Below are 94,713 nucleotides of genomic sequence, written 5' to 3'. Positions count from 1 at the left end.
CCAGCCGCCAACAACCAGCCACCACCACGCCCACCACTCGGAATTACTCATCTAGGGAGACCACGGTGCCGACCGCCTATGGCGACCATCCCAGCCAGATCATCCACCGTCACGAGCCCCGCCGGGGCGCCGGACCCGCCCCGGTCGCGGTCCTGCTGCACGGCGGCTGGTGGCGGGACCTGCACGACGCGCACCTGATGGACCCCTTGGCCGAGGACCTGACCGCCGCCGGGTGGTTCGTGTGGAACATCGAATATCGCCGCACCGGAACCGACGGCGGTGGCTGGCCACAGACGGCCGACGACGTCGCCCGCGCCCTGGACCTGCTCACCGCCACAGCCGACCGCGAAGATGGGCTGGACACCTCACGAGTGGTCGCCATCGGGCACTCCGCCGGAGGCCATCTCGCCCTCCTGACCGCCGCGGACTCCCTCGTCACCTCCGTGGTCGCCCTGGCGCCCATCACAGACATGCGCCGCTGCGCCGACGCCGGGTTGGGGGAGGACGCCGTCGCACCCTTCCTCGGCCCCGATCCCACCCCCGAGCTGTACACGGAATCCTCGCCCCTGCGCCGACTCCCCATCGGAGTCCCGCAGTTGATCGTGCACGGCGCCGCCGACCAGCGCGTGCCCGTCGAACACAGCCGCGACTACGTGGCCGCGGCCCGGGCCGCCGGGGACCCCGTGGAGTACCGGGAGATCGCCGGAGCCGACCACTTCGCCGTCATCGACCCCGCGCACACCGCCTGGCGTACCGTGCGCGACGTCCTGGGCGTCCGCTGACGAGACCGGGTTGGCACGACGAACGGCGGGGGCGGAGGGGCCGACCATACCGATCGACCCTTCCACCCCCGCTATCGACCACGACCGTGTTCCGGCCGAGGTCAGTTGTCGTTGGAGCCGTTCGCGCCGCCCGAACCGGACCCGCCCTGGGTGCCGCCCTGGTTCCCACCGTTCCGCCAGCGGTCCGCCATCGAGTCGAAGATGCGCCCGCCCGCGCGCCCGGCGCCGTCGGCCACCCCGCGCAGGGTGCTGACCAGCGGGTCGCTGGTGCGGTTCCACTCGTCCCGGTAGGACCTGGCCGCGTTGCCCGCCTCCTCGGTGACGTTGGCGTCGCGGTCGGTGGAGCGGCGGGGGTAGTCGCCTTCGACGATGCGCTGGTACTCGCCGCTCTCCACCCACCGGTGCAGCTCGGCCACCCGGACCACCGCGAAGGGGTGCGTCGCCGGAACGGTGGTCATCAGCTTCAGCACGCTGTCCACGGCGTCGCCGCCGCCCTCGTACTCGCGGGCCTGCTCCATGAAGGAGTCGGGGTTCATCTGGGACAGGTTGGAACCACCGGCGAGCTTCATCAGGGCGCGCTTGGCGGCGTCCGGGTTCTGACAGGCGAGCAGCCCGGCCCGGTCGCTGGACAGCTCGGACTTGCGCTGCCACTCCCGCAACCCCGCCAGGATCGCCTGGATGGCGATGGCGCCCAACGGGATCCACATGATCTTGGTGGACAGCCACACCAGCAACAGGAGCAACGTGCGGTAGATGGCGTGGCCACTGAGCACGTGTCCGACCTCGTGCCCGATGACGAACCGCTTCTCCTCGGCGTCGAACAGGTCGAACAGGCCGGTCGTCATGACGATGAACGGCTTCTTGCGGCCGATCGCCATGGCGTTGGGCTGGGGGTCCATCTTGACGTAGAGCTCGGGCACCTCGTCCAGGTCCAGGACGTAGGCTGCGTCGCGCAGGTAGTCGTGCAGTTCGGGGAACTGGGTGGGGCTGACACGTACCGCGCTGGAGAGGAACATCAGGCGCAGGGAGCGTTCGTTGATCCGCCCGAAAACGGACTTGACGAGGGTGTCGAAACCCGTCAGGGAACGCAGCGCTACCAGGGCGCCACGATCGGCGGGGTGTTCGTAGGCACGCGCGGAGATATCGGTGAGCCGGACACGGACGCGATCTGGTGAGTTGGCCATATCGGCATGCTATGCGTCACGATGCGGCTTGGCCACGGTTTACGGCAAACGAGATATGACGCGTTCGTGCACATCCCTCACGACCTGCGGGGAAGGAAGCGGGTACGGGCCTTGTTCGAGCAGTTCAGGGCGATGGCGACACGACAGGCGGCCGACCACGGGTTCCCGGGGTCGGCTACCCTCAGGTGGCTGAAACGGGCCACCAAGACAGTGACACGGCGAAACGGAGCGCACAGTGACGGACCAGGCCACCGGCGCCTCCCCCCAGGACGAGACCGCGCTGAGACAGAGACGGGTCGGAACGCCCCCGACCAAGGTCGGCATCATGGGTGGAACCTTCGACCCCATCCACCACGGTCACCTCGTGGCGGCCAGTGAGGTCGCCCACCTCTTCGGGCTCGACGAGGTCGTCTTCGTTCCCACCGGGCAGCCCTGGCAGAAGGACCCCGCCAAGGTCACCCCCTCCGAGGACCGCTACCTGATGACGGTCATCGCCACGGCCGAGAACCCCCAATTCCGGGTCGATCGCGCCGAGATCGATCGCTCCGGACCGACCTACACCATCGACACCCTCCGCCAGATGCGCGCCTCCTACGGGCCCGACGTGGAGTTGTACTTCATCACCGGAGCCGACGCCCTCGGCGCGATCCTCAGTTGGCACAACGTCGACGAACTCTTCGACCTCGCGCATTTCGTAGGCTGTAACCGGCCCGGACACCACCTCAGCGACACCGGCCTCCCCGAAGGCAAGGTCTCCCTGGTGGAGGTCCCCGCGCTCGCCATCTCCTCGACCGAGTGCCGCGAACGCGTCCGCAAGGGCGAACCCATCTGGTACCTGGTACCCGACGGCATCGTCCGCTACATCCACAAGACCGGGCTCTACCTGGAGCCATGAGGTGACGGACCACAACCGTCACCGGTCGCACCCGATCAAGTGAAGGCAGCAACCACAACGTGACAGCCACCGACAGGGCAGTGGAACTGGTCCAGGTCGCCGCAGAGGCCGCCTCCGACAAGCTCGGCCAGGAGATCATCGCCTACGACGTCAGCGAACAGCTCATGATCACCGACGCCTTCGTGCTGTGCTCGGCGCCCAACGACCGTCAGGTCCGAGCCATCGTCGACGAGGTCGAGGACCAGCTGCGCATCAAGTCCGGCGCCAAGCCCGTCCGTCGCGAGGGCGAACGGGACGGCCGCTGGGTCCTGCTGGACTACGCCGAGATCATCGTGCACGTTCAGCACGAGGAGGAACGCGGCTTCTACGGGCTCGAGCGCCTCTGGAAGGACTGCCCCGAGATCGAGCTCCCCGAAGGCTCCCGAGGGGCCGAGCGCACCCCGCTGAACGAGTAGCAAGCCCACGCGGCCGCAGCGGCCGCCGGACAAGAGAGACACACCACGTGAGTGACACCACCACCCCTCGTGTGCTGTTCTGGCGGCACGGACGCACCTCCTGGAACGTCGAGAAACGCTTCCAGGGGCAGACCGACATCGGCCTCGACCCGGTCGGCCACGCTCAGGCCGAACGGGCCGGTCGGCTGCTCGCGACCTTGAACCCCGCCCTCATCGTCGCGTCCGACCTCAAGCGCGCCGCCGACACCGCCGGATACCTCGAACGCGCCTGCGGGCTCCCGGTGGAGTTCGACAAGGGCCTGCGCGAACGCTACGGCGGATCCTGGGAAGGGCACACGGCCACCGAACTCGCCGAGCGCTACCCCGCCCAACACCCGACCATGGACATCCCCGACGGGGAGGCCATCGCCGACGTCGGCGACCGCATGCTCGCCGCCATCGAACGGGGACTCGCCAAGACCCCCGCCGGCGGCCTGCTCGTCATGGTCAGTCACGGAGCGGCCCTGCGTGTGGGGATCTCGCGCATGCTCGACATCCCCGACGAACGCCGTGAGCTCCTCGGTCCCCTCGGCAACTGCAACTGGTCCGTCCTCCAGGCCCGTGGTGAGACCTGGCGACTCATGGAACACAACGCCGCCAGCCTCCCCGAGCCCGTCGTCCTCAGCGACGACGCCTGATTCCGTTTCGACGAACGGCCGATCATCCGCTAAAGTTCAGGGAGTCGAAAGGGCGCAGCCCCGACGACTCCCACGAGGGGCTATGGCGCAGTTGGTAGCGCGCCTCCATGGCATGGAGGAGGTCTGGGGTTCGAATCCCCATAGCTCCACAAGACTCAGGACGATCCTGCTCGGTGGCCTTCGGCCGCCTCGCCGGGTCGTCCTCGTCGTTTCTTCTGGGGCAGCCCCCAGACCTCCGCGCTCAGATGGACCGCCAGGCGTTCAGGAAGCCGGCCAGGTACCGGAAAGGGATCGCGGCCCCCTTGGTCTGGTCGATGGTCCCGGCCAGGTGCACATCCAGCTCTGGGCAGTGGAACAGCCAGGTCCCGGTGCCGCCGGCGTGGCCGACGAGGGTGAGGGGCGCTCGCCCACCGGTCATGAGCCGGTGAACATTGAAGTACATGGTGCCCAGCCCATAGTGGATCATCGGGAGGTTGCGCAGCCGGTTGCGGCGTTCGGTGAGGGCCTGGCCGAGGCATTCCGGGCCCAGGCCCGCCGCTGCGCCGCCGCTGTCGACCCCTAGACGGTGCCCATCCACACGGCGGCGTCGGTGGGGAGTTCGGTCGAGACGTCGGTGCTGGACAGCAGTACTTCGCCGGCGGGCAACCGCACCGGTTCGGGACCGGTGTTGACCAGCACCAGCACCTTGCCTCGGCGAAACGCCACCACCGGGCCCAGGTTCAGGGCGTCGTCCCACACCAGGACCTCGTCACCGGAGAAGGTCCGGCGCAACCGCAGCGCGTTCCGGTACAGCCACAGCGTCGAGTCCAGGTCCTCCTCCTGGGCCTGGGCCGAGTACTCGCCCCACCAGTCGGGCTGGGGGAGCCAGGAACCTCCCTGACCGAACCCGAACGAGGTGCCCTCCCGGGTCCACGGCAGCGGGACCCGACAGCCGTCCCGGCCCTTGTCGGTGTGCCCACTGCCCCGCCACCGAGGGTCCTCCAAGGCGTAGGCCGGTAGATCCGCGACCTCCGGCAATCCCAGCTCCTCGCCCTGGTAGACGTAGGCCGACCCCGGCAGGGCCAGGGTGAGCAGCGCCAACGCGCGGGCGCGGGCCCGGCCCAGGGCGTGGTCGGGTTCGGGGTCGTGGCCGTCCGACAGCAGCCAGCGGCGCGGATCGGTGCCCGCGGGCAGCCCCAGCAGGGAGGGTTTGCGCACCACGTCGTGGTTGCCGGTCACCCAGGTGGGGACGGTGCCCACCCTGGTGGCGTCGGCGATGGAGGAGGCGATCACCCTCCGGTAGGCGTCCGCGTCCCAGGGGGCCATGAGGTACTCGAAGTTGAACGCCTGGTCGAGCTCGTCGGGCCGGGTGTAGCGCACCCGACGCTCCCCGGGCAGCCACACCTCGGCGACGGACGCGCGCGGCGGGTCGTAGGCGGACAGCACGTCGTTCCAGTCCCGGTACACCTCGTGTACCTCGGGCCGGTCCAGGAACGGATGGTCGGGGTTGGCGGCGATGTCCTCGAACCGCCCACCGTCCACCAGGATCAGGTCGCGCAGCGGTTCCAGGTCCTTGACCAGGGCGTAGGCCACGTCGATGCGGAAACCGTCGACGCCGCGATCGCTCCAGAATCGCAGGATGTCCCGGAACTCCTCGCGGACCCGTTCATCGTCCCAGTTCAGGTCCGGTTGCTCGGGGGCGAACATGTGCAGGTACCACTGCCCGTCCGGAACCCGGGTCCAGGCGGGCCCACCGAAGGTGGAGCGCCAGTTCGTGGGCGGCTCGGAGCCGTCGGGTCCTCGCCCGTCCCGGAACAAGTACAGGTCCCGCTCCGGAGCGTCGGGAGAGGCCAGCGCCGCCCGGAACCACGGGTGCTCCTGGGAAGTGTGGTTGGGCACGATGTCGATCATCACTCGCAGGTCGCGGGCGTGCGCGGCCTGGACCATGGCGTCGAAGTCGGCGAGCGTGCCGAGCAGGGGGTCGACGTCGCGGAAGTCGGACACGTCGTAACCGCCGTCGGCCCAGGGCGAGCGGTAGAACGGCGACAGCCAGATCCCGTCTGCGCCCAGCTGCGCCACGTGGTCCAGCCGGTCGGTGATCCCGCGCAGGTCGCCCACCCCGTCCCCGTCGGAGTCGGCGAGGCTGCGCGGGTAGACCTGGTAGAGGACGGCATCGCGCCACCACGGTCGCATGTTCTCTCCTTCTGGCCTGGTCGGTCGGACGGTCGGGACGGTCACTCGCTCAGTAGCGGAGCCGAGGTGGACTGTCGGAGGATGAGTCGGGTGGGCATCTCCACGTGCCGATCCGGTGGGTCCTCACCGGCGAGGATTTTCACGGTGAGGTCGGCGGCGGACGCTCCGATCGCGCGGGGCGACTGGTCGACCGTGGTCAGGTCCAGGACCGCGGCGGCCTCGTGGTTGTCGAAGCCCATGAGCGAGATCGCTCCGGGCACGGGGATGCCGGACCGGCGCAGCGTGCGGTGCGCGCCCATGGCGATGTCGTCGAACTCGGTGAGGACGGCGGTGGGCGGCCGGTGGTCGGAGAGTAGTTCCCCCATGGCGAGTTCGCCGCCCCGATGATCTGGTGTGCTCAGCACGCTCCACTCGGCGAGTCCGGCGTCGACCATGGTGCTCTGGAAGCCCTCCAACCGGTTCCGTGAGCTCCGGCCGCGCCACGAACCGCCCTCGGAACCGATGTAGGCCACGCGGGTGTGGCCGAGGTTGAGCAGGTGTCGTGTGGCCTTGGCGGCACCCTGCCGGTCGTCGATGAACACCCCGGCCCGGCCGGGGAGACACTGTCCGGTGAGGACGAGGGGAACGCCGACCTCGTCCAGACGCCCGCACTCCTCGGCCGACAGGTCCATGGCCACCGTGATGACCGCGTCGCTGTTGCGCCTCAGTGGCAGCGCACTCGTCCAACCGGGCTGTCGGCGCAGCTCTCCCACCTGGTACACGAGCATGTCCAGGCCGGCGCGCTGTAGACCGTCGCTGATGCCGGCCAGGACCGACCCGAAGAACCACGGCTGCAGGAACGGGACGAGCACCGCCACCCGGCCGGTGCGTCCGGTGACCAGCCCCGAGGCGTTGCGCGAGACCACGTAGGAGAGTTCGGCGGCCGCTTCCTGTACGCGTTCGCGGACGGCGGGGGCGACCCCCGGGACGCCGCGCATCACACGCGAGACCGTGGACAGTGAGACCCCTGCGCGACGTGCGACGTCCCGCATGCTCGGGGGGTGCTTGCTCATGCCTCCACGGTAAGAGCGATTGTCCGCTATGGCAACGTTTTCAACAGATTTACCTACACCATCACCTCCATCGCCACCAAATATGCATACGTATCGAGGAAGTATGTTGACTAGGTCACATATTCGATGGCATCGTTTTCAGACAACCGAACCGGGCGTCGTCCCGGCACCTCGACGCCGTGTCTCCACATCTCCCGGGGAGGCGCGAAAAGGAGAGAGGCATGCCAGCACTTCCATGGCACCGGCGATTCACATGGCGAGCGGGTAGTGCCGCCTTCGCGACCCTGGTCCTGACCCTGGCCACCGCCTGTGGAGAACCCCCCGGGCAGGAGTCCGACGCCGAGGGCGAGAGCGCCGGTCTGGCCGACGACCCCCAGTTCGTGTGGGCGGTCACCGGCGCCGACCGGCACATCCACGAGGAGGTGGCCCGCCTGTGGAACGAGAACAACCCCGACCGGCAGGTCGAGATCTTCTTCCTCGCCCCCACCGCAGACGAGCAGCGCCAGGCCATGTTCCAGGACCTTCAGGCCCAGGCCGGCGAGTTCGACGTGCTCGGCCTCGACGTCATCTGGACCGGGGAGTTCGCCGACTTCGGCTACATCGAGAGCCTGGAGGACATGCGCGGCGAGATCGAGGACGTGAGCCTGCCCGGCGCCATCGACAGCGCGCAATGGCAGCAGGAGCTCTACGCCCTGCCGTACTCCTCCAACGGGGCCTTCCTCTACTACCGCACCGACCTCATCGATGAGCCGCCCACCACCTGGGACGAGCTCTACGAGACCGGCATGGCGGCCGCCGAGGAGGAGGGCATCGCGCCCTTCGTCGGTCAGGGCGACCAGTACGAGGGCTTCGTCGTCACCTACCTGGAGATGTTCTGGTCCGCCGGGGGCGAACTCTTCGACGAGTCCCAGGAGAACTCCACGTTCCTGGAGGGCGACGCGGCCCAGACCGCGCTGGACTTCATGATCGAGGGTCAGGAGAACGGGTTCTTCGCGGAGGGCTTCGACTCGATGGTCGAGGACGACGCCCGCGCCCTCTTCCAGTCCGGCGAGGCCGTCTACATGCGCAACTGGCCCTACGCCGTCCCGCTCCTGGAGGGCGAGGAGGACGAGGAGAGCGCGGTCGCCGGGGACTTCGCGGTGGCGCCGCTGCCCTCCTTCACCGGTGAGGCGGGCACCAGTGCCCTGGGTGGACTCAACAACGCCGTCAGCAGCCTGAGCGAGAACAAGGAACTGGCGAGCGAGTTCGTGCTCTGGGCCGCCACCGACCCCGAGGCGCAGGCCATCCTGGCCGACAACAGCCTCCCACCGACCATGGTCAGCGCCTACGAGGAGGCCGAGGACCCCGACTTCGAGATGCTCGGAGACATCCTCGCCGAGGCGCAGGCCCGCCCGCCGGTGCCCGGCTACAACTCGTTGTCCCTGGAGATCCAGGACAACCTGCACCCGGCCTTCCTCGGTCAAGAGGACCCGGAGACCGCGCTGCGGGCCGTGGACACCGCCGCAGGCAACGCACTCGAGGGAGAGTAGAGGAGCGATGTCCGATTCCACGGATGTCGCCCCCGACGTCGTCAAGGCCGTGCGCCGGCGCGCCCATGGACTGGGGGAGCAGGCGATGGGGCGGATCTTCCTCGCCCCGTCGCTCGCCTTCATGGCGCTGATCGCGCTCTTCCCGGTGTTCTACGCCGTCTGGATGAGCCTGTACGACATCCGGGGGTTCAACCGAGAACTCGTGGGCGTCGAGAACTACGTCGGAGCCCTGACCGATCCCGGTTTCTGGAACGCCGCGCAGAACACCCTGGTCTTCACGGTGGCCTCGGTGTCCCTGGAGTTCGTCGTCGGGATGGCGTTCGCGCTCATCATGCACCAGGTGTTCTTCGGTCGTGGCCTGACCCGCGCGGTCATCCTGGTGCCGTGGGTGATCCCGACCGCGGTCGCGGCCCAGGTGTGGCGGTACATGTTCGACCACAACCCCGGGTTCGTGAACGCGGTGCTGGGCACCGACATCAACTGGCTCCGTGACCCGGCCTGGTCGATGGTCGGCATCATCAGCGCGGACGTGTGGAAGACCGCCCCGTTCGTGGCGTTGCTGCTCCTGGCCGGGTTGCAGACCATCCCCAAGGACTACTACGAGGCCGCCAAGATGGACGGCGCCAACGTGTTCCAGCGGTTCTGGACCATCACGCTGCCACTGCTGCGACCGGCGATCGTGGTGGCGCTGCTGTTCCGCACCGTGGACGCACTGCGCATGTTCGACTTCGCGTACGTGTTCTCCGGGTACTCGAACTCGCTGGCGACCCTGTCGGTGTACGCGCAGCGGTTCCTGGTCGCCGAACCACAACCGGGCTACGCCAACGCGCTGTCCACGGTCACGTTCGTCATCGTCATGCTCGTCGGCCTGGCCTTCATCGGTCGGATGGGCCGCCACATGGTCGGTGACGTGGGGCGGAAGGAGAAGCGATGAGCGTCGCACAGAGCCAGGGGGCGACCCGCGCGGTCCACCGTTCCGAACGAGGAACCCCGCCGGCGGTCTCCGGAGCACTCAAGCTGCTGGGACTGTTGGTGGTGCTGACCTGGTGCCTGTTCCCGTTCCTATGGATGGGGATGACCAGTCTGCGCACGGGATCGGTGGCGTTGACCGACCCGAACATCCTCAGTGGACCGTTCAGCCTGGGCAACTACCAGGAGGTCGTGGACCAGGGATTCCTGTTCCCGCTGCGCAACTCGCTGATCGTGGCGGCGGTGACCACGCTGATCTGCATCCCGGTGGCCTCGCTCGCCGGGTACGCGCTGGCCCGACTGCCGCTGGCCGGCAAGTTCGCGCTGCTGGCGGCCACGCTGGTGGCGACCCTGTTCCCGCCGGTCGCCCTGGTCAACCCGCTGTACCAGATGTACCTGCAACTCAACGAGTGGACCGGGATCAACCTGCTCAACTCCTACGCGGGCATGATCATCCCGTACGTGGCGTTGACCCTGCCGCTGGCCATCTTCATCCTGACGACGTTCTTCGCGGGCATCCCCAAGGAGATCGAGGAGTCGGCCAAGGTCGATGGGGCCACGCCGTTCCAGGCGTTCCTGAGGGTGGTGGCGCCACTGGCCGCGCCGGGCGTGGGGGCGGCCTCGATCCTCACGTTCGTCTACGCCACCAACGAGTTCCTGCTCGCCTTCTCGTTCGCCCCGCGCGACCTGAACGTGCAGACCGTCCCGGTCTTCGTGGGCACCTTCGAGAGGGTCGGCTACGAGAACCCGATCGGTCAGATCATGGCCGCCTCGGTGCTGGTGTCCGTCCCGCTCATCATCTTCGCGCTCGTCCTGCAACGCAGGATCGTGGCGGGGCTGACCTCGGGGGCGGTGAAGGGCTGAGGTCTGGTCCGTTCGAGTGAGCCGGTGTCCCGGAGGTCCTGTGCGGACCCACCGGGGCACCGTCGTTTGCGGAGTCAGGGGTCAGGGGGCCAGGCAGGCGCGGGTCACGCGCAGGAGCTGCTCGCGCGGCTCCACCGCCTCGGGCCGCAGCAGTGCGTGCATGATGAGCCCGTCGGCGTAGGCCAGCAGGGTCCGTGCGGCGGTGCGCGGCGTGGCGGTCCCCAGACCGGTGAGGATCTCGATGACCCAGGTCCGGAGCAGGTCGTGCCCGCGATTGAGGGAGGCGCGCACCTCCAGGTTGTGCGTGGCCTCCATCGACAGGGTGTAGCGGGCCACGGTCCGCCTCCGATGTGTGGTGGTCATCTCCGAGACGAACAGTGCCAGGGTGTCCACCAGACCTTCGATGGTGCTCACCTCCAGGCCGTTCAGATCGGCCCAGTCCCGGCGGTCGAGTTCCTCCAGACGTTCCACGACCCCGCGTACGAGGGCGTCTCGGGTGCGGAAGTGGTTGGAGGTCGAACCCTTGGGCAGGCCGGCCTCGACGTCCACCTTGCCGTGGGTGAGGGCGTGCAGACCTCGGGTGCCCAACAGTTCGATGGCGGCGTCGAGGGCACGGGCTCTTGTCCGGGACATGGCGGCATACTACATTCGTAGTTAGGGGTACTACGATCGTAGTACCTGCGGGACGCGAGCGGACGGGGTGACATCGATGCGCGCAACGGCACTGGTGGTGGGTGGGGGGATCGCCGGACTCGCGGTCGCCCGCGGACTGCTCGACGGTGGCTGGGAGGTGCAGGTACGCGAGAGACTCTCCGGTCCGCCCGACATCGGTGGCGCCCTCGGTGTGTGGCCGGGCGCCATGGCCGCCCTGGACCGGCTCGGCCTGGGCGAGGAGGCTCGTGCCCGTGCCGAGTACCGGTCCACGCTGAGGCTGCGCCGCCCAGACGGCCGCGTGCTGCTCGGCGCCGAAGGCCGCGGTGGCCACCTGGTGTCCCGATCCGCCCTGCTCGACCTGCTGGTGAGGGCGCTCCCCGACGGAACCGTGCGGTGGAACACCCCCGTGACCGTCGCGGACCTCGCCCCCGGCCGCGACCACGACCTGGTGATCGGCGCGGACGGAATCCACAGCCTCGTTCGAGACACCGCCTTCTCCCGAGCGAGCCCGCCGCGCCCGCTCGGATCCGTCGCCTACCGGGGAACGCTGCCCGGAGGGGTGGGTCGGGTGACCGAGGTCTGGGGCGGACGCCGCATCTTCGGCATCACCCCGCTCGACGCCCACACCACCAACTGGTACGCGGCCCTGGACCGGCGCCTGCTCACGGAGACCGAACTCGCCTCGCGCGACCCGGACGTCCACGCCGCCGTCCTGCGCCGTGAGTACGCCGGTTGGTACCCCGACGTCGCGCGGATCGTCTCCGGGGCACGGACCCACGGTGTGGATCGAAGAACCCTGTACGACCTGCCGGCGTTCGGCCGCTACGCGAAGGGACGCCACGCGCTCATCGGCGACGCCGCCCACGCCATGGCGCCCAACCTCGGCCGGGGCGCCTGCGAGTCCCTCATCGACGCGGCGACCTTGAGCCGGGCCCTGGCGGAGGAACCCTCGCTCGGGCGGGCGCTGGCCCGCTACGACCGCGCCCGCCGAGGCCCCACCCGCCGAATCGTGGCCGCGTCCCGGATGGTGAACCGGATCGCCGTCACGACCCGGATGCCGTGAGTCCGCGGAGGCACGGCACGGTGATTCAGCTCGGGGCGGCCTCGGCGGCCACCTCGTCGCCGTGACCGGACCGATCGAGTCCCCCTTCCTCGATCTGGGCGATGTGCAGGGCCGCGACCAGCTCCCGGTACAGGGCGTCCCGCTCCAGCAGCTCCCGGTGGGTGCCCTGGGCACGGATCCGGCCGTCCTCCAGAAGCAGGATGCGGTCGGCGCGGATGACCGTGGACAGGCGGTGCGCGATGGTCACCACGGCTCCGCGGTCGGCCTGACGGCGGACGCTCTCGGTGATGGCGGCCTCGGTGATCGCGTCCACTTGCGAGGTCGCCTCGTCCAGCAGCAGCACGTCCGGGGACCCCAACAGAGCCCGGGCCAGGGCGACGCGCTGGCGCTGACCACCGGAGAACGAGTTGGAGTCCAACGGGGTGTCCAGGCCCTGCTCCAGCGAGGCGACCTTGTCGGCCAACCGCACCTCGTCGAGGACCCGGCGCAGTTCGTCCTCACCGACCTCGGGGCGGGTGAACAGCAGGTTGTCACGGATGGTGCCCGGCACCACCGGGGTGTCCTGCTCCACGTAGGCGAAGCGTGCCCGGACCTGTCGCGGGGAGAGCTCACGGTACGGTCTGCCCTCCAACAGCAGCTCGCCGTGCTCCGGTTCGAGGAAGCGGAGCAACAACGACAGCACCGTGGTCTTGCCCGCGCCGGACGGGCCGACGATGGCGGTGTGCCCGTGGCGGGGGACGGTGATGTCGACCTCCTCCAAGGCGGCCTCGGCCCCCGGGGCGTAGCGGGCGGTGACCCCGCGCAGCTCCAACAACGGGCTCCCGTGGCCGTTCTCGGCGGATCGGGCGAGGGGGCGCTCGGCGGTGGGTTCGAGGGGGAGGGCCTCCACCTCGCGGATGCGCTTGGCCGCGGCGATGCCCGACTGCAACGTGGTGACGCTCTGGGAGAGCTCCATGACCGGGGTCATCAGGGTGAACGCGTAGAGCAGGAACGCCACCAGGGTGGAGACGGCGATCTCCCCGGAGGCCACCCGGAGCGCGCCCAGACCGAGGATCGCGATGATCGACAGCTGGATCCCACCGAAGGCGATCGTCCACGCCACGGCCTCCCGGCGCACCGACCGGATGCCGTACGCGGCGGCGTCCTGGGCGTGGCCCAGGATCTGGTCGCCCAGACGCTCCTCGGCGCGGCTCACCTTGACGGTGCGGATCGCCCGCAGCGACCCGTCGAGGACCCCGCCCATCAGACCGAGCGAGTTCTGAGCCCTCTCCTGCGCCTTGGCCAGGGCGGGCATCAGGGTGAGGAACAGGACCGTCACGATGGCCACCGCGGACGCGGTCACCGCGAGCAGTACCAGGTCCAGCACACCCATCATGATGAGTGTGCCGACCAGCAGCACGCCACCGTTGACCAGGCTGATCACGCTGCTGGAAGCGGCTTCGCGCAGCAGGACGGTGTCGGAGGTGGCCCGGGTGACGAGTTCGCCGGAGGGGCGCTTGGACAGCGGTTGCATGGCCGCCCTGAAGTAGCGGCGCACCAGGGACGTGCGCGCGTCCAGAACCACCTTCTCCGCGACCGTGCCCAGCACGATCCAGTGCCACAACCCGAACACCATGCCGCTGACGAACAGGCACAACAGGATCGTCACGGGCATCGCCAGGCTGCCGGCGTCGGACACCGTGTCCAGGACCAGCTTGATCACCATCGGATTGGCCAGTTCCAGGGCCGAACCCAGCAGGGCCAGCACGAGGCCGAGCAGGAGTTTGCGCCGGTGCGGTCGGACGAAGGACCAGAGCACCCGAAGCTGGGCGAAACGTGGTTCATGGGAGGGCGAGGATCGGGAATCGGGCACCGAGGAAGGATCATTCATGGACTGAATTAGGTCATGAGTGACCGATTATCGTCAACCAAGTACCGATCCCTCTAGAATGAAGACATGGTGAAGAGCGCTCCCGCAGAGGAAGAGACAAGGACTCGCGCACGCACCCGCCGCGTGATCCTGGATGCCGCCGTCGACGTCCTGACGGAGAATCGGGCCGCCCCGCTGTCACAGGTGGCCGGCCGGGCAGGTGTCGCCCGCAGCACCCTGCAGCGCTACTTCCCCGAACGCGCCGACCTCGTCGTGGCCTTGGAGGGCTACGCCAACGAACTCGCCGACGAGGCCACCGCGCGCGCCCGCACCACCGAAGGCACCGCGCTCGAAGCCTTCTCCCGTCTGGTCTCCGAGTACTTCGGGCTGGTCAAGGTCATCATGCTCTCCATGGGCGGCGAGGAGATGCCCGATGGGCTCGACGAGGAGCAGTGCGGCCCCAGCGACCTCGCGCTCTACGAGCTCATCGAACGCGGCCACGAGGACGGCACCATCGACCCGCGCGTCACGCCCCTGTGGGCCCAGCAACTCCTGTGGGCCGCCCTCTACGCCGGTTGGACCTACACCGACGTCGCCAAGGTGCCCGTCTTCGAGGCGCACAACATGTGCCTGATGTCCCTGGTCAAGGCGATCGGTCGTGAACCCCGGGCATGACGAAGGGGCCGAGGTCCACCACATGGACCCCGGCCCCGAAACGACGACTAGAGGTACAGACCGGTGCCCCGTTCGGGGGCCTCGTTAGCGATCGCGTGCACGTCCCGCTCTCGCAGGATCACGTACCGCTCACCGTTCAACTCGACCTCGCCCTGCTCCTCCGGATCGAAGAGCACACGATCACCGGTCTTCACGTACCGGGCACTGGTCCCGGCGCCACGGACCTCGCCCCAGGCCAGCCGCGTCGCCAACTTCACCGTGTCCGGAATGACCAGACCCGCGCTGCTGCGCCGCTCACTCTTGTCCGGGATCGCCTTGACCAACAGGCGATCATGGAGCATCTGGATTTCAAGCTTGGAATCGGGCACGTCCCCAGGATATTCGCCCCCACAACGGACTAACCCACCCGGAGCGTCACCAGAAGGTCGGCCAACGTTCGACCTCGGTTCGACCCACCCTTGGAATCCGGTACAGTATTCACATGCCGAGCGGGGCAACCGTCCGGCAGACCAGGGGCTATGGCGCAGTTGGTAGCGCGCCTCCATGGCATGGAGGAGGTCTGGGGTTCGAATCCCCATAGCTCCACGCGACTCCGAGACGACCTTGCTCGGTGGCCTTCGGCCGCCTTGCCGGGTCGTCTCTTCGTTTCTTCTGGGAGACGCCCCCAGGCCCCCTCGCTCCGGAATGATCTTGTTCGGGGGCTTCGTCCGCCTCGCCGGGTCGCGTCGTATGGGTCGAGAGTGGGCAGGTCCAGCGGCAGCCGCCGGTTCCGATCGATCGCGGTCAGGGGCCGAGGTGGTGGGCTGTCGACGAAACCGTGGATCGGTGCGATGGCCTTTTCCACCGGACGGGCCGCGAGCAGCGCCACCGCCCTGAGCGCCACGCGTAGGGGAGGCGCCAGGGAGTCAGGTCGCCGCTCCGGGTGAAACCAGGGTGGTAGAGCACGTGCGGCACTCGTTCGCGCCCGGGCGGGCTCAGACGGAACCTGACTCGGGGTCATCCAACAGACGGGCGACCAGGGCGAGGAACTCGGGGTCCGAAGAGACCAGCCGATCCATCTCGGTGCCGTCGTCACAGGTCAACAAGGACACGGTGACGCTGGTGGGGGTCCGCTCGGCCACGCGCCAAGGCGCTCCGTGCTCCTCCCACCGCAGCAGCGCTCTCGCCTGGGGGTTCTCGGGCATGACATCACCTCTCTCGGCCAGGATAGAACCCCCGTGTCGGCCGGGTCCCGGTCGGAGCGGGCGAGGATGTGTCGGGACGGTCCCACCGCCTCGGTCACGCGGACGTGCGCTGGAACACGTCCGACCCACTCCCGCGCATCCGCTAGGATCAAAAGCACGGCTTCACGGGGCTATGGCGCAGTTGGTAGCGCGCCTCCATGGCATGGAGGAGGTCTGGGGTTCGAATCCCCATAGCTCCACGAGACTCAAGGCGACCAGGTGAACGCGTCCACGCGCTCGCAGGGTCGCCTTCGTCGTTTCCTCTGCCCTTCAGGGGGTTCGGCTCTCCTACGTTCTGGTCACCGGCCGACCCGGAGTGACCGATGGTGAAGTGGAACGCCGCCGGGACGGAATCCGTGGAGCATGCCGAACAGGACAAGGGACGTGGTCCTCGTCGGTGTCGACCGGTGACGTGGGCGGCCAGGCCGGCCAGGGACGACGCCAAACCGGTCTCGTGGTCGTCCGGGGAGACGCCCGGCGGGACGCTGCGTGCCTCGACGACCACCAGCGTGCCCCCGTCCGTGTCGGTCAGCAGCCAGGTCATCGTCATGGTGCCCGCGAAGGCCGGGTCCGGGGCGTCGAACACGATCCGCTGGACGACGCGCTCGCCCGGCATCCGCTCCACGAACTCCGTCTCGACCACGTCGGTCTCCTGTGAGGACTTGCCGTGCCCGGGTTCGCGGTAGGTCAACACCATCCGGTACCCGGATGCGTCGAAGCGCTCGAAGCGGCCCGCCATGCCCTCGGGCGGCAACCACTCCACGAGGCTCTCCGGGTCCACCAGGGCCCGGTACACCTCTGGTCGGGAAGCCTCGATCCGACGTTCGACTCGGTCCACTCGCTCGCTCACGCGGTCAGGGTAGACCGTTGAGGATCGGTGAACACGACCCCTCGCACCGTGCCCGCAAGAACCGAACACGGGTCGTCGTCACCGGCCGGGTCGTCGAACGACGACCCGGGGCCCGGTCGGCACGGGAACGAGTCGCGGACCTTCCTAGACTGGCCGTATGGATCACCCCGTGAACGGACACTCCCGCAATGCCCAAGCCCACCGGGCCATGGAGGACGACAGCCCCGTCATGGGAGTCCTGGAGAAGATCCAGGCCGAGGTCACGGGCATGTCCGACGGCCAGGTGGCCGACTACATCCCCGAACTCGCCCACGCCGACCCCCACACCTTCGGGATCGCCGCGGTCAGCCCGCACGGTCGTGTCTACGCGGTGGGCGAGTCGGAACGACTCTTCACCATGCAGTCGATCTCCAAGCCGTTCGTCTACGCGTTGGCCGTGGAGGAACGCGGTCTGGACGACGTGCACGAACACGTGGGAGCCGAACCCAGCGGCGAGCCGTTCAACGCCATCAGCCTCGACGAGCGGGGTCGCCCGGAGAACCCGATGATCAACGCGGGCGCGATCGTGACGACCTCCCTGGTGGGCACCGGGGAACAGGACACGCGCTTCGAGCACATCCGGTCGGCGCTGTCGGCCTTCGCCGGGCGGGAGCTGAGGGTGGACGAGCAGGTGCACCGATCCGAGTCGGAGACGGGGCATCGCAACCGTGCCCTGGGCTACCTCAGCCTGTCCGGGGGAGTGCTGGTCGGCCCGGTGGAGGAGGCTGTACAGGACTACTTCCGCCAATGCTCGTTGAGCGTGACGGTGATGGACCTGGCCGTCATGGCCGTGACCTTGGCCGTGGGCGGGGTCAACCCCCTCACCGGGGAACGGGTGGTGTCCCAGCGCACGGCGCGGCACGCCCTGTCGATCATGTCGAGCTGTGGCATGTACGACCGGGCGGGGGAGTGGGGGCTGCGCGTGGGCATCCCGGCCAAGAGCGGGGTGAGCGGAGGCATCCTGGCGTCCGCGCCGGGCGCGTTCGGGGTCGGTGTGTTCAGCCCGCCCCTGGACGACGCGGGCAACAGCGTGCGTGGGGTGGCGGCCCTCGAACGGCTCTCCGACGACTACGACCTGCACATGCTTCAGACGCCCTCGGAACCGCCCTCCCCGGTGCACAGCGTGAGTCGCTCGGGTGGCACGCTCGACGTGCGCCTGTGCGGGGAGATCGACTTCCTCGCCGCCGAACAGGTGGTGTCGCGGTTGGCCGAGGTGATCGACGACTCGCGAGTGCGAACGGTGACGGTCGAGTTGGAGAGGGTCTCCGGGTTCAGCGACGCCGCACGCACGCTCTTCGCCGCCGAACTGGACGAACTGGCGGACGCCGGTGTGGACACCGCGGTGAGCGACCCTCGCGGCGTCCGCCACGGCTGACCTGGAGACGAGATCGCGGTTCCCCTTGACCGCGGGCACGGCTTCGGCGCATAATCAACCTAGTGGTTGATCAACGGAGAGGTTGAATAAGGGTATGGCGGACGATCCGCTCAGTCTCACGTTCGCCGCTCTGGCGGACCCGACCCGTCGGGAGATCCTCGCCCGCCTGGCCGGAGGCGAGGCCACCGTCAACGAACTGGCGGAACCGTTCGACATGAGTCTCCAGGCGGTCTCCAAGCACCTGAAGGTCCTGGAGAGGGCCGGACTCATCACCCGCGGGCGTGACGCCCAGTGGCGTCCCTGCCGACTGGAACCCGCGCCCCTGGTGGAGGTCGACCGCTGGGTCGACCGTTACCGGGACCGGTGGGAGGAACGCTTCACCCGCCTCGACGAGGAACTACGCAGGATCGAGGGAGAGAGCAACCATGAGTGACCTCGAGGTCGTCGCCGAACCGGGACGTCAGGACATCCTCATCACCCGCACCTTCGACGCACCCCGCGAGCTGGTCTGGCGCGCGGTCACCGAACCCGAACTCGTCTGCCGCTGGTTCGGCCTGGACGCCACCACCACCGAGGTCGACCCGACCGAAGTGCGCACCGGCACCCCGTGGCGGATCAGCGAGAAGACGCCCGACGGCGCGGTCTACGCCTTCCGCGGCGTGCACCACGACGTCCAGGAGCCCGAGCGCCTCGTGCGCACCTTCGAGTTCGAGGGCGTGCCCGGCCACGTCTCCCTGGAGACGCTCACCCTGACCGAGGTGGACGGACGCACGAAGTACCGGGCAGTGGCCCTGTACCAGTCGGTCGAGGACCGCGACGGGATGCTCGCCTCCGGCATGGAGTCCGGAATGGAGGAGTCCATGGACAAGTTGGCCGAGGTTCTGCGCTCCCTGGGCTGAACCGTCCACGCCACCCCGGGGCGTCCGACGTGGACCACCCGGGGTCGGCACCGGCGCCGGTCTTGTGGACAACGCCGAAACCGTCGTCCCGGCCGGGTAATGTCGACGCGTGGCAGATCTCCCCGACGTTCCCACCCTGCTCGACGCGGCCGTCAAGGCCTTGGGCGGCAGCAGCCGAGAGGGACAACAGACCATGGCCGAGGCAGTGGCCACGGCCGTCGAAGAACGCGAACACCTGGTGGTCCAGGCCGGCACCGGCACCGGTAAGTCCTTGGCGTACCTGGTGCCCGCCGTCAGACGCGCGATGGCGACAAAGAAGCCCGTGGTCATCTCCACGGCCACCATCGCGCTGCAGAACCAGCTCATCGACCGGGACCTGCCACGACTGGCCGTCGCGCTCTCTCCACTGCTACCACGCGAACCCACGTTCGCGGTGCTCAAGGGCCGCCGCAACTACCTGTGCCGGCACCGCCTCCAGAGCGGAGCGGACGAGGACTCCGAGGGAGCCGAGCTCTTCGACCCCAGGCAACTGTCGTCGGTGGGCCGTCAGGTGGCGCGCCTGCACGAGTGGGCCGAGGACACCGTCACCGGTGACCGCGACGAGATCGTTCCCGGCGTCGGCGACCTGGCCTGGCGCCAGGTGTCCGTGGGCGGCAACGAGTGCATGGGCGCACGGGTGTGCGCCTTCGGCCAGGAGTGCTTCGCCGAGTTCGCCCGCGAGGCCACCACCGGCGTCGACGTGGTGGTCACCAACCACGCCATGCTCTCCATCGACATGGCGCAGGGCTACCACCTGATGCCCGAGCACGACACGATCATGATCGACGAGGCCCACGAACTCGTCGACCGCGCCACCTCGGTGGCCACCGGTGTGCTCGGTGAGCGGGCCGTGTCCATCGCGGCCAAGCGCGCGGCCCGCCTGGTCGAGCCGGGTATCTCCGAACGGCTCGCCGAGTGCGGGGACGGCCTGGCCCTGATGTTCACCGAGGTCGGCGAGGGTCGTCTCGACCACATCGACGACGGACTGGCCGGCGCGGTCGCCGCCGTCCGCGACGCTTCGGCCGCCTGCGTCACCGCGATCGGCCCCAACCCGGGCGAACTCGAACCCGAAGCGGCCTCCGAACGCAAACTGGCCCTGGCCGCCCTGGGGGAGGTGCGCGAGGCGGCGGAGCGGATCCTGGAGTCCTACGAACCGGCTCTGCGCGACCGCACCGAGGTGGTCTGGCTGACCAAGGCGCCCGCCAAACCGCCATCGCTCAGCGTCGCTCCGCTCGGGGTGGGCGGACTACTGCGAGAGAAGCTCTTCGGCGACCGCACCGTCGTGCTCACCTCCGCCACGCTCACCCTGGGCGGGGACTTCACCGCCCTGGCACGCCAATGGGGGCTGGGCCGCGAGGTGGCACAGGAAGCCGCCGACCTCGCGGCCGGACGGACTCCGGCCCCGGTTCCACCGGTCGACCCTGCCCCGCGCACCGGTCGGGACACCGCGATCGCCGGCGAGGACACCGACGAGGACACCGAGGACGTCGAACCAGGTGTGGACGAGAGCGGTGCGGCGCAGGACCCCGAGGGTGAGGGTCCGCACCGCGCCGCCGGCGAGCCACGCTGGCGCGCCCTCGACGTCGGCTCACCCTTCGAGCACGCCCGCAGCGGCATCCTCTACGTCGCCCGACACCTGCCCAAGCCCGGACGCGACGGGCTCTCCAAGGAGTACCTGGACGAGATCGCCGGGCTCATCGAGGCCTCCGACGGGCGTGCCCTGGGTCTGTTCTCGTCCATGCGCGCCGCCCAACAGGCCACCGACGAACTTCGCGAACGCCTGGACCAGACCATCCTGTGCCAGGGCGAGGACTCCACCGGACAACTGGTGCGCCGCTTCAGCGAGGACGAACGCTCCTGCCTGTTCGGCACCCTGTCTCTCTGGCAGGGCGTCGACGTCCCCGGCCCCGCGCTGCAGTTGGTCATCGTGGACCGGATCCCCTTCCCCCGCCCCGACGACCCACTGGCCTCGGCCCGCCAGCGCGCCATCTCCGCGCACGGCGGCAACGGGTTCCTGGCGGTGTCGGCCACCCACGCCGCGTTGCTGTTGGCCCAGGGCACCGGGCGACTGCTGCGTTCCACCGACGACCGGGGGGTGATCGCCGTGCTGGACCCACGTCTGGCCACGGCGGGCTATGGCGGATTCCTGCGCTCCTCCCTGCCGCCGTACTGGGGCACCGCCGATCCGGAGGTGGCCCGGGCGGCGTTGCGGCGCCTGGCGGAGAAGGCCGACGCCGTGGAGACCGAGCCCGCCGCCTGAGGCCTTCCGGGGCATCCGGACACGAAGGAGGCCGGGCACCTTCGGCGCCCGGCCATCATCCTCACGATTGGCTCAGCCGCGTGTGCGGTAACCGAACAACCGGACCGCGTAGCCGGGGGAGTCGTCCTGTGGCTCATGGATGTGCCAACGGTCGTCGTGCTCGCCGACCAAGAGCTCGTTCCACATCATGTCGATGAGCTTGAGCCGGGAGACCACGGAGGCCTCTGGGTCCAAGACGATCGAGTAGGCGTGGTCGGTGAGACGTTGGGTCACCATGCCCACGGACTGGCCGTCCCAGATGGCCGGGACCGTGGCGTGCCCGATCTGCACCCCGCACAACCGGAGCTGCTCGACCTCCTCGTCGAGGGCCTCCGCGGCCAGTGCCCCGTCGAGCCGTAGGGCGTCCTCCAGCTCGTCGCGGTCCTCGTCGGGACGCAGGTAGGCGTGGTAGGTGCGGTAGCCGCACGAACGGCACTTGCGCCAGACCACGCAGCGGGCCAGCCCGTAGGCGGACTGCGCCTCACCAACGCTCCGGTACTCGCTCACATCCCGAACCATGCCGCATTCGCAACACAAGGCAGTGAGATCCTGCTTCATCAGAGTCCCCCCTCCCAGGTGAGTATGCGACGAATGGAGGCCGTTAGGGAACCCGTTCGGGGAGGAAGTCGCGGCAAGGAGTCGTCATCAATGCCCAAAATGACCGGACGAGGGGTTTCGTGTGGGCTCCGACGGACTTCGGGGTGTCCGGATTCACCTTCGGTCGTCCGGCCCGCGCGGACTCAGTCGTCCAGGGACGGTCGGTTCTTGTTGCGCGCGGTCCAGTCCCGCATTCGCTGGGGGTAGCCGACGATCTGCACGTCATAGGCGGGGGTGGCCAGCCTCTTTGCGACCTTGCGGATCACGTCGGGGGAGCCGCAGCGACGCCGGATCCACTCACCGTCGGTGGCGACGGCGACCGCGGTGGTCCGGGTCGCGAAGGTCTCGGGCTCGACGAAGAACTCCACCCCGACCCTGCTCTTGGCGAACTCGACCAACGCCTTGATATCCGAGTCCTCCGAGGTCCGGTCGAAGCGGGTCTTTCCCTTGCGGTTGGCCTTACGAAGTCCGAAGCGGTCTCGCCATCCCATCGGCGCCATGTCCCCTTAGTGCGTGTTCGCGGTCCCGCGTCTCGTCGCCGGCTCGGCAGCGATTCTAACCACCGGAACAACGAACGAATCGGCCCGGGAGTGCCCAGGCTGCACCGGTTTCAAGCGTTTTCCGGACAGCTCGGTCACCGCGCTGCTACGTTCTGTTGGCACACGGCTCAGTCAGGGGGAGAAGAGACATGCCGATGTGGAAGTGGGCGGGGGAGACAGCACGCCGACTACGCGCCGCGGGACGGGACGACCTGGCCGAGGCGGTGATCCGATTGCCACAGCTCACCGAGGCGGGAGACGCCGTCAAGGTGGAGGCTTCGGCCCGGTCGGCGATGCGCGTCGCAAGACGTCTGGTCGCCGAGGCGGGGAACCGGGAGGCCGCGGTACCGGGGGTGTTCGGGCCACCGACGTTGTTCTTCCTGGCGCACTGGCCGTTGGCGGTGCGGGTGGGGGCGCTGGGAGAGGGGCGTCGCGCGCTCGACCAGGCCCGGGCCGTCGTCGAGGACGAACCCGGCCCGCACGAACACGGACCGATGCCGGTCTCGGCGTTGGCCTCGTTGGTGCGCTGTCACGCCAACATCGATTCCAGGGGGACCACGCGGATCCGGCGTGAACTGCTCTCCTCCCGCAGCCTCTCCGGTTGGGAGGACACCCCGGCCTGGCCGGCGTTCACCCTGGCCCGGGTGCACCTGCTCATCGATGAGGAACAGGCCGACCGCGCCGAGGCGGAACTGCGCCGCTACGAACACACCGCCACCGGACCGGCCCTGCTCGGAGCCGACGGGGTGTTCGCTCTGGTCAGGGCGTTGCGGCACCAGGACAAGCACACCGACGCCCTGGACGCCCTGGACCGGTTGGAGGCCGAACTCGAACTGGGCGGGGAGCGCGGTGCCGCCAACCCGCGCCGGCCCGCGCTGCTGCGCACCATCCGTTTCGAACGAGCCAGGCTGCTGTCCTGGCTGGCCCGCTTGGGCCTGTGCGATGCCCGCAAGGCCATCGCCCTGCTGCCGACCGTGGACGAGGCCGAGGCCTGCCCGAACCTGCGCTCGGCCTGGGCCGAGGCCGTGGAGAACCTGGTCTGCCAGGGGAGCGTGCGCAACGACTGGCGGCTGGGTGTACGGGTGACCACCTGGTCACGCTACTTCGAACGGGTGGGGGCGCCGCGTCGCGGCGCGGAGATGGCGCTGACCGCCACCCGCCTGGCCGGGGGACGAGGCGCTCACTGGGTCGCCGAATGCTCGGCGCTGCGGGCCGAGCGTCTCATCGGTGAACTCGGCGCGACCGAGGAGATCGGCGGTGACCTGGCGGAGGCGCGCGCGATGGTGCGCGGAATGAACCCGGTCCGGCCGCTGGCTCCGGCCCCGAACATCCTGGAGTTCCTGCGTGCCCAGCCCGCGGAGGACGTCGACCCCGAGGAGCAGGCCGAGCAGGTCAACGTGGCGTTGACCGCGCTGCCGCACGACTCCGCGCTGTTGAGCGCGCTGGGTCAGGTGGGGCGCACACTCATGCTCTCCGACGCGGCCACCGAACCGCAGTGGCGGCACGTGCGCGAACAGCCCGGTGACCAGCGCGCGGCACTGTCGTTGTTGGAGACCCTGCTGCACGACAACGACACCGGTGGGGTGCGCGACCTGGTCCGTACCCTGGCCGCGGGTGCCCTGTCGGGCCAAGGCGAACGGGTGTCCTCGGCCTCGCCGACGGTGGCACCCGTGGGGCCCGCCCCGGCGGCTTCCACGCGGGGCGCACATCGGGCGTCCGGCACCGAGGGTGGACCCGGGCGTGTACCGGCCGGACCCCACAGCGTTCCGGCGAACCCCAACGTCCCGGTGAACCAGGGAAGCCTCGTGGTACGGAACGAACCGGTGGGTCAGGGCGCGCCCTCGGACCCGGGCGCCCCCGTGCCCGGCTCCGATCCCACCCTGGTGGAGGGGGCCTACCGCGTGCCCGAGGGGGATCGTCGCATGGCCCAGGCCGCGGGCGGATACGAACCCCGCTGAACGAGCGGGGCCGCCCGTTCCAGCGCCGCGGAGCCCGGGTTCGTTCCGACACGGTGCGGGAGGAGTCGAGCCGCGAGCGAGGAACGAGCTCGCTCTGTGCTCGTGTGCGTCAGCGCTCCGTTGGGGTGGTGGGCGAGGGGTGGGACGAAGCGCTAGCGAAGACGCGAAAAGGGGAGGGACAGGGCCCTGCCCGCCGGGTAGGTCAGCGCCGCCGTGGGGAACGGGGCCGGGCGGCCGCCGGCCAACACCCGCACCCGGCCCGGGGTTCCGACCGGGCGCTCCGTCGCGCCGATTCGGCGCAGAGTCTGGGCGGCCACCGCCTCCGCGGCGGTGAACAGTTCGGCGCGGTGCCCCAGCGCCTCGGAGATCCGCGACCCCACCAGGTCGTAGTGGGTGCATCCCAGCACCACCCCGCGTACCTGGGGTGGGGTCAGCTTCGCCGCGTACTCCACCGCTGTGGCGATCCGATCGGAGTCCGCCGACTCCACGGCCTCGGCCAGCCCGACACAGGCGACCGGGGTCACGTCCACGCCCTTGGCGAAGTTCTCCACCAGACCGCGCTGGTAGGCGCTGCGGGTGGTGACCTCGGTGGACCACACCGCGATGGGGGTGCCCGCCGCCGCGGCGGGCTTGATCGCCGGCACCGTACCGATCACCGGGATACACGGCTCGTACTCGGCGCGCAGTGCCCCCAGTCCGTGTACGGAAGCGGTGTTGCACGGCACCACGACGGCGTCCAGGTCGCCACCGTCCTCGGCGGCGGCCCGGGCCGCGGCGTCCGCACCTGCCAGAGCTCGCCGGATCACCTGGTCCGGGGTACGGCGCCCCCAGGGCATGTGGTCCGGGTCCATGGACAGGTACAGGTCGGCGTCGGGCCGGGCCGCGTGCAGAGCGGCCGCGGTGGAGAGCATGCCGATGCCGGAATCAACGAAAGCGATGCGCACGGAACCGAATCCTATGCGGCCCCCGTGGTGACCACGACATCACTCCAGGTGTTCGGGGGTGTCCCCCGCGGTGTTCCACGGACCTGGCCGAAAGCGGCCGAGAGTGGGTAGGACACGTACCGGAATGGGGTGGCACAGAACCGTTACCGGTGGATAGAACAGAGTGGTCGGCCGGTCCGGCGCGGCACAAGGTCCGGGCCCGGCCGATCCACGCTGAGCCTCGCGAATCGTCAGGAGAGAGCCGGTATGACCCGTGAACAGTCCGGTACGACTCCGCAGCACAGAGCCTTCGGCCACGCCGGCCCCGGTACGGGCCTTGCCGAACACCTCGCGGCGGCCCAGAAGTTGAGCAGGGACTATCGGGCCCTGCCCGCGGACGCCCCGGTCCGCCTGGCCAAGCCCACATCCAACCTCTTCCGGTTCAGGGAGCCCTCCTCCGCTCCGGCCCTCGACGTGTCCGCGTTCGCCGGTGTCATCTCCATCGACCCCGTAGAACGGTTGGCCGACGTCGGCGCCATGACCACCTACGAGGAACTCGTCGCCGCCACCTTGCCGCACGGACTCATGCCCCTGGTGGTACCGCAGTTGCGCACCATCACCCTGGGTGGGGCCGTCACCGGGCTGGGCATCGAGTCGTCCTCGTTCCGCAACGGGCTCCCGCACGAGTCCGTGCAGGAGATGGAGATCCTCACCGGCTCCGGTGAGGTGGTGGCCGCCACCCGCGACAACGCCCACAGTGACCTGTTCCACGGCTTCCCCAACTCCTACGGAACCCTCGGGTACGGCCTGCGGCTGCGCATCGAACTCGAACCGGTGTCCCCGTACGTCCACCTGCGCCATCTGAGGTTCTCCGACGCCGCCGAGGCGATGGACGCCCTGGCCCGGATCAGCGCGGCGGCCGAGCACGACGGGGACCGGGTCGACTTCGTGGACGGGGTGGCCTTCGGCCCCGACGAGTTGTACCTGACCCTGGCCCGTTTCACCGACCAGGCCCCCTGGACCAGTGACTACACGGGCAACGACATCTACTACCGGTCCATCCCGCGCTACGCGGGCGACGGACCCGGCGACTACCTCACCATCCACGACTACCTGTGGCGCTGGGACACCGACTGGTTCTGGTGCTCCAGGGCCTTCGGCACCCAGAACCCGTTGGTGCGGCCGTTGTGGCCGCGATCCCTCAAACGCTCCGACGTCTACCGCAGACTGGTCGCCTGGGATCGGCGCAGCGACTTCTCCCGACTGCTCAACCACTACCGGGGACGTCGCCCACAGGAACCGCTTATCCAGGACATCGAGGTGGGCGTCGAACACGGCGCCGAGTTCCTGGACTTCTTCCACACCGAGGTCGGCATGAACCCGGTGTGGATGTGCCCGCTGCGGCTGCGTGAGCCTCGCCGCCCGGACACGCCCGACGGCGAGCACGTGTGGCCGCTCTACCCGCTGGAGAACGACCGCCTCTACGTGAACTTCGGGTTCTGGGGGTTGGTCGACATGAAGCCGGACCAGCGGTACGCCCACCACAACCGCCGGGTGGAGGAGGAGGTCGCGCGGCTCGGCGGGCACAAGTCCCTCTACTCGGACGCCTTCTACACCGAGGACGAGTTCTGGGCCCTGTACAACGGCTCCGCCTACCGCGACCTCAAGGACACCTACGACCCGCAGGGTCGGCTGTTGGACCTGTACGCCAAATGCGTACGCAATCGCTGAGCAACTGGACACCACCATCGGGACGCGACCCGCGGGTCGGGCCGCATCCGTGAGGAGGAAGGACGCAGGATGCGACTTGCAGAGATCTTCGAGCGTGTCGTGGGGCCGAACGCACCGGTTCGGTTCACCGCCTACGACGGAAGCACCGCGGGCGATCCGAACAGCGACGTGACGTTGCACGTGCGCACTCCGGTCGCCGTCAACCACCTCGCGCAGTCACCCAACGCCGTCGGCCTGACCCGCGCCTACGTCTCCGGTCACCTCGAACTCGAAGGTGACATGTACACCGCGCTCAGACGGATGACGGACTTCGCCTTCGCCGAGGGCGTCAACGTGTCCGCCCGCGACCTCGTCGACATCGTCCGCTCCGTCGGCTGGGTCAAGTTCGTCAACCGGGTCGCCCCGCCGCCCCAGGAGATGCGTCGCAGGACCCTGCTCGGGCGCGGGCCGCGCCATTCCAAGGAGCGCGACGCCGAGGTCATCCACCATCACTACGACGTCTCCAACGAGTTCTACGAACTGGTCCTGGGTCCGTCGATGACCTACACCTGCGCGGTCTTCGACGAGGAGGACGGCGGTCTGGAACGGGTGGGCGCGTTCGATGGGGCGTTGGAGAGCGCCCAGTTCCGCAAGTACGACCTGGTGGCCCGCAAACTCGGCCTGGAGAAGGGCATGGAGCTGCTCGACGTGGGCTGCGGGTGGGGCGGCATGGTCCGCCACGCGGCCCGCGAGCACGGGGTCCGGGCGGTCGGCGTGACCTTGTCCAAGGAACAGGCCGAGTGGGGCGCGAAGAAGATCGCCCAGGAGGGCCTGACCGGGCTCGCCGAGATCCGCCACATGGACTATCGGGACGTGCCCGACGGCAGCTTCGACCGGATCAGCTCCATCGGACTGACCGAGCACATCGGGTCGAGGAACCTGGACGCATACTTCTCGTCGCTCAACGACAAGCTCGTACCGGGCGGCCGGTTGCTCAACCACTGCATCACCCGCCCGCGCAACGACCTGCCGCCGATGAAGCCCGGGGGCGTGATCAACCGCTACGTGTTCCCCGACGGTGAGCTGGAGGGCCCCGGCCGGATCCAGACCGCCATGAACGACAACGGGTTCGAGATCCGCCATCAGGAGAACCTGCGCGAACACTACGCCCTGACCCTGCGCCACTGGGGCGAGAACCTGGAGCACAACTGGGACGAGGCCGTTCGGGAGGTCGGCGTGGGCACCGCCAGGGTCTGGCGCCTGTACATGGCCGGATGCGTCCTCGGGTTCGAGCGCGACGTCGTGCAGCTCCACCAGATCCTGGGAGTCAAGCAGGACGGTACCGCCTCCCACATGCCGCTTCGGCCCGACTTCTGAGGTCGGGTCGGGTGAGGTGACCGGGGGTGTTCGCGGCGCGCGGACACCCCCGCCCCGCCACCTGCCCCACGCGGGTACGAGCAGGCGGCATCATGGTCAGCGTCCAGTACCAGCAGCCGCGAAGGGACCCGTAGTGTCCGCCGACGACCACTCCTTTGAACCCGCTTTCGACCACGGGCCCGGCCCCGACCTGCCGGACCACGTCAAGGAGACCGCGATCGCGCTGATCGGCGCGTACGTGGACCACAACCGGGAGGAGCTGGACGGTGTGATCCCACGGGCCACCGACGACTCCGACGGTGTCCTGTCCGAGCTGAAGGTGATCGCGGCGTTCCTCAGCCGCAGGGTGCAGACCACCGGTGTGGTCTGGAAGCCCGCCGACTCCCGCGAGGCGGTGGCCCGTACCGTCGCCGAGATGCTCCCCCCGGAGCTGGAGTTCGCGGTCTCCACCGCCTGGGAGGCGCACTCGGTGGGTGAGGAGGAGGTCGCCGAACGCTTCACCAGAGGCGATCCCATGGTCTACGTCCACATGCTCGCCGCGTTCAACGCCGCCATCGGCCTCGCCGTCTACAAGCGCGCCGAACTGGTCTCCACCCTGCGTCAGGTCACCGGTCTGAGCGAGTGAGGGGCCTGCTCCCCGGCACTCCCTAACAGCTCAGAAACAAGTGGCAGCGGTTTACTTCACAAGTCGGCGTTAATTACGTAGGTTTCCTACCAACCCTCAGGGGACCCTCGAACGAAAGCGGGAGGCGAGCCGATGGCACGCAGACGAGTACACCAGTACCTTCCCCTCCCCGCGGCCTCACTCGCCTTGGTGCTCGCAGCCACGGCCTGCGGCGGCGGTGACGGCGGTGGCGACACCGACACCCTCCAGGTGTGGATCATGGAGGGCACCAACCCCGACGCCACCTCCTTCTTCGACGAGGTCGGGACGGCCTTCGAAGAGGACAACGGGATCGGCGTCGAGGTCGAGTTCGTGCCCTGGCAGGACGCCCAGGACAAGATCTCCACCGCGATCGCCGGCGACACCCTGCCCGACGTCGTCGAGTTGGGCACCACCTTCACCCCGGAGTACGCCGACGCCGGGGTCCTGCACGACCTGTCCGGCTACATCGACGACCCCTCCCGGTTCCAACAGGAGATGTACGAGATGGGCGTCGCCGACGACGCCGCCTATGGGGTGCCCTGGTACGCGTCGATCCGTTCGATCATCTACCGCAAGGACATCTTCGAGGAGCACGGCCACGAGGAGCCGGCCAACTGGGAGGAACTGCGCGACACCGCGCTCGACCTCGCCGAGGCCGAGGAGGACATGATCGCCTTCCCGGTGCCCGGCGACGCCCAGTACTCGGTCATGCCGTGGATCTGGGGCGGTGGCGGCGAGGTCGCCGTGGAGGAGGCCGACGGCACCTGGAGCTCCACCATCGACTCGCCGGAAGGGCGCGCCGGGGTCGAGTTCTTCACCGACCTGGCCCTGGAGGACGACCTGTCCACCACGGGCGCGGTCAACTGGAACGAGATCGACGTCATGGAGGCGCTCTCCGACGAGCAGGCCATCATGGCGATCTCCAACAGCTCCAACCCCAAGGCCATCATCGAGAACAACCCCGACCTGGAGGACAGGCTCGGCGTGTTCGTGCTGCCCGGCCAGGAGGACGGGTACACCGAATCCTTCGCCGGAGGGTCGCTGCTGTCGGTGTTCGAGGGCACCGGCAACGAAGAGGCCGCCTGGCGGTACGTCGACCTCCTCACCAACGGCGAGTACTTCGAACGCTGGGGAGAGGAGAGCGGCTTCTTCCCCGCCGGAGTCGAGGAGATCGAGGGCTACGCCGAGTCCGAGGACCCGCTCGTGCAACCGTTCGCGACCCAGCTGCTGGAGGCCGGCAAGAGCACCCCGGCCGTCCCCGCCTGGTCGCAGGTCGAGGCCGAGGGCGTGATCGTCAAGATGCAGCAGGACATCCTGAACGGTAACGCCAGTGTCGAGGAGGCGACCGACACCGCCGCCGAGACCATCGAGAACATCCTCAACGAGGGCAATTGAGACCCACCGTGGCCCCACGACGGTCCAAGCACGCGCCGCTCCTGAGCATGAGGGGGCGGCGCGCCCTCCTGCCGTGGGCCCTACTGGTACCGCCGCTGGGTGTCATCGGAGTCCTGCTGCTCCTGCCCATCGGACGGATCGTGTGGCTGTCCTTCCGGGACTTCAAGCTGCGCAACCTGGTCTCGGGGGAGTCCGACTTCATCGGGCTCTCCAACTACGTCACGCTGCTGACCGACCCGTACCTGTGGCAGACCGTACTGGTCAACACACTGACGTTCGCCGTGGTCGCGGTGGTGACCACTGTCGTGCTGGGTACGCTGGTCGCCCTCTTGCTGTCCACGCTGAGGCCCCTCCCACGGATCATCGTGGTCTCCTGCATCATGGTGGCCTGGGCCATGCCCGCGGTCAGCGGCACCTACGTGTGGATCTGGATCTTCGACGTCGACCAGGGCGTGATCGCCCAAGCGCTCATGGGGATGGGCGTCGTAGACCCCGGCGGCTACAACTGGTTCGCCGACCGGTTCTGGTTCTACGCCATCGTCACCCTCAACATCGTGCACAGCGGGTTCCCGTTCGTGGCGGTGACCCTGCTGGCGGGGCTGCTCACCGTGCCCAAGGAGCTGTACGAGGCGGCCCGCATCGACGGCGCCGGCGCGTGGAAGCGCTTCTGGCACGTCACGTTCCCGACGCTGCGCCCGGTGTTCGCGGTGGTGACGGTGCTGTCCACCATCTGGGACTTCAAGGTGTTCGCGCAGATCTACCTGATGCCCGGCGGTGACGTCGGCGGTTCCGAGATGCTCAACCTGGGCGTGTGGTCCTACGTGAAGTCCTTCGGCCAGAACGACTTCGGGATGGGCTCGGCCATCGCCGTCATGCTCACCCTGCTGCTCCTGGGCGTGACCATCGTCTACCTGCGCGCGCTGTTCCGGGAGGACGAGCTGAGATGAGATCTCGATCGAATCGGGGAACGCCTCGCCCGGCCCCGCCCTCAGCCCAGACCCTCGATCAGGCGTTCGCGCACCACCCGCCAGTCCACCGAGGCCAGGGAACGCCGTTCCAGGTCCTCACGGACGGCGGCCATGGTCCGCAGGGCGTCCTCGTCGAGTGGACTGCCGGCGTCGTTGCCCCGGTTGACCAGCCCGTCCACGTACGTGTGCAGTCGACGACCTCCGGGGTCGCGTCGGGCGTGCCGGACGGCGCTCGCGCGGAACCTGGCGTCGTGCGGGATCCACGCGGCGATCACCTCGGTGGGGGAGAGCTCGGCGAAACCGCTCATACACCTCTCCTCACCGTCTTCGCCCTCGGGAACGAGGGGGATTCTAGGCCATGTCCCGCGAATACATACCCTGCTGCGCGACGCCCCAGTGGCACCGTCACCGCGTTCTCATCAGTCGACAGCCAAACCCAGGCGGGCCCCCGCTGTGCGACAGTGCCGAGCTTGCGAGGTGTGCACAGTAGGGGCACTCCATTCTTCGGCCTTGTGCCGGCACCACTGGATGCGCCGCTCGCGACGGGCAGCATCCACGGAACACGCCCTGGGCCATGTCCCGCGAGTACCTACCCGGCCGAGACCGGGGTGCTTCGGGACCATCGCCGTCAAAGGAGGTCCGTTGGTCACCTCTAGCTCCCGGACCGTCGAAGGACGGGACGAGACCGACTGGGACGCACAGGTGCGGGCCGCCCGCAAACGGGGGAACTCCCTGCGCCTGGGCCGTGTCGTCGCCAAGGCGGCAGGGGTCTCCCTCCTGCTGTTCTTCACCCTGTTCCCGGTCTACTTCATGCTGGTCAGCGCGTTCTCCGAAAGCGCCACCTCCGGTGGGGGCGCGCTGCTGCCGACCTCCTTCACCTTCGAGAACTTCAGGTACGTCCTGGTGGAGGCCAACTTCCTCCTGTACCTGCGCAACTCGTTGACGGTCGCCGCGATCACCGTGGCCATCGCCTGCGTCCTCGCGATGCTGGCGGCGGTCGCCGTGGGCCGCTTCCGATTCCGGTTCCGCACGGCCGTGCTGGTCCTGGTACTCGTCGTGCAGATGGTGCCGCTGGAGGCCCTGGTCATCCCGCTGTTCATCCAGGTGCGGGACCTACAGATGCTCAACACGGTGCTGGGTCTGGCGGTCGCCTACGTGGCGCTGTCACTGCCCCTGGCGATCTGGATGATGCGCGGATTCGTGGCGGCGGTGCCCAAGGAAGTGGAGGAGGCCGCCTACATCGATGGCGCCTCCTGGCCGCAGATGTTCTGGAAGGTGCTGTTCCCGTTGGTGGCGCCCGGCCTGGTGGCCACCGCCATCTTCTCCTTCATCGTGGCCTGGAACGAGTTCGTCCTGGCGATGACCTTCATGACCCAGAGCGAGAACTACACGGTCGCGGTCGGGCTGCGTCAGTTCTTCGGTCAGTACGCCAACGACTGGGGGCACGTCATGGCGGCCTCCACGATCATCACCATCCCGGTGATGGTGTTCTTCATCCTGGTCCAGCGCTGGCTGGTGGCCGGGTTGGTCCAAGGCGCCGTCAAGGGCTGAGAGCCGGGGAGGCTCGCGTCGAGGGCCGCCCCCCCCGAAAAGGGGAGCGGCCCTCGAACCCGTGGCGGGATCAGCCCTCGCGCAGCTCACGCTTGAGGATCTTGCCGGTGGAGGTCATCGGCAGCTCGTCGCGGAACTCGATCTGACGCGGGTACTTGTAGGCGGCCAGTCTCTCCTGGGCGAAGGCGGTCAGGTCCTCGGCGGTGGCCTCGGCACCGTCCTTGAGGATCACGAACGCCTTGATCTCCTCGCCGTGGGTCTGGTGGGGGACGCCCACCACGGCGGCCAGACTGATCGCCTCGTGGGTCATCAGGACCTCCTCGACCTCCCTCGGGTACACGTTGTAACCACCGCGGATGATCATGTCCTTGGACCGGTCGATGATGAAGTAGAAGCCGTCGTCGTCACGGCGGGCGACGTCACCGGTGCGGAACCAGCCGTCCTTGATCACCTCGGCGTTGACCTCGGGGCGGTCGTGGTAGCCCTTCATGATCAGATGGCCGCGGACGGCGATCTCACCCACCGGGTCCTCCTCGCCCTCCTTGACGACCTCGTTCCACTCGGGGTCGATCAGCTTCATCTCCACGCCCCACACCGGGCGGCCGATGGAGCCGGTCTTGGCGCCGGTGGCGGGGTTGTTGAACGAGGCCACGGGGGAGGTCTCGGACAAGCCGTAACCTTCCTTGATGCCCACCCCGAAGAGCTTGGTGAAGTCCTCCGCGAGCTGGGCCGGCAACGCGGAACCACCCGAGACGGCGTCGACGACGTCGTCCGCGATCCGCTCCAGGTCGTACTCGGCCTCGGCGGACCGGGCGGCGTTGAGCAGACCCCAGTACATGGTGGGCACGCCCGCGAAACCGGTGACGCCCTCCTTCTGCATGAGCTCCAGGGCCTGTGCGCCGTCGAAACGGGGCAGCAACACCATCGTTCCGTGCCGGTACAGGACGGCGTTGAGCATGACCGTCTGACCGAAGATGTGGAACAGTGGCAGCACCACCAGGGACACGTCACGCCCGTCCGGGTGGGGGTTGACCAGTCCGGCGGAGACCACGGCGTTCATCATCAGGTTGGTGTGGCTCAGCTCGGCACCCTTGGGGCGTCCGGTGGTGCCGCTGGTGTAGATGATGACGGCCGTGTCGTCGCCGTTGCGCTGGACGGTCTCGAAGGTGCCCGGCTGACCGTTCAGGGCCGCCCAGATCGTTTCGGCGCCCTCGATGTCGGACTCGGTGGCGCCCGCCGCGGCAGGCATGTCGATGAAGACCTCACAGGTGTCCACCCGGCCGAAGGCTTCGAAGGACCGCTCGCCCAGCGGGAGTTCGGGCGAGCCGGTGAAGGAGAACAGGGCCTTGGCGCCGGAGTCCTCCAGGTGATAGGCGATCTCACGCGGGGTGAGCAGCACGTTCAACGGGACGACCACGGCGCCCGCCTTGAGCGCGCCGAAGTACACGAAGGGGAAGTAGGGCAGGTTCGGGCTGGCCAGGGCCACCCGGTCCCCCGGCCCGATCCCACGGGACACGAGCAGGTTCGCGACCTGGTTCGCGATCATGTCGGTGATCGCATAGTTCAGACGCGTGTCGCCGAAGACCAGACACTCCTTCTCCGGAACGGAACGAGCACCGTCCTCCAAGAGAGTGGACAGGTTGAACATGGGGGCCTCCCGCGGCATGTCATTGAGGAACAGGTGCGACGAACGGCAGGCATGACCTGCGACGTGTGTTCTGCGCCACTTGAACGGCAGAGTAACAAACCGGGCGGTCGGTGTGGAGGGGCATGGGGTCCGTAAAACCACCGATACCCCTTCGACGCTCCGTGACGAACCGGACCGCGGTCGCCCGAAAACCGGTCCGCGAAGGGGCCCGCCAGCCGCTAACCTGAATTCGACACACCAGGAAACGGCCAAGGGAACACTGAGCGATGACAGCGGTAGACGGCGACCAGACGACGGGCGACACCTACGACGCCCGCGCCCTCCAGGACAAGTGGCAGGCGCGCTGGGCCGCCGAACTCCCGTTCCGCGCGAACGAGGATCCCGCCGACGAACGTCCCCGCTCCTTCATCGTGGACATGTTCGCCTACCCCTCCGGTGACCTGCACATGGGCCACGCCGAGGCCTACGCCATCGGCGACGTCATCGGCCGCTACCGCCTCCAGCACGGCGACAACGTCCTGCACCCGGTCGGCTGGGACTCCTTCGGTCTGCCCGCGGAGAACGCGGCGATCAAGAACAACTCCCACCCGGAGAAGTGGACCTACGCCAACATCGAGACGCAGGCCGCGTCGATGGCCCGCTACGGCGTGGGCGTGGACTGGTCCCGGCGCATCCACACCAGTGACCCCGAGTACTTCAAGTGGAACCAGTGGCTGTTCACCCGGTTCTTCGACCGGGGTCTGGCCTACCGCAAGGACGGGCTGGTCAACTGGTGCCCCAAGGACCAGACCGTGCTGGCCAACGAACAGGTCATCCAGGGCAAGTGCGAGCGCTGCGGCTCCGACGTCGAACGCCGTGCCCTGAACCAGTGGTACTTCAAGATCACCGACTACGCCCAGCGGCTGCTGGACGACATGGACCAGCTGGACGACGGCCGCTGGCCGGACGAGGTCCTGGCCATGCAGCGCAACTGGATCGGCCGCTCCACCGGTGCCGACGTGCACTTCGAGATCGAGGGCCGCGAGGAGCCGGTCACCGTCTACACCACACGGCCCGACACCCTGTACGGAGCCACCTTCTTCGTGGTGGCCGCCGACGCCGACCTGGCCGAGCAGCTGTGCGCGCCCGAGCGGCGTGAGGCCTTCGAGGCCTACCGCTCCGACATCTCCAAGCTCTCCGACATCGAGCGCCAGACCACCGAGCGCCCCAAGACCGGTGTTTTCCTGGGCCGTTACGCCGTCAACCCGGTCAACGGCGAGCGCATGCCCGTCTGGGCCGCCGACTACGTCCTGGCAGGCTACGGTCACGGCGCCATCATGGCGGTGCCCGCCCACGACCAGCGTGACCTGGACTTCGCCAAGGCCTTCGACCTGCCGGTGCGGGTCGTGGTCCAGACCGGCGAACCCGACCCCGTCGAGACCGGCGTGGCGACCACCGGTGAGGGCGTCCTGCGCGACTCCGGTCCACTGGACGGCCTGTCCAAGACCGAGGCCATCGAACGCATCATCGAGGTGCTGGCCGAGCGCGGCACCGGCCGGGCCACCGTCAACTTCCGCCTGCGCGACTGGCTGCTGTCCCGCCAGCGCTACTGGGGCACCCCGATCCCGATCGTCCACTGCCCCGCCTGCGGCGAGGTCCCGGTCCCGGACGAGCAGCTGCCGGTCACCCTGCCGGACCTGAAGGGCGCCGAACTGGCGCCCAAGGGCATCTCCCCGCTGGCCGCCGCCAAGGACTGGGTCAACGTGGACTGCCCCTCGTGCGGAGGGGCCGCCGAGCGCGACACCGACACCATGGACACCTTCGTGGACTCGTCCTGGTACCCGTGGCGCTACTGCTCCCCGCAGCTGGACACCGCCCCCTTCGACACCGAGACGGTCAACAAGTGGGGACCCGTCGACCACTACATCGGCGGCAAGGAACACGCCACCCTGCACCTGCTGTACGCGCGGTTCTTCACCAAGGTCCTGCACGACATGGGCATGCTCGACTTCACCGAGCCCTTCGCCCGCCTGACCAACCAGGGCCAGGTCATCAACCAGGGCCGGGCCATGTCCAAGTCGCTGGGCAACGGGGTCGACCTGGGCCAGGAGATCGACGCGTACGGCGTCGACGCGGTCCGCCTGACCATGCTGTTCGCCTCCCCGCCGGAGGAGGACGTCGACTGGGCCGACGTCTCGCCCACCGCCGCGCTGAAGTTCCTCAACCGCGCCTACCGGGTCATGCACGAGGCCGGCGCCGCCACCGAGCCCGGCGTGGACTTCACCAAGGGCGACACCGAGCTGCGTCGCGCCACCCACCGCTCCATCGACCAGATCACCGCACTGATCGAGGACAAGCGCTTCAACGTGGCCATCGCCCGATGCATGGAGCTGGTCTCGGCCGCCCGCAAGGCCATCGACTCCGGCCCCGGCGCCGCCGACCCGGCCGTGCGCGAGGCCGCCGAGTTCGCGGCCATCGCCCTGTCCCTGTTCGCGCCCTACGTGGCGGAGGAGGGCTGGGAGAAGCTCGGGCACGTCGGCAGTGTCGCCGTCGGCAACTGGCGCGAGGCCGACCCGGAACTGCTGGTCCAGGAATCGGTCACCTGCGTGGTGCAGGTGCAGAGCAAGGTCCGCGACAAGCTGTCGGTGGCCCCCGACATCGACCCCGCCGAACTGGAGCGCCTGGCGCTGGACTCGGAGAAGGCCCAGGGCTTCATCGGGGACAAGACGGTCCGCAAGGTCATCGTCCGGGCACCCAAGCTCGTCAACATCGTCGTCGGCTGACACACCCGACGGGGGCGGTGGTCGCGACCGCGGCCACCGCCCCCTACCGTTGGGCGCAACACACATAGGGAGGCGGTGGCCCGGTGGGCGCTTCGAAGGATGGTCGAGCCCTGCACCGACCGTGGGTGAGGGCGTCGATCATCGCCGTGGGCGCGGTGGTGGTGGCAGGAACGGCCATCGGCGGCGGCATGTGGGCGGCGACCGACGACCCCGACCTGCCCGGCGGCGAAGACACCCACACGGCGGCCCCCACGTGTGCCGCGGTCCCCGAGGACACACTCGCCGAGGTACTGCCCGAGGCCGTCCTGGAGACCGACGAACAAGGTCCCCTGAGCGGTGGGGAGAACACCGTCTGCGTGTGGAGCACCGCAGGGGCGACCGATGGTGACCGGACGATCCTGCGAGTGGACCTGGCGGCCCGCTTCACCGACGCCTCGGCCGAACCCGCCGTCAGTGGCGACGAGGCGGCGGCCCTGGCACACCAGGCCATGGTCCCGGCCCGGGGCGAACCCGTCGAACTCCCCGGCGCCGCCGGCGCCGAGGTCTGGCGCGGACAGCTCCCCGGCACCGCCGAACTCGCCTTCCACACCACCAACCTGTTCGTGCGGGTCACCTACACCGGGGAGTCCGACGGAGACCCCGTCTCCTTCGAGGACGCCCGAGACACCGCCGTGGACGTGGCCGGTCGAATCGGTGAGGCGCTGTGAGCGGTACCTACGAGACCGACCCCGGAGCGCCGCCGCCGCAGAGCAGGACCTTCGCGGTCGTCCTCCTCGTCGCGCTCGTACTGGTGGCGACCGCGCTCACCGGATGGCTGATCTGGTACCTGCTCCGGGGCGGGGCCGAACACGGTGCCTATGAGGCCGCCCCCGAATGCGCCATCGGCGAGACCGAGGTCCTGACCGAGCTCGTTCCCGACCACGACCTGGAGATCGAGGAGAGCGTCGGCAGCACCCAGGACACCTTCGGTACCGGATCGCAGTGCCGTTGGGCCACCCCTCGGGAAGGCGGAACCGCCGTCCCGGCCGCGGCCACGCTCATGCTGGTCGCCGCCCCGGTCGAGGGCGGCGACGAGACCACCGCCGACACCCTGGAGTCCACCGCGGCGGGCAACGAGCCACGACCGGTCGACGATCTCGGGGACGAGGCCCTGACCTGGGTGGAGATCGGCGCCTTCGAGGTCGGCTGCACCGGCGTGCGAGTCTCCAACCTCTACCTCGAATCCTGCTACACCGCCTCCACCGACTACGACGCCGTCGGGTCGGTCGACGGGGAGGCCGCCGCAGCCGAATCCGAGCGGCTGGTCAGGTCGATCGTGGCGGAACTCCCCGAGGAGATCGAGGCGGACGAGACCGACTGAGCGGTCTCACCACAGACCCTCGACGAACTCCTGCACCGCCGGGGCCACCTCGGGCGAGAACGCCCGGTCGGCGTCCAACGCGGCGGCACCGGGGGAGTCGTCGTACTCGCGCAGCACATGGTCGACCCCGGCCAGGTCCACCCGCTCGGCGCCCTCCAGGCCTCCCATCAGCCGATCGACCTCGGCTCGGGTGATCTGGGCGTCCTCATCGCCCCACAGCACCAGTACGGGGGTCCGTTCGGGCAACGCGGCGGCGAGTTCGGGCGGGTCGAAGGCGTCGATCCAGGCGAGGAAGTCCCGGTTCTGTGGGGAGAACAGACCCGTGGTGTCGCCCTCGGGCAACTCCTGGCCGCCCCGTACGGCGGCGCGCGACGTCCGGGCGTGGGAGAGCATCCGCACGGCCTCGGCCTCACCGAGCGCACCCTGCGCCTCGGCGGTCCGCACCTGCTCGGAGAGCTGACGGTCGATGACGTCGAGCATGCGTGTCCCCGGCGGGGCGGCCAGCACCAGGGCGGGTTCGGCGCCATCGAGCACCTCGTGCGCGCGTAGCGCGTACAGTGCGCCCTCGCTGTGGCCCACGACGATCGTGCGCTCGGGGTCCACCTCGGGCTGTTCGATCAGCTCCGCGTACGCGGCGGCCATCTGGGCGTCGAAGACCTCGGGGTCGACCGGTTCCTCCAGGGCCTCCTTCACCTCGTCGTCGAAGGTGGCGGGGTCACCGCTGCCCAGCTTGTCGTAGCGAAGGGAGGCCACTCCGGCCTCGCCGAGGACCCGGGACAGGTTGAGGTTGGTCTCGGCCTCGGGGCGGCCGGCGCTGTTGCCGTCCCGGTCGGTGGGGCCGCTACCGGAGATGATGAGCGCACCCGGAACCGTGTTCTCGGAGGCGCTCTCCTCCGGCGCGGTGAACGTGCCGTCGACGGTGAACCCGCCACCCTCGAAACTGAGCTCGCGCTCGGCGCCGCTCACCCCCGGCGGCTCGGGGCCCTCTTCCTCGGTGGGGCCACAGGCCGAGACGAGCAGGGTGAGGGCGGCGATCACCGCGACCGAGCGGCCACGGCGTCGTACGCGGCCACGGGCGACGGGGGTGTGGGCAGGAATGGACACGCCCCTCAGCGTATCGGCCATGCCCTCCCGCACCATCCCGGCCGTGCCCTGATGGGCGTGGCCGGGGCGGTACGGTCGCCGTCCCCGACAGGGGTCAGACGCGGCGCATGACCGTGACGACCTTGCCGAGGATGGTCGCGGCGTCGCCGTTGATGGGCTCGTAGGCGTCGTTGCGGGGCATCAGCCACACGTGGCCGTCGTCCCCGCGACGCAGCACCTTGACGGTGGCCTCGTCGTCCAACATGGCCGCGACGATGTCGCCGTTCTCGGCGGTGGGCTGCTGACGGATCACCACGAGGTCGCCGTCGGTGATGGCGGCGTCGGTCATCGAGTCGCCGACCACCGTCAGCATGAACAGCCGACCCTCGCCGACCAGCTGACGCGGTAGCGCCAGGACGTCCTCGACCGATTCCTCGGCCAGGATCGGGCCACCGGCGGCGATCCGACCGATCAGCGGCACCGAGGCGGCCCGGGTCGCGTCCGCGGTGAGCTCCTCGGGCGTGATGCTCTGCGCGGTGTCGCGGCCGGGGGCGCGCAGTTCGACAGCGCGCGGCCGGTTCTGGTCCCGGTGCAGGTAGCCCTTGTGCTGGAGCACCTTGAGTTGGTGCGCGACGCTGGAGGGGCTGGAAAGACCGACGGCGTCACCGATCTCTCGGATGGACGGCGGAAAACCGCGCTCACGCACATAGCGCTGGATGCAGTTGAGAACGCTTTGCTGGCGCGCGGTCAGTTTGGGGGCTTGGGGCACGGCATCGCCCGTGTCACCCACGGGCGGAAGAACGGTGGTGTTTCCGGGGTCGACGACCTCGGTGTTGTCCTCCGGCACGGCCGGGCCTCCTCGGCGTTCGGTTCGGTCAGGGCCTGTACGGGTGCCCGGTGCCGGGCCCGACGTCCCGAGAGTGGACGAGACGGCGAAACCGGCGGTAAATCAAGGCCAAGATTAGTCGTTGCACACGGTGATATCAAACAAGCGTTCGAGCGACGGAGGTCGGTGCCTTCGCCTTTTCGGCGGGCCTTTCCGAGGACCCTCGGTCAAGTATGTACACGCGTTCCCTCATCGCTGTCCGCCGAATGCCGAAAACGGCTTTCCCGGGGGTTGGCCCGAGGTGGCCCCGGCGTGTGTCCTCGGAGGCCGCGGTGGATGCCGGAAAGCCCGTAGGGCAAGGGATTCCTCACCTGTGGAACGCGCGCCGAACGGGGTTCCCCCGGGCGTGGTCCCCTTATCCTTGGGGGCGACCCCCGACGTATTCGAGACCTCCTCCCCGGTGGAGGCGGGTCCTGAGCCCCCACTTGAGGAACACGCCTAGGGGCGGGTTGCGGCCCGTGCCCCCGGGGTCTAGGTTCGACCACAACATCTGGTGTTACCAATGGGGTATGTGCCTAGAAGTTGTGGTTAGGTAGACTCAAGGGTTGTGGTTCGGGTATAGGGAAGCAGGTGAACCAGGATGTATTGTCCGTTCTGTCGTCATCCGGACACCAGGGTGATCGACAGCAGGTCCACCGACGACGGTTCCGCGATCAGACGACGCCGCTCCTGCCCGGTCTGCGAGCGACGCTTCACCACACAGGAGACCGTCCTGCTCATGGTCGCCAAGCGCTCCGGGGTCACCGAACCCTTCAGCCGGAGCAAGATCATCGCCGGGGTACGCCGGGCCTGTCAGGGACGGCCCGTCTCCGAGGACGCCCTCGCCAAACTCGGCCAGCAGGTCGAGGAGGAGATCCGCGGCCGTGGGGTGGCCGAGGTGCCCGCCCACGAGATCGGACTGGCCATCCTCGTCCCGATGCGCGACCTCGACGAAGTCGCCTACCTGCACTTCGCCAGCGTCTACCGGGGCTTCGAGAGCCTGGCGGACTTCGAAGCGGAGATCGCCAGCCTGCGGACCGACCGTGCGGACGGGTCCGAGGAGGACGAGGGCTCCGATCCGGCCATGCCCACGGCCGACACCGCCTCATAGCGGGCCCGGGCGTTCACCGAAACCGCCCGAGACCGCAGCGACGGCGAGAACCCGCGCGGTCATGGCCGGTCCGCGCACAGCAGACACTTCGGGGAGCGTCATGACGGAGACCAGCAGCGGTTCGACGAGTCGCAAGGGAAAGAAGGGGCCCAAGGGGCTGAAGATCGAGCGCGTCTTCACCACCGAGGGCGTCCACCCCTACGACACCCTCGACTGGGAGCGTCGCGACGTCGTCATGACCAACTGGCGTGACGGCAGCGTCAACTTCGAGCAGCGCGGCGTGGAGTTCCCCACCACCTGGTCGATGAACGCCACCCAGATCGTGGCGAGCAAGTACTTCCGTGGCGCGCTCGGCGCTCCCGAACGCGAGTGGAGCCTCAAGCAGCTCATCGACCGCGTCGTCGGCGTCTACACCGAGACCGGACTCGAGAGCGGCTACTTCGCCTCGGAGGAGGACGCCGAGATCTTCGACCACGAGCTCAAGCACGCCCTCGCCAACCAGTACTTCAGCTTCAACTCCCCGGTGTGGTTCAACGTCGGGACCACCTCTTCGAAGCAGGTTTCAGCGTGCCAGCCCTATGACTCCCTGGTCAGCACCCCGGCCGGCCTTGTTCCCATCGGTTCCCTGGTGGAACAGGACGCCGTGGGAACCAAGGTTCTCGACGCGCACGGCGTCACCCGAATCGTGGCCACCAAGGCCAACGGTGTGAAGAACGTGCTGCGCCTGCACACCAAGGCAGGCCACCGTCTCGACGTCACAGCGGATCATTGGGTGTGGAAGAGCGAGGGAGCGGCGCTGTCCGATGGGCGTTTCCTCCCAGCGGGAGAACTCCGTCCCGGGGACAGTCTGCAATGGCATCGCCAGGAGAGCCATGGCGAGTCGGAGATCCGTACCAGCAACATAGCCGAAGCCGCACTCGCGGGATGGCTTCAAGCCGACGGGTTCGTCGGGCAGTACCAGGGGACCAATAAATCGCTCACCATCGAAGCGATCACCGTCACCCAGGATGAGTTGGAGTGGGTCACTTCCGCCTTGGACCGGGTTTTCCCCGACGTCCACCGCAAGGAGACGAAGGTGCAGACCCAGGACACGAGCCTGGATTGCCGCCGTACTCGTCTTTATGGGAACTGTCTGAAGGAGTTCGTTGGTCGCTGGGGGCTGCGAACCCGTGGTGTGGACATGGTCACGCCTCCTGAACTCTTCACCGCTCCGCTACCCGTGGTGCGGGCCTACCTCCGTAGCCTATTTCAGGCCGAGGGCTACGTCTCGGACCGGCGGCGATCCACCCTGATCGGTCTCGACATGATCTCGGAGGAGTTGGTCAGGGGCGCACAGCAGCTTCTGACCCGTTTCGGGATCTTCTCCAGGGTGCGTGTGAAGCGTGACTCCCGTCCCGACCGCCACGACCTCTACTCTCTGAACATCCAGCCCCTGGGCGAACGCGACCTGTTCCATGCCGAGATCGGTTTCATCGACGAGATGAAGAGCAACAAGCTGGAACGCAGCCTGGAGCGGGAAGGAAGGGCGGCCAAGGAACACAAGACGCTTCAGATCGCCCACATCGAGGACCTTGGCCCGATGGAGGTCTACGACATTCAGACCGAGAGTGGTGAGTACCTCTCTGGGAGCCTACGTGTCCACAATTGCTTCATCCTGTCGGTCGACGACACGATGGAGTCGATCCTCGACTGGTACAAGGAGGAGGGGATCATCTTCAAGGGCGGCTCCGGCGCGGGTGTGAACCTGTCCCGCATCCGCTCCAGCAAGGAGCTGCTCTCCTCCGGTGGCACCGCCTCCGGGCCGGTCTCCTTCATGCGCGGCGCCGACGCCTCCGCCGGAACCATCAAGTCCGGCGGCGCGACCCGTCGGGCCGCCAAGATGGTCGTGCTGGACGTCGACCACCCCGACATCGAGGAGTTCGTCGAGACCAAGGCGCGCGAGGAGCACAAGATCCGTGCCCTGCGCGACGCCGGGTTCGACGTGGACCTGGGCGGCGACGACATGTTCAGCGTCCAGTACCAGAACGCGAACAACTCCGTGCGTGTCTCCGACGCCTTCATGCGTGCGGTGGAGTCCGGGTCCGAGTTCGGTCTGACCTCCCGCACCACCGGCGAGGTCGTCGCCACGGTCGACGCCAAGGACCTGTTCCACCGCATGGCCCGTGCGGCCTGGGAGTGCGCCGACCCCGGCATCCAGTACGACGGCACCATCCAGGACTGGCACACCAACCCCGAAACCGGACGAATCAGCGCGAGTAACCCATGTAGTGAATACCTCTCATTGGATGATTCTTCGTGTAATCTCGCGTCGATCAACCTGCTGAAGTTCCTGCGCGAGGACGACTCCTTCGACGTGGAGAACTTCACCCGGCTCACCGAGCTGGTCATCACGGCGATGGACATCTCCATCACCTTCGCCGACTTCCCCACCGAGAAGATCGGTGAGACCACCCGCGCCTATCGCCAGTTGGGCATCGGCTACACCAATCTGGGCGCCCTGCTCATGGCGACCGGGCACGCCTACGACTCCGACGGCGGTCGCGCGGTGGCCGCCGCCGTCACCTCGTTGATGACCGGAACCGCCTACCGCCGCAGCGCCGAGATGGCCGGTGTGGTGGGCGCGTACGACGGCTACAAGCGCAACGAGCGGGCCCACAAGAGGGTCATGCGCAAGCACGCCGCCGCCAACGACGACCTGCGCACCGTGGGCACCCTGGAAGAGCCCATCCACGCGGCGGCCACCGCCGAGTGGGCCGACTGCCTCAAGGTCGGCGAGCGTAACGGCTGGCGCAACGCGCAGGCCTCGCTGCTCGCGCCCACCGGAACCATCAGCTTCATGATGGATAGTGACACGACCGGGGTCGAGCCGGACTTCTCGCTGGTCAAGTACAAGAAGCTGGTCGGCGGCGGTTCCATGCGGATCGTCAACCAGGCGATCCCGAGGGCGCTGGGGAACCTGGGCTACCAGGCCGAGCAGAGCGAGGCGATCGTCGAGTTCGTCGCCGAGAACGGCCACGTCGTGGACGCGCCCTCGCTGCGCTCCGAGCACTACGAGGTGTTCGACTGCGCGATGGGCCACCGTTACATCGAGCCCATGGGTCACGTGCGCATGATGGCCTCGGTGCAGCCGTTCCTGTCCGGCGCCATCTCCAAGACGGTGAACGTGCCCGAGGGGGCCACGGTCGCCGACTTCGAGCACATCTACTACGAGGGCTGGCGTCTGGGCCTCAAGGCCCTCGCGGTGTACCGCGACAACTGCAAGGTCGGCCAGCCGCTGTCCACCGGCAAGAGCGAGGAGAAGGCCGCACCGGAGAAGGTCGAGGTGGCCCAGACGCCCCGACCGGTGCGCCGTCGACTGCCCAAGAAGCGGCCCAGCGAGACCACCTCGTTCTCCGTGGGCGGCGCCGAGGGCTACATCACCGCCGGTTCCTACCCGGACGACGGACTCGGTGAGGTCTTCCTGAAGCTCGGAAAACAGGGGTCGACCCTGGCCGGGGTGATGGACGCCTTCTCCATCGCGATCTCCATCGCCCTGCAGTACGGGGTCCCGTTGGAGACCTACGTGGAGAAGTTCACCAACATGCGCTTCGACCCGGCCGGCATGACCGACGACCCGGACATCCGCATGGCGCAGTCGGTGGTGGACTACATCTTCCGTCGCCTGGCACTGGACCACCTGCCCTACGAGGAGCGGGCCGCCTTGGGCGTGCTGTCGGCCTCCGAGCGCGAGGCACAGCTGAACGGGGAGGACCCGACCCAGGTCGCCACCCAGGTGGAGTCCTACGCCCAGTCCGCCGCGCCGTCCAACCGGACCGAGGAGCCCGCCGAGACGTCGGCGGCCCCGCGCCCGGACTCGGGAGGCTTCATGGCCGACGCTCCGCTGTGCATCATCTGTGGGACGAAGATGCGGCCCTCGGGTAGCTGCTACGCCTGTGAGGGCTGCGGCGCCACCAGCGGTTGCAGCTGATCCACAGCGCCTTGAGGGGGAGACGGCCCGACCGTCTCCCCCTTTCGCGTTCCCGGTGTCCCGGTAGCGCTCAGACACGAGGAAACCAAAAAGAAGTACGTGACGTACTCGGAGTACGTATGATGAGAGAGTCAAGCGATTCCGATGGGGGTGCCACATGGGCGCGGTTCACTTCGACAGCTACTCCGAGGCCAGGGGACACTTGAAGGATCTGTTGGACGCGGCGGAGCGCGGTCGAGTCGCCACCGTTCGTAGACATTCGGCCAGAACGGCGGTGGTCGATGTGGAACGTCTGCGCGGGTACTTGTCCGCTGTGGCTCCTTGGCAGGTTCAGGTCGTGGCCGAAGCAGACGGCTTCTCCCTCTTCGTCCCCGGTGTCCCGGTCGCCGCGGACGCGGCGACCTTCGATGAGGCCGTCATGGAGATGGTCGACTCCCTGCGTGAGTACGCCGAAGACTGGCAGGACCGGTTGGCGGACAGCCCCAACCACGAGAACAACTGGGGGCTCGTGCAGTTGATCGGCCTCAGCGACGATGAGCAGTTGCGATCCTGGATCGTGGGGGAACGCGGATGATCCATCATCCTCACCCCACGAGGGATGACCACGAGCGTTTCTGCCATGTCGAAGGGTGGAGCCGGGTTCGTGATTCCCGTGGAAGAACCGGCACCCATCACGTCACGTACGAACTCGGCCTCCCCGATGGCCGGATATTGAGGACCCGGGCCTCCCGTCCTGTGGACAGGACCGGCTATGGAAGAAGTATGTGGTCCCACATCCTTCGAGACCAGCTCGAAGTGGATGAGCACACGTTCTGGGAATGCGTCCGCGACAGGGTTCCGCCGGATCGTGGAGGGCCCCGGGCTCGTCCGGACGCTCTGCCCGCTGATCTCGTCCACCTCCTGGTCACCAAGGCAGGGGTGGACGAGTCCGAGATCGTCGGGATGACCAAGGAGGAAGCCGTCGCCCTGATGCAGCGGTACTGGACAGGTCAGTAGTGACGTGGGTCGGGCGGGATCGGTCCGGGCCCGTGGTCGTCGCGGCGGATCCTCGGCCTTCCTTCGTCGAGTGGTCCGTTACTCTCCGACGTCAGCCTTCGTCCGGAGGTGGCCGTTCGGCGGCACGCCCGTAATGACCAGGTGGAGGGCTCATCACGCTCTGGCCACGGGCACTGTGTTTCGGCTGTGGCTCGTGGCACCCTTGTGTTCTGTCCACTATCCCTTCCCAGCGCGCGAAACCCGCTCCCAACTGGAACCAAGGCGGCGTACGCCGCGTCGAAGGCGTTAGTTCCCTCAAGTTCCAGAATGGAGTACTTGCCTATGTCGTTCGCGCAGACGGTGCGCGGTGCGGCCGGTGCGGTGGCCCAAGGGGCGGATCCGCGTCAGGCCGTCTCCGACGCGGCCCAACAAGCGATGGGCCAGGGGTCAGGTCAGGGCGACCGGGGTTCCGGGCAGGGTTCGGAGGACGGGCTCGACCCCCGTGACTTCGTGGCCGCGCGCGAGCAGGGCGCTTCCGTCGACACCCGCATCGAGCAGAAGACCACCTCGCTGAACACGGCGGGCGAGGCCCTCAACCGCAGCTACTACGAGCGGGGCCGCAGCGGTCCCGTCCACGTCATCTGCCCCATGGTGATCCCTCGCGGACGCACCTTCGTCACGATGCTGCCCGCCATCATCCTGGTGATCCTCGGTGTGGCCGGCGCGGTCGTGTTCGTGGTGCCCGGCGCGGTGATGAGCGACGCCAACCCGCTCCTGCACCCGTTCTTCGGCATCCACTACTGGCTGGTCACCATCGCGATCAGCGCGTTCATGTGGTGGCGTCAGGGCATGGTGATGGTGCCCGAGGGGTGCCAGGCCATCGTCACCCGCTTCGGGAAGATGGAGAACCTCTTCCAGCCGGGTCGGGTCACCCTGCTCAACCCGTGGAAGCGCGTCTCCTACATCGTCAACACCCGGCGTGAGTACCCGTTCAACGCGCCCATCCGCTCCGCACCCACTAAGAGCGGCGTCCAGGCGTCCGTCGACCTGTTCGTGCAGTTCAAGATCGAGAACGCGGTCGACTTCGTCTACACCCTGGGCGGGGTTCCGGGTTTCCAGGAGAAGCTCAACAACGCCATCTCCGAGACCACTCGAAGCCTCATCTACGAGCAGGAGGCCTCGGCGATCTACGACATGGTCGGCGAGAGCACCCAGGCACTCCTCGACTCCCTGAACCGTCAGTTCAGCGGCATCGTCGTTCTCACCAGCGCCAACATCACCCACGCCGAGCCCTCCAACCAGGAGTACCGGATGGACCTGGCGGCACCGGAGATGGTGCGGGTGGCCAAGGACGCCTACACCTTCGAGTACGAGCTGCAACTGCGCAAGGAACAGAACGAGGGCGACCTGAACAAGGAGCTCGCCACCCTCAACGAGACGCTGTCGGCGATCCAGGCCGACATCGCCCAGTACCAGGCGCAGATGGACACCGCCCTGGAGCGCGAGACCAACAGGGCCCGTTCCCTGGCCCACCAGCGCTTCGTGGAGGCCGAGTCCGAGGCCAACGCCAACGCCGCCCTCCTACAGGCCCAGGCCTTGGACATCCGCGCGGTGTCGGCGTCCGAGGCTCCGGAGATCCTCAACTATCGTTTCCGGGAGAACCTGCTGGACAAGCTGGAGTCGGTCGCCGACAGCCTGCCCCAGGTCCTGCGCATCGGTTCCGGGGACGCCGCGAGCGTCGACTACCTGCGCATCGCCCAGGAGATCATCGGTCAGGCCGACACGGCCCTGTTCTCCGCCGAGGACATGGCGCAGATCCGCGAGCGTCTGGGTGAGATCCGCGGGCGTATCGCCCAGCGTGAGCAGGAGATCAACGAGATCGTCGAGGACGAGTCCGATGATCGTCGGGGACACGGCGCCGAGGACCCGGGTGAGGACCTGGTCGAGGAGATCCGTCAGTCGGTGAGCGAGGACGCGATCGGTGATCGTCTGTCCGAGACGAACACCGAGGAGGCCGCGCCCGAGACCGCGGAGCCCCAGACCCCGGTCGACGCTCCGCCGCCCTCCGGTACGCCCTACCGCCAGCCCCCGCCGCCCCAGCAGACGCGGCATCCGCAGGACCCGCCGTTGCCCCCGTGGTCGCAGGGCGGTCAGAACCCGGGAGGTCAGTAGATGAGTGAGTCCTTCAACCCCGGTGGCGGCTCCAACATCAAGGAGTCCCTCGCCTCGTGGAGCGACCTCGCCGGCCTGCTGCGCGGTGGCGACCAGGGCGCGATCGTCCCGGTCGTCATCCCCCGCGACAACCGCGGTCTGCGCTGGATGATCCTGGTGTGGTTCGGTCTGTTCGCGCTGCTGTCGGCGCTGGTCATGACCATCCACGCGGTGTCGGGTGGTATCGGCGGTACCGTCTACGGCGCGCTGGCCGTGCCCACCCTCCTGGTCGGTGTGCTCAGCATCGCGGCCGCGATCCTGTGGTGGTGGCGCGGTTCGATCGTCGAGATCGAGGAGGGCACCACCGGCATCCTCACCAAGTACGGCGCCTTCGCGAAGAACATCGGCCCGGGCCGCCACTACCTGTGGCACCCGTGGGCGCGGGTGGACTTCGTGGTGGACACCCGGACCGAGATTCCCTACACGGCTCCGGTCCTGGCCTGCCCCACCAGGGAGAACGTGCCGCTGAAGTCGATCGAGTTCTTCCTGAAGTTCCGCATCGACGAGCCGTACGCGTTCGTCACCACCATCGGCGCGAGCAACTTCGACCTGGTGCTGTCCAGCGCGGTGCAGGACGCCATCCGTCAGCGCAGCCGGCTGGTCAACACCGAGTCCGCCTACGACCTGCGCGGTTCCAACGTGGAGGACATGCGTCGTCTGCTCAACGAGCAGCTGCGCAAGTACGGCGTGGTCATCACCGGTTGCAACATCCCGGACGTGCAGCTGCCCAGTCAGTACCAGCAGCACCTGGCCACCCGGGAGCGGGTCGCCAAGGAGCTGGTCGCCTACGAGCAGGAGTGGGAGCTCACGCGCAAGCGTCGGATCGACACCCTGCTCATGGACATCGAGCGGTCCAAGAAGACCCGTGACGCCAAGATCGTCGAGGTCAACGCCTCCCTCAACAAGGCGCGCAAGGACGTGGCGCAGATGTTGGAGGAGCAGGAGACCGAGGCCCAGCGGGTGCGGTACGAGATCGAGACGCGTGGTCGTGCGGATCTGGTGGCGGCCGAGAACGAGGCCAAGGCGCAGGAGCGTCTGGCCACCGCCTACCGGGACAACCGGGCGGTCCTGGAGTACGAGCTGGCCCGTCGTCGCCTGGACGTGGGCGCGGTCCTGGCCGAGCGGGCTCCGCGCCCGGTCGTGGTGCAGACCGAGGCCGGATCGGGGGATTCCTCGACGCTGTCGACGCTGCTCACCGCCCAGCTGTTGCCGCAGATGATGGGTGACGGTCAGGGCCGGCGGCCGGCGGTCTCGGGCGGTGCCCAGGACGCGTTGGACTCGGCTCAGGGCGCGGTGGCCGCGGCGGCCGCCCGCCAGCAGCAGATGTCCGAGGAATACCAGCGCCAGCAGGACACCGCGATGCGTCAGCAGTTCGAGAGCGGTGAGGGGTACGGCAAGCAGGGGCGTCGCCGCTGATCGGTCCCCGTCGAAGAGGTGAGGGCCCCGCGGTCGTGGTCGAGTGCCACGTCCGTGGGGTCCTTCACCGTTAGGGTGTCGCCCCGCCCGAGGACGGTTCCGGCTCAGGACGCGGGGGACAGGGCCGCGTAGCCGGCGATGTCGATTCCGTGTCGGGCGGCGATCTCCACCAGGTCTTCGATCTCACCGGCCTGTGACGTCGCCAGGTCGTCGTCCCCGATGGCGTGGGCGCGTCGCAACGCGGTGATGGAGTCGTGGAGCCGTAGGTGCAGGGTGAGGACGAACTCGCGCATGGACATCTCCTCGGGTGAGCGTGGCGAGGGAGGACCGAAGGGGGTCCTCCAGGGGGCACCACCATCCCTACAGGCCTTGGGTGAGAGTCCGGTTGGACGCGGGCAGGAACCGGCAAAGAGGAGGGTAAGAGAACGGCCCCGGGGGTGAACCCCGAGGCCGTCACGGCGATGATCGTGGTCAGTGGTCAGTGGTCAGTGGTCAGTGGTCAGTGGTCGACCCACACGTACCAGTCATCGGAAACACGCTCGTAGATCCGGGAGCCCTGACCGGGGACGAACACCCCGACGGGGAGCTCTTCTGTGCTGTGGGCCAGGCCGGCGGGCTGGAAGAGCCCGGCGCCCTCGATGGCGTAGTGGGTGACGTCGCCGTCCTGGGACACGCTGCGCAGTGGGTACAGGCCGGTCCACTCGCCGTTGCGGGAGACCGCGGTGGCCACCCCGGTGTCCTCGCGCAGCTCCAGGAGCTGGTCGGTCGAGGCGCTCACCCGGGTCTGCAACGGGACGTCGGCCACGGCCAGGCCGATGGCCACGAACGCGATCAGTGGGGCGCTCACCCAACGCAACCAATAACGACGGATCATCGGCCGGGCGACGGCGAGCGCGATGCCGAGTCGCAGCGCGCCCATACCGGCCAGTAGCAGACCACCGACGAGGCCGACGATGAACGTGGGCAGGTGTCCGGCGGGCACACTGTCCTCGAAGAGCAGGACGAGCCCGACCAGGGCACAGGCCGGGATGTAGAGACGACCGGGCGGCCGGGAGGCCCAACCGATCAGGCGTTGCCCCAGCGTCTGTTGCTCCGCGATCTCGATCAGCTTGGCCACGGACCCGTCAGGGTTCGGACCGGAGGCTGAGGCGGACATGGCGTTCCCCCCACCGAATCCTGGTCATGGCGACGCGGCGGGCGTAACGGCACGGGGGCGTGAACGGGCCGCGTCACATTCGATACGGCCGACGTAGCTCGGCCTGCTCCACAGGATAGAGCAGTGGAGGTGCGTGTTCGGGGCGTCGGTGAGAAATCGCGGGAGCTTTCCCACACGCCGTCGAGGTCGTACGTCCTTCGCCCCGCCGGAGCGCGGGCGTTCCGAGACCCAGGACCAGGTGGTCCCAGGACCAACGTCCTCCGGACATGGCCATGAGCACGCATACCGCCGTGACCAGCGCGGTCATACCCCAGGAGTCGAAGGGGGACAGGTGCTCCGTGCCCGCGCCGAGGGTACCGACGACGGCCGCGAGGGCGAGCGTGGGGCCGGTCAGCCATGTGAGCAGACCCACTGCGAAGGAGACCGAGAACGCCACGAGCAGGGCGGGCAAGAGTGGGACGAAAAAGGCGAGTGGGGTGAGTCCGGAGTCGGAGAGGCGTTCGGCGACCAGGTGTTCCCGACCGCGCAGCGACAATCCGAACTCGGCGAAGAACCAGCCCACGCCCACGCGGGTCGCCGCGGCGGCGACGTCGTAGAGACGTCCGCGGGCCCGAAGCGGGGGAGAGGGGCGGGGACTGCCCTGTTGCATGTCCATTCCTTCCGGGCGACCGGCGGTGACGACAAGCGGAAACTACCCAAGGTGACCACCAATGACCGACTGTCATGGCCGGTGGGTCGCGCAAAACCCGCCGGAAAACCCGGACGACCCCCCGACGGAGGGGCTCGGGCCCCTTCCGGAGGCGTGGAAAACGGACCGGGAGGTGGGCCGGTCGATCTAGGGTGGAACGCGTGCCGACGACTTCCCCAAAGCCCAGCCCCCCGCCCGCCCCCACCCTGGACGTGGAGAACGAACTCCACGCCGCGGGTGCCCGTGTGGTGGCCGGAATGGACGAGGTGGGACGTGGGGCCTGGGCCGGACCACTCCTGGTGTGCGCCGCCGTCCCCGGAGAGGGCGAGCCGCCCGCCGGACTCACCGACTCCAAGCGACTCACCCCCAAGCGCCGCCGGGAACTGGCCGCCGAGATCGAACCCTGGGTCGCCGACCACGCCTTCGGTTGGTCCTCCCCCGCCGAGATCGACCAGGTCGGAATGACCGCGGCCCTGCATCGGGCGGGCCGTCGGGCCCTGGACGCACTCGACCCCCGACCCGACGCCGTCCTCCTCGACGGCAGACACGACTTCATCGGTCGGCCCTGGCGGGTGCGAACCCAGGTCAAGGGCGACCTGACCTGCGTGAGCGTGGCCGCCGCCGCCATCCTCGCCAAGGTCCACCGGGACGCGCTCATGGCCGAACTGGCCGCGGACCACCCCGGTTACGGGTTCGAGAAGGCCGCCGGTTACCCCTCGCCCGTCCACCGCGCCACCCTCGCCGAAGCCGGGCCCACCCCCCAGCACCGGATGAGCTGGTCCTACCTGGACGCCCTGCCCCGCTGGCGTCACCTGCGGGTGATCCGACCGGTGTCGGACGGCGCCCTGCCTCTGTTCTGAACCTCGACCGACCGGCCCACGACACGCGGTCCCGCACTGGACATCCGACCCCCGATGGGGCAAGGCTGTTCTTTGCCCACACCCTCCGGCCCACCCCCGGGCCGTCCAGGCGACCCCCACGCAGGAAGGGGCACGGATGACGCGCGAGACGAGCCCCGCCGCGACGCGGGCGGCGCCACCCTCGGGGTTGGACCGCCTACGCGCGGCCTACCACCGTGTACCGCCGGGCCGCCGTCTGGTGGCGGCACTGGTCCTGGTCACGGTGGCGGTGGTCGTCGCCTTCGTGCTGGGCGCGCCGGTGTTCCCGGTCCTGGCCGGCACGGTCTTGGCCCTCATCGCCTTCAGCGCGTTGATGAGGTCGCTCGACGCGTTCCTCACCGTGCTGGTGGGAGTGGTGTGGCTGGCCATCGCCGTGCCCCTGTTCCAGATCCCCTTGCCGGCCAGACCCGTCGTCCTCTTCGTCCTACCACTGCCCCTGCTGGTGACCCTGGTCGCGGGCCGCGCCCGCGAGTTCCCCGTCTGGCACACCTGTCTGCTGTCGATGACCGCGGGACTCATCATCGGGTTCTCCGTGGCCCTGTTCGGCATGGTCGTCGAACCCTTCCCCGGTGAGGCCGGGATCGCCGCGCTCTACGTCGCGGCGGGTGCCTGCCTGCTGTGGCGACTGCTGGCCTCCAACCAGGTCATCAAGGAGAGCCGCGAGAACGACCGCAAACGCGCCGAGGACGGAACCCGGTCCGGGAAGGCCACCGGATCCGGTGGAACGAACACCCGGGGGCCGTCGCTGCGCGGCCGTGCGGCCGACAGCCCCGGAGGCCGTGCGGCCAAGGGCGACACCGGGGAGGACGACGAACCCGTGCCGGTCGACCAGGCGCTGGCCGAACTCGAGGACATGATCGGTCTGGACCCCGTCAAACAGCAGGTGCGGGGTCTGGCCGCCTCCATCGAGGCCGCCCGCCTGCGCGCCGACGCCGGACTGAACGTCGAACGTCCTCTGCGCCACCTGGTCTTCTCAGGGCCACCCGGCACCGGCAAGACCAGTGTCGCCCGCACCCTCGCCACGATCTTCCACTCCTTCGGACTGTTGCCCACCTCCCGCGTGGTGGAGGCCCAACGCGCCGACCTGGTCGGTGAGTACCTCGGCGCGACCGCGATCAAGACCAACGAGCTCATCGATGGCGCCATGGGCGGCGTTCTCTTCATCGACGAGGCGTATTCGCTGGTCAACGAGGGAGACGGCCAGTCCGACCGGTTCGGCAACGAGGCGGTCCAAACGCTCCTCAAACGTGCTGAGGACGACCGGGACGGTCTGGTCATCGTGCTCGCCGGCTATGACAAGGAGATGGACGCGTTCTTGGCCTCCAACCCGGGTCTGGCCTCGCGTTTCGCCACGCGCATCACCTTCCCCGGCTACAGCGCCGACGAGCTGTTCCGCATCTCCGAGCGCCTGGTCACCGCACGTGGGGACTCCCTGGACACCGAGGCATCCCGCACCCTGCGTCGCCGCTACGACCAGACCGTCCAACGCCAGGCCGTGGACGAGCTCGGCAACGGCCGCTTCGCCCGCTCCATGGTGGAGAAGAGCTGCCAGGCACGGGACGTGCGGGTGGTCACCGCCGGGGTGGGCGGCGACGAACCGGCGCCCCGGCCCAGCGCCGACGACCTGGTCACCGTGCGCTCGGTCGATGTCGAGGCCGCCTACACCGAACTGACCTCGCGCCTGCCCGGCTTCGGTGAGGCGCCCGGGTTGGAGGAGGCCATGGCCGAACTCGACGACATGATCGGTCTGGAACCGGTCAAGGAACAGGTGCGTTCCCTGGTCGCCCAGCTCCGTGTGGCCCGACTGCGTGAGGAACAGGGACTGCCGCACCAGCCGCCACTGCGTCACCTGGTCTTCACCGGCCCCCCCGGTACGGGCAAGACCACCGTGGCGCGCGTCCTGGGTCGGGTCTTCGCCGCGCTCGGGATGCTCGGGCGGGCCGAGGTCGTGGAGGCCCAACGCGCCGACCTGGTGGGGGAACACCTGGGCGCCACGGCGGTCAAGACCAACCGGCTCATCGATCGGGCCCTGGGCGGCGTGCTTTTCGTCGACGAGGCCTATTCGCTGGTCAACCCCGGCTACAGCGGCGGCGACGCGTTCGGTGCCAAGGCCATCCAGACCCTGCTCAAGCGCGCCGAGGACGACCGCGATCGGCTCGTGGTGGTGTTGGCGGGCTACACCGCCGAGATGGATCGCTTCCTGGCATCCAACGCCGGGTTGGCCTCCCGCTTCAACGTGCGGGTGCGGTTCCCCTCCTACTCAGCTGACGAGCTCTCCGAGATCGCCGACACCGTTGCGGCGGGTACCGGCGACGTCTTCGACGACGTCGCCCGGGAGGATCTGCACAGCATCTTCACGCATGTGTGCGAGGCCGGGTGGATCGACGAACTGGGCAACGGTCGTTTCGCCCGTTCCCTCTACGAGGGCGCCTGTTCCCATCGTGACCTGCGGGTGTCCCGGGAACTGGGGGAGTCGGCCACCGCCACCGAGCTGACCGTGATCACCAGCGACGACGTACGCCGGGCCTACTCCGACGCCACCCAACAGAGCTAGCGGCCCGTAGACCCGGCGGCTGCTACTGTCCGGTATATGACCGCCTCACCCTCATCCAGCGAAACCCCCGTCACGCAGGCACTGATCCTTGCCGGCGGACAGGCCACCCGGTTGCGGCCCTACACCGACACCCGCCCCAAGGCGATGGTGGAGGTGGCCGGACGGCCCATCATCGACTACCAACTCGAATGGTTGTCCTCGCACGGCGTCGAGCAGGTCGTGGTGTCCTGCGGCTACAAGGCCGAGGTCCTGCGCGAGCACCTGGAAGCACGTACCGAGGGCCCCGAGATCACCCTCCTGGTGGAGGACGAACCGCTCGGCCGCGGTGGTGCCCTGCGCTACGCCGCCGGCGGGTTGCGCGACCCGGAGGCCCCCTACTTCGCCCTCAACGGCGATGTCCTCACCTGGTTCCCACTGGACGAACTGACCCGCCGGCACCGGGCCAAGGGCGGCCTCGCCACACTGGCGCTGTCGCAGTTCCGCACCACCTGGGGCATCGTCGACGTCGACGAGGAGGATCGTGTCGAGGGGTTCACCCAGAGCCCGCTGTTGCCGGTCTGGATCAACGCGGGCGTCTACCTGTTCGAGCCCGGCATCACCCCGCTGCTGCCGACCAAGGGCGACCACGAGTCCTCGACCTTCCCCGAACTGGCGGCGGCCGGCAGGCTCACGGCCTACCGCATCGAAGGGTTCTGGCGCGGTGTGGACACCGCCAAGGACGTCAAGGAGGCCGGGGTCGAGATCGAGGCCCTGCGCGCCTGAACCCTGCGCGAGCGGCAGGAATCCATCCGGCCGTCGGACCCCGTGCCGCGAGGGCATCGGGGAGGTGGGTATCGTCTCGATCGTGACGAACGACGGTTTCCTCCTCCCCAGTGCCCCCAACTTCCGTGACCTCGGCGGCCACCGCACGAAGGAAGGTCGCACCGTGCGTTCCGGGCTGCTCTACCGCTCGGACGCGCTGCACACCCTCACCGAGCAGGAGCGGACCACCTACGACGGTTTCGGCATCCGCCAGCTCATCGACCTGCGCAGTTCCCACGAACGCGACCGGCTCCCCGACCTGATCCCGGACGGCGCCGAGTACGCGGCGATCGGCGTGCAGAGGACCGACTCGGCCGGCGCCAACTTCATCGACCTGTTCGCCGATCCCGAGCAGGCCCGCGTCGCGTTCGGCGGCGGTGCGGCCGAGCGCTACATGTACGACGTCTACCGCGGACTGGTCACCGACACCGAGGCCCTGGACGGCTACCGCGACCTGGTCGAACGCGCCGCCAAGGGACCGACCGCTCTGGTCTTCCACTGCAGCGCCGGCAAGGACCGCACCGGTTGGGGCGCGGCACTGCTGCTCACCCTCTTGGGGGTGGAGCGGGAGGTCGTGACGACGGACTACGTCGCCAGCAACGATCGTCAGGCCGCCACCGACCACTGGATGCGACTGCTGTCCCAGGAGAGCGGTCTGCCGTGGGAGGACATCGAGCCGATGACCCGGGTCAAGCCCGGCTACCTGGACAGCGCGTTCGACATCGTCGACCAGGAGTACGGGTCCTTCGACGGCTACGTCGAGCGGGGACTCAAGCTCACCGGCGCCACCATCGACGGCCTCAAGGGTCGGATGCTCGCTTGATCGACGCGCGCCGCGCCTCGGTCACAGGGCGTCGAGGCGGCGGCGCAGGTCGTTCTCGCCGGTGGCGCCGAACAGCGCCTCGGTCAGATGGGTGAGCACGGTGGGGCGGTCCAGGCCGCGATCCAGCATCCGTCGGGCCGCCGCCCACAGGTTGGCGGGGCGTCCGTCCCACAGGCGCTTGGCCAGGCGCTCGTGGCGGTCCAGCTCCTTCTCGCGCTCGGGGTCGGTGCCCCGTACGGGTCGGTACCAGTGGTCCTGTCCGGTGGAGTGGTGGCGGCCGCTGTGCGGGGCCTCCTCGTACTCGGCGAAGTGGTCCAGACGAAGCAGGGCGCGACGGCCACGTGAGGTCGACGGGTCGAACTCGTCGGGGGCGTCGGTGATCAGTTCGCTGGCCAACAGGGGGAACGCGAACATCCGGCGGGCCAGGGACCCGAAGTCGCCGTCGGGCAACAACCGGCGCACCGCCTCCTGCCGTAGCCCGAGGGGGCGGGCGGGATCGCGGTAGGTGCGGGCGAACTCCGCGGTGGTCTCCCACACGGTGTCCAAGGTGGCCCCGACCGCGACTTCGGGCAGGTCGTTCTGTGCCCCGGCCCAGCGCACCCACGCGGCGAGCACGTGCGGCATCGCCTCCTGTTCCTCGGACAGCAGCACCACCCGACCGGGCAGCCAGTGCAGCAGGAACGACTCGACCTTGCGCGGGCTGACTCGCAGCGGGCGCCCGGAGTCGACGTCGCAGCCGTAGGTGATGATGTGGTCCGCGCACCGGCTGGCGGCGTAGGAGTCGGACAGCTCGGCGGCCTGGTCCGAGGCGAGGAAGCGGGCCGCCAGGACCGCGCGGCGGTCGCGCCGCCACATCGGCTGGTGCGCCCTGCCCTCGGGCAGCCGCTTGATACGGGAGGCGGCCAAGGCGAAGTGGGCGGCCAGCGAACCACCGGTGAGGTCGGACCGTGAGACCCCGACGGGGTTGTCGACCTCCCCGGTCACCACGCTCTCGGTGCGTTCCAGCGCGCGGAGCAGGAGCGCCCGCGCCTGGGGCAGGGGCGTTTCCTCGAATCGGGCGAAGTCGTCGGTGCGCGCGCGTTCACGGCACTGCGCCAGGAGCCGGTCCACCTTGGTGGTCACCCACGCGTCGCGCAGCAGGCCGCCGCTGTTGTGGTCCAGCACGAGGATGAGGGCGTGCTCGGGTTCGCCGGAGTCACGGGCGTACACGCACACCACGTCGTCGGTGTCGCCGAAGCGGTCGCCGTTGACGTAGGCGGCGACGGGGGTGACCTCGCCCAGCTGGGAGGCCCAGGCCGGTGCGTGCAGACCCCGCTCGCGCAGCGCGATCATGCCCTGTTCCGCGAGGTCGCGTTGGGAGGCCGAGGTGCCCAGCGCGGTGATCGCGGCGAGCACCCCCAGACCCGCGGGTTTCCCGGAGGCCGTGGCGTGGGTGATGAGGCCCTCGCCGAGCAGCCGTTCCACGTCCACCCCGGGGACTCGTTGTCCCCACCAGGAGCCCAGCAGCTCGCTGAAGGACAGCTCGGCGTCCAGCGGGTGGCGCATGGCGAGCAGCGCTCTGGCCGCGCGCAGCATTTCCTCGAACGCTGCGACGGGAACGTCGGGTCCTGTGGGTGGGGGCGTAGCGGAGGGCACGCTCCGAGCGTATGCCGGCCGGCGGCCGGAGGTGCCCTCGTCGGATCACCGCGGTTCGGGGATCGCGCGGCGACCGGTGAACAGTGCGGTTCCCGTACGCGGGGCGGTATGTGGGGAGGGCGGCACGGACTTCACCATCGCCGCGAGGTGCTCGCGGGCGACCCTCTCGACGAGATGCGGTGTGACCGTGATGCCCAGGTGTTCGGCACAGTTCCAGGTGTCGCTGACGCAACGTTCCACGCATCGGTGGGACAGCGCGCTGAACTCGTCATGAAGCCTTGCCGAGATCCGACTGAGATCCTGGACCGGGAAGGTCTGGAGCATTCTTGCTCACACCCCTAGCTGAAGATGGTCTGGACGGTGACCTCCACCTATTCCACTTGTTCTGAAGCAACTGTCAACCTCTCGCGCGGCACGCTGTTGATAAAACCTGGGGGAGGTACCGTTTACCCGAGCGGTGTCACCCCCATGGGCCATCACCACGAAATGGGCGTTTTGGACATATAACAGTCCTGTTCCAGAGAGTTCGCCGCCAGTCGGCCATCGTCTGGAATTATGGGAGAACACGCCGCTGAAACCCCCGGTCGACTGTGTGCACGGCGTCCGGTGGCCTACTATTTACCTTCCGTGCGCAACCGTGCCCCCGAAGCCACGGACGTTGCGTGCGCAGAGCCGTGTCTTATGCTTGAGCCGTGACAGCGGCCGAGAGGAGTCATCGAGCGTGACTCCTGGGAGCCGCGGAGCCCCCGAACGGAATCGGCGCCGCGCACCCCGCGCCATAAGCGTCATCGAACACGGACGGCGGGCACGGTGCGCAAGGGACCACACGGTCCGAGAACAGCCCCGATGGGGATTCCAACGGCTCCGGAGGTGTCGAGCAGTTGAGCGCCGAGACGTCCATTCCCCCTCCCCGAATCAATGTGGCGGAACTACCGGACGCTGTGCAGACCCTGCTCACCGACGCTCCCATCGGGTTCGCCCTGCTCGGACCCGACGACGTCTTCGGTTCGATCAACCCCCGCATGGCCGCCGTCTTCGGCAGTACCCCCGAGCGCTGTCTGGGACGTACCCCGGGCCAGGTCCTGAGGGAGGGTGGTGACGCCTCCGGCGCCGTCGCCCAGACCGAGTCCGTGGCGTCGGTGCGAGAGACCGGTCGGGCCGTGCGCGGCCACCACCGCACCACCGAGGGCCAGAACTGGGACCTGACCTGGTTCCCGGTCAACGACCCGGCCGGAGGTGACGAACACATCGCGCTCATCGGCGCCCGCGACCACGAGGACGTCGCGCACCGAGGCGAGCGGCGCCTGCGCGCCCTGCTCCAGGCCGGCAACCAGATCATCTGGGCGGCCGGCCCCGGTGGCGAGGTGCACGAGGACTGCCCCCAGTGGCGCACCCTCACCGGACAGGACCTGGAGTCCTACCTGGGCCATGGTTGGCTGGACGCCGTCCATCCCGACGACCGGTCCCGCGTCGCACGCGCCTGGGACGACGCCGTCCTGGACGTGACCCCCTTCGACGCCATGTTCCGCGTCCGTACGCGCTCGGGCGGCTACGACCACTACCGTGCCCGGGCCAACCCGGTCATGGACGGCGCCGAGACCGCCGAGTGGGTCGGCACCCTGGTCGACGTCACCACCGAACGCGAGGCCGAGGAGCTGCGTCAACGGCTCAACCAGCAGCTCAGCGAGGCGGCCATGCGCACCGCTCGCCTGCAGAAGGCCACCTCCGACCTGGCCGAGGCCCTTACCGCCGAGGAGGTCGTCCAGGCCATGTCCGAGATCGGCCGCTCCGGAGTGGGAGCGGACCACACCTCCCTGGCCCTGTTCGACCGGGACCGGCTGCGCCTGCGCATGCTCTCCGCCGACGACTCCCAGGGGCTGCCGCGCAACGGGTTCTCGCTGGACTACCCGGATATCGCGGCGCTGGCCGTGGCCGATCGCGTGCCCCGACTGGCCGCCGGCCCCGCCGAACTACGCGAACTCCTCGACGGCGTACCCGAGGTCGAGGAAATCCTGGAACGCACCGACGAGCGTGCCTGGGTGGCGTTGCCGATGATGGCGGCGGGGCGCCCCATCGGTGCCCTGCGTTTCTCCTTCACGTCCCCACGCGAGGTCACCGACGAGGAACGCGTCTTCCTGGAGGCGCTCGCCGGGCAGTGCGCCCTGGCCATCGGCCGGGCCATCGTCTACGAACGCGAACACGGCACCGCCGAGGAACTCCAGCGCAGCCTGCTTCCGGAGGAACTTCCCGAGGTCCGTGGTGTGCGCTTGGCCGCCTACTACCGGTCGGGCTCCCAACACGTGCAGGTGGGCGGCGACTGGTACGACGCCTTCCCCCTGCCGGACGGCCGGGTCGCCGGGGTCCTCGGCGACGTCATGGGCAAGGGCATCCCGGCCGCCGCGGGAATGAGCCGGATCCGCAACGCGTTGCGTGCTCTGGCGTTCTCCATGCCGGAACCGGCCGACGTCCTGACCGGACTCGACCGCATGTTCTCGGCCACGGAGGGAATGGACCAGGTAACGACCCTGGTCTACTTCGTCTTGGATCCGGTGACCGGACAACTCGACCTCAGCAACGCGGGGCATCTTCCGCCGCTGGTCGTCGCCGGTAACGCCGGGCCCTCGCTGCTCGAGACCGAGCCGGACACACCGCTCGGGGTCAGCTCCACGAGAGGTCACCACAAATTCTTCGTCCAACCCGGTAACACCGTCGCCCTCTACTCCGATGGACTGGTTGAGAACCGCAAACGATCGGTCGACGCGGGACTCGACGAGCTGGTCCAGAAGGCGGCTGACGCCCGGCCCGATGTGGTGGGCGATCCACAGCAGATGCTGGAGTACCTTGTTGAGAGCATGCTCGAAGGGTATGAGCAGGACGATGATGTCACTCTGCTCGCCGTTCAGCTTCCGGTGATCGATTCGGTGTCAGAGCGGTAGACCGTACGAACAAGTCCATTGCCTTGCTTACAGTGAAGAAGCCGCCGCGCCCCATGAAGCGGGGGTGACCCCGGCTTCCCGCCCAGTGGGGAAGATCCCTGGCCGCAGGTGGGAGAGGGTGCAGTGCCCGGTCCCGGCCATCCGGACCACCGGGTCCGACGAATCTCGCCACACGTCCGTTCGAGAGGTGTTTGTGTCATCTGCCAGTTCGACTCGCTCGAAGCAGTCCGAGTCACTGCAAGAGCCCGTCATTCAGCAGCTGATCGAGCGTGGGCGGTCCCAGGGCTTTCTTGAGCCCGAGGACGTGCGCCGTGCCTTCGAAGAGGCCGAAATCCCGATGTCGCAGGCGCAGTCGGTGCTCCGCAGCCTCGCGAAGGAGGGCGTGACCGTACTGGTCCCGGAGTCGGCCTCCTCCCGGCGCAAGACCACGCGGCGTAAGACCACCACGTCTCGGTCCAGCACCACCCGCTCGACCACCAAGCCCGCGCGCGCCGCGGCGGCCGCCCAAAAGCAGCCGGAGACGGTCACCGCCGTCGTCGACTCCGAGGAGACCGCCGAGAAGAAGCCCGCGGCCAAGAAGGCCCCCGCGAAGAAGGCGGCCACCCCCAAGAAGGCGGCCGCCAAGAAGCCCGCGGCGGCCAAGGCCCCGGCCAAGAAGGCGGCGACCAAGAAGTCCACCAAGAAGGACCTGGAGCTGGCGCCCGACGCCGGCGACACGGCCGACGATGGTCTGGACGACGACCTCGAGCACACCGGCGCCGAGCTGGAGCTGGTCGAGGACACCCCCGACACCGAATCCGTCAAGCCGGCCAAGCCGGAGACGGTCGGCGCCCCGGTCAAGTCCGGTAAGGACGACGATTCCTTCGTCCTGTACGACGATGACGACGACGCCCCCGCCGCCCAGGTGGTCGCGGCCGGTGCCACCGCGGACCCGGTCAAGGACTACCTGAAGCAGATCGGTAAGGTGCCGCTGCTCAACGCAGAGCAGGAGGTCGAGCTCGCCAAGCGCATCGAGGCCGGCCTGTTCGCCGAGGAGAAGCTCTCCGAGGAGGACGACGTCCTCACCTTCGAGCTTCGCGACGAGCTCGAGTGGATCTCCGAGGACGGAGGCCGCGCCAAGAAGCACCTGCTCGAGGCGAACCTGCGTCTGGTGGTCTCCCTGGCCAAGCGCTACACGGGTCGCGGCATGCTGTTCCTTGACCTGATCCAGGAGGGCAACCTCGGTCTGATCCGCGCGGTGGAGAAGTTCGACTACACCAAGGGTTTCAAGTTCTCCACGTACGCCACCTGGTGGATCCGTCAGGCGATCACCCGCGCGATGGCCGACCAGGCCCGCACCATCCGTATCCCGGTGCACATGGTCGAGGTCATCAACAAGCTGGCCCGCGTACAGCGTCAGATGCTCCAGGACCTGGGCCGTGAGCCCACCCCGGAGGAGCTGGCCAAGGAACTCGACATGACCCCGGAGAAGGTCGTCGAGGTGCAGAAGTACGGTCGCGAGCCGATCTCCCTGCACACCCCGCTGGGCGAGGACGGCGACAGCGAGTTCGGTGACCTCATCGAGGACTCCGAGGCGATCCAGCCGGGTGAGGCCGTCAGCTTCACCCTGCTCCAGGAGCAGCTGCACTCGGTACTGGACACCCTGTCCGAGCGCGAGGCCGGTGTGGTCTCCATGCGCTTCGGGCTCACCGACGGCCAGCCCAAGACTTTAGACGAGATCGGCAAGGTCTACGGGGTCACCCGTGAGCGCATCCGGCAGATCGAGAGCAAGACGATGTCGAAGCTCCGTCACCCCTCGCGTTCGCAGGTGCTCCGCGATTACCTGGACTGATCAGTCGGCCCAGGAACGGACCACAGCCGTGGACTGAGACGGCGAAGGCGCGCCCTCCCTTGGGAAGGCGCGCCTTTCCTTTCCTCGTGCCCGACCCGCTCACGGGCGTGTGGCGACCCCCGCGTGTCCCTCGCGTAGCGCCGGGCTGTTCAATCCCCCGCACGGAGTCCGATCTCCATCCGATGGGTTCCATGCTGCCCCACGCGCTGTAGGTGCGGCATAAAATCCACCTGGTCCGGTTTCGTGCACGCCTCCGTCGACCGGAGTGCGTACCGCTAATCCCGGACCACCACGTCCATCGTGCGTGCGGTGCCCGGCTTGGCGGTCGGCTGGAGCTCGACGGTGTGACCGAGGTCGCGCAGCGCCGTCATCAGATCCTCGGGGGTGCGGGCCTCGACGTTCTCGGTGACCAGGATCCGGGCGACGTCCCCGCGGGTGGCCTTGGCCATGTGGCTGACCACGGAACGCTTCATCCGACCTTCCACCTCGCGTTCGCGCAGGACCCGCACGGCAACGGTTCGTTCGGCGGCTTCGCCGGTCGGCTTGAACGCCGCGGCGTAGGACGCCGACCGGCAGTCCACGAGCAGACGTCCCTCGGCGAGTTCGCCCAGCGGGTCGGTGAGCGCCTTGCGCCAGTAGGCGCCCAGACCGCCCAGGGGCGGCAACTTCACGCCCATGGACAGACGGTAGGGCGGCAGGTGGTCGGCCGGGCCCACCACTCCCCACAACCCGGAGAACACCAGGATCCGCTCACGTACGCGGTCGTCGTGTTCGGTGAGCAACCCTGGCAACCCCAGACGGTCGTAGAGCACACCCGTGTACAGGTCCGCGGCGCGCAGGGTGGGTGCGGTGGTCAGGTCCAGGTTGCGCTTGAGCGCTTCGGTCTGTGAGACGGACAGCCCCAGAACATCGCGGGCGGTGTCCTCGGGGCCGGAACACAGACCGTTGAGCGCCGCCATGACCCGTTCTCGATCCGCCGCCAGCCCGGGCAGGGTGAGCGCGCCGACGTCCAGGCGTGGGCCGTCACCGGAGGTGGCCTTGCCCTCGGAGGGCGGGAGCAGGATGAGCATGGATGGTTCTCTTCTTCTGGATCGTCGACGCCTGGGGTTCGGGGGTTGGGGGACCCGGACCCATGCTAGGTCGTGCTCCGGGGCCGGTGGATAGGATCCGGCACTCAGCGACAGGTGAGGGAACGAACATGCACGCTTGGGCGGCGAGAGTGTCCAGGGATTGGCCCCCGTTCCAGGTCGAGAGACGCGGGGGGTGGCGGTTCGGGGTGGCCGACGGTGTCACCAAAAGGGCCAACTCCGCGTTGGTGGAGGACCTCGACGCGGACGTCGCGGAGGTCACCGCGTTCTATCGGGAACGAGGTCTGACTCCCTGCGCGCAGGTGTGGCCGGGGCAGGAGAGCGTGGACGGGCGGCTGGCCGAACACGGTTACGAGACCGTGGAACCCAGCCTGGTCCTGTCCCGTGACCTGGGGGAGCGTCCCGACGGTCCCGGGAGCACACGGATCACGGACCATCCCACGAGGGAATGGGTCGAACCGTTCGCGGGTGCCGACCCGTCGCGGGCCGAAGGCGTGGTGCGCATCCTGGGAGGGGTGACCGCGGCGTACGGCGTCCACGAGAGTGGGGACGGCCGTGGCTGTGCGGTGCTGAACGGGGATTCGGTGGCGATCTGTGCGATGGTCACCGCGTCGGAGGCACGCGGGCGGGGAGTGGCCAAGACGGTCCTGTGGGACCTGCTCGCCCGGGCGCACGAGGAGGGGGCGCGGAACGCCTACCTGTGCGTGGTGGCCGGCAACGGGCCGGCACTGGGCCTGTACCGGGGCGCCGGGTTCGCCGAGGTCTGCCGGTACCACAACCGGGTGCTCACGAGATGAGGCCGGACGCACCCCATCGCACGACCGACCCGGAAACGACGACGGCGGCCCCCTCGGGAGCCGCCGTCATCGCAATCGTGCTCGTTGTGGCTAACGCTCATCCCCGCCGCTGTTCTCGCTCTCGGTGAGCTTGCTCGTCTCGTCCTGGATGTCCGAGGCGATCTTGCGGATCGAGTCGTCGTGTTTGCGCATGTGGTGCGCACAGAACAGAAGCTCACCGCCGGAATTCAGCAGTACCCGGACGTAGGCCTGTGCACCACAGCGGTCGCAACGGTCGGCAGCCGTCAGCGGCTGAGTGGGGGCAAGGGTTCCAGTCACTTCGCCATCCTCAATACTCGGCGTTAGTCACCTCTGACAACATCTAACCCGACCCAGACGTTCCCAACCTGATCCCGTGTACGCCGACAGCGGAATCCGCCCGGTTCGTGTCTGGAAGATGCAGAGTGGGGCCTTTCTGTTCCGACGTCTTGTCTCCTCCTCGTTGTACCCATCGGTAGGCCTTGGCTATCCCCGGAAATCGGGCGTATCCAGGTCGCAACCGTCAGAGGTGGTAGTCTCGCGCGGGGCAGGCCCGACCGATTCCCGACTCCGTCGGTGGAGCCGGTCGCAGCGCTCCCGGCGGTGACGTCGGGGAGGCGCCCTTTCTCGGGGAAGACCTCCAGGGGAGGACTCCTAGGGGAAGACACGACCCCACCCATACGGCCCGCGTCACGACACAGCCTTCGGCCCGTCGTAACCTGGCCCCTTCAACCGTCGGTGCGGCGCGGTACAAAGGGCACACGCCGCATCAGCGCCCCCGATGGCCCACAAGACGCAGGAGATGTCCGAGTGACCGCCTTGACCGCAGCCGTCCACGACCCCGAGGATTACTCCGCCCGGCATCTGTCGGTCCTCGAGGGCCTCGAAGCGGTTCGCAAACGGCCGGGCATGTACATCGGGTCCACCGACAGCCGTGGCCTCACCCACTGCATGTGGGAGATCATCGACAACTCCGTCGACGAGGCGCTGGGCGGCTACTGCGGACGCATCGACGTGACGCTGCACGCGGACGGTTCCGTCTCCGTCAGCGACGACGGTCGCGGTATCCCGGTGGACATCGAGCCCCGGTCGGGAATACCCGGTGTCGAGCTGATCATGACCAAGCTCCACGCGGGCGGCAAGTTCGGATCCGGTTCCTACACCGCCTCCGGTGGTCTGCACGGCGTCGGCGCCTCCGTCGTCAACGCCCTGTCCGCCCGGGTGGACGTCGAGGTCGACAGGCAGGGTCACACCCACGCCATCAGCTTCCACCGCGGCATCGCCGGACGGTTCGCCGGTGACGGACCCGACGCCGAGTTCACCCCGGTCTCCGGTCTGGAGCAGGTCCGCAAGGTCGCCAAGAAGATCACCGGTACCCGCACCCGCTTTTGGCCGGACTCCCAGATCTTCCTCAAGGAAGCCGAGATCGTTCGGCAGAACCTGCTGGACCGGGCCCGCCAGACCGCCTTCCTCGTACCGGGACTGACCATCGCCGTGCGCGACGAGCGGACCGAGGGCGACCCCGTCTACACCGAGGAGTTCCGTTTCGACGGTGGGATCAGCGAGTTCTGTACCTTCCTGGCACCCGATGACGCCGTCAGCGACGTCCTGCGCATCCAGGGCAGCGGCAACTTCAACGAGACCGTCCCGGTGCTGGACGAGTCCGGCCACATGGTGCCCGCCGACGTCCAACGCCGACTGGACGTGGACGTGGCCCTGCGCTGGGGGACCGGCTACGACACCAACGTCCGCTCCTTCGTCAACGTGATCTCCACGCCCAAGGGCGGCACTCACGTCAACGGTTTCGAGCGCGCCCTGGTCCGGGTGATCAACGACCAGTTGCGCGCCACCAAGCTGCTGAAGAACAGCGACGACCCGGTCACCAAGGACGACACCCAGGAGGGGCTCACCGCGGTCGTCACCGTACGGCTGCCCGAACCCCAGTTCGAGGGGCAGACCAAGGAGATCCTGGGTACCTCCGCGGCCTCCCGGATCGTCTCCCAGGTGGTCGGTCAGGGGGTGCGCGAGTTCCTCACCTCCGCGAAGAAGACGGAGAAGGCCAAGGCCCGCACCGTCATGGAGAAGGTGGTCGGTGCCGCCAAGGCACGCCTGGCCGCCCGTCAGCAGCGCGAGACCCAGCGGCGCAAGAACGCCCTGGAGAGCTCGGCGCTGCCCGCCAAACTGGTGGACTGTCGCAGCGAGGGCCTGGAGCACAGCGAACTGTTCATCGTCGAGGGTGACTCGGCGCTGGGTACGGCCAAGCTGGCCCGCGACTCGGAGTTCCAGGCGCTGCTGCCCATCCGCGGCAAGATCCTGAACGTGCAGAAGTCCTCGGTCGCGGACATGCTCAAGAACGCGGAGTGCGCCGCGATCCTGCAGGTGGTGGGGGCCGGTTCGGGCCGGACCTTCGACATCGACGCCGCGCGTTACGGCCGCATCATCATCATGGCCGACGCCGACGTCGACGGCGCCCACATCCGCTGCCTGCTGCTCACCCTGATCTACCGGTACATGCGTCCCATGCTGGAGGCCGGGCGGGTGTTCGCCGCCGTGCCGCCTCTGCACCGCATCGAGCTGACCAACGTGCGGCGCAAGCGCGGGGCCAAGCCCGAGGACCGCTACATCTACACCTACTCCGACGCCGAGCTTCAGCGCACCCTGCTGGACCTGGAGAAGCGCAAGATCACCTGGAAGGAGCCGGTGCAGCGGTACAAGGGTCTGGGTGAGATGGACGCCGATCAGCTCGCCGAGACCACCATGGACCCGCGCCACCGCACCCTGCGCCGGATCCAGGTCGAGCAGGCCGAGGAGGCCGCGTCCGTGTTCAACCTGCTGATGGGCAACGAGGTGGCCCCGCGCCGCCGGTTCATCCAGGCGGGTGCTCAGGAACTGGACCTGGAGCGCATCGACGCCTGACGGGCCCGTGAACGTGAACGGGGCCCGTGCCGTGGGGAAGAGGACCTCCGGCGCGGGCCCCGTGGCGTTCGACCACCGGCTCAGGGCGCCTTGGGCGGCTCCCACACGCCCTCGGCGAGGAACCGGTCGATGGCCGCCCGGTACGGGGTGGGGTCCAGACCCCTCTCCGACACCCAATCGTCGTTGTAGTAGCTGTGCTGGTAGCGTTCGCCACCGTCGCAGATCAGCGTGACCACGCTGCCCTTGCGCCCCTCGCGACGCATCCTGGCGATCAGGTGCCACACGCCCCACAGGTTGGTGCCGGTGGAGCCGCCGGCGCTACGTCCCGTGAGGTCGTTGAGGTGGCGCATCGCGGCGATGCTCGCGGCGTCGGGCACCGGCATCATCAGGTCGATCACCGACGGGACGAAGCTGGGCTCCATGCGGGGCCGCCCGATGCCCTCGATTCGCGACGGCATGCCGGTGGCGTAGTCGTCGGCCCCGGTCACCCAACCGGGGAAGAACGCCGAGTTCTCCGGGTCCACCACCGCCAGCCGGGTGGGCAGCCGCCGGTAGCGAACGTAGCGACCGATGGTCGCCGAGGTGCCGCCGGTGCCCGCGCCCACCACGATCCAGTCCGGGTGGGGATGACGCTCCATCGCCAGCTGTTCGAAGATCGACACGGCGATGTTGTTGTTGCCCCGCCAGTCCGTGGCGCGCTCGGCGTAGGTGAACTGGTCCATGTAGTGGCCGCCGCTCTCGGCGACAAGCCGTTCCGCTTCGGTGTACATCGCCGGCGGATCGTCCACGAAGTGGCAGCGACCCCCGTAGCGCTCGATGAGCGCGATCTTCTCCGGGCTGGTCTTGCGCGGAACCACCGTCACGAAGTCCAGGCCCAGCAGCTGCGCGAAGTAGGCCTCCGAGACCGCGGTCGACCCGGAGCTGGCCTCCACGATCGTGGTGCCCTCGGTGATCCACCCGTTGGCCAGGCCGTACAGGAACAGCGATCGTGCCAGCCGGTGCTTCAGACTGCCGGTGGGGTGCACCGACTCGTCCTTCAGGTACAGGTCGATGCCCCACTCCGAGGGCAGTGGGAACACGTGCAGGTGGGTGTCGGCCGAACGGGTGTCGTCGGCGATCACCTTGCGCACCGCCTCGTCCGCCCAGGAACGGACGCTGTCGGAACATCGATCGACCCATGGGACGTCGTCCGGGGTCTGTTCGGGTCGTTCGGGAGCCATGTCCGCAGCCTAGCCCCGACCGGTGACCGCCACGACGAAGGGCCGGACGAGGACGGGTCCGGCCCCGCGAGCGCTCCGATCAGTCCAGGGACCCCCCGGACATCACCGCGTACATCCGCCTGTAGGTGGCCGCCTCCTCATGACGGTTCTGCCGTTCCAGGGTGCGAGCCAGCGCGATGTGGGCCCAGTTGTCCACGGGATCCAGCTCGATGAGCTTGCGAAAGGTCGCCTCCGCTCTGTTGAGCTGCGCGGAGTAGAAGTAGGCGCGACCCAGCAACTCCAGGAGGGAGAGGCTGCCGGGTTCGTTCTCCACCACGGGTTCCAGGATGCGGGCGGCGTAGATGGGATCGCCCAGGTCCAGGAAGATGCGGGCCTGGTTGAAGGTGTCGTAGGTGCTCTCTGCCACGGTGCTCCTCTCGACGCCACACCGGACAGGGCACAACGGTTCGCGGAAGGGACCGCATTCCCGCCGGGGTGGACGGGCGGGCGGGGCCCGGTGCCGGGAGGCGGCCGAGGTCCCGCGCCCACTGGAGTGATCCCCGGTCTCGGCGGCCCCGACACATCAAAGGCCGGTGGGGGAGACCCTGCCCGTGTCCACGTCGTAGATCGCGCCCGTCACCGGCAACCCTTCGGGCAGCAGCGGGTGATGCCGGATCCGCTCCAGGTCGTGCCGCAGAGTGCCCAACTGGTCGTTGTCGGTGTGGAACTCCAGACTGCGGGTGTCCACCCCGTACTCGTCCATGATGTGGTCGTGGACCATCTGGTCGCCGGTCACGGAGGCCATCTTGCAGCGGGTGTGCGGCAGGATCAGCACGCGGTCCACCCCCAGCAGGTACACGGCCAGGACCAGGGTGCGCAGGGTGTCATCGGTGACCCGAGCGCCCGCGTTGCGCAGGATCTTGGCGTCGCCGGGCTCCAGACCCAACATCTCCAGTGGTTCGATACGTGAGTCCATACAGGTGACCAGGGCCAGGCCACGTGCGGCCAGCGGCTTCAGACCGGCCAGCGAATAGTTCTCGGCGTAGGCGGCATTGGCGCCGAACACGTCGTCGAAGGGCCCCGGGGGAGTGGTGTCCTCGTTCACGCTCATGCGTTCTTTCTCCCTAAGTGCATGGTCACAGGAGTGCGGGCCGTACACGGAGTCGAATTCCGTGTACGGCCCGCACCCGCGGGACCTCAGGCGTCCTACTCGGGTGCTGAGATACCGGAGTCGGTCTGTCCGCTGCCCACGGTGGTGATGGCGCGTGGAAGCGCTTCACCGGAACCGTCCCGCCGTTCGGTGAGGTCGGGCAGTCGAACCGGCTTGCCGTCGGCACGCGAAGCCCTGGCCGGTGAACGTCCCACCCACGCGAAGAGCAGGGTGTCCTCTCCCTTGAGGTAGCGGTGGCAGCGTACGCCTCCGGTGGCCCGTCCCTTGGCCGGGTAGGACTCGAACGGGGTGACCTTGGCCGATCCGGCCTGTGTACCCGCGAGGGCGTTACCGCTACCGGACACGGTCACCACGACCGAGTCCTCGGGGCTCGGCACCGCACCGAACCACAATACGCGGGCGTCCTCGGCCAGCCTGACACCGGACACCCCACTGGCGGGGCGCCCCTGGGGACGCGCCGTCGAGGCGGAGAAGCGCAGGAGCTGTGCCTCAGAGGTGACGAAGGCGAGATCCTCCTCGCCCGTGGACAGCTGGGTGGCTCCGACGATCCGGTCGTCGTCCTTGAGCGTGATGATCTCGAAGTCGTCCTTGTTGGGCGGGTAGTCGGGGGCGACCCGCTTGACCACACCGCCCAGGGTGCCCACGACGAACCCGGGTCCGTCGACGCGCATCGACACCACGCTCACCACGGTCTCGTCCCCGTCGAGTTCGACGAACTCGCCCACGTCGAGCCCGTGCGTCAGCGGCGGGGGCGGGTCCTCCTCACCCTCGACCGGGGCCGGCAACTCCGGCAGTTCCACGACCGGGACCCGGATCATTCGGCCCAGACTGGTGACCAGGCCGACGTCCGAACGCGAGGACGTGGGGATCGACACATGGACCGTGTCGTGCGCCACGCGCAGCCCATCGTACGGGCGGGGCAGCGTGGCGCCCTTGGTGCGGACGATCCGGCCGTCCACTCCGAACAGTACGTGGCAGGGCTGGTCGGCCATCTCCAACGGGATCACGGCGGAGCGGGTGGCGCCGTCGCTCTCGCGCAACTGGGTGCGTCGGGGGGTGCCGAACTTCTTGGAGACCTCGTTGAGCTCCTTGGACACCAGGCGGCGGAGCTTGTTGTCCGACTCCAGGATCGCGGTGAGCTCGCCGATCTCCTTGTTCAGCTTCTCCCGCTCGGTCTCCAGCTCCAGCCGGTCGAAGCGGGTCAGACGACGCAGCGGGGTGTCGAGGATGTAGCGGGCCTGGACCTCGGACAGCTCGTAGGCGCCCATGAGGGCCTCACGGGCGGACGCGGTGTCGTCGGCCTCGCGGATGAGCCCGATCACCCGGTCGATGTCGAGCAGGGCGACGACCAGGCCGTCGACCAGGTGCAGGCGCTCCTGGCGCTTCTTGCGGCGGAACTCGCTGCGCCGACGCACCACTTCGAGACGGTGGTCGACGTAGACCTGAAGCAGTTCGCGCAGGCCCAGGGTCTGCGGCTGGCCCTCGACCAGCGCCACGTTGTTGATGCCGAAGGACTCCTCCATCGGCGTGAGCCGGTACAGCTCCTCCAGGACGGCCTCGGGGTTGAAACCGTTCTTGAGCTCGATGACCAGACGCAGGCCCTGGTTGCGGTCGGTGAGGTCCTTCAGGTCCGAGATGCCCTGGAGCTTCTTGGACTGCACCAGTTCCTTGATGCGAGCGATGACCTTCTCGGGGCCGACGCTGTAGGGCAGTTCGGTGATGACCAGGCCGGTGCGGCGGGCCGAGACCTTCTCGATGGACACGGTCGCCCGCGTCTTGAAGGTGCCGCGGCCCTTGCGGTAGGCGTCGCGGACGCCGTCGAGACCGACGATGGTGCCGCCGGTGGGCAGGTCGGGACCGGGGACGAACTCCATGAGCTCGTCCAGGTCCGCGTCGGGGTTGGCGATGAGGTGGCGGGCGGCCGCGACGACCTCGCCGAGGTTGTGCGGGGCCATGTTGGTGGCCATACCGACGGCGATGCCGCTGGTGCCGTTGACCAGGAGGTTGGGGAAGGCCGCGGGAAGGACCTCGGGCTCGGTCTCCTGGCCGTCGTAGTTCGGTTTGAAGTCGACGACGTCCTCGTCGATGGAGGACACCAGCAGTTCGGCGGGGTGGTCCAGGCGCGCCTCGGTGTAACGCATGGCGGCCGGGGCGTCGTCGCCGCCCAGGGAACCGAAGTTGCCGTGGCCGTCGACCAGGGGCACGCGCATGGCGAAGGACTGACTGAGCCGCACCAGGGCGTCGTAGATGGCGGAGTCGCCATGGGGGTGGAGTCGGCCCATCACCTCCCCGACCACGCGGGCGCACTTGACGTGTCCGCGGTCGGGCCGCAGACCCATCTCGTTCATTTGGTAGAGGATGCGCCGTTGAACCGGCTTCATGCCATCGCGTGCGTCCGGTAGGGCGCGTTGGTAGATCACCGAGTACGCGTATTCCAGGAAGCTGCCGCGCATCTCCTCGGAGACGTCGATGTCGATGATCTTCTCGGCGAGATCCTCGGGGGGACGGGAAGTAGTACGGGCCATGTCCGTAATTCTGGCCTGCCCCGGTGACTGAAACGTACACGGGAGCGTGGTCGGGCGTGTGTGAGTCGCGCTGCAACGGGGTTTCGCGCCGGCCCGGAGAGGGTTTTCCGTCCCCGGCATCGTGCCGGGGACGGAAAACCCTCAACGCTGCGTGGCGGCCCCTAACCGCTGGTCACGGCGGTCTCGCCGGCGGGGACCTCCAGGGTGGTCCCGTCGGAGAAGCCGACGGTGAGGGTCTCGGAGGTCGGGTTGAAGGCCGTGTAGGTACGGGTTCCGGAGTCGTCGAAGACCGCGTAGTGCGCGGTGTCGGCGGTCACGGAGACGTCCACGGTGCCGAACTCGGCGAGGGTGGACACCCACTGGTAGGTGTGCGGCTTGGAACCGCCCTCCTCGGGCTCGTAGGTCTGCCACTGCTCCTCGAACATGCGCAGGGCGTCGTCCCCGTCGGACAGGGCCCGGTGCGCCCAGTGGATGTCGCGCCAGATCTCGGGTTCGCCGCCGAGCTTGTCGACGAGCGACTCGTAGATCGCCCCGGCGTGCTCGGGGTCGTGACCCAGGTACAGGGAACCGGCGGTGATGGGCAGGTAGTTGATGCCGTAGTGCTCCTCGTGGCCGCCGTCCCACCAGATGCGGTAGTCGCCGCCGTCTCCCCAGACCATGCCGACGACGTCCTCGGGATAGTCCTCGGGGAAGGTCTCACCGCCCTGGTCCTGCCAGTAGCGGGCGATGGTGGAGGCCTGGGTGGTGTGCAGGTACACGCCCAGGTCGCGGAGTTCCTCGTCGCCGGTCAGCGCACCGAAGTGGGCGGTGGCCGCGGCGAAGTGCATGCCCTCGGAGGAGGACTCCTGGTTGTTGCCGGCGGCGAATCCTGCGTGACCGGAGGCCCAACCGTGTCCGGCGTAGGGGGAGAAGGACCGCAGACGTGGAAACATCTCGTCGTCGGTGTCGGTGGAGGCCACGTCGCGGATGAGGAGACGGATCATGCCGCCCCAGGCGTCCTCGGACGCCCAGTCGGAGTCGTAGCGGGCGACCGTGGCGGCCGCCGAGACGAAGTATCCGTAGTGGAAGTCGTGGTCGTTGAGTTCGGTGGCGGCTCCGAAGCTGTCGGGGTAGCCGAGCATGGCGCCCCATTCGGCGTCGTGGTGGAACTGGCGGGTGCCGCCGACGGTCAGCCAGTCCTCCAGCCGTTCCTTGACCAGGCCGAGGAGTTCGTCGCGGGCCTCGGTGTCGCCGATGGAGTCGGCGATGGGCACGAGCTGGGCGAGTCGTCCCATGGCCTTGCCGTCCCAGTAGGTGTCGCCGGGTTCGGGGAAGAGTTCCTCCTCCGCCAGGACCTCGTCGATGAGGGTGGCCATGCGGTCGTGGTCGGCGCCGTCCACCGTGGGCAGGCTGGGCATGATGCCCTGGGTGGTGAGCTCGGTGGTGAAGGACGACCCCTCCGACACACGCATCTCACCGCGGGGCGAGGCGTAGGTCAGGTCGGTGAGGTCGCCGGTGACGTTCGCCCACTGGTGCGGGTAGAGCGCCATGAGGGTGCCGGTCTCCTCGCCCTCGCGCGCCTCGGTCGCCAGGCTGTAGGTGCTGGTGAGGGTGGCGGCGGCCTCGTCGTAGTCGTACTCGACGAGTGAGTCGGTGACGACGGAGTGAGCGTAGGGGGCGAAGGCGTCCAGGTCCTCGGGTTCGGGAAGGACGGCCACGGAGTAGTACCCGTCGTCCCCGGTGTCGGCGGTGAGGGTGTCGCCCGAGAGGGTCCAGGGGGCGTCGGAGGGGGAGAACAGGGCGTAGTGGCGGCCGTTGACGGTCGCGCCGACGGTGGATCCGTCCTCGTGCCAGACGTCGGGGGTGCCCTCGAAGGTCACCTCCGCGGCACCGCCGGAGGTCTCGGCGTAGGCGAAGGGCAGGCCCTGGCCGAGGGTGACGCGCAGGGTGGAGCCGCCGCCTTCCCAGTGCGCGGTCACGGTCCAGTCGCCGTGGTCGGCGGTGCGGGTGTCGGGGGAGTCCAGGCCGGCCACACCGAGGCTGAGGTCGGAGACCGCGGTGTACTCGTACTTGAGGTCGTCGCCCACGAGCTGGTGGGAGTCGGGGTAGCCCATCTCCAGGCCGCCGGAGTGCGGCAGGAAGCTCAGCGGGTGGGCGAAGAGGTTCTCGCCGTGGGGGCTGTCCGCGTAGCGCTGGAAGATGAGTGAGGACCACCACTCGTTGGTGGGCGCGGGCCCCTCGAAGTCATCGGTGACCTTGGGGGAGACCGGGTTGCCGTCCAGGTCGGAGGGGCCCGAGTAACCCTCGGGGATGGTGTCGGTGTAACCACCGGAGCCGACGGGGACCTCGGCGGCCTCGGCGGAGACGGGGATGATGCCGCCGGTCACGGCATCGGTCACCGCGAGGGCTGAAGCGCCGACCACGAGCGCCGAGGCGGCGGCGAGCAGGCCGAGCCTGCGGCCGCGTGGGCGCCCGTGAGCGGGGCGGCGGGGGTGTGCCATCTCGTGTGCCTTTCGTACTTCTGGTGGGGCGCGAAGGTAGCGGGAGCGCTCCCACAGCGGGGTGGACATGAGTCCTGACGGACAGTGTTCGGACTGCTTGGCCGAAGCGCAATGCCGGCAGACTGGAAAGTTTCCTTACTGTTATCGGGGTCCTGTGATATGGCTCCCCGTGCCGGACCTGTGGACGACCGCTCGGGGCCCCTCCGGCTCTGGTACCAAAGAGGGCATGGCCACTCCCACGGACCTCACCGACACCACCGCCCTGCGCGAACGCGCCGAGGAACACCTGCGCGCCCTGGCGGGCGACTCCGCGCGACTGCGCGAGGACCAGTGGACCGCCATCCACGCCCTGGTCGCCGAACACCGCCGTGCCCTGGTGGTGCAGCGCACCGGATGGGGCAAGTCCGCGGTGTACTTCGTGGCCACCGCCCTGCGCCGGGCCGAGGGCGCCGGGCCGACCGTCATCGTCTCCCCGCTGCTGGCGCTGATGCGCAACCAGATCGCCGCCGCCGAACGCGCCGGGATCCGCGCCCACACCATCAACAGCACCAACACCACCGCGTGGGAGCAGACCTACGCCGAGGTCGCCCAGGGGCGGGTCGACGTTCTCCTGGTCAGTCCGGAGCGGCTCAACAACCCCGAGTTCCGCGACCGGGTGTTGCCCGAACTTGCCGCGGGGGCCGGCCTGGTCGTCATCGACGAGGCGCACTGCGTCTCCGACTGGGGACACGACTTCCGCCCCGACTACCGCCGCATCCGCTCCCTGCTGCACGACCTGCCCGACGGAGTGCCGGTGCTGGCCACCACCGCCACCGCCAACGAACGGGTCACCCACGACGTGGCCGAACAACTCCAGGCCGGTGCGGATCGGGCCGACACCCTGGTACTGCGCGGTCCCCTGGAACGCGAGAGCCTGCGCCTGGGCGTGGCCGAGCTGCCCGACCCCACCGCCAGGCTCAGCTGGCTGGCCGAACACCTGCCCACCATCCCGGGTTCGGGCATCGTCTACACCCTCACCGTCAGCGCCGCCGAGGAGACCGCCCGCTTCCTCACCGAACAGGGCCTGGAGGTGCTGGCCTACACCGGACGCACCGACCCCGATGAACGTCGTGCCGCCGAGGACGCCCTTTTGGAGAACCGGGTGAAGGCACTGGTCGCCACCAGCGCCCTGGGCATGGGCTTCGACAAGCCCGATCTCGGGTTCGTGGTGCACCTGGGCGCCCCGCAGTCGCCCATCTCCTACTACCAGCAGGTCGGTCGTGCCGGCCGTGGCGTGGACCGCGCCGAGGTGGTGCTGCTGCCGGGCCGCGAGGACGTCCAGATCTGGGAGTACTTCGCCGGACTGTCCTTCCCCCCGGAGAACACCGTCCGCGAGACCCTCTCCGTGCTCGCCGAGGCCGACAAGCCCCTGTCTGTCGCCCACCTGGAGACCCGGGTCGACCTGCGCCGCACCCGATTGGAGCAGATGCTCAAGGTGCTGGACGTGGACGGCGCGGTGCGGCGGGTGCGCGGCGGCTGGGTCGGCACCGGTCGGCCGTGGGCCTACGACACCGAACGCTACGCCCAGGTGAGCGCCGCCCGAGAGCGCGAACAGCGCGCCATGCTCGACTACATCGCCACCGACACCTGCCGGATGGAGTTCCTCCGCCATCAGCTCGACGACCCCGAGGCCACCGCCTGCGGCCGCTGCGACGTGTGCACCGGGCAGTACTGGCCGACCGAGGTGGACTCCGGTCGCCGCAAGGCCGCCGCAGACCACCTGGACCGCCCGGGCACACCCGTGGCGCCACGCCGCCAGTGGCCTACCGGCATGTCCGCGCTGGGGGTGGACCTGTCCGGAAAGATCCCCGAGAACCTGCGGGCCGGTGAGGGCCGCGCGCTCGGCCGGATCACCGACATCGGCTGGGGCAACGAACTGCGCCGTGTCCTGGCCGAGGACGCTCCCGACGCACCAGTGGACGAACGGATGCTCCAAGGCGTGGTCCGGGTCCTGGCCACCTGGGGTTGGCGGAACCGGCCCGTCGGTGTGGTCGCGATGCCCTCCCTGACCCGCCCGACCCTGGTGGCGGACCTGGCCGCCCGCCTGTCCGCGCTCGGCAGACTGGTCCCCCTGGGATCACTGTCCTACCGAACACAGGACGGCCCGGGCCCACGCCGGCACAACAGCGCCATGCGTCTGGGACAGGTCTACTCGTCACTGGTCGCCGACCCGGAACTCCAGGAACGTGTGACCGAACTCCAGGCGAGCACCCCGGGCCCGCTTCTCCTGGTGGACGACGTGGTCGACACCGGCTGGAGCCTGACCGTCGGCGCCGCCCTGCTGCGCCGCGCCGGTGCCCCGGAGGTCCTGCCGCTCACCCTGGCCACCACCGGCGGCTGAGCCCGAACACGCCAAGGTGTTGGCGGAGGCGCATGGGGGTCGCTGTTCGGATGTTGTCGTGGTGACCACGGGGGGTCGCCCGTTCGGGCGCCGTCAGGCCCTGTTCTTTGGTAAACCCGGGGAGGTGTCGGCGGTGGGATAGCACGCTTTTCCGCTATCGCACCGAAGGTGCCGAAGGTTCCTGACTTCCAGGCGCCTGAACACGCCAAAGCGCTAGCGGAGGCGCTCAGAGACACTGCTAGCGAATGCGCTGGCCTCTGGGGGCGCCTCTTCGGACCGGTCGGCCCTCGCCCAGGTCGGGGCGGGCACCCGGCTGGTGCAGGGCGCGGGCGGCCAGGCGGCTGGCACGACCCAACGCCTCCTTGGGGTGCCGGCCGGCCAACCACGCGGGCAGGAAACCCGCGATGAACGCGTCGCCGGCGCCCACCGAACCCGGGGACGGATCCACCGGTTCGGCCGGGGCCCTCACACAGTCATCACGGGTCTTGGACGCCCACAGGCCGCCGTCCTCACCGAGCTTGATCACGACGTTGGGGAACCAGGCGGTCAGAACCTTGGCGGCGGCCTCGGGCTCGTCCCGGCCGGTGAGCACCCGGGCCTGGTCGACGTTGACGAACAGCAGTCGCGCGCCCTGGGTCCACTCCAGGAAGTCCTCCGCGCCGGCGCGTTCCAGTGGTGCGTGCGAACCGCCGTCCACCGAGATCGACATGCCGCTCTCGCGGGCCATGCGCAGGGCCACTCGGGCCGCGCGACGCGAGTCGGAGTTGATCAGCGTGTAGCCGGAGACGTGCAGGTGCCCGTCGGGGCCGAACACGTCGCGGGGAAGGTCCTCGGGTTGCAGACGCGCGTTGGCGCCCGGGTCGCTGAGCATCGTACGGTCACCGCGATGGGTGATCATGACGACGCAGTGCCCGGTGGCGCGCTCGGGATCCATCACCATGCGCGAGTCCAGGCCATAGCCCATGAGTTCCATCTCGCGGGTACGTCCGGTTATGTCGGAGCCCCGGCGACCCACGAACGTGGTCTCGGTGCCCTCGACCGACAACCAGGACGCGATGTTGGCCCCGGAACCGCCGCCGTACATGACCACCGAGGCGGGGGTGTCACTACCCCTGGCCAATGGGTGGAACGCGCGCGCGACGGCGTCGGTCATCAAATCACCGATCACGACCACTCGAGTCATTTCGCCAGCCACCACCGAGTGTTGAGAACCTGTGCCCGCACGACGTTAACAGTTTAACGATCAGGGTCGGGTAACGAACTGACAGCACCCCGGACACACGGTCACCAAGGCGATGCCGGGGTCTTTCGCCCCACCGCATCAGGGTACGTGGACCCGGACGCGCACCGTCCCGAAAGCGCTTGCACGACGGGAGGAACGGGTGGTGATTTCGGCCGGACGGCGGGGACTCTCCCCGTATCCGACCGATTGTCGTCTAGTCTCGCAGTCGTGCAGTCCTACCCGAAACACTGGGAAGCCGACGTCGTTCTGACCGACGGCGGCACCGCGCACCTGCGCCCCATCACCGCTGACGACGCCGACCTGCTGCGCGAGTTCCACGCCCGGCTCTCGCCGGAGACGATCTACTACCGGTTCTTCGCGCCCTACCCCAAGCTGTCCAACCGCGACGTCGAACGTTTCACCACGGTCGACTACGAGGAGCGCGTGGCCCTGGTCGCCACGATCTCGGACTCCCTGGTCTCCGTGGTGCGTTACGACAAGGTCGCCCCGGAGGAGGCCGAGGTCGCCTTCGTGGTCGAGGACGGTCACCAGGGCCGTGGCCTGGCCTCGGTCATGCTCGAACACATCGGAGCGGCCGCCCGCGAACGCGGGGTGCGGCGTTTCATCGCCGACGTGCTGCCCGAGAACCGACGGATGATCAACGTCTTCCGTGAGGCCGGGTACACCGCCCAGCAGACCTTCGACGAAGGGGTCATCCGGCTCACGCTGGACCTGCAACCCACCGACGACTCCCAAGAGGTCATGCGGGCCCGCGAGCAGCGCTCCGAGTCGCGTTCCATCGCCCGTCTGCTCTTCCCGGAATCGGTCGCCGTCATCGGTGCCAGCCGGACCGCGCACACCATCGGTCAGACCGCCCTGCGCAACCTCCTGGGCGGTGAGTTCCAAGGCCCCGTCTACCCGGTGCACCCCGAGGCCAGGGCCGTGGTGGGCGTGCGCGCCTACCCGTCGGTGCTGGACATCCCCGACCAGGTCGACCTGGCCGTGGTGGCGGTGCGCGCCGAAACGGTCGTGGACGTGGTCGAACAGTGCGCGGAGAAGGGCGTGCACGGACTCGTCGTGGTCAGCTCCGGGTTCGGTGAGATCGGCCCGGAGGGTCGCGTCCGCCAGGACGAGCTGGTGCGCACCGCCCGCGCCGCCGGCATGCGCGTGGTGGGCCCCAACTGCCTGGGCGTCGCCAACACCGACGCGTCGGTCTCCCTCAACGCCACCCTCTCCCCGGACCTGCCACCGGCCGGCCCCATCGGCTTCTTCTCCCAGTCCGGCGCGCTGGGTCGCGCCATCCTGCAACGGGTCGCCGACCGGGGCATGGGGCTGTCCACGTTCGTGTCCGCGGGCAACCGCGCCGACGTGTCCGGCAACGACCTCATGCAGTACTGGCAGGAGGACCCGGCCACCCAGGTGGTCCTGCAGTACCTGGAGTCCCTGGGCAACCCGCGTAAGTTCACCCGCCTGGCCCGGCGCCTGGCCAAGCGGAAACCGATCGTGGCGGTGCGCAGTGGCGGTTCGGCGCGGACCACGCCCACCGGCCACGCCGCCGGTGGGCTGGCCCTGCCCGACTACGCCGTCACCTCCCTCTTCGAGCAGGCCGGGGTGGTGCGCGTGGACGACATCACCCAGATGTTCGACGCCGCCCAGGTGTTCGCCTACCAGCCGCTGCCCGCGGGGCCGCGCGTGGGCATCATCGGCAACTCCGACTCCCTGGAGTTGTTGGTCAAGGACGCCGCCGTCCGCCAAGGACTCAAACCGCACGAACCCGTGAACCTGGGCCCGCAGGCCACCGCCGAGGGCTTCGACAACGCACTCGGTGCGGCCATGGCCGACGACGACGTGCACTCGGTCGTGGTGGTCTTCGTCCCGGCCCTGCACCCCATCGGCGACGACGTGGCCCGGGTGCTGCGCGCCCGCTCCCTGGAGTCGGACAAGCCGATCGTCACCACCTATCTGGCCAGACAGGGCATCCCCGAGGAGCTCAGGCACGTCGGGGATCAGGGGCAGACCCTGCACGGTTCGGTCCCCTCCTACCCCGCGCCCGAGGACGCCGTACGCGCCCTCGCCCACGCGACCCGCTACGCCCAGTGGCGGGACCGCAAACCCGGCCGGCACCCCGAGCTGCCCGACCTCGACGGCGCCCGGGCCCGCACCGTCATCGCCCGGGCCCTGTCGAAGGTCGGATCGGAGAAGGGCGACATCGCCTGGTTCGGCGGGGAGCGTCGCTACGACGAGGAGACGGCGATCTCCAGCGAGGACGCGCACGAGCTGCTGTCCTGCTACGGCATCGCCGCCTATCCCGACATCAAGGTGGACTCGGCGGAGGAGGCCGTGGTCGCCGCCGGTGAGCTGGGCTACCCGGCGGTGGTCAAGGCCGACGCCCCCGACCTGCGGGTCCGCGCCGGTGGCACGTTCGTCCGCGCCGACCTGCGCACCCCCGAGGACGTGCGCAGCGCCTACCTGTCGCTGTACGACCGCTTCGGCGACGAGGCCGACCTGGTGGTCCAACGTCTGGCCGCGCCCGGGGTGCCCACGGTGATCCGGGCCGGGGACAACCAGTCCTTCGGGTCGGTGGTCTCCTTCGGCCTGGCCGACGTCACCGCGGAGCTCCTCGACGACCGTGCCTTCCGGTTGGCGCCGCTGACCGACATGGACGCGGCCGACCTCATCCACGCGGTTCGCGCCGCACCGCTGCTGTTCGGGCTGCCCGCGGGGGCGACCTCGCTGGCCGAACAGCCCAACGTGGAGGCCTTGGAGGAACTCCTCATCCGGGTCTCGCGCCTGGTGGAGGCCTTCCCCGAGATCGGTTACGTGGACCTGGACCCGGTGCTCGTCAACGCCACCGGCGCCCACGTCCTGGGCGCGCGCATGTGGTTGCGGGAGGCGCCCGACGTGCGCCCGGACTCCGGGCCTCGGAGGTTGCGCGGGGTGACGTTCTGATCCGCCAGTGGTCGGCTCTCTTCGGGCGACGGTCGCGAAGTGTCACCGGAAGGGGGCAGGATAGGGGTATGAGGAAAACACGTGCCGTGCCCACGGACTGGCGCCTGGAGATCGAACGGAGCGGATACTACCCCGCCCTGGTCATCGACGCGGTCGCCGACGTCCTGGGCGACGAGGACGCCAAGGCGTTCATCGTGCACCACGAGGCGACCTTCGACCCCGCCATGGAGATGCGTCGGCACATCACCGTGATGCTGCTGACCGAGACCCGACTGGTGGTCTGCCACACCGACGAGCACCCACCGACCGAGCCGGGTGGTGCCTCGCACGCCTCCACCACGACCGACAGCATCCAGTTGGGCAACGTCCAGTCGGTGGCGCTGACCCGGGTGGTGCCCAACCCGGCCCAGTACACGGCGGGGAGCACCCCCAGCGAGCTGGTGCTCAGCGTCAACCTGTCGGTGAACTGGAGCGCGGTCGCCCACATCGACCTGGAACCGGCCTCCTGCGCCGACGAGAGCTGCGAGCTCGACCACGGCTACACCGGTGCCATCACCGCCGAACCGCTCACCCTGAGGGTCAGCGAGGCGGCCGACGGCGCCGAAGCGGTGCAGGCGATGATGCACTTCTCCGACGCCTTGTCCGTGGCGTCCCGGGGACGCTGATCATGCCCGGGTCGGGGGCCGCTCGGCCCCCGACCCGGTGTCGGTCCGAGCGATGGTGGACCCAGTGCCGCGTCAGCCGAGGTCCACCCCGTCGCTGCGTTCGGCACGGCACCTCGCCGCGTTGGCGAAGAGCCCACATAGGAACCACTATGAGGGCTTCCCGCCGCCTTGCGACGTACCATCCTGAACGCCGCTCCGTAACGGGCGAACCCCGACCGCTAGCGTGTGTTCCGGTCAACCGTGGTGACCGGATTCACTCCCACCGACGCAAGAGAGGTCAGCTCGCGATGACGCAGCATCAGCCTTCCGAGACCCCCGACGCCCCGCTCGTGAGGTCGAGCGTCGACCGGGCCATCGCCACGATCACCCTCGACTCCTCGCGCAACCGCAACGCGCTCTCCGCCCGGTTGCGCGCCGAACTCTCCAAGGCCCTCGCCGACGCCATGGCCGACGACGAGGTGCGCGCCATCGTGCTCACCGGTGAGGGCCCGGTGTTCTGCGCCGGCGCCGACCTCAAGGAGATCGCGGCGACCCTGGCGGGCGAACCCGTCGAACCGGCCCCGGAACTGCCCGAGATCTTCGAACAGATCATGGGCGGCCCCAAACCCGTCGTCGCGGTGCTCAACGGAGCGGCCCGGGCCGGCGGCATCGGCCTGGTCGCCGCCGCCGACATCGCCCTGGCCCCCAAGAGCACCACCTTCGCCTTCACCGAGGTACGCATCGGTGTGGTGCCGGCGATCATCTCGGTCCCCGTGTCCGCGCGCGTGCACTCGCGCCAACTCAGCCGTTACTTCCTCACCGGTGAGGTGTTCGACGCCGCGGCCGCCGCACAGGCGGGACTCATCACCGAGGCCGTGCCCGATCGGGAGATGCAGGACACCATCGACTCGATCCTGCGGGGACTGCGCGGGGCGGCGCCACACGCGCTGCGCCGCACGAAGGAACTCGTCGGTGAGCTGAGCGGTGGCGCCCAGGCCGTACCCGGCCGGCGCGGCGAGGCCTTCGCCCGGATGGGCGAACTGTCCGCCGAGTTCTTCGCCGGGGAGGACGCGGCAGAGGGACGCGTCGCCTTCTTCGAGAAACGACCTCCGCACTGGGCTCGGTGACCTGGGTGCACACGCCCGCCATGACAGGCCACAATGGACGGGTGAGCTACTCCGGAGATACCAGGGTCGGCGGCCCGGCCGACCTGCGCGAACTACCGCAACTGACGATCACCAAACTGGCCGTGGGCCCGATGGACAACAACGCCTACCTCCTGCGCTGCCGCGCCACGGGGGAGGCCGTCCTCATCGACGCGGCGGCCGAGGCCGACCGCATCCTGGAGATGATCGGCGAGGACGGGCTGGCCCGCGTGGTCACCACCCACCGCCACCAGGACCACTGGCAGGCGCTGGCCGAGATCGTCGGCCAGACCGGCGCCCGCACGGTCGCCCATCCCGACGACGCCGACGAACTCCCGATGTCGGTCGACGAACCCGTCACCCACGGTGGCACGGTCCGGGTCGGGGACTGTGCGCTCACCGTCATCCACCTGCGCGGGCACACACCCGGTTCGATCGCCCTGCGCTACGACGACCCCGAAGGCCACACCCACCTGTTCACCGGGGACAGCCTCTTCCCGGGCGGGGTCGGCAAGACCTGGTCCGACGAGGACTTCCGGACCCTCTTCGGTGACGTCTCCGAGCGTGTTTTCGGAGCCCTGGCCGACGACACCTGGGTCTACCCCGGACACGGCAAGGACACCACGTTGGGCGCCGAGCGTCCGAACCTGTCCCAGTGGGGCGAGCGCGGCTGGTGACTCAGCCGACGTAGCAGCAAAAGCCCACGTGTCCGAGGTGGTCGGCGACCGCCTCGGACACGTCTTCGCCACCGGCCAACGCGCGGTGGAACAGCCGCATGGCCGCACCCGTGTGTTCGTCGGAGACCGGCAACGGGCTCGCGACCACGGTGCGCGTCCCGAGCGCCAGCAGGGTGGCCGCGAAGCCACCCGGTGAGCGGGTGAGGAATCCCCGGCCGCCCGAACAGGTGGCCAGGGTGACCAGCGCGGCCGGAGTGGGTACCCGCAACAGGTCCCGGGCCGACAGCGGGCCGTCGGACAGTTCCACCCGGGACGACAGCGCCGAACGTTCGCCGGGGTGTCCGTGCCCGGCCAGGTGGGCCAGGTCGGTGGTGGTGAGCGCCGCCAGGACCTGCTCCCGTCGGGCCTGTTCCAGTACCCGGGCGCCCGGGTGGATACCGGCGAGTGCGCGGACCTCCAGGCCCGCTCCGGCCGGTTCGGAGGCCGCCGCCAACAGCACACGCTCGCCCCTCGGGGGACGTCGCCGCGCCCAGGACCGCGCCCCGACGACCACCGTGACCGGTCGACCCCGCAGGCTCGGCAACAGTCCCCAGGGCGGATCGTCCAGGTAGGGGGCGCCGGTGACCACGAGCGGACGCCCACCGGTCAACGGCAGCACCGGCCCCACCAGGGCCTCGTCCACTGCGTTCAGGGCCGGGGGCGATCCGTCGACGGGCACGGCCTCGCATTCGTGCCGCATTCGGGCCAGGAGGCGACGCAGGGGCGGCAACGGGCCCAGGAACGCGGTACGCACCCGCCCCTCCACCGCCACCAGCGCGACGGCCTGGTCTCCCGCCCTGGTGAAGTGCACGAACGCCCGATCGCCCAGGGTTTCGAACAACCTTCCCGACACCGGGCCGCGCGGCGCGCGTCGACGAGACACCGTCAGGTCGGTCTCGGTGTCGGCCGCCGTGACCACGGTCTCGCGTGTGACCTCCGCGCGGGTCAGCTCCGCCCATTCCAACGCGGTCGCCGGGTCGCCCACCGCCAACGCGCCCTCCAACCCGGCCTGGATCACGTGAGGGTCGCCGAAGCCGTCCTCCAACCACGCGCCGGGCAGCGGCGCGGGCCGTGGTCGGACATGGAGGTCTGGTGCGGGCAGGCGTTCGGCGAGGGCCGCGAGCGCGCGGGTGGCGTGCGGGCTCGTGACCGGGGTCGCGGTGGAGGGCGAGCGCACCTCCAACGCCCCACGGGCGCGTTCGATGGGCCGGGCGTGGTGGGTGCGCTCGGCGAGCCGCTCCAATCGGTGGGTCAGACCGTACCAGGGCGACCCGCGCCCGATGTGTCGCCGGACCCTCAGGGACAGGGCCAACGCCGCCTTGTGATCGCCCTCCAACAGGCGCAGCTTGGCCTCCAACAGGGTGCGGGCGGTGTCGGTCGGCCCCTCCCGCCAGGGCGCCTCGGCCAGGATGCGACCGGCCTCCTCCACCTGGCCTTCGCAGAGCAGGGCTTCGGCCAGATCCACGCGCAGCGCCTCCTGCCGGTCGGCCGGTATCAGCGGCAGGAGTTCGAGGAAGGTCCCGATGGCGCCCGGCGCGTCACCGCGATACAGGGCCAGACAGCCCTGGTTCTGTCGGGCGACCGTGCCGAGCAGCGGCAGTCCGCGGGCCTCGGCCAGGTCGCGCGCCGCGTGGAGGTGGTCCCTGGCCGGCCCGAAGCGACCGCACAGGGCCTGGGCCAGTCCCAGGTCGGTGAGCACCCCCGGCAACACCGGGGCCAGGTCCGCGGCGGGGTGTCCCCGTAGTCGGCTTCGGATGTCCTCCAACAGGGTGACGGTGTCCTCGAAACGTCCGTCCCGGGCCAGCCGGACCCCGTCGGCGACTCTGGCCAGGAGGGGGCGGGCGGTGGTCGTCGTGGTGGTGTCGGAGGTCGCGCTGGGGGACAACACGTCCGGCTGCCTTTCGCCAGTGGGGCCGGTCGTCTCCAGTGATAGCAGCGGTTCGGGCCGTGCGGGAGTGCCCTCGGCCAACCTGTGGACGAACGAGGTGGGACCGAACCGGACCTATGCCGACAAAGGATGGCCGAGTACGAGCCGTCGATGCGGGAACACACCCTGTTTCGGTTCGGCCCTATTCAGATGGTGAACCAGTCGGTGACCACGGGGAGGCGGTCCGGACGCTCCATGGTCAGGGCCAAGGGGCCCCGACGGAGCCCTTCGGCGTGGAACGCGCCATCGCCCCGCACGAACAAACGCAGGTGTTCCTCGGGTCGGCGCAGGCACACCTCCACGTGGTCGAAGTCGCCGATCACCAGGCCCGACAGCGAACTCAGGTCCCCGTGCGCGCGCAGCCGCAGGTCGACCCGCAGGTCACCGAGGTGGAAGCACAGCGTTGTCGTGGTGGCCTCGGAACGGGACGGGACGAGTGAGGGAGTGGAGTCGACGATGGTGGGGGCCGTGCGGGCCCGGTCGAGTGAACGGTCGAAGGCGGCCAGCGCCGCAACCCGGCCGGGTTCTGTGTCTTTCACGGATCACGCACGCCTTTCGTCGGTTCTGTGGTGTCGAGGGAACGGCGCAACCGACGCAGTAGGTTCCGTCGCTCGTTGGCGGTGGTGCGGTGGGAGAGGGGCACGGCGCCGGGGGAGTCGTCCAGGTAGTGCCGGGCGACCCGCCGGTCGGTCGGGCCCAGCGCGTCGATGGCCTGGTACAGCTCGGCATGGCGTTCCTTGCGCAGGTACACGTCTTCGACGTCGGGAACGAGGGCGGATCCGGACTCCGCGACCAGCCGGTGCGGATCGACCGGCACCAGCTTCCGCAACCGGTCGCGTTGGCGGCCGCACACGTCGCCGGTCACCCGGATCAACCAGGCCCTGAGCAGATGGGGGTGGTGCAAGCGAGGCAGGTGCTGGTTGAGGTTGAGCCAGACGGTCTGCACCGCGTCCTCCCGGTCCTGGCGGGGCAACCCGTAGGAACGGGCGACGCGGTTCACGGTGGGCAGGTGGCGGTCCACGATCTCCGCCCAGGCACCGGGGTCGCCGCCACAGGCGGCGAGCACGAGTTCGGCATCGGGTCGAGGGGAGGGGCCGGAAGTGGCCGGAACCGGCTCGAAAGTGGGGGATACATCCCCTGAAGTGCTCGAACATGCCCTATTGCGGCGGGGATCACCGCGGTGGATCTGCTCGCGCGGCTGGTCTGGCACACCCGCTCCCACTATGATCGGACTCCCTGTCGTCGCCTGTGGCACACGGTAATCCCTGGGTCTTCGGGTCACGTGGGGAACACTGGAAAAGTCCAGTGTGCGAGATGGTTTCCAGAGTGCCGATAGGGCACAATGGGGAAAAAGGCATGCAGCGGGTATGTAACCTTCTCGTGATACGAGGGCGTCGGGGAAGCGCACTCGTTCGTATCAGGAGGTTCGGTGTCCGCACGTGGCGTCTTGTACGTCCACTCCGCGCCCGCGGCGCTGTGCCCACACGTCGAGTGGGCGGTCGCGGGTGTCGTTGGAGTGCCCGTGAAACTCGACTGGGTCGCCCAACCCGCAGCCCCCGGCAACCACCGTGCCGAGCTGAACTGGCAGGGAAGGCCGGGGACCGCCGGGGCGGTGGCCTCGGCCTTGAACGCGTGGCAGCGCCTGCGCTTCGAGGTGACCGAGGACGCGTCACCGGGTTGTGACGGCGTCCGCTACAGCTACACGCCCACCCTCGGCGTGTTCACCGCCGTCACCAGCGCCGCCGGTGAGGTCCTCGTTCCCGAGGGCCGGCTGCGCGCGGCCATGGAGACCGCCGCCGTCGATGGCGGCGACCTGGCCACGGAACTCGATCGACTCACCGGCCGGGCATGGGACGAGGAACTCGAACCCTTCCGTTACGCCGGCGACGGCGCGCCCGTTCGCTGGCTGCACGCCGTCGGCTGACCCTCCGAACGAGGGTCAGTAGGGCGGTTCGGTGTCGTCCGGCCAGATCGTGGAGGCCAGCAGGACCGCCGCCCAGATACCCAGGGGGACCAGCGGCCAGTACAGCATCAGTTCGCCGCCCAGCAGACTGGTCGCACCCCACAGGCCGGTGAGCACCCCTCCGGCGCCCAGCCACCAGCGCCATTCCTCGCCCCATTCCGCCCACGGCAGCCGCCGTGGCCGGTGCGCGGGTTCGGGCCGGGGATCGCGGACGCGCCCGGTGTGGAACCGGGGCGGAGGGACCGGGACCACGGGCACGGGTAGGTCAGAGGTCAGGGAGCGCAGCTCCCCGACCCGGACCGCGACCAGTGCCGTGCCCACACGGCGCTCGTACTCGTCGTCGTCCAGACGGCCTTCGGAATAGGCGGCCGCCAGACGGTCGATGGTGAGGTCGCGTTCGGTGTCAGAGGCGCGCATCCGGTTCAGCGGCAGACGTTGGGTCTCCACTTCCCACCCCCATAGGCGCGAGTCGGTGACCACACTTTACGTTGCGTGCCCCCGCCACGAAAGGGCGCGAGGGGGTCGATTCCAGTCGCTTTTCCAGCACCACCCAGAGGGCGATGTCGTCGCAGGTCATGGCCGTAACCAGCAGGACACCGCGCGGTAGGTCGCGGGGCCGGCGGTACCCACCAGGGCGGTGCGCTCGTGGGCGCCCCGATAGGTGAGGGGAGTGCCGTCCAGCCGGGTCAGGTGACCACCCGCCTCGGACAGGAGCAGCGCGGGCGCCGCCACGTCCCGATGGGCGCGCCGGCCACGCCCGGCCGCGTACAGGACCCGGTGGTGCGGGGCGAACACGGCCGCGCCCCCGGGGTCTCACCGACCATCAGCGCCGCCCGGGTGACGTAGCCGTCGAACCCGTGCACGTAGCCGGCGGTGCCGTCGATCGGGTCGATCAGCCGGTACGTGAACCGGAGGTCCCCTTCGCGCGTGAGCTCCAAGACCCCGGGAGGAAAGGCCGGAGGGCGGGGACGCGTCGCGCGTCCCCGCCCTCCGGACGGTGCCGGGTCCTTCGGGTCACTTCTGTTCGTAGACCGGGGTGATCATCGCGCGTCCCAACGAGTGCGAGAACAGGTTGAAGCCGAGGAAGGCGGGGCTGCCGGAGGAGTCGATGCCCAGGCTCGGAACGTCGACGGCGTGCACCACGAAGAAGTAGCGGTGCGGCCCGTGCCCGGGCGGCGGGGCAGCGCCGATGTAGCGGTTGCTCCCGGCGTCGTTGCGCAGGGTCACGGCGCCTTCCGGCAGACCGGAACCATTGCCGGCGTCCGCCGCCAATTCGGTCACCTCGACCGGGACGTCGCACACCGACCAGTGCCAGAAACCGCTCGCGGTGGGGGCGTCCGGGTCGAAGCAGGTGACGGCGAAGCTCCGCGTCCCTTCGGGGAACCCGCTCCAGGACAGGTGCGGGGAGACGTCCTCGCCCCCGGCACCCATGATCCCGCTGACCTGGGCGTTGGGCAGTGTCCGCCCGTCCGCCACGTCGTCGCTGGTGACGGTGAACGAGGCGACCTGCGGCAGGAAGTCGTAGGGGGAGGGTGGCGTGGCCACGGTGATGGCCTCCTTGTCGTCGAGGTTGTTCGTGCCGGCCCGCTGACGGGCCCGTCCCCGAACATACGCCCCGCGAGGGGTGTACACCCTGTCGAGCGCGCCGGTGGGACGCGGTCTACTCCGGGGTAGGGGGCGCGTTGTACGGTCGTGCCACATCCGAACGAACAGGAGCCGTCATGACCTACCGCTGGGGCATCACCGTCCCCTTCGAGGGAGTCCCCCTGCATGACCAACGAGCCCTCGTCGAGGAGCTGCCCGACCTCGGCTACACCGACGCCTGGTCGGCCGAGGCCAACGGAACCGACGGTTTCACGCCCCTGGCCCTGGCCAGTGTGTGGGCGCCGACGCTACGGCTGGGCACCGCGATCGTGCCCGCCTACACCCGGGGTCCCGCGACCCTGGCGATGAGCGCCGCCACCCTGGCCGCCGCCGCGCCGGGCCGGTTCACGCTGGGGATCGGCACCTCCTCCAACGTGATCGTGCAGCGTTGGAACTCCATCCCCTTCGAGGAGCCCTACAAGAAGGTCCGCGACACCGTCCGTTTCCTGCGCGAGGCGCTCACCGGTCAGAAGGTCAAGGCCGCCTACGACACCTTCGAGGTCAAGGGTTTCACCCTGGGAGCCGTGCCCCCGGAGCAGCCGCCGATCCTGGTCGCCGCGCTTCGCCAGGGCATGTTGCGTCTGGCCGGCCGAGAGGGCGACGGCGCCATCATCAACTGGCTCTCGTCCGAGGACGTGCGCACCGTCGCGCCGATCGTTCGAGAGTTCGGCGAGGACAAGGAGATCGTCGCCCGGATCTTCGCCATCCCCGACACCGACCCGGAGACCGCTCGGGAGATCGGCCGCCGGGCCATCGCCGCCTACCTGAACGTGCCCGTCTACCGGGCGTTCCACGAGTGGCTGGGCCGTGAGGAACTCGGACCCATGTGGAAGGCCTGGGACGAGGGCGACCGCAAGGGCGCGCTCGCGGCGATCCCCGACCCCGTGGTCGACGACCTCATCGTGCACGGGCCGGCGGAGTACTGCCGTGAACGGATCGAGGCCTACGTGGAGGCCGGGGTGAGCACCCCGGTGATCGCGTCCCTCGCGCCGTCCTCCCACGCGCCGGTGGACATCATCCGCGCGCTCGCGCCCAGGGGCTGATCCGAACCTCGGTCGGGGTGTCCTCGCACGCGCATCGGTGTGACGGGAACATCCCGACCGTTCGGTATGTTCGGCGTCACGCAGTGCTCGACCCGGTCCACGACGCCACCCGTGTTCTGCCTGGTTCTCGTATGTGAGTGGTCACAGAACGGAAGAATGCGGTAACAATAGTGCGCCTGGGCCGACCCCCGGTCCACCGAACCCGTTCCCGGAAGGCACCCCCATGCGACGTTTCCTCCTGTGCTCCCTTCCCCTGACCCTGGCCCTCGCGCTGTCCGCCTGCGGCGGCGAGGAGGAGACCCCCGCAGACGGCACCGACACGGCGGCCGAAGCCGCCGGTGAGGACGCGGAGGCCGCGGCCCAGATCGTCGCCGAAGGGTTCGTCGCGGCGCTGAACGCCGACGACGCCGAGGCAGCCTGCGCCCTCATCGACGAGGCCGCCCGGTCCGCGGTCGTCTCCCAGAGCGAAGGCGCCGAGGACTGTGTCACGGCCTTCCCTGACTACGTGGAGGGACTCCCCGACAGTGAGTCCATCGAGATCGGTGAGATCGCCGTCGGCACCGACCTGGACGGTGAGACCGAGATCGTGACCGTCACCCTCGACCACCCCGACCAGGACCCGGGTGCCCTGGAGGTGCGCGAGTCCGACGACGGCGAGTGGCGTGCCACCCGTATCCCTGGCACCACCCTCGGCGGAGCCTGAAGAGCCTCGTCCGCGTGACTTCTGAAAGGATGACGTCACGGGGCACGGCATCACCGCGTGCCTCGTGACACACAGAGTAAGGAGTTGCGCGATGATCCTCATCGTCGTCAAGTACCGGGTCAAGCCCGAGGCCAAGGACACGTTCCTCGACGCGGTCGCCGACTTCACCGCGGCCACCCGTGCCGAGCCCGGCAACCTGTGGTTCGAGTGGTCCCGCAGCGTCGAGCGCGACGACGAGTTCGTGCTCGTCGAGGCGTTCAAGGACGACGCGGGTGAGGCCCACGTCAAGAGTGACCACTTCGCCTCGGGCCTGGCCGCGATGAAGCCGCTGCTGGCGGAGACCCCGCAGATCGTCAGCCGTGTCGTGGAGGGTGAGGGCTGGGACCGGATGGGCGAACTCACCATCGACGAGTGACGGCGGTGCTGAGAAGAGACGGCTGAGGGGGAACGCGAGTTGGACACCTACGTGGCGGACACGGATCGGTACGAGAGGCTGGAGTACCGCTCCTGCGGTGACAGCGGGCTGCGACTGCCCCGGCTGTCGCTGGGACTATGGCAGAACTTCGGCAACGACCGGAGTTTCGAGAACCAGCGTCGCATCCTGCGTCGCGCCTTCGACCTGGGCGTCTTCCACTTGGACCTGGCCAACAACTATGGTCCACCGCCGGGTTCCGCCGAGGAGAACCTCGGACGGATCCTGGCCAGGGACCTGGGCCCGTACCGGGAAGAGCTGGTGATCACCACCAAGGCCGGTTGGACCATGGGTCCCGGTCCGCACCAACAGGGTGGTTCCCGCAAGTACCTGCTGTCCTCGCTGGACCGCTCCCTGGCACGGATGGGCCTCGACTACGTCGACGTCTTCTACAGCCACCGACCCGACCCGGACACCCCGCTGGAGGAGACCATGCTGGCCCTCCACCACGCGGTGGTGTCCGGGCGGGCCATGTACGCGGGGATCTCCTCCTACGGGCCTTCGCTGACCCGCAGGGCGGCGGCGATCATGCGCGACCTCGGCACGCCGTTGGTCGTGCACCAACCCTCCTACTCCATGCTCAACCGCTGGGTGGAGGACGGTCTGCTGGAGGCCACCGCGGACGAGAAGATGGGCGTGGTGGCGTTCTCCCCGCTGGCCCAGGGGTTGTTGACCGACCGGTACCTGGACGGATCGGTGCCCTCGGACTCCCGAGCCGGGGTGGGCCGGCCCAGTTGGCGGGCCAACATGCTCACCGACGAGGTCCTGGAACGGGTACGGGGGTTGAACGCGATCGCCCTCGAACGTGGACAGACCCTGGCGCAGATGGCGATCTCCTGGGTGCTGCGCGACCGGGGTCCGCGTACCGTGACCACCGCGCTCGTCGGTGCGTCCAGCGTCGAGCAGCTGGAGCAGAACCTCAAAGCGGTGGACTCCACCGAGTTCACCGAGGAGGAACTGCGCGCCATCGACCGGTGGGCGGTCGACTCCGACATCAACATCTGGTGGGGCGCCACGGCGTCCAAGGAGTAACCCCTCGGGCGGAGTCGATGGTCGGCAGTCTCCGGCATGGGGTTTCCTGATACGGGATGCCTCTTTCGGGGCGTAAGTCCCTTGTTCGGGAACCCGGTGTCACCTGGCTCGACCTCGACTCCGCCCGAAAGGTCGCCATGTCCACCCCCGGGCACCGGACGCCCTACCCTGTCCTCGCCCCGGTGACTCTGGCCCCAGAACATCCTTGTCGCAGGGGTTCACCATGACCCCGACCCAGCTCAGAGCGTTCTCCACGGTGGTCCGCCTCGGTTCGGTCAAGAGCGCCGCCCAAGAGCTGTGCGTCTCCGAGGCCGCAGTGTCCCTGCACATCGGCAAGCTCCGCAAACTCTTCGACGACCGCCTGTTCTCCCGCACTTCCTCTGGGCTGACCCTCATCCCCGGCGGACTGCGTCTGGCGAGTCGCGCTCGGCCTGATGCCTCTGGAAACCGGTCTCCTCACCGATGGAGTTCTGCTCCCACGCCGACAGCGGTTCCGGGCCCCTCCAACGATGACGCTTCTTGCCCGCAGCGCCGGTCCTCGTGCTCTGGAGGGGCGTGGTTGTTGCAGGTGGAAACTCGCTGGGAGCATCGGTCGGAGGGGGGTGATGGTGGTGGGTTACCTACAGGCGAGGAGTTCGGGCTGGTGAACCGTTCCGCTTACGTGATCCTATTGATCTTGGGGGAGCCTCTGGTTTCGCCGATTTTGTGCTGCCCGGGGTGGGGGCGGGCGGTGGGGCGGTGGGGCGCCTC

General features: G+C 69.0%; 81 protein-coding genes, 3 tRNA genes and 2 pseudogenes. 51 read left to right on the top strand and 35 right to left on the bottom strand.

Going from position 1 to position 94,713, the window contains the following annotated elements; translation table 11 throughout:
* The first annotated feature begins 65 nt into the window (after positions 1–65).
* Positions 66–782 (top strand): alpha/beta hydrolase family protein, encoded by a 717-nt coding sequence (locus NLI01S_RS11485; protein ID WP_067603472.1) that lies wholly within the window; start codon positions 66–68, stop codon positions 780–782.
* A 101-nt stretch (positions 783–883) separates the two neighbouring features.
* Here the strand turns inward: NLI01S_RS11485 and NLI01S_RS11480 are convergent, their stop codons facing one another.
* A complete protein-coding gene (locus tag NLI01S_RS11480; protein ID WP_067603470.1) occupies positions 884–1,966 on the bottom strand; it encodes a M48 family metallopeptidase in 1,083 nt (360 codons plus the stop codon).
* A 280-nt stretch (positions 1,967–2,246) separates the two neighbouring features.
* Between NLI01S_RS11480 and nadD the strand changes: the two genes are divergently transcribed.
* The 4 genes from nadD (at position 2,247) to NLI01S_RS11460 (ending at position 4,142) form a co-directional block, all read left to right on the top strand.
* Complete coding sequence (gene nadD / locus NLI01S_RS11475; RefSeq protein ID WP_263363306.1) at positions 2,247–2,861, top strand: nicotinate-nucleotide adenylyltransferase; 615 nt, start codon at positions 2,247–2,249, stop codon at positions 2,859–2,861.
* Between the two features lie 59 nt (positions 2,862–2,920).
* A complete protein-coding gene (rsfS, locus tag NLI01S_RS11470) occupies positions 2,921–3,316 on the top strand; it encodes a ribosome silencing factor (RefSeq protein ID WP_067603468.1) in 396 nt (131 codons plus the stop codon).
* A gap of 71 nt (positions 3,317–3,387) precedes the next feature.
* Positions 3,388–3,993, top strand: a complete 606-nt coding sequence (locus NLI01S_RS11465) for a histidine phosphatase family protein (protein ID WP_067603505.1) — start codon at positions 3,388–3,390, stop codon at positions 3,991–3,993.
* A 76-nt stretch (positions 3,994–4,069) separates the two neighbouring features.
* A tRNA-Ala gene (locus NLI01S_RS11460) sits at positions 4,070–4,142 on the top strand.
* 92 nt (positions 4,143–4,234) lie between these two features.
* Here NLI01S_RS11460 and NLI01S_RS11455 read toward each other — a convergent pair.
* From NLI01S_RS11455 to NLI01S_RS11445, 3 genes are read right to left on the bottom strand one after another with little or no spacing between them, the layout of a single operon-like run.
* Positions 4,235–4,570: a hypothetical protein gene (locus tag NLI01S_RS11455; RefSeq protein WP_067603463.1), complete on the bottom strand. Its 336-nt coding sequence runs from the start codon at positions 4,568–4,570 to the stop codon at positions 4,235–4,237.
* Entirely contained in the window at positions 4,552–6,165 is a 1,614-nt protein-coding gene (locus NLI01S_RS11450) for a glycoside hydrolase family 13 protein (protein WP_067603460.1), read from the bottom strand. Before NLI01S_RS11450 ends, NLI01S_RS11455 begins: the two co-directional genes overlap by 19 nt.
* Before the next feature lie 41 nt (positions 6,166–6,206).
* Positions 6,207–7,217: a LacI family DNA-binding transcriptional regulator gene (locus NLI01S_RS11445; protein WP_223809197.1), complete on the bottom strand. Its 1,011-nt coding sequence runs from the start codon at positions 7,215–7,217 to the stop codon at positions 6,207–6,209.
* 221 nt (positions 7,218–7,438) lie between these two features.
* Here NLI01S_RS11445 and NLI01S_RS11440 point away from each other — a divergent pair, with 221 nt between their 5' ends.
* The 3 genes from NLI01S_RS11440 (at position 7,439) to NLI01S_RS11430 (ending at position 10,579) form a co-directional block, all read left to right on the top strand.
* Positions 7,439–8,746, top strand: a complete 1,308-nt coding sequence (locus NLI01S_RS11440; protein WP_067603458.1) for an ABC transporter substrate-binding protein — start codon at positions 7,439–7,441, stop codon at positions 8,744–8,746.
* Between the two features lie 85 nt (positions 8,747–8,831).
* Entirely contained in the window at positions 8,832–9,680 is an 849-nt protein-coding gene (locus tag NLI01S_RS11435) for a carbohydrate ABC transporter permease (RefSeq protein WP_067603501.1), read from the top strand.
* A complete protein-coding gene (locus NLI01S_RS11430) occupies positions 9,677–10,579 on the top strand; it encodes a carbohydrate ABC transporter permease (protein WP_067603456.1) in 903 nt (300 codons plus the stop codon). Before NLI01S_RS11435 ends, NLI01S_RS11430 begins: the two co-directional genes overlap by 4 nt.
* Before the next feature lie 81 nt (positions 10,580–10,660).
* Here NLI01S_RS11430 and NLI01S_RS11425 read toward each other — a convergent pair whose 3' ends face one another.
* Positions 10,661–11,212 carry a TetR/AcrR family transcriptional regulator gene (locus tag NLI01S_RS11425; protein ID WP_067603454.1) on the bottom strand — a complete coding sequence of 184 codons (552 nt, stop codon included), beginning with the start codon at positions 11,210–11,212 and terminating at the stop codon, positions 10,661–10,663.
* Between the two features lie 76 nt (positions 11,213–11,288).
* On the opposite strand from NLI01S_RS11425, the gene NLI01S_RS11420 reads away from it, so the two are divergent.
* A complete protein-coding gene (locus NLI01S_RS11420; protein ID WP_067603453.1) occupies positions 11,289–12,296 on the top strand; it encodes an FAD-dependent monooxygenase in 1,008 nt (335 codons plus the stop codon).
* A 25-nt stretch (positions 12,297–12,321) separates the two neighbouring features.
* Here the strand turns inward: NLI01S_RS11420 and NLI01S_RS11415 are convergent, their stop codons facing one another.
* Complete coding sequence (locus NLI01S_RS11415) at positions 12,322–14,094, bottom strand: ABC transporter ATP-binding protein (protein WP_067603452.1); 1,773 nt, start codon at positions 14,092–14,094, stop codon at positions 12,322–12,324.
* Between the two features lie 138 nt (positions 14,095–14,232).
* On the opposite strand from NLI01S_RS11415, the gene NLI01S_RS11410 reads away from it, so the two are divergent.
* Positions 14,233–14,820, top strand: coding sequence for a TetR/AcrR family transcriptional regulator (locus tag NLI01S_RS11410; protein WP_067603450.1), 588 nt, complete (start codon positions 14,233–14,235; stop codon positions 14,818–14,820).
* Positions 14,821–14,867: 47 nt separating this feature from the next.
* On the opposite strand, the gene NLI01S_RS11405 is transcribed toward NLI01S_RS11410, so the two are convergent.
* Positions 14,868–15,161, bottom strand: coding sequence for a GroES family chaperonin (locus NLI01S_RS11405; protein ID WP_067603448.1), 294 nt, complete (start codon positions 15,159–15,161; stop codon positions 14,868–14,870).
* A 171-nt stretch (positions 15,162–15,332) separates the two neighbouring features.
* Between NLI01S_RS11405 and NLI01S_RS11400 the strand changes: the two genes are divergently transcribed.
* Positions 15,333–15,405, top strand: a tRNA-Ala gene (locus NLI01S_RS11400).
* 389 nt (positions 15,406–15,794) lie between these two features.
* On the opposite strand, the gene NLI01S_RS11395 is transcribed toward NLI01S_RS11400, so the two are convergent.
* Positions 15,795–16,004: a hypothetical protein gene (locus tag NLI01S_RS11395; RefSeq protein ID WP_067603444.1), complete on the bottom strand. Its 210-nt coding sequence runs from the start codon at positions 16,002–16,004 to the stop codon at positions 15,795–15,797.
* Between the two features lie 166 nt (positions 16,005–16,170).
* On the opposite strand from NLI01S_RS11395, the gene NLI01S_RS11390 reads away from it, so the two are divergent.
* Positions 16,171–16,243, top strand: a tRNA-Ala gene (locus tag NLI01S_RS11390).
* A 269-nt stretch (positions 16,244–16,512) separates the two neighbouring features.
* On the opposite strand, the pseudogene NLI01S_RS11385 reads toward NLI01S_RS11390, so the two are convergent.
* Positions 16,513–16,806, bottom strand: a pseudogene (locus NLI01S_RS11385) (SRPBCC domain-containing protein); the annotation flags it as partial.
* Between the two features lie 244 nt (positions 16,807–17,050).
* On the opposite strand from NLI01S_RS11385, the gene glsA reads away from it, so the two are divergent.
* The 4 genes from glsA to NLI01S_RS11365 all read left to right on the top strand — a co-directional run bounded on the left by glsA (position 17,051) and on the right by NLI01S_RS11365 (position 21,505).
* Positions 17,051–18,307 (top strand): glutaminase A, encoded by a 1,257-nt coding sequence (gene glsA, locus NLI01S_RS11380; RefSeq protein WP_067603440.1) that lies wholly within the window; start codon positions 17,051–17,053, stop codon positions 18,305–18,307.
* Between the two features lie 94 nt (positions 18,308–18,401).
* A complete protein-coding gene (locus tag NLI01S_RS11375; protein WP_067603438.1) occupies positions 18,402–18,740 on the top strand; it encodes an ArsR/SmtB family transcription factor in 339 nt (112 codons plus the stop codon).
* On the top strand, positions 18,733–19,206 hold the full coding sequence (locus tag NLI01S_RS11370) for an SRPBCC family protein (RefSeq protein WP_067603436.1): 474 nt from the start codon (positions 18,733–18,735) through the stop codon (positions 19,204–19,206). Before NLI01S_RS11375 ends, NLI01S_RS11370 begins: the two co-directional genes overlap by 8 nt.
* Before the next feature lie 109 nt (positions 19,207–19,315).
* Positions 19,316–21,505 carry an ATP-dependent DNA helicase gene (locus NLI01S_RS11365; RefSeq protein ID WP_067603435.1) on the top strand — a complete coding sequence of 730 codons (2,190 nt, stop codon included), beginning with the start codon at positions 19,316–19,318 and terminating at the stop codon, positions 21,503–21,505.
* A gap of 72 nt (positions 21,506–21,577) precedes the next feature.
* Here NLI01S_RS11365 and NLI01S_RS11360 read toward each other — a convergent pair whose 3' ends face one another.
* A complete protein-coding gene (locus NLI01S_RS11360; protein ID WP_067603434.1) occupies positions 21,578–22,102 on the bottom strand; it encodes a DUF6315 family protein in 525 nt (174 codons plus the stop codon).
* 182 nt (positions 22,103–22,284) lie between these two features.
* On the bottom strand, positions 22,285–22,632 hold the full coding sequence (locus NLI01S_RS11355; RefSeq protein WP_067603499.1) for a hypothetical protein: 348 nt from the start codon (positions 22,630–22,632) through the stop codon (positions 22,285–22,287).
* A 197-nt stretch (positions 22,633–22,829) separates the two neighbouring features.
* On the opposite strand from NLI01S_RS11355, the gene NLI01S_RS11350 reads away from it, so the two are divergent.
* On the top strand, positions 22,830–24,638 hold the full coding sequence (locus tag NLI01S_RS11350; protein ID WP_223809196.1) for a hypothetical protein: 1,809 nt from the start codon (positions 22,830–22,832) through the stop codon (positions 24,636–24,638).
* A gap of 152 nt (positions 24,639–24,790) precedes the next feature.
* On the opposite strand, the gene NLI01S_RS11345 is transcribed toward NLI01S_RS11350, so the two are convergent.
* Positions 24,791–25,582 (bottom strand): glutamate racemase, encoded by a 792-nt coding sequence (locus tag NLI01S_RS11345; protein ID WP_084392497.1) that lies wholly within the window; start codon positions 25,580–25,582, stop codon positions 24,791–24,793.
* A 246-nt stretch (positions 25,583–25,828) separates the two neighbouring features.
* Between NLI01S_RS11345 and NLI01S_RS11340 the strand changes: the two genes are divergently transcribed.
* The 5 genes from NLI01S_RS11340 to NLI01S_RS11320 all read left to right on the top strand — a co-directional run bounded on the left by NLI01S_RS11340 (position 25,829) and on the right by NLI01S_RS11320 (position 31,636).
* Positions 25,829–27,292 (top strand): FAD-binding oxidoreductase, encoded by a 1,464-nt coding sequence (locus NLI01S_RS11340; protein ID WP_067603432.1) that lies wholly within the window; start codon positions 25,829–25,831, stop codon positions 27,290–27,292.
* Between the two features lie 69 nt (positions 27,293–27,361).
* Positions 27,362–28,648 (top strand): SAM-dependent methyltransferase, encoded by a 1,287-nt coding sequence (locus NLI01S_RS11335; RefSeq protein WP_067603430.1) that lies wholly within the window; start codon positions 27,362–27,364, stop codon positions 28,646–28,648.
* 133 nt (positions 28,649–28,781) lie between these two features.
* A complete protein-coding gene (locus NLI01S_RS11330) occupies positions 28,782–29,273 on the top strand; it encodes a hypothetical protein (RefSeq protein ID WP_067603428.1) in 492 nt (163 codons plus the stop codon).
* 132 nt (positions 29,274–29,405) lie between these two features.
* A complete protein-coding gene (locus NLI01S_RS11325) occupies positions 29,406–30,689 on the top strand; it encodes a sugar ABC transporter substrate-binding protein (protein WP_067603426.1) in 1,284 nt (427 codons plus the stop codon).
* Between the two features lie 47 nt (positions 30,690–30,736).
* On the top strand, positions 30,737–31,636 hold the full coding sequence (locus tag NLI01S_RS11320) for a carbohydrate ABC transporter permease (protein WP_067603495.1): 900 nt from the start codon (positions 30,737–30,739) through the stop codon (positions 31,634–31,636).
* A 41-nt stretch (positions 31,637–31,677) separates the two neighbouring features.
* Here NLI01S_RS11320 and NLI01S_RS11315 read toward each other — a convergent pair whose 3' ends face one another.
* Positions 31,678–31,965, bottom strand: a complete 288-nt coding sequence (locus NLI01S_RS11315; protein WP_067603425.1) for a hypothetical protein — start codon at positions 31,963–31,965, stop codon at positions 31,678–31,680.
* Between the two features lie 502 nt (positions 31,966–32,467).
* Between NLI01S_RS11315 and NLI01S_RS11310 the strand changes: the two genes are divergently transcribed.
* On the top strand, positions 32,468–33,208 hold the full coding sequence (locus NLI01S_RS11310; protein WP_371850610.1) for a carbohydrate ABC transporter permease: 741 nt from the start codon (positions 32,468–32,470) through the stop codon (positions 33,206–33,208).
* A 70-nt stretch (positions 33,209–33,278) separates the two neighbouring features.
* On the opposite strand, the gene NLI01S_RS11305 is transcribed toward NLI01S_RS11310, so the two are convergent.
* On the bottom strand, positions 33,279–34,856 hold the full coding sequence (locus NLI01S_RS11305) for a long-chain-fatty-acid--CoA ligase (protein ID WP_067603424.1): 1,578 nt from the start codon (positions 34,854–34,856) through the stop codon (positions 33,279–33,281).
* A 266-nt stretch (positions 34,857–35,122) separates the two neighbouring features.
* Between NLI01S_RS11305 and leuS the strand changes: the two genes are divergently transcribed.
* From leuS to NLI01S_RS11290, 3 genes are all read left to right on the top strand, one after another.
* Positions 35,123–37,618 carry a leucine--tRNA ligase gene (leuS, locus tag NLI01S_RS11300; RefSeq protein ID WP_067603423.1) on the top strand — a complete coding sequence of 832 codons (2,496 nt, stop codon included), beginning with the start codon at positions 35,123–35,125 and terminating at the stop codon, positions 37,616–37,618.
* An 83-nt stretch (positions 37,619–37,701) separates the two neighbouring features.
* Positions 37,702–38,325 (top strand): hypothetical protein, encoded by a 624-nt coding sequence (locus tag NLI01S_RS11295; RefSeq protein WP_307601218.1) that lies wholly within the window; start codon positions 37,702–37,704, stop codon positions 38,323–38,325.
* Entirely contained in the window at positions 38,322–38,978 is a 657-nt protein-coding gene (locus NLI01S_RS11290; RefSeq protein ID WP_067603419.1) for a hypothetical protein, read from the top strand. The genes NLI01S_RS11295 and NLI01S_RS11290 overlap by 4 nt, the downstream gene beginning before the upstream one ends.
* 6 nt (positions 38,979–38,984) lie before the next feature.
* Here NLI01S_RS11290 and NLI01S_RS11285 read toward each other — a convergent pair whose 3' ends face one another.
* On the bottom strand, positions 38,985–40,118 hold the full coding sequence (locus tag NLI01S_RS11285) for an alpha/beta hydrolase family protein (protein WP_067603418.1): 1,134 nt from the start codon (positions 40,116–40,118) through the stop codon (positions 38,985–38,987).
* Positions 40,119–40,176: 58 nt separating this feature from the next.
* The gene (gene lexA, locus NLI01S_RS11280; protein WP_223809198.1) at positions 40,177–40,851 is read right to left on the bottom strand and encodes a transcriptional repressor LexA; all 675 of its coding nucleotides are present in this window, start codon (positions 40,849–40,851) and stop codon (positions 40,177–40,179) included.
* Between the two features lie 676 nt (positions 40,852–41,527).
* Between lexA and nrdR the strand changes: the two genes are divergently transcribed.
* The 6 genes from nrdR (at position 41,528) to NLI01S_RS11250 (ending at position 50,606) form a co-directional block, all read left to right on the top strand.
* Positions 41,528–42,037, top strand: a complete 510-nt coding sequence (nrdR, locus tag NLI01S_RS11275) for a transcriptional regulator NrdR (RefSeq protein ID WP_067603414.1) — start codon at positions 41,528–41,530, stop codon at positions 42,035–42,037.
* 100 nt (positions 42,038–42,137) lie between these two features.
* A complete protein-coding gene (locus NLI01S_RS11270) occupies positions 42,138–46,004 on the top strand; it encodes a vitamin B12-dependent ribonucleotide reductase (protein ID WP_067603413.1) in 3,867 nt (1,288 codons plus the stop codon).
* Positions 46,005–46,161: 157 nt separating this feature from the next.
* Complete coding sequence (locus tag NLI01S_RS11265) at positions 46,162–46,578, top strand: prevent-host-death protein (protein ID WP_067603412.1); 417 nt, start codon at positions 46,162–46,164, stop codon at positions 46,576–46,578.
* Between the two features lie 188 nt (positions 46,579–46,766).
* Positions 46,767–47,000: a hypothetical protein gene (locus tag NLI01S_RS26325; RefSeq protein WP_223809195.1), complete on the top strand. Its 234-nt coding sequence runs from the start codon at positions 46,767–46,769 to the stop codon at positions 46,998–47,000.
* 321 nt (positions 47,001–47,321) lie between these two features.
* Entirely contained in the window at positions 47,322–49,151 is a 1,830-nt protein-coding gene (locus tag NLI01S_RS11255; protein ID WP_067603409.1) for an SPFH domain-containing protein, read from the top strand.
* Positions 49,152–50,606 carry an SPFH domain-containing protein gene (locus NLI01S_RS11250; protein WP_067603407.1) on the top strand — a complete coding sequence of 485 codons (1,455 nt, stop codon included), beginning with the start codon at positions 49,152–49,154 and terminating at the stop codon, positions 50,604–50,606.
* 104 nt (positions 50,607–50,710) lie between these two features.
* Here the strand turns inward: NLI01S_RS11250 and NLI01S_RS11245 are convergent, their stop codons facing one another.
* The 3 genes from NLI01S_RS11245 to NLI01S_RS11235 form a co-directional block, all read right to left on the bottom strand.
* Positions 50,711–50,899, bottom strand: a complete 189-nt coding sequence (locus NLI01S_RS11245) for a hypothetical protein (RefSeq protein ID WP_067603490.1) — start codon at positions 50,897–50,899, stop codon at positions 50,711–50,713.
* A 206-nt stretch (positions 50,900–51,105) separates the two neighbouring features.
* The gene (locus NLI01S_RS11240; protein ID WP_067603405.1) at positions 51,106–51,762 is read right to left on the bottom strand and encodes a hypothetical protein; all 657 of its coding nucleotides are present in this window, start codon (positions 51,760–51,762) and stop codon (positions 51,106–51,108) included.
* Between the two features lie 73 nt (positions 51,763–51,835).
* Entirely contained in the window at positions 51,836–52,411 is a 576-nt protein-coding gene (locus NLI01S_RS11235) for a DoxX family protein (RefSeq protein ID WP_067603401.1), read from the bottom strand.
* A gap of 200 nt (positions 52,412–52,611) precedes the next feature.
* Between NLI01S_RS11235 and NLI01S_RS11230 the strand changes: the two genes are divergently transcribed.
* From NLI01S_RS11230 to NLI01S_RS11215, 4 genes are all read left to right on the top strand, one after another.
* Positions 52,612–53,310, top strand: a complete 699-nt coding sequence (locus tag NLI01S_RS11230; RefSeq protein ID WP_067603484.1) for a ribonuclease HII — start codon at positions 52,612–52,614, stop codon at positions 53,308–53,310.
* Positions 53,311–53,446: 136 nt separating this feature from the next.
* Complete coding sequence (locus tag NLI01S_RS11225) at positions 53,447–55,903, top strand: AAA family ATPase (RefSeq protein WP_067603397.1); 2,457 nt, start codon at positions 53,447–53,449, stop codon at positions 55,901–55,903.
* A gap of 36 nt (positions 55,904–55,939) precedes the next feature.
* Complete coding sequence (locus tag NLI01S_RS11220) at positions 55,940–56,665, top strand: nucleotidyltransferase family protein (protein ID WP_067603393.1); 726 nt, start codon at positions 55,940–55,942, stop codon at positions 56,663–56,665.
* 64 nt (positions 56,666–56,729) lie between these two features.
* Positions 56,730–57,527 carry a tyrosine-protein phosphatase gene (locus NLI01S_RS11215; protein ID WP_067603391.1) on the top strand — a complete coding sequence of 266 codons (798 nt, stop codon included), beginning with the start codon at positions 56,730–56,732 and terminating at the stop codon, positions 57,525–57,527.
* Between the two features lie 21 nt (positions 57,528–57,548).
* Here the strand turns inward: NLI01S_RS11215 and NLI01S_RS11210 are convergent, their stop codons facing one another.
* Together NLI01S_RS11210 and NLI01S_RS11205 are read right to left on the bottom strand one after the other, a co-directional pair.
* Complete coding sequence (locus NLI01S_RS11210; protein ID WP_067603390.1) at positions 57,549–59,102, bottom strand: hypothetical protein; 1,554 nt, start codon at positions 59,100–59,102, stop codon at positions 57,549–57,551.
* Positions 59,103–59,207: 105 nt separating this feature from the next.
* A complete protein-coding gene (locus NLI01S_RS11205; protein ID WP_067603387.1) occupies positions 59,208–59,486 on the bottom strand; it encodes a hypothetical protein in 279 nt (92 codons plus the stop codon).
* A 557-nt stretch (positions 59,487–60,043) separates the two neighbouring features.
* Between NLI01S_RS11205 and NLI01S_RS11200 the strand changes: the two genes are divergently transcribed.
* Entirely contained in the window at positions 60,044–62,098 is a 2,055-nt protein-coding gene (locus NLI01S_RS11200) for a SpoIIE family protein phosphatase (protein ID WP_190318432.1), read from the top strand.
* A 193-nt stretch (positions 62,099–62,291) separates the two neighbouring features.
* A complete protein-coding gene (locus NLI01S_RS11195) occupies positions 62,292–63,929 on the top strand; it encodes an RNA polymerase sigma factor (RefSeq protein ID WP_157091012.1) in 1,638 nt (545 codons plus the stop codon).
* Between the two features lie 275 nt (positions 63,930–64,204).
* Here NLI01S_RS11195 and yaaA read toward each other — a convergent pair whose 3' ends face one another.
* Positions 64,205–64,999 (bottom strand): peroxide stress protein YaaA, encoded by a 795-nt coding sequence (yaaA, locus tag NLI01S_RS11190; RefSeq protein ID WP_067603382.1) that lies wholly within the window; start codon positions 64,997–64,999, stop codon positions 64,205–64,207.
* Positions 65,000–65,127: 128 nt separating this feature from the next.
* On the opposite strand from yaaA, the gene NLI01S_RS11185 reads away from it, so the two are divergent.
* On the top strand, positions 65,128–65,814 hold the full coding sequence (locus NLI01S_RS11185) for a GNAT family N-acetyltransferase (RefSeq protein WP_067603381.1): 687 nt from the start codon (positions 65,128–65,130) through the stop codon (positions 65,812–65,814).
* Positions 65,815–65,904: 90 nt separating this feature from the next.
* Here NLI01S_RS11185 and NLI01S_RS11180 read toward each other — a convergent pair whose 3' ends face one another.
* The gene (locus NLI01S_RS11180) at positions 65,905–66,132 is read right to left on the bottom strand and encodes a DUF7455 domain-containing protein (RefSeq protein ID WP_067603379.1); all 228 of its coding nucleotides are present in this window, start codon (positions 66,130–66,132) and stop codon (positions 65,905–65,907) included.
* A gap of 510 nt (positions 66,133–66,642) precedes the next feature.
* On the opposite strand from NLI01S_RS11180, the gene NLI01S_RS11175 reads away from it, so the two are divergent.
* Positions 66,643–68,748 (top strand): DNA gyrase/topoisomerase IV subunit B, encoded by a 2,106-nt coding sequence (locus NLI01S_RS11175; protein ID WP_067603378.1) that lies wholly within the window; start codon positions 66,643–66,645, stop codon positions 68,746–68,748.
* Positions 68,749–68,828: 80 nt separating this feature from the next.
* Here the strand turns inward: NLI01S_RS11175 and NLI01S_RS11170 are convergent, their stop codons facing one another.
* The 5 genes from NLI01S_RS11170 to NLI01S_RS11150 all read right to left on the bottom strand — a co-directional run bounded on the left by NLI01S_RS11170 (position 68,829) and on the right by NLI01S_RS11150 (position 76,123).
* Positions 68,829–69,968, bottom strand: a complete 1,140-nt coding sequence (locus NLI01S_RS11170; protein WP_067603376.1) for a PLP-dependent cysteine synthase family protein — start codon at positions 69,966–69,968, stop codon at positions 68,829–68,831.
* Between the two features lie 79 nt (positions 69,969–70,047).
* Positions 70,048–70,374: a tetratricopeptide repeat protein gene (locus NLI01S_RS11165; protein ID WP_067603374.1), complete on the bottom strand. Its 327-nt coding sequence runs from the start codon at positions 70,372–70,374 to the stop codon at positions 70,048–70,050.
* 156 nt (positions 70,375–70,530) lie between these two features.
* Positions 70,531–71,058 (bottom strand): beta-class carbonic anhydrase, encoded by a 528-nt coding sequence (locus NLI01S_RS11160; protein WP_067603373.1) that lies wholly within the window; start codon positions 71,056–71,058, stop codon positions 70,531–70,533.
* Between the two features lie 95 nt (positions 71,059–71,153).
* A complete protein-coding gene (locus NLI01S_RS11155) occupies positions 71,154–73,643 on the bottom strand; it encodes a DNA gyrase/topoisomerase IV subunit A (protein ID WP_067603369.1) in 2,490 nt (829 codons plus the stop codon).
* Positions 73,644–73,804: 161 nt separating this feature from the next.
* On the bottom strand, positions 73,805–76,123 hold the full coding sequence (locus NLI01S_RS11150; RefSeq protein WP_067603367.1) for a glycosyl hydrolase: 2,319 nt from the start codon (positions 76,121–76,123) through the stop codon (positions 73,805–73,807).
* 226 nt (positions 76,124–76,349) lie between these two features.
* Between NLI01S_RS11150 and NLI01S_RS11145 the strand changes: the two genes are divergently transcribed.
* A complete protein-coding gene (locus tag NLI01S_RS11145) occupies positions 76,350–78,503 on the top strand; it encodes a RecQ family ATP-dependent DNA helicase (protein WP_067603360.1) in 2,154 nt (717 codons plus the stop codon).
* A 238-nt stretch (positions 78,504–78,741) separates the two neighbouring features.
* Here NLI01S_RS11145 and NLI01S_RS11140 read toward each other — a convergent pair whose 3' ends face one another.
* Complete coding sequence (locus NLI01S_RS11140) at positions 78,742–79,677, bottom strand: carbohydrate kinase family protein (protein ID WP_067603359.1); 936 nt, start codon at positions 79,675–79,677, stop codon at positions 78,742–78,744.
* Positions 79,678–79,953: 276 nt separating this feature from the next.
* Between NLI01S_RS11140 and NLI01S_RS11135 the strand changes: the two genes are divergently transcribed.
* The 4 genes from NLI01S_RS11135 to NLI01S_RS11120 all read left to right on the top strand — a co-directional run bounded on the left by NLI01S_RS11135 (position 79,954) and on the right by NLI01S_RS11120 (position 85,140).
* Complete coding sequence (locus NLI01S_RS11135; RefSeq protein WP_067603357.1) at positions 79,954–82,674, top strand: bifunctional acetate--CoA ligase family protein/GNAT family N-acetyltransferase; 2,721 nt, start codon at positions 79,954–79,956, stop codon at positions 82,672–82,674.
* Between the two features lie 86 nt (positions 82,675–82,760).
* Positions 82,761–83,339 (top strand): DUF5998 family protein, encoded by a 579-nt coding sequence (locus NLI01S_RS11130; protein ID WP_084392494.1) that lies wholly within the window; start codon positions 82,761–82,763, stop codon positions 83,337–83,339.
* 287 nt (positions 83,340–83,626) lie between these two features.
* Complete coding sequence (locus NLI01S_RS11125; protein WP_067603353.1) at positions 83,627–84,445, top strand: enoyl-CoA hydratase-related protein; 819 nt, start codon at positions 83,627–83,629, stop codon at positions 84,443–84,445.
* 41 nt (positions 84,446–84,486) lie between these two features.
* The gene (locus NLI01S_RS11120) at positions 84,487–85,140 is read left to right on the top strand and encodes an MBL fold metallo-hydrolase (RefSeq protein WP_067603478.1); all 654 of its coding nucleotides are present in this window, start codon (positions 84,487–84,489) and stop codon (positions 85,138–85,140) included.
* Position 85,141: 1 nt separating this feature from the next.
* Here NLI01S_RS11120 and NLI01S_RS11115 read toward each other — a convergent pair whose 3' ends face one another.
* The 3 genes from NLI01S_RS11115 to NLI01S_RS11105 form a co-directional block, all read right to left on the bottom strand.
* Positions 85,142–87,067: a CHAT domain-containing protein gene (locus NLI01S_RS11115; protein ID WP_067603352.1), complete on the bottom strand. Its 1,926-nt coding sequence runs from the start codon at positions 87,065–87,067 to the stop codon at positions 85,142–85,144.
* Positions 87,068–87,252: 185 nt separating this feature from the next.
* Positions 87,253–87,645 carry a hypothetical protein gene (locus NLI01S_RS11110; RefSeq protein ID WP_067603351.1) on the bottom strand — a complete coding sequence of 131 codons (393 nt, stop codon included), beginning with the start codon at positions 87,643–87,645 and terminating at the stop codon, positions 87,253–87,255.
* A complete protein-coding gene (locus NLI01S_RS11105; protein WP_190318431.1) occupies positions 87,642–88,172 on the bottom strand; it encodes an RNA polymerase sigma factor in 531 nt (176 codons plus the stop codon). The genes NLI01S_RS11110 and NLI01S_RS11105 overlap by 4 nt, the downstream gene beginning before the upstream one ends.
* A gap of 363 nt (positions 88,173–88,535) precedes the next feature.
* Here NLI01S_RS11105 and NLI01S_RS11100 point away from each other — a divergent pair, with 363 nt between their 5' ends.
* On the top strand, positions 88,536–89,030 hold the full coding sequence (locus NLI01S_RS11100; RefSeq protein WP_067603350.1) for a DUF3145 domain-containing protein: 495 nt from the start codon (positions 88,536–88,538) through the stop codon (positions 89,028–89,030).
* 15 nt (positions 89,031–89,045) lie between these two features.
* Here the strand turns inward: NLI01S_RS11100 and NLI01S_RS11095 are convergent, their stop codons facing one another.
* The 3 genes and pseudogenes from NLI01S_RS11095 to NLI01S_RS11085 form a co-directional block, all read right to left on the bottom strand.
* Positions 89,046–89,516, bottom strand: a complete 471-nt coding sequence (locus NLI01S_RS11095) for a DUF1707 SHOCT-like domain-containing protein (protein ID WP_067603348.1) — start codon at positions 89,514–89,516, stop codon at positions 89,046–89,048.
* Positions 89,517–89,642: 126 nt separating this feature from the next.
* Positions 89,643–89,971: pseudogene (locus tag NLI01S_RS25695) on the bottom strand (inositol monophosphatase family protein); the annotation flags it as partial.
* Between the two features lie 112 nt (positions 89,972–90,083).
* Entirely contained in the window at positions 90,084–90,614 is a 531-nt protein-coding gene (locus NLI01S_RS11085; protein ID WP_067603473.1) for a YbhB/YbcL family Raf kinase inhibitor-like protein, read from the bottom strand.
* Positions 90,615–90,790: 176 nt separating this feature from the next.
* On the opposite strand from NLI01S_RS11085, the gene NLI01S_RS11080 reads away from it, so the two are divergent.
* The 5 genes from NLI01S_RS11080 to NLI01S_RS26735 all read left to right on the top strand — a co-directional run.
* Positions 90,791–91,756 carry an LLM class F420-dependent oxidoreductase gene (locus NLI01S_RS11080; protein ID WP_067603344.1) on the top strand — a complete coding sequence of 322 codons (966 nt, stop codon included), beginning with the start codon at positions 90,791–90,793 and terminating at the stop codon, positions 91,754–91,756.
* Between the two features lie 223 nt (positions 91,757–91,979).
* The gene (locus tag NLI01S_RS11075; RefSeq protein ID WP_067603342.1) at positions 91,980–92,459 is read left to right on the top strand and encodes a lumazine-binding domain protein; all 480 of its coding nucleotides are present in this window, start codon (positions 91,980–91,982) and stop codon (positions 92,457–92,459) included.
* 91 nt (positions 92,460–92,550) lie between these two features.
* Positions 92,551–92,874, top strand: a complete 324-nt coding sequence (locus NLI01S_RS11070) for a putative quinol monooxygenase (protein ID WP_067603340.1) — start codon at positions 92,551–92,553, stop codon at positions 92,872–92,874.
* A gap of 39 nt (positions 92,875–92,913) precedes the next feature.
* Positions 92,914–93,963 (top strand): aldo/keto reductase, encoded by a 1,050-nt coding sequence (locus tag NLI01S_RS11065; RefSeq protein WP_067603338.1) that lies wholly within the window; start codon positions 92,914–92,916, stop codon positions 93,961–93,963.
* A gap of 223 nt (positions 93,964–94,186) precedes the next feature.
* The coding region (locus NLI01S_RS26735) for a LysR family transcriptional regulator (protein WP_190318430.1) at positions 94,187–94,713 on the top strand (527 nt) is incomplete at its 3' end.

Source organism: Nocardiopsis listeri NBRC 13360 (assembly GCF_001570765.1).
Taxonomy (GTDB): Bacteria; Actinomycetota; Actinomycetes; order Streptosporangiales; family Streptosporangiaceae; genus Nocardiopsis; species Nocardiopsis listeri.
The sequence above is the reverse complement of the archived record's forward strand: the minus strand, read 5'-3'. Positions and strand labels throughout refer to the sequence as shown.

What these genes read in the sequence shown, in the direction of transcription:
- NLI01S_RS11480 (WP_067603470.1), bottom strand. Translation starts at nt 1,966, where the DNA reads ATGGCCAACTCACCAGATCGCGTCCGTGTCCGGCTCACCGATATCTCC.
- NLI01S_RS11450 (WP_067603460.1), bottom strand. Translation starts at nt 6,165, where the DNA reads ATGCGACCGTGGTGGCGCGATGCCGTCCTCTACCAGGTCTACCCGCGC.
- NLI01S_RS11445 (WP_223809197.1), bottom strand. Translation starts at nt 7,217, where the DNA reads ATGAGCAAGCACCCCCCGAGCATGCGGGACGTCGCACGTCGCGCAGGG.
- NLI01S_RS11440 (WP_067603458.1), top strand. Translation starts at nt 7,439, where the DNA reads ATGCCAGCACTTCCATGGCACCGGCGATTCACATGGCGAGCGGGTAGT.
- NLI01S_RS11435 (WP_067603501.1), top strand. Translation starts at nt 8,832, where the DNA reads ATGGGGCGGATCTTCCTCGCCCCGTCGCTCGCCTTCATGGCGCTGATC.
- NLI01S_RS11430 (WP_067603456.1), top strand. Translation starts at nt 9,677, where the DNA reads ATGAGCGTCGCACAGAGCCAGGGGGCGACCCGCGCGGTCCACCGTTCC.
- NLI01S_RS11425 (WP_067603454.1), bottom strand. Translation starts at nt 11,212, where the DNA reads ATGTCCCGGACAAGAGCCCGTGCCCTCGACGCCGCCATCGAACTGTTG.
- NLI01S_RS11420 (WP_067603453.1), top strand. Translation starts at nt 11,289, where the DNA reads ATGCGCGCAACGGCACTGGTGGTGGGTGGGGGGATCGCCGGACTCGCG.
- NLI01S_RS11410 (WP_067603450.1), top strand. Translation starts at nt 14,233, where the DNA reads ATGGTGAAGAGCGCTCCCGCAGAGGAAGAGACAAGGACTCGCGCACGC.
- NLI01S_RS11405 (WP_067603448.1), bottom strand. Translation starts at nt 15,161, where the DNA reads ATGCTCCATGATCGCCTGTTGGTCAAGGCGATCCCGGACAAGAGTGAG.
- NLI01S_RS11395 (WP_067603444.1), bottom strand. Translation starts at nt 16,004, where the DNA reads ATGCCCGAGAACCCCCAGGCGAGAGCGCTGCTGCGGTGGGAGGAGCAC.
- glsA (WP_067603440.1), top strand. Translation starts at nt 17,051, where the DNA reads ATGGATCACCCCGTGAACGGACACTCCCGCAATGCCCAAGCCCACCGG.
- NLI01S_RS11375 (WP_067603438.1), top strand. Translation starts at nt 18,402, where the DNA reads ATGGCGGACGATCCGCTCAGTCTCACGTTCGCCGCTCTGGCGGACCCG.
- NLI01S_RS11370 (WP_067603436.1), top strand. Translation starts at nt 18,733, where the DNA reads ATGAGTGACCTCGAGGTCGTCGCCGAACCGGGACGTCAGGACATCCTC.
- NLI01S_RS11360 (WP_067603434.1), bottom strand. Translation starts at nt 22,102, where the DNA reads ATGAAGCAGGATCTCACTGCCTTGTGTTGCGAATGCGGCATGGTTCGG.
- NLI01S_RS11355 (WP_067603499.1), bottom strand. Translation starts at nt 22,632, where the DNA reads ATGGGATGGCGAGACCGCTTCGGACTTCGTAAGGCCAACCGCAAGGGA.
- NLI01S_RS11350 (WP_223809196.1), top strand. Translation starts at nt 22,830, where the DNA reads ATGCCGATGTGGAAGTGGGCGGGGGAGACAGCACGCCGACTACGCGCC.
- NLI01S_RS11340 (WP_067603432.1), top strand. Translation starts at nt 25,829, where the DNA reads ATGACCCGTGAACAGTCCGGTACGACTCCGCAGCACAGAGCCTTCGGC.
- NLI01S_RS11335 (WP_067603430.1), top strand. Translation starts at nt 27,362, where the DNA reads ATGCGACTTGCAGAGATCTTCGAGCGTGTCGTGGGGCCGAACGCACCG.
- NLI01S_RS11325 (WP_067603426.1), top strand. Translation starts at nt 29,406, where the DNA reads ATGGCACGCAGACGAGTACACCAGTACCTTCCCCTCCCCGCGGCCTCA.
- NLI01S_RS11320 (WP_067603495.1), top strand. Translation starts at nt 30,737, where the DNA reads ATGAGGGGGCGGCGCGCCCTCCTGCCGTGGGCCCTACTGGTACCGCCG.
- NLI01S_RS11315 (WP_067603425.1), bottom strand. Translation starts at nt 31,965, where the DNA reads ATGAGCGGTTTCGCCGAGCTCTCCCCCACCGAGGTGATCGCCGCGTGG.
- NLI01S_RS11310 (WP_371850610.1), top strand. Translation starts at nt 32,468, where the DNA reads ATGCTGGTCAGCGCGTTCTCCGAAAGCGCCACCTCCGGTGGGGGCGCG.
- NLI01S_RS11305 (WP_067603424.1), bottom strand. Translation starts at nt 34,856, where the DNA reads ATGTTCAACCTGTCCACTCTCTTGGAGGACGGTGCTCGTTCCGTTCCG.
- leuS (WP_067603423.1), top strand. Translation starts at nt 35,123, where the DNA reads ATGACAGCGGTAGACGGCGACCAGACGACGGGCGACACCTACGACGCC.
- NLI01S_RS11285 (WP_067603418.1), bottom strand. Translation starts at nt 40,118, where the DNA reads ATGGTGCGGGAGGGCATGGCCGATACGCTGAGGGGCGTGTCCATTCCT.
- nrdR (WP_067603414.1), top strand. Translation starts at nt 41,528, where the DNA reads ATGTATTGTCCGTTCTGTCGTCATCCGGACACCAGGGTGATCGACAGC.
- NLI01S_RS11270 (WP_067603413.1), top strand. Translation starts at nt 42,138, where the DNA reads ATGACGGAGACCAGCAGCGGTTCGACGAGTCGCAAGGGAAAGAAGGGG.
- NLI01S_RS11265 (WP_067603412.1), top strand. Translation starts at nt 46,162, where the DNA reads ATGGGCGCGGTTCACTTCGACAGCTACTCCGAGGCCAGGGGACACTTG.
- NLI01S_RS26325 (WP_223809195.1), top strand. Translation starts at nt 46,767, where the DNA reads ATGTGGTCCCACATCCTTCGAGACCAGCTCGAAGTGGATGAGCACACG.
- NLI01S_RS11255 (WP_067603409.1), top strand. Translation starts at nt 47,322, where the DNA reads ATGTCGTTCGCGCAGACGGTGCGCGGTGCGGCCGGTGCGGTGGCCCAA.
- NLI01S_RS11250 (WP_067603407.1), top strand. Translation starts at nt 49,152, where the DNA reads ATGAGTGAGTCCTTCAACCCCGGTGGCGGCTCCAACATCAAGGAGTCC.
- NLI01S_RS11245 (WP_067603490.1), bottom strand. Translation starts at nt 50,899, where the DNA reads ATGCGCGAGTTCGTCCTCACCCTGCACCTACGGCTCCACGACTCCATC.
- NLI01S_RS11240 (WP_067603405.1), bottom strand. Translation starts at nt 51,762, where the DNA reads ATGTCCGCCTCAGCCTCCGGTCCGAACCCTGACGGGTCCGTGGCCAAG.
- NLI01S_RS11235 (WP_067603401.1), bottom strand. Translation starts at nt 52,411, where the DNA reads ATGCAACAGGGCAGTCCCCGCCCCTCTCCCCCGCTTCGGGCCCGCGGA.
- NLI01S_RS11225 (WP_067603397.1), top strand. Translation starts at nt 53,447, where the DNA reads ATGACGCGCGAGACGAGCCCCGCCGCGACGCGGGCGGCGCCACCCTCG.
- NLI01S_RS11220 (WP_067603393.1), top strand. Translation starts at nt 55,940, where the DNA reads ATGACCGCCTCACCCTCATCCAGCGAAACCCCCGTCACGCAGGCACTG.
- NLI01S_RS11210 (WP_067603390.1), bottom strand. Translation starts at nt 59,102, where the DNA reads ATGCTGCGCGCGGCCAGAGCGCTGCTCGCCATGCGCCACCCGCTGGAC.
- NLI01S_RS11205 (WP_067603387.1), bottom strand. Translation starts at nt 59,486, where the DNA reads ATGCTCCAGACCTTCCCGGTCCAGGATCTCAGTCGGATCTCGGCAAGG.
- yaaA (WP_067603382.1), bottom strand. Translation starts at nt 64,999, where the DNA reads ATGCTCATCCTGCTCCCGCCCTCCGAGGGCAAGGCCACCTCCGGTGAC.
- NLI01S_RS11185 (WP_067603381.1), top strand. Translation starts at nt 65,128, where the DNA reads ATGCACGCTTGGGCGGCGAGAGTGTCCAGGGATTGGCCCCCGTTCCAG.
- NLI01S_RS11170 (WP_067603376.1), bottom strand. Translation starts at nt 69,968, where the DNA reads ATGGCTCCCGAACGACCCGAACAGACCCCGGACGACGTCCCATGGGTC.
- NLI01S_RS11160 (WP_067603373.1), bottom strand. Translation starts at nt 71,058, where the DNA reads ATGAGCGTGAACGAGGACACCACTCCCCCGGGGCCCTTCGACGACGTG.
- NLI01S_RS11155 (WP_067603369.1), bottom strand. Translation starts at nt 73,643, where the DNA reads ATGGCCCGTACTACTTCCCGTCCCCCCGAGGATCTCGCCGAGAAGATC.
- NLI01S_RS11150 (WP_067603367.1), bottom strand. Translation starts at nt 76,123, where the DNA reads ATGGCACACCCCCGCCGCCCCGCTCACGGGCGCCCACGCGGCCGCAGG.
- NLI01S_RS11145 (WP_067603360.1), top strand. Translation starts at nt 76,350, where the DNA reads ATGGCCACTCCCACGGACCTCACCGACACCACCGCCCTGCGCGAACGC.
- NLI01S_RS11125 (WP_067603353.1), top strand. Translation starts at nt 83,627, where the DNA reads ATGACGCAGCATCAGCCTTCCGAGACCCCCGACGCCCCGCTCGTGAGG.
- NLI01S_RS11080 (WP_067603344.1), top strand. Translation starts at nt 90,791, where the DNA reads ATGACCTACCGCTGGGGCATCACCGTCCCCTTCGAGGGAGTCCCCCTG.
- NLI01S_RS11075 (WP_067603342.1), top strand. Translation starts at nt 91,980, where the DNA reads ATGCGACGTTTCCTCCTGTGCTCCCTTCCCCTGACCCTGGCCCTCGCG.
- NLI01S_RS11070 (WP_067603340.1), top strand. Translation starts at nt 92,551, where the DNA reads ATGATCCTCATCGTCGTCAAGTACCGGGTCAAGCCCGAGGCCAAGGAC.